Raw genomic sequence first — 98,814 nt, forward strand, 5'->3', positions numbered from 1 at the left:
CCTGCCCGACGTGATCGGGCACGCGCTGGAGGATCTGGATCGCGTTCAGGACATCATGACCGACCTGCTCCTGCTCGCCCGCCTGGGCGCCACTGGCCCGCAGGCCACTCAGCACGTCGATCTGACCAACCTGATCCGCGCCGAGACCAGCCGGCGTACCGATCGCCACCCGACAGCCTTGAACCTGGCCGACCGGGTCGTCGTGGACGCCGTGCCGGGGCAGATCGCGAGGGTGCTGACCAACCTGCTGGACAACGGGCAGCGGCACGCCACCAGCCAGGTACGAGTACGGCTTCGCCGCTCGGCAACCCACGCCGAACTGGCGGTGAACGACGACGGGGACGGCGTTCCCCCGGCCGACCGAGAACGGATCTTCCAGCGGTTCGTCCGCCTCGACGCCGCCCGCAGCCGCGACCGCGGAGGCACCGGCCTGGGCCTGGCCATCGCCCGGGACATCGCCACCGCCCACCAGGGCACCCTGCACGTCGAGCAGGCCGCGATCGGCGGGGCCAGCTTCATCCTGCGCCTGCCGCTGAGCGTCCCCGCCGAGCAGGCCGGCCCACAGCCGCAGGCCTGGCGGCAGACCGCCCCGTCGCACCCCGGCGCATGACAGCCCACCGTTTCGTAGGCGGATGGGTAGGTACGAGGGCTCTCAGGGCGGCGTGCAGGTCCTCCTGGGCTGGTTGCCGGTGAAGCGCAAGCGCGGCGAATGCGGTCAACTGGCTCGGGGGAGCGGCAAGAGTTGGACGCTGAGCCGCAGTTCGAGCGCTTCGGCCAGGCGTTCCAGCCTGGGGATGGTGGGCATGGTGCCGCCGGCCTCGAAGCGGGCCACCGCCGGTTGCTTGAGTCCTGCTCGCTCGGCGAGTTCGGCCTGAGTGAGCCCTAGTTCCTCGCGGCGGCGCCGTACGGTCTCGCCGAGTTCGAGCCGGATCCGGGCCGCCTCGTAGGCAACTCCGGCGCCGGGGCGGCTCATGATCTCAGCGCGCTTGTCAGACCATGCCTTGCGCTCGGCCATGCCGCTCACTCCTCGTCTGCGGTGTGGGCCTCGGCGACACATCGCTTCATGGCTCGCCCTGCCCGTTCGATCTCGGCTGTCTCACGCATTCGCTGCTTGCGGAAAACCGTTAACAGGATGATGCGCCTGCCTGGGCACGACTGTCGTCGCGGGAGAGGTGAATCCGTAGCGGAGTGGGGCCGTGGAGGGTGTCAGCGGGCCCACCCTCCAGGCTCCTACCCGGTCAGTTGGAGGGTTTGAGGGCGTGGGCGATGTTGAGCCAGGTGGTGACGTCCGAGGCGGTGAAGTGGCGGATGGCCCAGTCCACCATGCGCAGGCTCATGTGCGCCCAGCAGGCCAGGGCCGCCGCCGTGTCCGGGATGTGCGTCTGGAGGGCGGGGGTTCCGTGGGCAGGGTCGGGGGTTGCGTGGATCAGGGGGAGGGTTCGGCGGGCCAGGTCGGGGTCGCGGTGGGTCAGGTCGAAGCGGAGGGTGAACAGGTCGAAGTCCGCGTGGCCGCGGGTGGCGCCGTTCCAGTCGATCACGCCGGTGACCCTGCCCGCCGCGTCCACCAGGACGTTCTCCGGGTGGAAGTCGGTGTGGACCAGGTCGTCGCCCTCCAGGGTGTCAGGGAACGCCCGGCCGATCTCCTCCACCTGGTCGAGCAGGCGGCGGGTGCGGCTGTCGTACGCGCGCAGCGGGCCGTGCAGGCAGAAGCCCGGTCCGTCCTCGCGTAGGTGGAGCCGTAGTGCCGGCAGGTCGCTGCGGCCGGCGAGCACGCCGCGGCACCGCCGGTTGATCTCCAGCATGTCCTGTACGGTCGCCGCCGTGGGCGAGCGCGCGACGGTGCCGGGGAGCAGCTCCTGGACGACGACCGGTGGGTGGACCAGTTCGTAGCGCGGCGCCGGGACGCCTGCCGCCCGTGCCACCGACAGCAGTTCGCTCACGTCGGGGCCGCGGGTCAGGACCGAGAGGTGGCCGTCGGGCCAGCGTACGTAGGCCGCGCCCACCTGGCCGCCCGGGCAGGGGCCTTCGTAGGTGAGGGGTATGGGCAGTTCGGTCAGGTGCTCGTGGGCGTTGAGTCGTGGTACGGGGAGAAATGTCACAAATGCCTCGTATGTCGGATGGGAGTGCCGGGGCACAAAAGTATGCCTGACCGGCCCATCCGAACGCGCGAGGTATTAGCCTGATAATCGCATCCCGCATTTATCCGGCTGGGAGGGCGAATGAAGGCCGATCCCGTTGTTCTGCTTACGGCGGTGTTCAGTCTCGTTCTCGGTCTCGGTGCCTTCGCCTGGCAGTGGCGATCGCCGGACGGTGGAAACGAGCGGGTGCACATGATCTCCTGGACCCTGCTCGCCCTCTTTCCCGTCACCCTGCTATTTTCATTCTTCCCGCAGAGCCAATTCTCCGCCGAGATCAAGGGTGCCACGATGACGGGCGCCGTCGGGTTGTGGGCGTTCATCTGGTGGTACGGGCTGCGTTCGCTGCGCACCGCGGGCCGGGCCGACGAATATCGGAAGGAGATTCGCGCGCTGCGCGAGCAGGTCGACACGCAGGCCAAGCTGCGCCAGCCGCAGCCCATCGAGGAGACGCGCACGTACGAGTACGCCGTCCCCGGCCGTCCCGCCCGGCGGCTCACGCTCATCACCGGCGACCTGCGCAACGTCAAGGACGTGGACGTCTGGGTGAACTCCGAGAACACCGACATGCAGATGTCCAGGTTCCACGAGCGGTCGATCTCCGCCGTGATCCGGTACGAGGGCGCGCGGCGCGACCCCCTCACCGAGCGGGTGGTCGAGGACTGCGTGGCCGACGAGCTCGGCCGGCGGGTGGGCGCCAACGTGCCGGTGGAGCCGGGGACCGCCATCGTGACCGGGGCGCACCAGCTCGCCGAGCGCAACGGGGTCATGGGCATCGTGCACGCCGCCGCCGTCCACGGGGCCGCGGGCGTCGGGTACCGCCGGGTGGACAATCTCGGCACGTGCGTGCGCAACGTGTTCCTGAGGGCCGAGGAGATCGCCGGCGGCGGGCGGCAGGCGGGCTCGATCGTGTTTCCCATCTTCGGGACCGGCGAGGCGGCGGCCGACATCGAGTCCACGGTCCAGAGCATGCTGACGGCCATTGTCGCGCACCTGACCGACAGCCGCCCGCGGCACGTCGAAAGCGTCTATTTGCTGGCCTACACCGACGCGGAATTGGCGGTCTGTGAAAAAGCACTTGACGCGTGCCCGCATATCTCTCCGCTCGGGAAGGCTGGCAGGAAACGTACGCGTCAAAAATAGGTGTCGCGTGGCGGGGCCGATTCCTTAATCTCGATGACGTGGACACCCCGACTCTTCTCCAGCATTTCAGGACGCGCGACACCCCTTTGGTCCTGTCCAGGGGCGGCGATCCGGCCTGGGACGACGCGGAGCTCCACCGGAGTGCCCGGCTGAGCGACCCCGAGCGATACGCGCTGCTGGCGCTGGTGCCCGGTGTGCTCCCCTGGCAGCGGGCCCGCGTGCTGCTGTGCACGCTGGCCGCCTCGCAGGACGGCCTGGACGAGCGCACCCGCGCGACCCTGGCCAAGGTGACGAGGGCGCTCATGTTCGGCCTGCCGCCGGCGCACGCCGTCACCGCGCTCCTGGCGCTGCGGCGGCTGCGCGCCAACCACAAGCACACCACGCGGGCCGTCGTCACGTTCGTCCTGGAGCACCCGGACGCCGACGCGCTCATCGAGGCCCGCCGGCCGGCGCTGGTCGACTGCTTCGAGCACGCGCTCGGCAAGGCGACCGCCCGCGGGTGCGCCCGCCTGATCGCCGAGGGCCACACCGGCTCCGGACGGCTGCGCAGGAGCCTGCTGCGCTTCACCTCCGACCCGGCCGCGGCGATCGGGCGGGTGCGCGCGCTCTACGCGCCCGGCACGTACGGCGCGGTGGCCCCGCAGGAGCCGCCCGTGCGGCTCGACCCGGTCAGGGAGCTCCCGCCGATCGTGACCCCGACCAACCGGGGCGACATCGCGGCGACGCTGGTGCACCTCTATCGGGGCGGACCGGCGGCCGAGCTGCGCCCCGCGCTGGCGGGCTACGTGGCCGAGGCGACGCGCGGGCTGCCGCGCCTGGCCGGGCACGTGGCCGTGGTGCTCGACGCGTCGGGCTCCATGCGCGGGTACGGCGAGCGCGAGTGGGCGGTCATGTCGCAGGCCGAGGCGCTGAGGCTGGTCCTGGGCGAGGTCTGCGAACGCCTCACGGTGATCGAGACCGCCGACGGTGCGACCGACCTGGCGACCGGGCTGCTGGACGCCCTGGACGCTCGTCCAGACCTGGCGACTGGGTTGCAGGATGCCTCGGATGCCCGTCCTGACCCGGTGACCGGGCGGCTCGACGCCCCGGACGCCCGTCCCGACCTGGTGGTGGTCGTGACCGACGGCTACGAGAACCTCATGCCGGGCGACCTGGCCAGGGTCGTGGCCACGCTGCCCCGCGCGGGCGTCACCACTCCGGTGGTGCTCTGCCAGGCCACGTTCACCGGCGGCGACGACCTGGCCCTGCGCGACCCGGCGCCGGAGCTGCCGCGGCAGCCGTTCTGGCATCAGGACGACTTCGCCGGGCTGCTGCCGTGGCTGTTCGGCCACTGCGCGCCCGGCCGTGACTGGATCCGTACGGCCATGCTGAGCCGACTGGAAGGAGGACGTACATGAGCGCACTCGAGACGCTCCTGCCCGCGCCGCTCGACCTGCGCGGCTACCGCGCGGGCACGCCGCAGCGCGGCGGAGCGCTGACCATGGTGCCGATCTGGGGCCCCGAGCGGCCCGGCATCGTGCCGCCCCGCTCCGGGCTGAAGCTCGAACGGGTCGTCGGGTACGGCCAGGTCGAGCTGCACAACGGCGCCCGCGAGGGCGTGGCGATCGTGCCCCTGCACATCGGCTACATCCAGGACGCCGCCCAGAACCACGCCCTGTGCTCCGCGGCGCTGATGGGCGCCGGGCAGACCAGGCGGTTCGACGACGCCTGCTGCGTCCAGTCCGGCCAGGGCGGCTACCTGGAGGGCCGCGCCCAGTGGTTCTTCGTGCTGCCTGCCGAGCTGCGGGCCAGGGCGCTGGAGCTGCGCGGGCGCCGCGACTACGCCAAGCTGTGGGGGGACATCTCCCGGCTCAACGCCGCGTGCGGGCTGCCCTCGCGCGGGCACCTGGAGCAGATCCTGTCGCGCAAGCGGGCGACGCTGACCCAGTTCCAGAGCCGGTTGGAGCTGCTGCCGGGCCAGCTCGGCGCGTTGTTCTTCGTCGGCGACAGGTTCGCGGGGCTGGAGCTGGCGCCCGACCCGGCGTACTTCGCCGAGATGTGGATGGCGCTGGTCTGCTTCGCGTACGGGGTCGCCGCCTGGCGGGCCGAGCCCGAGCGGGCCGGCGCGGAGCCGTACGACGCCGGCAGCCTGGCGGAGCTGCGCGCGGAGCTGGCGCGCGACCGGGCCGCGCGTCAGGCCGAGGTGGCCTCCTGGCTGCCCGCGCCCGCCGGTGACGTGCGCATGGTGGAGGAGGAGCGCTACCTCGACCTGCGGCTGTCCACTGTGACCGGCGGCGGGCTGGCCGGTCAGGTGGTCACCGAGCGCGGGCGCCCGGTGTACGCGTCGCTGTTCGCGAGCCGGTAAATCCGGTTGCGGCGGGTCAACGACGACAGGTTGAATGATCAGTGCGGGAACTGCGCCGGGCGCGGCAGACTGAACCCCTCATGCCATGTAAGGGCGTCGTTTCACTAAGGAAGCGGCTCTATGGTCTGTCGAGGCGCCGGCCACCGGTCCCGCACTGAGATCTTGCCAGCCTTCTGACTGGGTGTTACCTCTTGCGAGATGCGTGCAATCCGCGCATCCCTGAGACGCAGGAGGGAACCGTTGTCCTGGTTACGCAGCGCACTCGTCGCCGTCGCGCTCGTCGCGTCGGCACTACCCCTAGCCGGGCCCGCCTTGGGCGAACCCGGCGGGCAGGCCCCCGTACATGATTTCCAGGCCGAAGAGCACGGCAAGCCGGACGTGGACAACCGGCAGGGCCGGGTCGCCCCGCCCGCCGGGCTGAACGCCCGCAGCGCCGGGGCGGCGGCCGAGATCCGCTGGAACGCTCTCGGCACCCCGGCCGCCGTCACCAGCGCCGAACCGCTGGCCGAGGGCCTCGGAGCCGACCCCGAGCAGGCCGCCCGGACCTACCTCAAGAACAACCCCGCCGTGTTCGGCCTGTCCGCGCAGGCGGTGGACGCGCTGGAGCGGGTCGCGGTCAACCCGATCGGCGTGGGGCACGCCGTACTGCTGCGGCAGCGCTTCGGCGACCTGCCGGCCGGCGTGGACGGCCTCGTCACGATCGGCGTGGTGAACGGCCAGGTCAGGCACGTCACCTCCTCGCTGTCCCGCGAGACGGAGGCGCCCCCGGCCGCGACGATCACCGCGCAGCAGGCGCTGGAGATCGCGGCCAGGGACGGCGGCGTCGACCTGGCCACCGCGACCTCGAAGCAGGCCACGCCGGTGGCGGTGCCCGCTCCCGACGGGGTGCACAGCGCGTACCAGGTGGTCCTGATCGGCGGCTCGGACGGCGCGGTGGCGGGGTACACGACGCACGTGGACGCGGTCAGCGGCGCCGTCCTCGTTCGGGAGAACCTGGTCGACCACCTCGACCCCGAGAACCCCCGTTGGGCAGCCTTCCCGGCGAACCCGCGCGACGACTACTCCTCCCGCGACACCCGCCAGATCTGGTGCTTCGCGGCGGGCCCCGGCTGCGACTACGTGACCGGCGGCGACGCGGCGACCGGCAAGGCGTGGGACGTCGACCAGACCACGAACACCCCGACGAACACCAGCTCCGGCAACGCGACCAAGACCACCGAGAACCGGGCGAACGGCGACCCGTTCTCCGTCGGGACCCGCACCAACGTGCTCACCCCGAGCAGGAACTACCTCTTCCCGTGGAAGAACACCTGGCACGAGGCCAAGTGCGACCCGGCGGTGTTCGACCAGGACGGCGAGGCCGATCTGGAGGCCGCCATCGCCAACCTGAACGCCATGCACAACCGCATGCACGACTGGAGCTATCGCCTCGGCTTCACCGAGACTGCCTGGAACATGCAGGCGGACAACGGCGGGCGCGGCGGCCTGGGCGGCGACCCCGAGCAGGGGAACGCGCAGGCCGGCGCGCGGGTGCTGTCCGTGCGCGACAACGCCAACCAGATCACCGGCCCTGACGGGATCGCGCCGATCACGAACATGTACCTGTGGCAGCCGGTCGCCGGCTCGTTCTACTCGCCGTGCGTGGACGGCGACTACGACATGTCGGTCATCGGCCACGAATACACGCACGCGATCTCCGGGCGCATGATCGGCGGCCCGAACGCCGGCTGGAGCGGCGCCCAGGCCGGGGCCATGAACGAGAGCACCTCCGACCTGTTCGCGATGGAGCACCTCTTCGAGTACGGCTTCCGCCCCTCGGGCCTGACCCCGTACGTGACCGGCGGCTACGTGACCGGGGACAAGGAACGCGGCATCAGGAACTACGACATGTCCAGGTCGCCGCTGAACTACAGCGACGTCGCGTACGACATCGTCGGCCAGCAGGTGCACGCGGACGGCGAGATCTGGTCGGCCACCCAGTTCGACGTGCGCGCGGCGTTCGTCAAGCGGTACGGCGACGGCACGGCCAGGCAGCAGCGGGCCTGCGCGGACGGGCGGACGCCGGTCGAGCAGTGTCCGGGCAACCGGCGCTGGGCGCAGCTCTCGTTCGACGCCCTGCTGCTGATGGCCTCGGGCGCGGTCAGCTACGTCGACCACCGCGACGCGCTGCTGGCGGCCGACGCGATCCGGTTCGGGGGCAAGAACCAGGACATCATGTGGCGCGCGTTCGCCGAGCACGGCCTGGGCAAGGGCGCGGCCAGCAGCGGCTCGAACGACGCCGACCCGACGCCCAGCTTCGTCAACCCCGCGGGCAAGAACGGCTCGCTGCAGCTCAAGCCGCTGGGCGAGGCGAAGGGCGCGGCGCTGCGGCTGTACGTGGGCGACTACGAGGGCCGCGCGGTCCCGGTCGCCGACACCGACCCGGCGACGCCGCTGGGCGACACGGTGGAGATGACGCCCGGCGTGTACTCGTTCATCGTGGCGGGCAACGGGTTCGGGCACACGAGGCTGAAGTTCGTGGTGGTGGGCGGCGTGCAGCTGCCGCTCCCGCTGCCGCTGGCCCGCAACCTCGCCTCGGCGGCGGGCGGCGCGGCGGCCACGGGCGACGGCGTCAACCAGGCCAAGCTGATCGACGAGACCGAGGCCACGAACTGGGCCTCGCTCACCGGCGCGCCCGCCGGCAAGTCGGTCGTGGTGGACCTGGCGGGTGACGCGCCGGTCAAGGTCCGGCGCGTGCAGGTGAGCGCCATGCTGCGGCCCAACGTCGGCGACGCGGCCGACCCGGGCGGGCAGAACCGGTTCTCGAGCCTGCGCTCGTTCGAGGTGCTGGCCTGCAGCTCGGGCTGCACCGACCCGGCGAACTTCACGAAGATCTACACCAGCCCGTCCGACGCCTTCAAGTCGGGGCTGCCGCGTCCCCGGGGCGCCGACATGATCTTCAAGTCGTTCGACGTACGGGACACCAGTGCCACGCATCTGATGCTCCGGGTGCTCAGCACGCAGTGCACCGGCAATCCGCTGTACGCCGGTGAGCAGGACCGGGATCCGAACTCCGCGACGGACTGCGCCACGGCCAGCCCGCAGCGGGAGCAGGTGAGGGCGGCCGAGTTCCAGGCGTTCTCGCGCTGACGTCGTGACCCAGTGGCAAGGCCCGCGTCCGTGATCGGGCGCGGGCCTTGTTGCGGCTGTGTAGTTCGAGGTCGTACTATTCGATAGCAATTTAGTTAGACATCGAATTACTTGGGGGAGAAGCATGCGTACCCTGATCCGTGGCGTCCGCGTCTTCGACGGCGAGCGGACCGTGCCCGCCGCCGACGTGGTGATCGACGGCGACCGCATCGGCTCACCGGCGTCCGGTCCTGCGGACGTGGAGATCGACGGCACCGGGAAGACCCTGCTGCCGGGCCTGATCGACGCCCACGCGCACGCCTTCGACGGCGACCTGGCGGAGGCGCTGACGTTCGGCGTCACCACCGAGCTCGACATGAACAACCTGCCGCCCCTGCTCGCCGCCCAGCGCCGCCAGGCCGCCGAGCGCGACGACGTGGCCGATATCCGCAGCTCCAGCATGATCGCCACCGCCCCGAACGGGCACCCGACCCAGATCATGACCGCGGACGTGCTCAAGGCCCTCGGCACGGACCGCACCCTCGACACGGTGGCCGACTCGGGCGAGGCCAAGGCGTTCGTGGAGGCGCGGCTGGCCGAGGGCGTCGACTACCTCAAGATCGCCATCGACGACGGCGGGTCGTCGGGGATGCGGCTGCCCGCCCTCAGCCCCGAGCTCGCCGCCGTCCTGGTCGAGGCCGGGCACGCCGCCGGCCTGCGGGTCATCGCGCACACGGTCACCGCCAGGGAGGCGTTCATCGCCCTGGACGCGGGCGCCGACGGGCTGGCGCACCTGTACTCCGACGTGAACGAGGAGCAGGCAGAGGAGACGGCGGCCAGGATCGCCTCGTACGACGCGTTCGTGATCAGCACGATCACGTACATCGAGGCCGTCACCGGCGACCCGAACGGCCAGGAGCTGCTGCGGGACCCGCGGATCGCGGCGCGGATGTCGGACCGCTCGAAGGCCACGTTCGGCCGGGAGTGGGCGGACATCCCCATGCACTCCCAGGGCGTCATGAACGCCGCGCACGCGGCCGCGGCCCTGCGCCGGGCGGGGGTGCCGGTGCTGGCGGGCACGGACTGCACCCCGTTCGGGCCGGTGCACGGGGCGGGCCTGCACCACGAGCTGCTCCTGCTGACGGAGGCGGGCTGGACGGCGGAGCAGGCGCTCGCGGCGGCCACCGGTACGACGGCCCGCCTCTTCGGCCTCACGGACCGGGGCCGCATCGCCCCTGGCCTGCGAGCCGACCTGCTGCTCGTCAACGGCGACCCGACCACGGACATCACGGCGACCCGGGACATCGAGGAGGTGTGGCGCGGCGGCGCACGTCGCAGGTGGGCCGACTGACACCTACCCTGCCGAGAGGATCAGCACAGCCGGTTGACCGCGTGGCTGACAGGGCGGCTGTTACCCGCCCCGGCCCCGCACCTCGCGGGCGAACCGGAACCCGCTCATCCCCGCGATGCCCTGTCGCGCGAATACTCCCGGCGTCATAGTCCGGCCGGTCGTTGATCCCGGTGCGGTAGCGGCAAATGACTCCGCCTGTAGGACGCCTCCCGAACAGTAGCCGGACGACAATTCCGGTCATGAGAGCCCCAGCCAGTGCATCGCCGCCGCAGGCGGGCATGCCGGTCGAGCTGCGGCAATGGGCCGACGCCTGCCACGGGGGCGCAGGCGATCCTGCTCGCTGAGTCGTGGCGCTGAGGGCGGTGGCAGGAGGGCGGGAGGAGGGCTTTCACGCTTCCACGGGAGCGCACGGGCCTGCGGCCGCGACGAGATCGACGAAGACGGGAGAGCGATGACCACCACTGACCTCGCCGCGGCGAGGGAACAGGCCACGTCACCACCGGATACCGGCCTGGCACGGCTGCTGCGTCCGTACGGATGGAGTTTCGCCGCCGTCGTCGTCCTGCAGGTGATCGGCGCCGTCGCGGGCCTGGCGCCGCTGCTCGCGGTCGTCGAGCTGGGCCGCGTCCTGCTGTCGCCCGGCCCGGCCGATCACGGTCAGGTCTGGGCCGTCGTGGCCGTGGGTGCGGCCGGCCTGTTCGTCCGGCTGCTGTTCACGGCCGCGTCGTCCGGCATCGGGCACATTCTGGACGGCCAGGTGCAGCTGTCGTTCCGCCGGCTGCTGGCCGCGCGGCTGGGGCGCGTACCGATCGGCTGGTTCGCGCGGCGCCGGACCGGCGAGCTGGCGAAGGTCGTGGGCGAGGACGTGAGCGCCGTGCACCCGTTCATCGCCCACGCCCCCGGCGAGCTCATCGCCGCTTTCGTGGTGCCGCTGGTGTCGTTGGTCTACCTGTTCACCGTCGACTGGCGGCTCACGCTGATCACGCTGGTGCCGGTCGTGCTGGCGGTGGCGCTGGTCCCGCTGATGATGACCCCGACCCGGCTGCGCGAGCAGGAGGAGTTCGACGCGGGGATGGGGCGGATCGCGAGCTCGGTCGTCGAGTTCGTGCAGGGGATCGCGGTGGTCAAGGCGTTCGGCGGGTCCGAGCGCGCCCATCGCAGGTTCCGCACCGCAGTGGACGATTTCGTCGTCACCTTCTTCCGGTGGGTGCGCGGTCTCGCTCCGATCGCGGCGGGGATGCAGCTGGCGCTGTCGCCGCCGTTCGTGCTGCTGGTCGTGCTGATCGGCGGTGCGGCGCTGATCGCGGGCGGTGGCCTGGTCCCGGCAGACCTGCTGCCCTTCCTGCTGCTCGGCCTGGGCCTGACCGCCCCGGTGGCGGCCCTCGGCCACGGCTTCGACGACCTGCAGGCCGCCCGGCGCGCGGTCGGCCGGATCCGGGACGTGCTCGCGGTGCCGTCGCTGCCCGAGCCCGCGCGTCCGCGCGCACCGCAGGGGCACCGGGTGGAGCTGCGTGACGTTCGATTCGGTTACGAGCGGGCGGAGGGCGAGCTTGGTGTAGAGATCGGTGACGAGCGACGGGGGCGCGCGGAGCACGAGGTGCTGCGCGGGATCGACCTGGTGCTGGAGCCGGGGACGGTCACCGCGATCGTCGGGCCGTCGGGCAGCGGGAAGTCCACGCTGGTTCAGCTGCTGCCGCGGTTCTTCGACCCGACCCACGGCTCGGTCGTCCTGGGCGGTGTCGATCTGCGCGAGCTCGGCAGCGAGGAGCTGTATCGGACGGTCTCCTTCGTCTTCCAGGACGTTCGCCTGCTGCGCGCGTCCGTCGCGGACAACATCGCGCTGGCGGTGCCGCACGCCGACCCCGGGGACGTGGTCCGCGCCGCCCGGCTGGCGAACATCCATGAGCGGATCCTCGAGCTGCCGCGCGGATACGACACGGTGATCCATGAGGAGGCCGGGCTGTCGGGCGGCGAGGCGCAGCGGATCTCGATCGCGCGCGCACTGCTCGCCGCCACGCCCGTTCTGGTGCTCGACGAGGCGACCGCCTTCGCCGACCCGCCCACCGAACAGGCCGTGCGCCGGGCCCTGGCCACGCCGGCGGGCGATCGCACGATCCTGGTCATCGCCCATCGCCTGGAGACGGTCGCCGACGCCGACGACGTCGTGATGCTGGAGAACGGGTCGATCGTCGAGCGCGGCAGGCCCGCCGAGCTGCTGGCGAGGAACGGAAAGTTCGCCGCGTTCTGGCGGACCCACCGATCGGCGGTCGCCGACGGCGTACAACGAGGAGACGAGCCCCGATGATCCGAATGCTGCTGCGCGTGCTCGGACCCGAGTACGGCCGGCCGGTGCGCCGCACCGTGGCCCTGATGACGGCGACCGCGGTGGCCGAGGGGTTGTCCTACGCGCTGCTGGTCCCCGTGCTGCGGGCACTGTTCGGGAGCACGCCCGCGGCCGCCTGGCCGTGGCTGGTCGCGTTCGGGGCCGCGGTCGCGGTCTACGCGGCGCTGCGCTATCTCAGCGATCTGTCCGGTTTCCGCGCAGGGACCGTGCTGCTGCGTGGCATGTACCACCGCCTCGGCGATCACCTGGCCCGGTTGCCGCTGGGCTGGTACGGCGCCGGCCGGGTCGGCGAGGTGTCCGTCCTGGCCAGCCGCGGCGTCCTGCAGGCGATGGGCGTGATCGTGCACCTGCTGGCCCCGTACATCTCCGCCTGCGTGACTCCCCTGACGATCGTCGTCGTCATGCTCGCCTTCAACGCGCAACTGGGGCTGGCCGCGCTGGTCGCCGTCCCGGTCGTGGCGGCGGTCCAGGTCTGGACGGGACGCTCGATGGCCGCCACCGACGACGACCGTCACGAACGCGACCACGAGGCCGCCGGGCGGGTCATCGAATATCTCCAGGCCCAGCCGGTGCTGCGGGCCGGCGGCCGGACCCTCGAACGCTTCCGGCTGCTCGACGACTCGCTGCGGGAGGTCCAGCGCGCCTCGCGCCGTACCCTGCTGTCGGTGCTGCCCGGCGTGCTGGGCCTGGCGCTCACGGTGCAGGCGATGTTCACCGCGCTGCTGGTCCTGGGCGCCTACCTGGCGCTCGGCGGTGACATCGGCGCGGCGGAGCTGCTGGCGATCCTGGTGCTGGCCGCCCGCTGCGCCGACCCGCTGCTGTCGCTGGCGGACATCGGCGGCAAACTGCGCGGCGCACGTTCCGAGCTGGCGAGACTCGACACGGTGTTGCGCACCGAGCCGCTGCCGGAGCCTCGCGAACCGATCCGGCCGGCGGGCCACGGCCTGGAGCTCGACTCCGTCACCTTCCGGCATGGCGACCGTACGGTGATGGACGGGGTGTCGTTGTCCGTGCCGGCGGGTCAGCGGCTCGCCGTCGTCGGACCGTCGGGCTCGGGCAAGAGCACGCTGCTGCAGCTGCTCGCGCGCTTCTACGACGTGGACGCGGGCGCGGTGCGGGTGGGAGGTGTGGACGTACGCGCGATCGACACGGAGGCGTTGATGGCGCGGATCGCCATCGTCTTCCAGGACGTCTACCTCTTCGACGGCACGATCGAGGAGAACGTACGCCTCGGCCGTCCCGACGCCGACGAGGCCGAGGTGCGGGCGGCGGCGACCGCGGCGCGGCTGGACGAGGTGGTCGAGCGGCTGCCCGGCGGATGGGCGACGGACGTCGGCGAAGGCGGCGCGCTGCTGTCGGGCGGTGAACGCCAGCGGGTCTCGATCGCGCGGGCGCTGCTGAAGAACGCGCCCATCGTGCTGCTGGACGAGGTGACCTCCGCCCTCGACCCGGCGAACGAGGCGGCCGTCCACGAGGGCATCGAGCGCCTGATGGCCGGCCGGACGGTGGTGATGGTGGCGCATCGGCTGCGGACCGTCCAGCGCGCCGATCGCATCGTCTTCCTCGACGGCGGCCGGATCGTGGAGGAAGGCGGCCACGAGGAGCTCCTGCGCCGCGACGGTCGTTACGCCGACTTCTGGAACGTCTCCCTGACACCGGCGACGGGTGAATGAGCGCGGGGTTGTCACAGAACGGGTCGCTGCCCTGTCTTTCAGTCGGACCGGACGTTCGCGGAGCGACAGGAGCGAGACCTTGCCACCAGCCGGCATCACCATCCGGATCCGGGTCCGGATGAGCGCGCGGCCCATCGACGAGCCGCATCGTGTGTCGAGCCAGCTTGAGCTGCTGTTCGACCTCACCTTCGTGGTCGCGGTGGCGGCCGTCACGGCCGAGTTCGCGCACAGCGTCGCCGAGGGGCACGGCCTGGCCGGGCTGGTGCCGTTCCTGCAGGTGTTCTTCGCGATCTGGTGGGCGTGGATGAACTTCACGTGGTTCGCCTCGTCCTACGACACCGACGACGTCCTCTACCGGCTGCTGACCCTGGTGCAGATGGCCGGCGTGCTGACCCTGGCCGCCGGGGTGCCCGCCGCGGCCACGCACTCCGATTTCGGGATCGTCGCCCTGGGCTACGTGATCATGAGGATCGGGCTGGTGGCCCAGTGGGTGCGGGCCGGGGTGGAGGACCCGGCCCGGCGGCGTACCGCGCTGCGTTACGCCGCCGGGATGACCGTCGCGCAGTTGGGGTGGCTGCTCTGGCTGCTCGTCGCGGAGACGGGGGTCCTGCCCTCGTTCTCGGGGCTGCCGTTCTTCGTCTGCCTGGTCGTGCTGGAGCTGGCGGTGCCGCGGTGGGCGGAGCGGGCCAGGGCCACCGCCTGGCATCCGCATCACATCGCCGAGCGCTACGGCCTGTTCACGATCATTCTGCTCGGGGAGAGCGTGCTGGCCGTGAGCCGGGGCGTGGCGGGGGCGATCGAAGCGGACGGGGTCAAGGGGCCCCTGGTCGCCGTCGCCGGGTGCGGGCTGGTGCTGTTGTTCGCGCTGTGGTGGCTGTATTTCCTCGTCGAGGCGGGGGAAGGGCTGAGCGGTCGCCGGGATCGGTCGTTCCTGTGGGGATACGGCCATTACGTGATCTTCGCGGCGCTGGCGGCGCTGGGCGCGGGGCTGGAGGTGGCGGTGGAGCAGAGCGGGCACGCCGTCGCGGCCTCACCACTGGCCATCGGATACGCGGTCGCGATTCCGGTGGGGGTGTATCTGGCGGTGTTGTGGGCGGTGCACGCGCTGGTGGCCGGCGCGCCGGTCGTCCGTCCCGCCGCGGCCATGGGCTGCGTGGCGCTGATCTGGGCGTTGCCGCTCGCGGCGCCGTGGCTGGGGGTGGCGGGCGTGGTGACGGCGATCACGGCGGTCTGCGTCGTGCTGGTCGCCGTCTCGATCATGACCGCCGCGGCCGTGGGCCGCGCCGTGGCGCGCCGCCAGAGTCCGCAGGTCGTGGAGTCGTGAACCAGGAGGGGCCTAGGGACCTTCCGCGGCCTGCGGCGCCACTGCGGTGATCTTGGCCGGGTTCATCATCCACAGCACCTGGTCGATGCCCTCCTCCGAGGCGGTGACGGTGACGACCGCGAACACCTCTCCGTCGCGGCTCAGCAGCGCGGCGGTCTGGCCGTTCGCGCTCGCCCAGGACACGTCGACCCCGGCCCAGAACCGAAGGGCGAACGCCTTGTGGTACTTCGCCACCCGCGACACGCCCACCACGGGGAACCGGGAGGCGCGCACGGCGCCGCCGCCGTCGGAGTAGCTGATCACGTCCGCGGCGAAGAGCTCTTCCAGCGCGGTCATGTCGCCGGAGCGGGCGGCGGAGACGAAGGCCTTCAGCAGCCTGCGCTGTTCGGTCTTGGTCACGGGGGTGCGGCGTTCGACGAGCACGCGTTTGCGGGCCCTGCTGACCAGCTGGCGCACGGCCGGCTCGTTGAGCTCGATGATGTCGGCGATCTGCCGGTAGGGGTAGTCGAACGCCTCCCGCAGCACGTACGCCGCGCGCTCGGTGGGTGAGAGCCGTTCCAGGAGCAGCAGCACGGCGAACTCCAGGGCCTCGCCGCGCTCGGCGCCGAGGTGGGGATCGGCCCGGGTGTCGACGGGTTCGGGCAGCCACGGGCCGACGTAGGTCTCGCGGCGTACGCGTGCGGACTGGGTGACGTTGATGGCCAGCCGGGTGGTCATCGTGGCCAGGAACGCGGCCGGGTTGTCCACCGCGGCGCGGTCGTGGGACTGCCAGCGCAGCCAGACGTCCTGCACCAGGTCCTCGGCTTCGGTGACGCTGGCGAGCATCCGGTACGCGATCCCGAACAGGCGCGGCCGCACGCCGGCGAACTCCGCCACCGCCTGCTCAAGATCTGATCCAGGACCCGTCACTGCCATCCCCCCGCTTGGCCGGTGTCCATTCTCCAGCCCCTGCCTGCCGTCTACCCCTTGGGGGGCAACCTAAGGGCCGGACGAATTTCGCGGCACTTGTCACACGTACGGAGGCTGCCCGGTCTTAGCTGGCGATCGGCCGGCGCATGGGTGCCCCGGCAGGCGGAAGGGATTTGTGATGAAGATCGTCGTGATCGGCGGAACCGGCCTGATCGGGTCGAAGCTGGTGGCGAAGCTGGGCGAGCACGGCCACGAGGCGGTGGCGGCGGCGCCGAACACCGGGGTCAACACTCTCACCGGCGAAGGGCTGGCCGAGGCGCTGGCGGGCGCGCAGGTGGTGGTCGACGTGTCGAACTCGCCGTCGTTCGAGCCCGCCGCGGTGATGGAGTTCTTCCAGACCTCCACCGGCAACCTGCTGGCCGCGGAGGCGGCGGCCGGTGTCGGTCACCACGTCGCGCTGTCGGTGGTGGGCACCGAACGGCTGCCCGAGAGTGGCTACTTCCGGGCGAAGATCGCTCAGGAGCAGCTGATCGAGAAGTCGGGGGTCCCGTTCTCGCTGGTGCACGCGACCCAGTTCTTCGAGTTCGCCCGGAGCATCGCCGCCGAGGCCACGGACGGCGACACGGTGCGGATCGCGCCCGTGCTGTTCCAGCCCATCGCGGGTGACGAGGTCGCGCAGGCGGTCGGCCGGGCCGCGGTCGGCGCGCCGCTGAACGGCCGGGTCGAGGTCGGCGGGCCCGAGCAGTTCCGGATGGACGAGTTCTTCCGCGAGGCCCTGGCCATCTGGGGCGACCCGCGCCAGGTGGTCGCCGACCCGCACGCGCGCTACTTCGGCAGCGAGCTGGGCGAGCGGACGCTGGTGCCGGGCGACGGCGCGACGCTCGGCCAGATCCGCTACCGCGACTGGCCCGGCCGCACCGCCACGCCCAAGTAGTCGTGCGCGATTCACTGAGGAAGAACGATGAGCATCCCCAACGGTGAGAACGAATTTCTGTACGAGCTCCGGGTCGAGGTCGAGGCCGAAGTGACCCTGGTCGAGTCGAGCCATCCGGAGGAGGTGGCCGAACTGCCGGTCACCGACTGGCTGTTCGACCCGACGGACGCCGAACGCGAGGAGATCGCCCTGCGCGGCCTGCTGGACGCGGTCGAGGTGCTGGAAGAGGACTCCCAGCCGGGCGGCCGCAGTGGATTCCACCCCTTTCCCATAGCTGAGGATGACGACAAGTGACACACGAAGAACTGCCGGCGCCCCGCTCGACGGCGCGGATCGACACGCTCGACAGCCTGCGTGAACACCTGCAGTGGGCGATCGAGCTGGAACACGCGACCTTGCCGCCGTACCTGTGCGCGCTGTACTCGCTCGACCCGGAGCGCAACCCCGAGGCCGTGGACCTGGTGAGCAGCGTCTTCGTCGAGGAGATGCTGCACCTGGCGCTGGCCGCGAACCTGCTCAACGCCGTCGGCGGCCGGCCGCGGCTGGACACGCCGGAGCTGCTCCAGCCGCATCCCCGGCCGCTGCCGCACGGGGATCGCTCGCTGGAGTTGTCGCTGGTTCCCTTCGGGCCGGAAGCACTCGACATGTTCCTGCGGATCGAGCAGCCGTCCCCGCCCGGCGCCCCGGCGGAGGGCGACGCCTACGAGACGATCGGGCAGTTCTACGCCGCCATCGAGGAGGGCCTCCGGTACCTGTGTGAGCAGTTCGGCGAGCAGAAGGTCTTCTCCGGCGACCCGGCCCGACAGCTGACCTCCGATCACTTCCGGCACACCGCCGGACGCCTGGTCGCGGTCGACGGCCTGGCCTCGGCGCTGGCGGCGCTGGAGGAGATCGTCGAGCAGGGCGAGGGCACCGCCCGCGGCGGGGTCTGGGACGGCGACAAAGACGTCTTCCACCCCGAACGCGAAGAGGTCGGGCACTACTACCGGTTCCAGGAGCTCAAGCTCGGCCGGCGGTATCAGCGGGGCGACACCCCGGAGTCCGGGCCCACCGGCGAGAAGATCTGGGTGGATCTGGCCGGCGTACCTCCGATGCGGCGCAACCCGCGGCTGGCCGACCACGCTCCGGGCAGCGCCATCCGCACCGCCCAGGAGGAGTTCAACCACACCTACTGCACCCTCCTGAACCTGCTTGAGCGGGCCTTCAACGGCGATGCGAAGCAGCTCGCGGTCGCCACCGGCACCATGTACGCGCTCAAGGGCCAGGCCCAGGCCCTGATGCGGATGCCCGACGAGGACGGCACCACGGCCGGCCCGACCTTCGAGTACGTGGCGCCCGAACTACGCCGATGAAGCGTCCGGCGCCGACTCGCCATCGGCGGCCCGCGGGTCGAGACTGGCGTGGAGACGTTCCGGGCGAAGGAGGACGCGTGGCAGCGACACGAGTGCTGGTGATCGGTCTCGATCCCGCCAAGATCCAGGGTTGGGACCCGGAGCCGGTCCAGGCGGCGCTGGCCCGCGGGCGGGCCCGTTTCGACGAGTACGGCATCGAGGCCGACTGGTGCCTGGTGGTACTCGACGACAACCCAGAAGGCGCGATCGTGGAGGCGCTGACCGGCGGAGACTACGGCTGCGTGGTGATCGGGGGCGGCATCCGCACGCACGAGCCGTTGCTCGAACTCTTCGAGAAGGTGGTCAACCTGGTCCGGCGGCACGCGCCCGGCGCGGCCATCGCCTTCAACAGCAGCCCCGAGGACTGCGCCGACGCGGCCCTGCGGTGGTTGCGCTAGCCGGCGACCGCCCCCGCCGGCCCCGGCCCGGGTGACCGGTCAGAAGACGTTCTTCAGGAAGGGCAGCAGAGCCTCGACCGTCCGCCCGGGGAACTCCGACATCGGGTAATGGCCCGCGTCGTCGATCACGACGGCCTGCCCCCGCAGCAGCGACGCCTGGGTCCGCGCCTCCGCCGCCGGGTCGGGGAAGTCGGGGTCCTTGGCGCCCATGAGGACCAGGGCGAGGCAGCGGACCTGGGGGATGGCGTGCTCGGCGTCCGGTTCGCGGTTGAGGAGCATGGTGCGCATCGCCGCGCGCCGCTCGGGGTCGCGCAGCATGGCCACCAGCTTGGCGCGGTGTTCGGCCAGGTCGGCGGGCTTGGCGGTGGGGTGCGCCATGGCGTAGTAGAGGCTCCACAGCCGGGGGGACGAGGCGATCAGCCGGACGAGCGCGCGGACGGCGAGGTTGAGGGGGACGGCCCGGATGAAGCCGTCGATCGGGACGATGCCGGCCACCCGCTCGGGCGCCTGGGCGGCGGCGCGGATGACGGCGCCGCCGGCGTAGGAGTTGCCGAGCAGGACGGCGCCGGGCGCGTCCAGCTCCTCCAGCAGGGCCACGATGTCGCCGCCCACCGCCGACTGGGAGTAGTCGTCCCATCCCGCCGACGACTCCCCGTGGCCCCGCAGGTCCGCCGTCACCACCCGGTAGCCCGCCTCCACCAGCGGCGGGCGCAGCGACCGGTAGGCCTCGCGGGTGTCTCCCAGACCGGGTACGCACACCACGAGCGGCCCCTCGCCGGCGGAGTCGTAGGCCAGGCGACCGCCCGGTACGTCAACGAACATTCGCTACCTTCCCTAACTGACGATGTCCACGACGAGGCCCAGCGCGAGCAGCAGGGCCATGGCGCCGCCGGAGGCGATCGCGCGCCAGGTGGTCGAGGCGCGTTCCCGTACCGAGCGGAAGTACAGGACAGCTCCGACGACGATGAGGACCCCCTCCACCACGGCCGTGGCCCACGGGACCTGCCACAGCCCGAGGCCGAGCAGCGGCAGGTCGCCGGCGTTGCCGGGCAGCAGGGGCAGGTCGGCGCGGTGGACGAGCAGGTCGAGCACCCAGTGGCTGAACACCGTCGCGCCCAGCACCCACCCGGCCTTGCGGCCCCACCGCCAGGCGCCGAGGCCGCCGTACAGCGCCGACAGCAGCAGCGCGCCCAGCAACGAGTGGGTGTACTGGGCGTCGATCAGCGCCTCGCCGTAGGTGCCCGGGGCGACGGCCTTGAAGGACTCGATCCCGCCCGCCAGGTACAGGCCGACGAAGACGACGTCGAGGAACTGGGTGGCGAGCATGAGCGACCACAGCGGGACGCGCGGCTGGGCCGCCTTGACCGCGGCGGCCAGCCCGAAGTGTCCGACGAACATTTCAGCGTCCCCTCTTGGCGGCCTGAGCGGCCCAGTGGTCCAGCCCGCCGCACACCGCGACGAACAGCAGTAAAAAGATCAGGAAGTCCACGGCTCTCCTTACGTCTCCGTGTCTCGCGGTACGACGTTAGGGACGGGGAGCGTCTGCCCGGTATCGGACGATTGTCTGGTTAACCGGTCCGGCGGGGGACGGTACATTCTGATGGTGCTGCGGGGGCGTGAGACGGAGCAGGCGGCGATCGAGGCGCTGGTCGCGCAGGCCAGGGACGGCCGGAGCGGGAGCCTGATCCTGCGGGGCGAGCCCGGGATCGGCAAGTCCGCGCTCCTCGACCACGCCGCCCGGTTGTCCGACGGGATGCGTCCGCTGCGCGGCACCGGCATCGAGACCGAGGCCGAGCTGCCGTTCGCGGCGCTCCACCTGCTGCTCCACTCGGCCCTCGACCGGATCGGCAGGCTTCCGGCGCCGCAGGCCAGGGCGCTGGAGGGCGCGTTCGGCCTGGCCGCCGCCCCCGAGGACCGGTTGCTCATCGGCCTGGCCGCCCTGTCGCTGCTCACCGAACTGGCCGAGGACGGCCCGCTGCTCTGCCTGGTCGACGACGCCCAGTGGATGGACCGGTCGTCGGCCGAGGCCCTGCTGTTCGCGGCCCGGCGGCTGCACTCGGAGGGGATCGCCCTGCTGTTCGCGGCCAGGGACGGGTTCCACGCGCCCGGGGTGCCCGAGCTGCGGCTCGAAGGACTCCACCGGCAGGCCGCCGACGACCTGCTGCGCGAGCACACGCCCGGCCTAGGTCCGGCCGTACGGGAGAGGATCCTCGCCACGAGCGGCGGAAACCCCCTCGCCCTGATCGAGCTGCCCCGGATGTCCGACTCGTTCAAGAACGCGCAGGACGGGCTGCCGCTGCCGCGCCGGATCCAGGAGGCGTACGAGGCGCGGATCGCCGTCCTGCCCCCGGGCACCCAGACGATGTTGCTGATCGCGGCACTCGACGACGCCGGGGATCTCGACGTCGTCGTGCGCGCGGCCGGGACGCTGGGGATCGACGCCGCCGCCCTGGGTCCGGCCGAACGCGCCGGTTTCCTGTCCACCGCCGGCGGGCGGCTCGCCTTCGGCCACCCGCTGATGCGTACGGCGGCGGCCCGGCGGGCGGCCTACGACGAGCGCCTGGCCGCGAACCGCGCCCTGGCCGACGTGCTCGACGACGAGCAGGACGCCGACCGCCGCGCCTGGCACCTGGCCGCCGCCGCGACCGGCCGCGACGAACCGATCGCCGCCGCGCTCGAACAGGCGGCGGGCCGCGCCCGCGAGCGCGCCGGCCACGCCGCGGCCGCCGCGGCCCTGGAACGGTCGGCCCGGCTCACCCCCGGCCTGGCCGAACGTGCCCGGCGGCTGGCCCTGGCGGCCGAGGCCGCCGCGGACGCCGGCGCCCTGGAGCACGCGCAGATCCTGGCCGACCAGGCACGGCGGCTGGGCGACGACCCGCTGACCCTCGCCCGGCTGGCGGGGCTGCGCGGCCGGATCGCGTTCGACCGGGGCGCCGTGCACGACGCCCACCGGATCCTCCTCGACGGCGCCGCCTCCATCGCCGATCTGGACCGCAAGGGCGCGGCCCTCCTCCTGCTCGACGCGGTGCGCAACGCGTGGTACCTCAGCGATCCGACGGCCGTCGGCGAGTCCGCGGCGCTGCTCGGCGGCCTGCCGCTGACGCCGGAGGACGGGTTCGACGGGTTCGTCCGGGCGGCGCGCGCGATGGCCGACTTCCTGGCCGGCGACCTGGACCGGGCGCTCCCGCCGTTCCGCGAGCTCATCGCCATGGCCGCGGCGATTCCCTCCGGCCTGACGCCCCTGAGGATCAGCATCTGCTCGCTGGCCGGGATCTCGGGCGACTTCGACAACGGGCTCGCCATCGCCCGCGCGGCGATCGAGGAATGCCGGTCCGACGGCATGATCGGGCTGCTGCCGCTCGCCCAGGCGGTGCTCGCGATCCACCAGATGTACCTCGGGCACTTCCGAGACGCCGTCACGACCGCGACCGAGGGACGCCGGCTCGCCACCGACATCGGCCAGACGCACCGCATCGCCCACTTCGAGAGCGTCATGGCCATGGTGAGCGCCGTCCAGGGCCGCGAACAGGACTGCCGCGAGCTCGCCGAGCGGACGATCGCGCACGGCACCACCCATCCGGTGGCGACGATCGTCGGCTGGGCCGAGTGGGCGCTCGGCCTGCTGGATCTCGGCCAAGGCCGCTTCGAGGCCGCGCTGGAACGCTTCGAGACCGCCGCCCGCGGGCCGCTCCGGCACCAGGTCATGCCCATCTACTTCGCTCCCGACCAGATCGAGGCCGCCGTACGGCTGGGCCTGCCCGACCGCGCCGCGCGGCCGCTCGCCCGCTTCGAGTCCTGGGCCACGGCCGCCCGCCACCCGTGGGCGGACGCCGTACTGCACCGTTGCCGGGCCCTGCTCGCCCATGACGACGACGAGGCGGAACGGCATTGGGAGAGGGCCGCCCGGTCGCACGCCGACGCGAACCGGCCGTACGAACGGGCCCGCACCGACCTGCTCTATGGCGAGTGGCTGCGCCGCGCCCGCCGCAAGACCGAATCCCGGACCCGCCTGCGCGCCGCGCTGGAGACCTTCGAACGCGCCGGGGCCCTGCCGTGGGCCGAGCGGGCCCGCGCCGAGCTGCGCGCGGCCGGCGAGACCGTGGCCCAGGGCGCCCCCGAGCCGGCCGCCCTGCTCTCACCCCAGGAGCTGCAGGTGGCACGCCTCGCCGCCACGGGGGTCACCAACCGCGAGATCGCCGCGCAGCTGTTCATCAGCCCCAAGACCGTCAGCCACCACCTGTACCGGGCCTTCCCCAAGCTCGGCGTCAGCACCCGCACCGAGCTCGCCCGCCTCGACCTGGGCTGACCATGTAAGCCGTGACGGGCCCGTGCGCGAAGGGACCCGCCCGAAGCCGGCCGTGAAGAAAAACGGTCCGGCGCGAAGCGCCGGACCGTTCGGAGGCGGATTAGTAGATGCGGTACTTACGGCCGCAGTTGTCGGACTTGCCGGCCCAGCAGGTGAAGGTGTAGACCTTCTTGATCCCCTTGCCGCTCCAGCTCCCGACCACCTTGCCGTCGAACGAGCGGTTGAACTTGTGCCAGCGGCCGTTCTGGTAGAACTCGAACCACACCCAGCCCTTCTTCCCGCCGACCTTGTCCACGCCGTACCACTTCGTGTGGACCACACCGCCGCTCTTCCACGTCTTGCCGAACGTGTAGGCCTTGCGGTCACTGGAGAAGAACTTCCCCCAGCTCGTCCCCGTCCAGGTCGTGGTGGCGGCGGTCGTGGTGGTGGCGGCCTGGGCGGCGGCCGGGCTCAGGGCGAGGCCGGTGACGGCCATCGAACCGGCCAGAGCCGCGATCGCGAGGGTCTTACGCATTGGGTTCCTCCCCGTTTGTCGTGCGCCGGTTGACCCGGCAGCAGGGACATTACGGAGATTCCGTGCGATCAACTGTGGACAAATCCGCACTCCGGGAGTGACGGGCAGCACACATCAACGGACCGAGACCGCCAGCCTGTCCGCGGGGAACGGGGTGAGCGGGAGCCGGGAGGACTTGGCCTCGGGCGCGGTGGTGCCGCACAGGGACAGGAACAGGTGGTCGACCAGGGCGAAGTCGATCGGGCTCGGCACGAGCTGGCCGTTCTCGTCGATCTGCTGGTACTTCGCACGGTTGATCCCGAAGGACAGCTGGCGGCTGCCGTCCGGGCTGGACAGCGACTGCGTGATCATCCCGAACACGCCCCCGTCGTGTCCCCAGAAGCGGCCGCACGGCAGGTCGAGGGAGTAGAGGCCGAGGCCGTAGTTGATGGGGGCCCCGCCGGCCAGCACCGTCACCGTCTTCTGCATCTCGGCGACCTGCGCGGCGCCGACCAGCTCGCCGCGCAGCAGCGCGCGGTAGAAGCGGTTGAGGTCGTCCATCGTGGACACGATCGCGCCTGCCGTGCCGGCCCACGACATGTTGTAGACGCTGTAGTCGCGCGGCGGGTCGATCAGGCCGAACAGCGATTCGTACGCCTTGGAGTGCGGCCCCGGGATGGACGGGGTGCGCGGGAAGGACGTGTGCCGAAGGCCCGCCTTGCGGATGACGTTGCGGGTGATGTACTGCTGGGCGTCGGTGTCCGTCACCTTCTCCAGGAGCAGGCCGGCCAGGATGTAGTTGGTGTTCGAGTACGAGCCGGGCGTCGCCCCGGGCTCGCCGGTCGGGGCGGCGGCCAGGCCCAGCCCGACCAGCTCCTTCGGGGTGAACGTGCGGAAGCGGTTGTCGTCCAGGCTCTTGCCCGACGGCTCCAGCAGCGACGGGAACGCCGAGGCCACGTAGTCGCCGATGTGGCTGGTGTGGTTGAGCAGCATCCGCACGGTGATCCGCCGGCCGCGCTCGCCGGGGACGAGGTCGGGGAGATAGCGGCCGATCGGGGCGTCCAGGGCGATGGCGCCGCGTTCCACCTGCTGGAGGATGGCCACCGAGGTGAACGTCTTGGTGATGCTGCCCACCCGGTGCACCATGTCGGGCCGCACGGGGCGGCCGGTGTCGACGTCGGCCACGCCGGACGCGCCCTGCCAGACCTGCCCCTGATCGCGCACCTGCGAGTAGATGCCGTACATGCCCGCCTCGTGGACGGCGTCCAGGGACTTGCGGAGCGCCTGCCGGTCCAGCCCGCCATCCTGGCCGGTCGCGGTGGTGGTCGCCGTCTGGGCGGCGGCCGGCGCGGTGAGGGTCGCCGCGGCGAGCAGCACCCCCAGCCCGGTCGCGAGGGCCAGTCGTCTGGCGCGCCCCACGGCCGAGATCAATGTCCTGAATCGGAGGGATGTCATGGTCGTCAGCATGATTGAGCCGGGCTCGCGGGGTTAGTCCGCGGTGTCACCAGGTCCCCATGACACGGGTCACCCCGGTCCCATGACAATCTCGGCCTTCCGGATGACCTGTCTGGCTGGCGGGCCCGCGGACCCCGTACGGGTACTCTGCATAACCGGTCTGTTCGCCATCGGAAAGGACACCGCGCATGCCCCATGCGGCGAGGCCCACGGTCACGCTGCACGACGTGGCCGCGGCGGCCGGAGTCTCGATCGCCACCGCGTCCAGGGTCCTGGGCGGCAGCACACGGAAGGTGGCGCCCGAGAACGAGGCCCGCGTGCTGGCCGCGGCGGCGGCCCTGCGCTACACGGTGGACGCCTCGGCCAGGGCGATGCGCCGGGCGAGCGACTCGATCGCGCTCGTCGCCGACGACCTCACGACGCCGTCCATCGCCATGGTCGTGGCCGCGATGGAACGCGAGGCCCGCACGGCCGGCGCGTTCGTCACCGTGTCGTCCACCATGGCGTCGGTCGAGCGGCAGTTCGAGACGGTCCGGCTGCTGCGATCGCTGCGGCCGCGCGCGCTGGTGCTGACCTCCAGCCGGTTCATGGCGAACGCGCTCGGCGGGCGGCTGCTCAAGGAGCTCGTCTCGTACGAGCGCGAAGGCGGCCGGGTGGTGATCGTCGGCGAGACGGACATGACTTTCGACGCGATCGGATTCGACGATTTCGCGGCCGGGCGTTCGGCCGGCGCATTCGTCGCGGAAACCGGGCACCGGCGGGTGGCGATATTCGGCGGCGCTCGCGAGCGTCGCAACATGGGCTCGCGGACGGCCGGTTTTGTGGAGGGACTTCGCGCCGGAGGGGTTGACGAGCGGGATATCCGGGTCGTTTATTGTGAAGTCAGCCGCCAGGGTGGATTCGACGCGGCGCGGCGGCTGGCCGGGGAGGGGATGTCCGGCACGGACGCGGTTCTCGCGGTCAACGACACCGTCGCCATTGGCGCGATGTCGGGATTTCGCGCCGCCGGGCTGGCCGTTCCCGAGGACGTTTCCGTGACGGGCATCGACGATATTCCGCTCGCCGGGGATGTGACGCCGCGATTGACGACTGTCGCGCTTCCGCTGGCGCAGGCGGGGGCCGAGGCGATCCGTTTCGCATTGGGAAATGCGGGTGTGGGGCGGCGGCTCACGCTGGAAGGGCGGCTGATCGTGCGCGAAAGCACCCGTATGCGGTCGTAGCCCCCGTCACCCCGCCCCGCTCGATGCCCGTGGCGCCGCCTCACCATGGGTGCCCGGCCTCTGTAGTCGCTCGGTAACATCCTTGACGCGCAGGTAACGCGCGTGCAAACTGCGGAATACGTTTTCCAACGGAATACGTTTTCCAGCAACCCACGGAGGTCACGTGTGAGTGCTCTCGGCGAGCTCCAGCGCATGCGCAAGGGCAGCCGCGGACCCCTCGGCGGCGGCAAGCGGGACAACAGGGCCGCCTTCGCGTTCCTCGCCCCCTGGTTCGGCGGCCTGCTGTTCATCACGGCCGGCCCGATCGTGGCCTCCTTCGTGCTGGGCTTCACCGACTACAACCTCATCCAGCCGCCCACCTTCAACGGCCTGGACAACTTCGCCCGCATGCTCACCGACGTCCGCCTCCACCGGGCGCTCGGCGTCACGCTGATCTACGTCGTCGTCTCCGTCCCGCTGCAGCTGGCCGCCGCCCTGGGGCTGGCGCTGCTGCTCGACAAGGGCCTGCGCGGGCTGGCGTTCTACCGGTCGGCGTTCTACCTGCCGTCGCTGCTCGGCTCCAGCGTGGCCGTCGCGGTGCTGTGGCGGCAGATCTTCGGCGCGGACGGCCTGGTCAACCAGCTGTTCGGCATCGAGGGCCGGGGCTGGATCTCCGACCCGGACACCGCGCTGTCGACGCTGATCATCCTCAACGTGTGGACGTTCGGCGCCCCAATGGTGATCTTCCTGGCCGGGCTGCGCCAGATCCCGCGGATGTACTACGAGGCCGCGGCCACGGACGGGGCGGGGAAGTGGACGCAGTTCAGGAACATCACGATCCCGCTCCTGTCACCGATCGTCTTCTTCAACCTGGTCCTGCAGATAATCCACGCGTTCCAGTCGTTCACGCAGGCGTTCGTGGTCTCGGGCGGCACCGGCGGGCCGTCCGACTCGACCCTGTTCTACACGCTCTACCTGTACCAGCGCGGGTTCAACAACTTCGACATGGGATACGCCTCGGCGCTCGCCTGGCTGCTCCTGGTGATCATCGCCGGCTTCACCGCCGTCAACTTCTGGGCCGCCAAATTCTGGGTCGTTTACGATGACTGAACTCCGAAAGCCGATCAAGCACGCCGCCCTCATCCTCCTCGCGCTGGTCATGCTCTATCCGGTGCTGTGGATGGTGGTCAGCTCCCTGAGGCCCGACAACGAGATCTTCCGCCGCCCCGGCCTGATCCTCGACGGGCTCCGGATCCAGAACTACGGCGAAGGCTGGGCCGCCCTCGCGTCCCCGTTCGGCCACTACCTGGCCAACTCGGCGATCCTCGTGCTGGCCTGCATCATCGGCAACCTGGTGTCCTGCTCGATGGCCGCGTACGCGTTCGCCCGGCTGGAGTTCAGCGGCAAGCGCCTGTGGTTCGCGATCATGCTCGGCACCATAATGCTGCCGATCCACGTGATCATCGTGCCGCAGTACATCATGTTCTCCCAGCTCGACTGGGTGAACACGTTCCTGCCGCTGGTGGTGCCGAAGTTCCTGGCCACGGACGCGTTCTTCGTCTTCCTCATGGTGCAGTTCATCCGCGGCCTGCCGCGCGAGCTGGACGAGGCGGCCAGGATCGACGGCTGCGGCCATCCGAGGATCTTCCTGCGGATCATCCTGCCGCTGATGCTCCCGGCCCTCGCCACCACGGTGATCTTCACGTTCATCTGGACCTGGAACGACTTCTTCAGCCAGCTCATCTACCTGACGGACCCGGAGATGTACACGGTGCCGGTGGCGCTGCGCTCGTTCGTGGACGCCACCGTCTCGACCTCGTGGGGATCCATGTTCGCCATGAGCGTGGTGTCCCTGGCTCCGGTCTTCATCGCCTTCCTCGTCGGCCAGCGTTACCTCATCCGAGGCATCGCCACGACCGGCGGCAAGTAACCCCCCGCGAAGAGGAATCATCATGCGACGAACAGCCCTCGTCATGGCGTCGGTCCTCATGCTCAGCGCGTGCGGCAGCGGCGGCAGCGCCAGTCAGGAGTTGTCGAAGGACCCGGTCACCCTCCGCTTCACCTGGTGGGGCGCGGACGAACGGCACAAGCGCACCCAGCAGGTCATCGACCTCTTCCAGAAGAAGTACCCGAACATCACGGTCAAGGGCGAGTTCAAGGACTGGAACGGCTACTGGGAGAGCCTCGCGACCACGGTGGCGGCCAACGACGCGCCGGACGTCATCCAGATGGACGAGCTCTACCTCTCCTCGTACGCAGAGCGCGGCGCCCTGCTCGACCTCGGCACCGCGGGCAAGTATCTGAAGACCGCCGACTTCGACAAGTCCGCCCTGGACACGGGCGTCGTCAAGGGCAAGCAGTACGCGCTGCCCGTCGGCCTGTCCACGTACGCGATCGTCGCCAACACCGACCTCCTCGACCAGTTCAAGATCAAGCTCCCGGACGACGGCACCTGGTCGTGGGAGGACCTGAAGAAGGTCGGCGACGAGGTCTCGAAAGCGGGCGGCGGCAAGGTCACCGGCGTGCAGTCGCTCGGCTTCGATGCGGGCGGGCTCAACATCTGGGCCAGGCAGGCGGGCGCGGCCCTGTTCGACGCGAACGGCAAGGTCGCCGTCCCGCCGGAGGTGCTGACCTCGTACTGGACCTACCTCCGCGACCTGGCCAAGCAGGGCGTCACGCCGCCGCCGTCGGTCACCATCGAGCGGGCCGGCGGCTCGCTCGACCAGTCGGGCACGGCCACGAACGCGTCGGTCTTCGCCACCTGGTGGAACACCCAGCTCAGCTCGCTGACCACGGCGAGCGGCGCCAAGCTGAAGCTGCTCAGGCTCCCCGGCGAGTCCCAGGCCAAGTCGCCCGGCGCGTACTTCAAGTCCTCGATGTACTGGTCGATCTCGGCGCGCGGCAAGCACCCGGCCGAGGCCGCGCTGTTCGTGGACTTCCTGGCCAACAGCCAGGAGGCGGCCGACATCCTGCTGACCGACCGCGGCGTCCCCGCGAACAGGAAGATCCGCACGGCCATCACCCCGAAGCTCACCGAAACGGACAAAGCTGCAGCGGAGTACCTGGACACCGCCAAAGTCGGGCAAGCCCCTAGAGTGACCCCGAATGGCGCCAGCGATCTCGAGGCCATCATCAAGCGGCACACGGAAGAGGTGCTGTTCGACCGGGAGACCCCGGAGCAGGCGGCCAAGTCGTTCATCACGGAGCTGCAGGCCGAGATCGACGGCGCCTGACGCACCCCCACAGAGGAGCATCATCTTGAGTCAACGGAACTACCGGGCCGCGATCGTCGGGACCGGCGCGATCGCCCACGCGCACGCGCAGGCGCTGCTCGGGTCGGGGCGGGCGGAGCTCGTGGCGGTGGCGGACGTGGACGCCGGGCGGGCGGGCGAGTTCGCCGGGAAGTACGGCGGGCCGAGCACCCACGCGAGCCTGGACGACCTGCTGCGGGAGGAGCAGGTGGACCTCGTCCACCTGTGCACGCCGCCCCAGCTGCACGCCCCGCTGGCCATCGCGTGCCTGGAGGCCGGGGTCACGGCGCTGGTGGAGAAGCCGCCGACGCTCTCGCTCGCGGAGTTCGACGCGGTGATCGAGGCGGAGCGGCGCTCGACGGCGCACGTAGCGACCGTCCTGCAGCACCGCTTCGGGGCGGGCGCGCTGCGGCTGCGCCGCCTGCAGGAGGCCGGCGAGCTGGGCCGCCCGCTGCTGGCCACCTGCAACACCCAGTGGTACCGCGACGAGGCGTACTACGCGGTCCCGTGGCGCGGCACGTGGGAGTCGGAGGGCGGCGGCCCGACGATGGGGCACGGCATCCACCAGTTCGACCTGCTGTTCTCGGTGCTCGGCCCGTGGCGCGAGGTCACGGCCGTGGCCGCCCGCCAGGCGCGCCCGGTGGACACCGAGGACGTGTCGCTGGCGCTGGTGACGTTCGAGAGCGGCGCCGTGGCCACGATCGTGAACTCCGTCGTCTCCCCGAGGCAGACCTCCCAGCTCCGGTTCGACTACGAGCGCGCCACCGTCGAGGTGGAGCACCTGTACGGCTACACCGACGACGACTGGACCGTGACCCCGGCGCCGGGCCAGGAGGGCGTCCTGGACCTGTGGGCGCAAGGCCGCACCACCACGTCCAGCGGCCACGACGGCTGGCTCGCCGCCGTCTTCGACGCGCTCGACCGGGACGAGGCGCCGCCGGTCACCGCCGAGGACACCCGCCGGACGATGGAGTTCATCTCCGCGCTGTACGCCTCCGCCTTCACCGGCGAACGCGTACAGGCCGGACAGATCACTGCCGACAGCCCGTTCGCCCTGCGCATGGACGGCACGGGCGCCCCTTGGGAGAAGGTGAGGAACCCGTGAGCCTGCAGGCCACCCACGCGCTCGGCCGGTCGGTGACCGTCGCGGCCGGTGACGTCGAGCTGTTCACGTACGTCTACAGCCCCGACACGCCGGTGCTGGAGTCGCCCAAGCCGTACCTGCACCCGATCCGCACCCTCGGCGGCCGGCCGGTGTCGCTGTTCCGGCCGCACGACCACGTCTGGCACAAGGGCATCGCCTGGTCGCTGCCGCACGTGGGGGAGCACAACTTCTGGGGCGGGCCGACGTACGTGCACGGCCGGTTCTACGTGCAGCTGGAGAACAACGGCAGCGCCACGCACCGCGAGATGACCACTCTGGCGGCCACCGGCGAGCGCGTCGAGCTCGGGCACACGCTCGACTGGACCGCGCAGGCCGGCGACCCGGTCATCGAGGAGCGGCGCTCGCTGGCCGCGCACGTCGTGGACGAGGCCACGTGGGCGCTGGTGTTCGACACGGAGATGACGAACGTGTCGGGCGGCACGCTCTCGTTCGGCTCCCCGACCACGAAGGGCCGGGAGAACGCCGGGTACGGCGGGCTCTTCTGGCGCGGGCCCAGGTCGTTCACCGGCGGCGTCATCCAGTCGCCGGCCGGCGCGGGCGGGGACGAGCTGCGCGGCACGCGCGCCGAGTGGTTCGGCTTCCGCGGCCGGCACGACGAGACCGGCGACCACTCGACGGTCGTCATGGTGGACGCCGCCGACAACCCGCGGCACCCGCCGCAGTGGTTCGCGCGCAGCGAGGACTTCGCCTGCCTGTGCCCGGCGCCGTTCTTCAGCGAGGAGGTCGAGCTGCCGGACGGGCAGTCGCTGCGCTTCCGGTACGCGGTCGTGATCGCCGACGGCGACCGGGGCGAGGAGGGGACGGAGCTGCTGGCCAAGCAGGGGAGGGCGGCGCTGGCATGACGTTCCCCGGAGGCACGTCCGTCAGCCGCCTGACGGTCTACTCGGGCAGCCCGTGCGCCGACGGCCTGGAGGGCGGCACGCCGCACCTGCACACGGCCTCGACGGAGGCGTACGTGGTCGTCGGCGGGCACGGCACGCTGCAGACGCTCGACGTGCACGGGCTGCGCGAGACCTCGCTGAGCGCCGGGACGACCGTGTGGTTCACGCCCGGCACCATCCACCGGGCGGTCAACCACGGGGGCCTGGAGGTGGTGGTCGTGATGTCGAACGCGGGCCTGCCCGAGGCCGGGGACGCGGTCATGACGTTCCCCCCGGAGATCGTGGCCGACCCGGACCGCTACCGCCAGGCCGCCACCCTGCCCGCCGAGGGGCAGGAGGAGGCCGTACGGCGCCGGCGCGAGCTGGCCGTCGAGGGTTTCCTGCGCCTGGCCGACGCCGCAGCCGGCGGCGACCTGGCCCCGCTGCACCGCTTCTACGACCAGGCCCTCGCCCTCGTCCGCCCCAAGGCGGCCGCCTGGCGCGCGATCTGGGAGGACACGGTCGCCGAGGAGACCCGCCGCACCGCCGGGATCCTCGACGCCCTGGAGCGGGGCGACGGCGCGCACCTGCGGCGCTCCGCCCTGATGGAGAGCCCGCCGCACGACCGGTGGGGCATGTGCGGCAACCTGCGCGCGCACGACGTGGCCCACCCGATCGTCCACACCCCAGAACCGAGCTGATCGCCCACCGGCGCGCCCCCCGAGGGGGCGCGCCGCATCACCCCCCAGGAGCCCGGCGATGTTCCCCCAACTGCTGACCGCTGCTGCCATGATCCTGACCTTCGCCCAGCCCGCCACGGCCCCGGCCACGGCTACGGCCACGGCGGGCACCACGTACTACGTCGACGCCACGGCGGGCGACGACTCGGCCTCGGGCCTCGACCAGGCCCACCCCTGGAAGAGCCTGGGCAGGGTGAACGACACCACGTTCCGCCCGGGCGACCGCATCCTCCTGCGCGCCGGCGAGCGGTGGACCGGCCAGCTCTGGCCCAAGGGCTCGGGCGAGAGCGGCGCGCCGATCACCGTCGACCGGTACGGCGAAGGCGGTAAGCCCCGCATCGACGGCGCGGGCCAGGCCGGCGACGCCGTCCGGCTGTTCAACCAGGAGTTCTGGACCATCCGCAACCTGGAGGTCACGAACGAGGTGCCGCCGACGGGCACCCCCGGCGAGAACCTGCGCGACCTGCGCGGCATCCACGTCTCCGGCGACAACAGCCAGACCCTCGACGGCTTCGTCATCGACGCCGTGGACGTGCACGACGTCACCGGCCAGGTCAACTGGATCAGCGGCAGCACCGACGGCAACGCGCCCGGCGTGCGCTTCAAGACCGGGTGGGACGGCTCGAAGAAGACGGGCGGCATCGTGTTCGACACGACGGTGCCCGACATCCACGCGCCGCCGGACAGGGCGACCGTGCTGAACGACGTGGTCATCCAGAACTCCACGGTCGCCAACACCTCGTTCGCCGGGATCGTGGTCAAGCAGTACACCGGGGACGGCAAGAACGACGCGGGCGAGACGATCGCCACGGCAACCGGCTGGGGCACGCGGCAGAACGCGGACGACCCCAAGTTCACCCCGCACACGAACATCGTCATCAGGAACAACCACGTCACCCAGGCCGGCACGGCCTACGGCTGCAACGGCATGTACCTCACGAACGTCCGGGGCGCGCTGGTCGAGCACAACGTCGTCTACCGGGCGGGCACCTCGGGCATCGAGTCGTACTACGCCGACGACGTGACGTTCCAGTTCAACGAGGTGTACGAGACGCAGCAGAAGGCCGGCGGCGCCGACTCCAACGGGATCGACCCGGACAAGGGCACCACCCGGCAGGTCGTGCAGTACAACTACCTGCACGGCAACGGCGACGGCGTGCTGCTGTGCCAGTTCGCGTTCGGCGACGCCGTGGTCAGGAACAACGTGATCGCGAGCAACACCCGCTACCAGATCTACCTGCACTCCGACCGGGCCGCGACCGCCAAGGTCTACAACAACACGATCTACAACGACAAGAGCGACTACCTCATCTACGGGTACGGCTCCTACATCGAGGCCCGCTACGACATCTCCAACAACCTCCTGTACTCCACGCGCCCGGCGACGCTGACGACCAGCCCGACCATCGCCTACAGCCACAACCTGTACGGCGGCGCCGGCCTCGCGGTCCCGGCCGGCGACGCGGACGCCGTGGTGTCGGACCCGCTGTTCGCGAAGGCGCCGCCGACCGGCCCGTACGGCACGCCGGAGTCGGGTCCCCGGCTCGACACCGCGTACGGCCTGCGCGTCTCCTCCGGCTCGTACGCGATCGACGCGGGCGCCGAGATCGCCGGGAACGGCGGCCGCGACTACGCCGGGACCCCGCTCTACAACGGCGGCGCGGACCTCGGCGCCTTCGAGTACACCACCGCCCAGGACGCCACCACCGAGTCCGTCATCGGCGTCGCCCGCACCCCCTCGGGCGCCCCCGTCGCCGGGGCGACCGTGACGGCGGCCGGAAAGACCGCGACCACCGGGGCCGACGGCCGGTTCGCGATCAGGGACCTCCCCTTCGCCGACGGCGTCGAGGTGACCGCCACCAGGAACGGCTACGCGAGCGCCACGGAGACCGTGGACGTGCGCCCCGGCAACACCGTCACCGTCCGCCTGAGCATGGCCTCGGCCAGCACGGTCGGCTCGGTCACCGGGCGCGTGCTCGACCAGGCCGCCCGCCCGCTGGCCGGCGCCACGGTCACCGTCAAGGACGGCGGCCAGGCCCTCGCCACCGCGACCAGCGGCGCCGACGGAGCCTTCACCGTCGCGAACGTCCCGGTGGGAGAGGGGTACGCGGTCCAGGCCGCGTCCGGCGGGTACGTGACGGCCACCCGGTCAGGGGTATCCGTGGCGGCCGCCACGGCGACCGACGCGGGCGCGCTGCTCCTCGTCCGCCCGATCCCGGACTACGTGGCCGTGCACGACTTCGACGACCTGCCGGCCGGGCCGCTGACCGGCGGTGACGGCCTCACCGTGAGCGCCGCCGGCGGGAGCGTCGAGGTCGTCGAGACGCCGGGCGGCAAGAGCCTGAAGCTCACCCGCACCGCGAACACCGGCAGCACCAGCGTCTCCCAGGCGTTCGCGCTGAAGGGCGTCGTGACCGTCGAGGCCCGCGTCATGAGCGAGGAGCCCTACACCTCGGGCAACCATTGGTGGTCCGTCCCCTATGTCAGGAACGCGAGCGGCCAGAACGCCGTCAGCCTCGCCTTCACCAAGAACACGATCGTCGCCTACGCGGGCACGACCACGCGCACGGTGGGCGCGTACGAGCCGGGCCGCTGGTACCACGTCAAGGCCGTGATCGACACCGTCAACCAGCGCTTCGACCTGGTCATCGACGGCCGGAAGGCGATCGAGGGCGCCGCGTTCAGGACCGCGATGGACACCGTGGCGCAGATCGACTACTACGCCAACAGCAGCAACTACGGCGGCATCCACCTCGACGACCTCCGGGTCGCCCAGGGCGTCGGCCTCGCCCGCGACGACGCGGGCCTGCTCGGCGTCGACACCAGCCAGGGCGTGCCCGCCGGCGGCGTGCTGGACGTGCCCGCCAGGGTCGCCGAGGTGGAGGTGACCGCCGTGGCGCGCAGCCCGTTCGCCAGGTCGGTGAGCATCTCCGGCGAGCGCGCCGACGGCGCGCAGGTGACGCGGAAGGTCACGCTCGGCGCGACGGGAGCCGAGGTGCCCATCGTGGTCACCGCCGAGGACGGCACCGAGGCCACCCACACCCTCCAGATCAGGCGTCGCCCGCTCGCCCAGGACACCACCCTGTCCGCCCTCGTCCCGGACGCGGGCACGCTGGAGCCGGCCTTCGACCCCGACGTCCTCGGATACGCCCTGACCGTCCCCGGGGACCGGGTCGCGTTCACGCCGACCGCGCTCAACCCGAAGGCCGTCATCACGGTCCAGGGCCGGGAGGTCGCGAGCGGCGCCGCCTCCCCGCCCGTCGAGCTCCCCGTCGGCGACACCGAGGTCGCGGTCAGGGTGGTCGCCGAGGACGGCACGGCCGACGCCACGTACCGGATCAAGGTCACCCGTCCCGAGCCCCAGCTGCCGCAGGACGGCGCCACCGCGCCGCCCGCGCGGGCGGCGCTCTCGACCACGAGCGGGTGGCGGGACGGCCTCCACGACGGCACCTACGACGTGACCATGAAGCTCTGGTACGGCGTCAACGCCAGCGTGTTCGTCCTGTACGAGAACGGCAAGGAGATCGCCAGGCGCGACCTCACCCCGAAGACGCCGTCGGCCCAGAAGGCCACCGTCCCCGTCACCGGCCGCCGCAACGGCACCTACGTCTACACCGGCGAGCTGCTCAACCAGGCCGGCCGGACCGCCACCACGTCCGCGAAGGTCGTCGTGACCGACGCGAACCCCGGCAAACCCGTGCTCAGCTCCGACAACTGGGACGGCGACGGCGACTACACCATCCGCATGAACCTCTGGTGGGGCACCAACGCCACCGCCTACCGCCTCTACGAGGACGGCGTGCTGGTCGACACCCAGCAGCTCGACGCCGCCACCCCGGCCGCGCAGAGCGCCGCCACCGTCCTGTCCGGACGGCCGGCGGGGACGCGCACGTACGTGGCGGAGCTGGCGAACGCGGCAGGTGTGACCAGGAGCGATCCGCTGACTCTGGTGACAGAATGACAGATATGGAGGAGGGGTCCACGGCCCCGCCGACCCTGCACGACGTGGCCCGCGAGGCGGGCGTGTCCATCGCGACGGCGTCTCGCGCGCTCAACGGCAGCACGCGCAACGTCAGGTCCGAGAACGTCTCCAGGGTGCGCGCGGCGGCGGCCAAGCTCAACTACGAGCCGCACCTGTCGGCGCAGGCCATCGCGAGGGGTTCGACCAGGACCGTCGCGCTGGTGGTGCGCGACGTGGCGGACCCCTACTTCTCGGTCATCGCCGCCGGGGTCACCGAGGCGGCGGAGGCCGCGCAGCTCATCGTCACCATGGCGGTGGCGGACGGGTCGCCCGAGCGCGAGCTGGAGATCGTCAGGACGCTCCGGGGCCAGCGGCCGCGCGTCATCATCGTCGCGGGCAGCCGGGTCGCGGGTTCCGGGACCCGGGACGCGCTCGTCGAGGAGCTGGAGCAGTACCGGACGGCGGGCGGGCGGGTCGTCATGATCAGCCAGCGTGACCTGCCGTTCGGCACCGTCACGATCGACAACCACGGCGGCGCCCGCGACCTCGCGCGGGCGCTGCTGGCGGCGGGCTACCGGCGCTTCGCCGTCTTCCACGCCCCGGACGAGCTGCACACGTCCCGCGACCGCCGCGACGGCTTCCGCGCGGGGCTGGGCCCCGGCGCGGCCGAGCCGCTGGCGATTGAGACGGCCTTCACCCACGCGGGCGGCTACGACGCGGCACGCCGGCTGGTGGAGCGGGGGCCGGTGGAGGTGGAGGCGGTGTTCGCGGTCAACGACGTGATGGCGATCGGCGCCATGACGGCCTTCCGCGACGCCGGGGTGGTGCCGGGCAGGGACCTCGGGGTGGCGGGCTTCGACGACATCGCCTCGGCGCTGGACGTCGTGCCCGCCCTCACCTCCGTGGCCGTGCCCCTGCGGGAGGCGGGCCTGAGCGCGATGCGGCTGGCGCTGTCGGAGGACGAGGGCGCGCCCGACGTGCGGCTCCCGGCCCGCGTTGTCCTGCGCGACAGCACCCCCGGCATCGCTCTCCCGAGGGGGAAGTAGGCGGGCGAAAAGCACGTGCGGGACGGCCGCTCCCCGGGGGACGATCACGGCCATGGACTACGAGGAGCTGATCCGCGACGCGCTGGCCACGCCGTTCGAGGGGTGGGACTGGGCGGTGTTCCGCGGCCGGATGACCGCGGACGACGACCTGCCGTGGGACTACGAGCGGCTGGTGCGCGAGCGCCTGCCGCACACGCCGTCCCTGCTCGACCTCGGCACCGGCGGGGGCGAGCTGCTGTCGTCCCTGACGCCGCTCCCGCCGCGCACCGCCGCCACCGAGGGCCACCCGCCGAACCTGCCGATCGCCCGCGACCGCCTGGAGCCGCTGGGCGTCGAGGTGGCCGAGTCGGCCCGGCACTTCCCCGACGGCTCGTTCGGGCTGATCGCCGACCGGCACGAGGCGTTCGACCCGCACGAGATCCGCCGCCTCCTGGCCGAGGGCGGCACGTTCGTCACCCAGCAGGTGGCCGGGCGCGACCTGGAGGAGCTCAACGCGGCGCTGGGCGGCCCGCCGCACGAGGACCACACCTGGGACCTCGCCACCGCGACCGCCGCGCTCGACGCCGCCGGACTCGAGGTCACCTGGAGCGCGGAAGCCGCCTACCCCGTCGCGTTCCACGACGTCGGAGCGGTCGTGCTGTTCCTGCGGGTCGTCTCCTGGCAGGTGCCGGGCTTCGACGCGCGTGCGTACGAGGACCGCCTGCGCGCGCTGCACGGCGACATGCCGCTGAAAGCGACCGCCCGCCGGTTCGCCCTGACCGCCCGGCGGGCCTGACCGCCACGCTTCAACTTTTTCCGAAATGGAGCGCCTCCCCCGTACTCTCCCGTCGCAGAGACCCGGGAGGTACGGTGAACGACTTCGACCCCGAAGAGCTGGAACGGATCACCGCGCGGGCGGAGGACATGCTGGCCCGCGTCGAGGAGCTCAGGAGCGAGATCGACGTGGTCGTCGGCCACGGCGAGACGGCGGACGGGCTGGTACGCGTGACCGCCGGCTCCTCCGGCCGGCTCATGGACGTCGTCCTCGCGCCGCGCGCCATGCGCCTGGACAGCCACAAGCTGGCCGAGGCCATGCTGCTGGCCGCGCAACAGGCCCAGGACGACGTCGCCGCCAAGGTCGACGCGGTCATGGCCGAGTCGCTCGGCGGCGCGCTGCCCGGCAAGGAGCTGATCGACGAGGAGTTCGGCAGCGTGCTGGAGTCGTTCGAATCGTCCATGGACGAGCGGTTGCGGGCCATCGAGGACCGGACCCGTGACCACCGGTGATCGGACACTTCCAGGTTATTTGAAGGAACCTCGCGATCCGCGGCCGTCCCCCTAGGGTGACCGCGGGCACGTACACGTACGGGATGTGAGTCGGTGGCCATTCGGTGGCGTATTGCGGCGGGACGGCGGGCGGCGGGAATCGTCGCGGGCGCCCTCGTCGCCGTGCTGGTCGGCGTCGGCCTGTTCCTGGGCCAGGGCGTCTCCAGCGCCCGCCCCAAGCTCTCCGACGTCGGGGCGTGGCTCGGCAGCGCGCTCAACGGCGAGGTCGTGCACGCCAACGGCCTGTCCGGGCAGCTGGACGGCCGCGTGGACCTGGCCTCCGCCGAGGGCGAGCCGCTCAAGGTGGTGCAGGACGGCAACAACGTGCTCGTCATGGACTCCACGGGCAAGGTCGGCCGCATCGACCCCACCCAGCTTGAGGTCGCCCAGACCAACACGCTCGGCGCGGGCGGCATGCAGATCGTGATGGGCGGCGGGAAGGCGTACGGGGTCGACCCGCGGGCCGGCACCGTGCAGCAGCTCGACCCGATGACGGTGAGCACGATCGGCTCCCCGCTCACGCTCAAGGCGCCGCTCGGCCAGGCCGGCATCGGCAAGGACGGCACGCTGTGGGTGCCGGTGCCCGAGGAGGGCACGCTGGTCCAGGTCATGGACGGCCGGCAGGTCAAGGCCGTGACGGTCGGCGAGCCCGGCGACCCGCTCACCCTGACGATCGCGAACGGCGCCCCGCTGGTCACGAACTCCACCGCCGCCTCCGCCATGCTGATCGGCCCGGCGGGCACCAGGCTCCAGGTGGCCCTGCCCAGCACGGTGACGGGCGCCGGCGGCGCGGGTCTGCTGGTCCCGGCGGTGGCCGAGAGCCAGATCGTGCCGATCCTGGAGCCCAAGAAGGGCGCGCTCGTCCTGGTCGACACCGCCGGCGGCGGGCTGACCACGGTCTCGGTGAAGGGCGGCAAGCTGGGGGCGCCGCAGGCGCTCGGGCGGCGCGTCTACATCGCCGACGAGAGCACGGGCCGGCTCATCGTGTACGACACGGTGGCCAAGGCGTTCGAGCCCGAGAAGGTCGTCACCGGCAAGGCGGGGCCGCTGGAGGTGTTCGTCAAGGACGGGCTGCTCTGGGTGAACGACCAGTTCAGCGAGACCGCCCTGGTCATCGAGCAGGACGGCAGGGGGCACCGGGTCGGCAAGTACGACGAGGCGCTCGGCCAGAAGGACACGCCGACGCCGCTGCCGATCCCGAGCGACCTGCCCACGGTGGTGCAGCCGACCCAGGTGCCCACCCGGTCGACCAGGCAGCCCACCGGGAAGCCGACGTCCGTGCCGACGCAGACCAAGACGGCCGCGCCGACCGTGACCGTGACGAAGACCCCGACCCCCACCCCGACCCCGACCCCGACCCCGACGCCCACTCCGACGCCGACCCAGACCCCCGATCCGCCGGGAGCGGTGACGGCCAGGTCCGGGCCCGGCTGGATGGAGGTCACCTTCACGCCCTCCCGCCAGGGCACGGTCAAGGGCTACACGCTCAAGGGCGCCGCCGACGTCACGCCGTCCCGCGTGCAGCCCGACGGGCCGTACCAGTTCCGGGTGAACGGCGGCAGGTGCGACCAGGAGTACACCTTCACCGTGGTCGCCGTGTGGTCCGGCGGCGAGGTGGAGTCCCAGCCGTCGGTGCCCGTGCGCCCGTGCGTCGCGCCGGGCCGGCCGTCCGGCTTCACCGCCAAGGCCAAGAACCACGGCGCCGACCTGACCTGGTCGGCCCCGGAGAACGCGAAGGACGGCGGCGTCAGCTACACCCTGGACGGCCCCGGCAGCCACCCGGCGACCTCCGACGGCACCGGCGCCGAGGTCACCGGGCTCAAGAACGGCCAGTCCTACACCTGGACGCTGCGGGCCAAGAACGCGGCGGGCGAGAGCGAGGACCGCGCGGAGGCCACGGCCGACCTGCGCCCGCCGTCCGCGCAGTTCAACAACGCCAACAACAACGACAGGGACACGCTGATCCGGCCCGGGCCCGGCGGCGGCGGCGAGGCGGGGCGCATCCCCAAGGGCGAGTACATCACGATGACCGTGCTATGCCAGCAGAAGGGCGCCGCCTTCACCGACACGGACACGGGCCTGAGCAGCGACGTCTGGAACAAGGTGGAGTCCAGCCGGGGCAACGGCTGGCTCAACGACGTGCTGATGGCCACCCCGAAGGGGGGCTTCCCCGCGGCCCCGCTCTGGGAGTGCGAATGATCACCAGGGCGGGATGGGGCCTGGCGGCAGCATCGGTGCTGGTCTACGCCGTGGGGGCGCCGTTCGGGTACACCCAGGCGGCGGTCCTCGCCGTGGCGGGGCTGGCCGCCGTGGGCGCGAGCGCGCTGTGGACGCTCCGGGGCGCCGGGCTGGACGTGCGCCGGGAGCTGACGCCGGTGAAGGTGGCCAGGGGCGAGCCCGCGGTGGCCCTCCTGCACGTGCGCAACACCGGCCGCCGGCGCCACGCCGGGCTGGTGGCCCGCGACACCTGCCGGGGCACGTCCGTCACGGTCGAGGTGCCGGTGCTGGCGCGCGACACCGCGCGGACGGTGTCGTACCGGCTGCTCACCCGGCGGCGCGGGGAGACGCCCGTCGGGCCGCTGCTGCTCGACCGCACCGACCCGTTCGGGCTGGCGCGGCGCTCGATCGCGTACGGGCGCACCGACCTGCTCCTGGTCCGGCCGCGTACGGTGCCGCTCGCGCCCCCGCACGCCGGCCGCCGGCGGCACCTCGACGGGCTCGACTCGCGCTCCGCGCCGAGCGGGGCGATCAGCTTCAACGGGCTGCGCGACTACGTGATCGGCGACGACCTGCGGCACGTCCACTGGCGCTCCACGGCCCGCACCGGCGTCCTCATGGTCAAGGAGCTGACCGACGTCAACCTGCCGAGCACCGTCACCGTCCTGGACACCCGGCGCTCCTCGTACGAGGGGGACGACGAGTTCGAGCTGGCCGTGGACGTGGCGGCGTCGGTGGCCTGCGCCGTGACGCGCGACCGGTTCCCCGTGCGGCTGCTCACGGGGGAGGGGGAACTGCTGCACGCCAAGGGCGGGCCGGGCGAGGCCGAGGAGGTCCTGGACCGGCTCGCCGTGGTGGAGCGCTCCGAGCAGGCGGACGCGCCGCTCCACGCCCTGCGGCGGGCGGGCTCGGGCGGGGCGCTGGTGCTGGTCAGCGGCACGTTCGCGAGCCTCACGGACGCGGCCGCCGTGCGGCGCCGCTTCGACGAGGTGCTGTTCGTGCGGGTCGGCGACCCGGTGGAGGGCGGGCGGCCGGCGGCGGCCGGGGTGACGGTCATCGAGGTCAGCGACCTGGCGGAGCTGGCGGCGGCATGGCCCCGATAGCCCGCCCGGCGCCCGGCGACGTCGCGGTGCCACAGGGGCGCACCGCGACGTCGCCGGACGCCGGGCCGGGGGCGTCGGGGGCCGGGGCACGTGGGCCGGGGTCGGCGGTGCGCGGGTTGGCGTCCGTGGGGGTCGTGGCGCTGCTGGCCGCGACGGCCGGGCTCGCGTTCGACGGGGTGTTCGCGCCGGCCGCCCTGCTCCCCGTGGTCGGGGTGGCCGCCGGGGTGCCGTGCGTGCTGTCGCTGCTGCTGCACGGGCGGCTGCCGCTGTGGGGAACGGTCCCGGTCAGCGTGCTGGGCTGGCTGGTGGCGGTGTCGGCGACCCTCTTCAGGTCGGAGGCCTGGCTCGGGTTCCTGCCCGGCCCGGCCGCCGTGCGCGCGGCCCTGCTCGGCGTGCGCGACGCGGGCGGCCGGCTCCTGACCACGATTCTCCCCGCGGCGCCCGACAGCACGGCCATCGTGCTGGTCAGCTTCCTGGTCTGGGCCGCCGCCCTGGCCGGGGCCGAGATCGCGCTGCGGTCCAGGGCCGTCATGCTGCCCGCCCTGGCCGCGCTCCCCGTGCTCGCCGTCGCGGTCGTGCTGGGGGTCGCCGGGGGCGGGTCCGTGGTGCCGTACGCGGCGGCGTTCGCCGGGCTCACCCTGCTGCTCGGCCTGGTCAGGGCGGCCAGGTCGGCGGGGACGGCCGCGGTGGGCGTGCCGCTGCTGGCCGCCCTGGTGCTGGCCGCCGTCATCGCGGCGCCCGCCCTGCCCATGGCCTCCCACCCGTACGACGTGCGCCGGCTCGTCGAGCAGCCCCCGCCACGGCCGATCAGCGGCGTGAGCGCGCTCGACCAGGTGTCGGCCTGGCTGCAGAACCCGCAGCGCGAGCTGTTCACGGTCGCCACCCCCTCCGAGGCGAACCTGCGCCTGGCGGTCCTGGACACCTTCGACGGGGTCACGTGGACGTCGGGCGCGGGGTTCGTCCCCACGGGCGGGCGGGTGCCGGGGCAGGAGGGCGGCGGAGACCCGGTCACGCAACGGTTCACCCTGCAGAAGCTCCCGGGCCCGTGGCTGCCCGCCGCCGACCGTCCGACGCTGGCGAAGGGCGCGGGCATCGTGGTCGATCCCGCGACCGGCATGCTGGCGAGCACGCAGGCGCGCGAGGGCATGACGTACGAGGTGACCTCGGGGATCCGCCACTACACGGCGGAGGATCTGCGGGCGGCCGCCCCCGCCGCCGACCCGGCCGCGCTGCGGCTGCCGGACGGGCCGGACGGCCGTACGCCGCCGCAGCGGGCCCGCCTCCTCGCCATCGCCCGCCGGGCCACGGCCGGGGCGCAGAACCCGACGCAGCGGGCCGCCCGGCTGGCCGCCTACCTGCGCAAGCACGCGGTGAACGACGTCAACTCGGCTCCCGGGCACGGCTACCGCAGCATCGAGTTCTTCCTGACGGAGTCGCGCAGGGGGACGACGGAGCAGTTCGCCGCCTCGTTCGCGCTGCTGGCCCGCGCGATCGGGCTGCCGAGCCGGATCGTCGTGGGCTTCCGCCCGGGATCGGGCTCCGGCGGGGTGCGGCAGGTGCGCGGCGGGGACGTGCTGGCCTGGGCCGAGGTCGAGTTCGAGGGGATCGGGTGGGTGCCGTTCTACCCGACGCCCTCGCGTACGCGCTCGGGAGGGGGCGGCGACGTGGCCGAGGGCGCGCCGAAGCAGGCGCGGGAGATCGAGCAGGCGATCAACAGCGACTCCTCCGAGCCCAAACCGACCCCTACGGCCGCCAACCGGTCCACCCCGACCCCGGCGCCCCGCCCCGGCGGCTCCGCGGGCCCGCTCCTCTGGGTGGCCGTGGCCGCCGCCGCGCTCCTGGCGTACGTCCTCGCGGTGCTCGTCGTGCCGCCGCTGAGACGGATGCGCCGCCGCCGGGCCGCCGCGCCCGCCGCCCGGGTCGTCGGGGCGTGGCGGCAGACCGTGGCCAGGCTGCGCGTGGCCGGGATCCCGGTGCCCTCGGACGCGCTGACGGCCGGCGAGGTGGCGTCCTTGGCCGAGTCCGCGCTGGGCGCCGCCGCGCGGGAGCCGCTCACGACGCTCGCCGACCTGGCGAACCTGGCGACGTTCGGGGCGGCGCCCGTGGACCAGGCCGACGCCGACCTCGCCTGGCGCCACTTCGGCGGGGTGGACGCGCTGGTGCGGCGGCAGGTCGGCCTCGCGACCAGGATTGCGCACCGCCTGTCGCCGCGGTCCCTGGTGGGATAGCCCGGCTCAGGAGGGCGGCGGGGTGGCCAGGGGGAGCACGATCGGGGGCTGGACCTGGTCGTCCTGGCCGCCCGGGCTCGTCTCCGCGGCGCCGCGGATGCACAGGGCCGACGACCACGCCACCGACGAGGGCTGGCCCAGGGCGACCACGGCGCCGACCTTGAAGCAGTAGCCCGTGACCGGGTCCAGGCCGCCCAGGGTGTAGGTGTTGCCGCCGCTCGCCGCCGACACCAGTCGGTCGCCCGGGGCCTGCTGGATCACCACGGGATAGCCGCTCTTGCGCACCGCCTTCCATGCGAGCGTCACCGTGGTGCCGTTGTCGGAGACCACTTTGAGGCTCTTGGGGCGGTACGCGGCCACCGCCGCGGGGTCGACGGTCTGGCGGCGCGCGGGCTGCTCGGACGGCTGCGGCGGGGTCTTGCCCGGCGGTGTCTCGCCCGGTGGTGTCCGCTGGTCGGCCGGCTGCTCTGTCGACCGGTCCGTCGGCTGGTGGTCGGCCTGGGGTGGCGTGCCGGGGGTCGCGGTGACGCCGGTGTCGGGTGCGGCGGCGGTCGCGCCTACGGGCTGCGGGGTGTCGACGCCTGGCCGGCCGTTCATCGCCAGTGCCACGCTGCCCACGCCCGCCAGTACGGCCAGCACCGAGGCCGTGGTGACCAGCAGCGGGACCCGGCTGCTCCGGCCCGGCTCGGCGGCGGGTGCGTGGGGGGCGGAGACCTCGGGTTGAGGCTGGGAGAAGGGCTGGGGGCCGGTGGGCGGCCTGACCTGGGAACGGTCGGGATCCACCGTCCAGACCAGCTCACGCGGCCCCGACCGCTCCGCCGGCCCCGAGTCCTCCGGCGTGGGGGAGGGGAGGCGCGAGGTGAGGGGCTGGCCCGCGTCCCCGAGGGGCAGGCGGGCGGTTGCGGGCTGGCTCGCGTCGCCCGTGGGCAGGCGGTTCGGGTCTCCGAGGGGCAGGCGGGCCGTCAGGGGTGGGGCGGTGATGGGGGCGACGGCGGCCAGGTCGGCGGCCGTCGGGCGGGCGTCCGGGTCCTTGGCCATCGCCTTCAGCAGGGTCTCGGCCAGGTCCGCCGGCACCGCGGGCGGGAGCGGCGGCGGCGCCTCCGTCAGCACCCCGAGCGCGAACTTGGCCGTGCCCCCCGCCCCGTCCAGCGGGAACGCGGGCCGTCCCGCCAGCAGCTCGTACACCATCGACCCGAGCGAGTACACGTCGGAGGCCGGCACCGGCGGGCGGCCTTCCAGCTCCTCCGGCGCCGCGTGCACCGACGGGAGGGTGCCGTCGGGCAGCTCAACGATCGACATCAGCGCGGACATGGCGAACCCCGTGAGCATCACCCCGCGACCGGCCATGATGACGTTCCCGGGCGTGACCCGGCCGTGCGCGCCCCCTGCCGCGTGCGTCGCCGCGAGCGTGCCCGCCACCGCCCGCAGCAGTCCCACCGCCTGGTCGGGCGGCATCGGCAGGCTCCGCCCCGGCCGCTCGGCGAGCGTGATGCCGCCGTGGAGCGGCGTCACCAGGTACGGCCGCCCGTCGCCGGTGGCCCCCACCTCCAGCACCGGGATCACGCCGTCGTGGGCCGCCAGCGCCTCGGGGAAGCCGAAGCCGCGCACGATCCGCTTCAGCGCCCGCCGGTCCACCCGGTGGCACGTGAGGGTCTTGACCAGCACCTCGGCACCCGTGGTCGCGCTCTGCGCGAGATGCGCGGTCCACGGGCCGTCCTGGCCGGCCCGCTCCAGCAGCCGGTAGCCGCGGACCCGCTCGGTCGTCACCGTCATGCGATCACGGACGGGCCGCCCATGTCATCGGTCTCGAACGCCTCGTCCTCCACCATCGGGAGCCTGGTCTTGTCGCGGTCCCGCTCGTTCCCGTTCTGGCCGCCGCCCATCATCGGCGGCATCATGCCCATCGGCATGCCGGCGGCGCCCAGCCGGCCCGCGCCGCCCGCGGGCGATCCCGAGCCGCTGAGCTGCGTGGCCGGGGCGCTGCCCGGGAAGGTGCCGGGGCCGCCGCTGGTGGGCTGGCCGGTGGTCACGGCGGGCGGCAGGTTCGTCTGCGGCAGGGCCGTCTGGGGCGGCTGGCTCGCGAGTGTCGTGGTGGGCGTCTGGGGCAGGTTGGGGTTGTTCAGCTCGGGGCTCTTCAGGTCCGGGGTCTGCGGGCTCTGGAGCGAGGGGTCCTTCAACGAGGGGTCCTGCAGCGACGGATCCTTGAGCGAGGGATCCTTCAGCGAGGGGTCCTGGAGCGACGGGTTCTGCGGGGACGGGTCCTGGAGGCCGGGGGTGTCGAGGCCGGACGGGGTGCTCGGCAGGCCGAGACCGGAGGTCGCGTACGGGGAGCCCAGGTTGGAGCCCGCGTAGGGGCTGCCGGTCAGGCCGGCCGGCAGCGCCGGTCCGGTCCCGAGGGACGGGTCGGTCATCCCCACCTGCGGAGCCGAGGAACGCTGTTCCACATAGCCCGCGATGGACCCGTACACGTCCCCCATGAACCTGTTGAGCTGCCGCAGGTGATGGCGGGCGAGCGCATGGCCGTTGGTATCGCTGCCGAAGGCGTCGCCGATGTCGTCGTCGAGGCCGACGCTGCCCGTCCGCGGCACGTTGTTCTGGAACCAGGGGAGCACCTGGGCGCCGTACCACTCCAGGGGCACGCCGACGGAGTCGGCGGCGATGCTGATGCGCGCGAGGTCGCGCTGCAGCTCGCCGACGGTCTCGAAGATCTTCTGCAGGGACTCGCCGCCCAGCGTCTCCGCGATGCGCCCGGCCTGGTTGTGCAGCAGCTCCACGGAATCGGCGCACATCTCGGCGATCTCCTTGTACCGCCTGCCCGCGTCGGCGACGCGGCCCGGGTTGGTGCCCTGGATCAGGGCGGCGACGCCGTCGCTGCTGTCCGAGTCGCCGTTGGCGGTGGGCCCGATGTCGTCGATCTGCGGCGCCCGGGTGTCCTTGAGCGCATCTGTCCAGTAGTCGGTCATTCCGTCCCCCGTCAGGTACGCGTGCGCAGCCCGCCCGCGATGGACTGGTCGGCGCTCTTGGCGGTCTTGACGGTGTCGTCGAGCGCCTGCACCACTGCCGCGTACACCGAGTAGACCCGGTTGATGGCGGCGTCCAGCGTGCTGTGCGCCTTGTCGGTGGTCGCCTTCATGTCGGCGGCGGCCTGCCAGTTGCCGAGGTCGCGATCCGTCAGCCCGGCGAGCGTGAGCCGGACCTTGAGACTCTGGCCGCCCAACTCCCCCTGCAGGCGCTTGAGGTCCTGGCGGAGCTGCTCCACGGGCGACGACGGGAGCGGCTTGCCGGTGGCCGGGTCCTCGTACTCGCCGACCTTGATGAACATCTCCTTCTTCGCCGTCCCCGGGTCCACCGGGTTGCGGGCCAGCAGGGCCTCGCGGTCGGCGTCCGTCGGCGTCCTGGGCGTCTCGGGCGGATAGTCGCCGTTGCGGTGGAAGTGGATGTGGTCGGCGTACGACTCCTCGATGTTGTCCGGATCGAAGTCGTACTCGGTGCCGCTGAAACCGCCCTCGTACGTCTGGTTGATCTGCGGCCGCTGGTACACCGACAGGCCGAGTCCCGGCCTGGGGTTGCCGTGCGCGTCGCCTCCCTCGGGCGCAGGTGTCGACATGCTTCCTCTCCGCGGTCGAAGGACATACCGACACTTGCCTATCCCGCGCTCCACCCGGCGGCGCTTCATTTCAAGATATTTCTAAGAGACCAGCTAGATACCGGAAATGTCGGCAGACTGCCGTACCGTGCCCTTCTCCTGGTTCGGCGCCGCGGCCATCGGCCTGGTGCTGACGCTCACCCCGACCCCAGCGCCGACCGCTGGGTCGAGTGCTGCGCCGACTCCGGGGCCGACTTCCGCACCGACCACAGCGCCGACTCCGGGGGCGACGACCGGGCCGACCGCTGCGCCGACCACCGCGCCGACCACTGGGCCGACTCCTGGGCCCACGCGCGTGGTCTCGTGCGAGCCCGAGCCCGGGGTGGCGGAGGTCACCGGCAAGCCGTGGCCGCAGGAGCGGCTGAGGTTCGAGCGGGCCTGGCGCTTCACCAGGGGCGAGGGGGTGACCGTCGCCGTCGTGGACAGCGGCGTGGACGCCGCCCACCCCCAGCTCGCGGGCGCCGTCACCGCCCAGGTCGACCTCACGGGCACGGACCTGCGCGACTGCGTCGGGCACGGCACGGCAGTGGCCGGGATCATCGCGGGCCGCGACCTCACCTCGCGCGGCGTGCCCGTCATGGGGGTCGCGCCGGCCGCGCGGATCCTGTCGATCAAGCAGACCGAGGGGAGCTCGGGCGACGTGTCCAGGCTGGCCCAGGGCATCAGGCGCGCCGCGGACCTGAACGCGGACGTGATCAACGTGTCCGTGCAGGCCCACGACCATCCCGCGCTGAAGGCCGCGGTGGCGTACGCGCAGGCCAAGGACGCGGTGATCGTGGCCGCCGCGGGCAACGTGCGCCAGGACGACGGCGCGGTCACGCCCGCGTACCCGGCCGAGTACCCCGGGGTGATCGCGGTCGGCTCGGCCTCGCCGGACGGCGGCAAGTCGGAGTTCTCCAACAGCGTGACCCGCATCTCGGTGACCGCCCCCGGAGCCGGGATCACGAGCGCCTGGACCGGCGGCGGCTACCGTACGGAGCTGGACGGCACCAGCTTCGCCGCCCCCTTCGTGGCGGGCGTCGCCGCCCTGGTCAGGGCCCGGCACCCCGAGCTCGACCACTGGCAGGTCAAGCGCCGGCTGGAGCGCACGGCGGAGGGCGGCGGCGCGGCCGGGACCGGGGCCGGGCTGGTCAACCCGCTGCTCGCGGTCACCTCGGTGCTGCCCGCCACCGAGGAGAGCGCGCCCGCCGCGCCGCCGATCGTGCTGGCCAGGGCCCCGGTGCCGGACCCGCGCACGCGCGGCGTCGCGGTGGCGATCACGGCGGGCGCGGTGGGGGCCACCGCGCTGGTGGTGTTCCTGGCGTTGACGCTGCCCAGGGCCCGTCGCAGGGGCTGGCGGGCCGGCGGGGCCACAACATTTACAGGAAAATTGAAATCGTAGCCCTGCCCGCTTTGACACATTTAATTTGATTCGCAGTACGGAAACCCGGTCGAAAATTCGGGTTCACGAGATCCGAGAGGTGCACGTGGCAGAGCCGACACGTTATCAAGAGGGCAGCCAACATAGCGCGGCCGAACGCGCGCTCATCGCCCATCAGAACATCACGCAGATTCACAACAGGCTCACCCAGATTCCCACGACGCTGGGCGCCGCCTGGCAAGGCGAGTCCGCGAACGTCTACCGCCAGGTCCTCGACGAGTGGAACCCGCAGTTCAAGAAGGTCATCGACGCGCTGCACGCGATCGCCGAGAACCTCAAGAGCTCGGGCATCACCTACACCGAGGCGAACACTCAGGCCAGCGAGGTCGCCACGAAGCTCAAGGCCGCGCTCGGCGGCGGCCAGCTCTGAGGAACGGAGAATCACCATGACGGGTGGCGGAGACATTATTCTCGCCAATTTCGACGAGATGGACGAGATCGCGTCGGAGCTCGGCCGGGCCTACGCGAATCTGGTCGGCGAACTGGCCGACCTCGAAGACGACCTCAAGGTCCTGGAAACCTGGGACGGCTCCGCCAAGGAGGTCTACCGGACCGCCAAGGAGCAGTGGAACAACGCGGTCGTGGCCATGGGTGACACCATGCAGCGCTTCGGCCCCGCCCTGCACGACGCGACGGAGATCATGCGCGACGCGGAGGCGGTCAACATCCGCCGCTGGGGCACCTGAGGCCGGTGGATCAGCCGCTCATCGACCCGGCCACCGCGGGCGACACGGCCAGGTGCAGGCCGGAGGCCCTCCTCGACGTGGCCGGCAAGCTCGGCGACGGCCTGCTGCCCCGGTTGCGGACGGCCGCGTACCAGGTGCCCGACCTGTCGCCGGCCGCGCCGGGGAGCTGGGACATCGCCCAGGGGTACGGCGAGACCGCGCGCAGGGCCCGGGTGGCGACGGGCGATTCGCTGCAGTTCGTCATGGAGCAGGTCCAGCGGATCGTCGACGACCTGGCCGCCACCGCGAACACCGTGCGGGACGCCGACCAGCGGGCCGCCGGCGCGGTGCCGCGTACGTGATTCGAGGGGATGCGTTGCCGGAACCACGACCGATCAAGGACGGCTGCCTGCAGGGCGGGAACGTCAACGCGTACGGCGGGCGCGAGGAGATCCGGCGGCTGGTCATGGGGACCAGGCCGGAGGAGTTCGCGCCGGTCGTGGACGCGTACAAGAAGACGTCCCAGCTGCTCACCGACACGATCGCGGCGCTGGGTGACAGCGCGGCGCGTCTGGTGGCAGACGGGAACTGGGGCGGGGAGTCCGCCAGGGCCATGCTCACGCGCATGAACCGGCTCCAGACCTACCTGCAGTCGCTGCGGAACGGCGTGGACGGCCTGCCTCCCGGGCTGGAGACGATGAGCGGCGAGCTGACCTCGGCGAAGGAACGCTTCGACAAGGCCACGGAGCAGCAGGAGTACTGGGTGGAGGCGAGCGGCATGGGGGCGGGGTCGATGCAGCCGCTCAACGATCCGGACGCGGACGCGCGGGCCTTCATGCAGCAGCTCAACGGCGCCTACCAGCGGGCGTACACGGCCATGCCGGACCGGCTGGCGTGGGACGCGGAACTGGCCTCGCCGGCCCCCTACCTGCCGCCGCCGGTCGACCCCGTCCCGGGGCCGGCGCAGGGGGGCGACCTGCCGTACGAGAGCACGATCCCGGTGCGGTCCCGCACCGATCTGGCCGGCACGCCCGGCCACCCATCGACTCCCGCGGGCCCGCTACCCGGCCAAGCTGCGGTGCCGGGTGCGCCCGCGGGGACGTCACCGCCCGCCTCCCTGGCGAGCTCGCCGGGCGTGCCGCCCGCCGGCGGGCCCGTCATGGGAGCCGGGCGGCCCGGCCCGGCCGGGAACACGCCGCCCGCCGGGCCGCCGCCGTCCCCCGGCACGGCCCCCGCCCCGGCCGGGCGCGACCCCCGCACCACGGGGACGACCCCTGCCAGGACCGCGAGGCCGCCGGGCGACCTGGGCACGAACCGCCCGGCGGCCACCGACCCGGGCCACCCGGCGGACCCCTATCAGAGCCGCCCCGCCGACCCGCGCACCAGCGCCGCCCAGGAGCCGGCCGGGCCGTCCGTGCGGCCGGGCAGCGTCCCGGTCGTGGACGGCTCATGGCCCCCGGCCAGATCGCCCGTGGCAGGGGCCGAGCCAGGTGCGACGGCGTCCGGCGGCGTGCCGTTCCTGCCCATGGGCGCCGCCGCGGACGGCGGGCAGAACACCCGCAGGCCGATCGCGGCGAAGAGCGACGACGACTTCTTCCGCCCCGAGGTCGTCCACGGCCCGCCGGTGGTGGGGTGAGCCATGTCCGACGAATCCGTGGCGGCGCAGGTCGAATCCATCCGGCAGATGGGCCGCAACATGGCCGCCGCTCCCATGCGGGACCTGGAGCGGATGTACTCGGCCATCGGCTACGTCGATCTCTCCGCCGGCGCCTACGGCGCGTTCGGCGTGCTCGGCTTCTCGCTGGGGCAGGCGTTCGACGACGTCAGGAAGGCCGCGCAAGATTATCTGCGGGCCAAGCGGGCCGAGGTGGCCGGCATCCACGACAAGGCGTACAGCACGGCCAACACCTATGTGGACGGCGACGGCACCGCTGGTCAGGCGGCCGCGAACATCACCAGGACGTGAACATGCTCGAACAACCGTGGTCCGTCATCGAGGGCTCGGCGATGGCCGCGACCGGCTCCGTGCTCCTCGGCTGGAACCGCGCCCGGTACGCCACCCTGGTCCTGCCCCTCATGTACGGCGACACCGCCCAGCAGCGGGCGGCGGCCGAGGGGTGGGACGAGCTGACCGGCTACCTGCGGGCGCACCCGCAGGTCGTGGACGGCTCCGTCAAGAACGTCGAGTGGACCGCCCCCAGCGCCGAGCTCTACAAGGGCACCGTGCAGGAGTACTCCGACGACGCCGCGGACAAGTCCGCCTCGCCCAAGGCGTCGGCCGACACCCTGCGCCTCACGGCCGACGTGTACGACGTCCTCGGCAAGGCCGTCTTCCTCACCGGCGCGAGCATCCTCACGGCCGGGGTGATGCACAAGGTCGCCCAGATGAATCCGTTCACCAGGGTCGCCGCGGAGGTGGCCGCCACCGGGTTCGGCCGCCGGGCGGACCATCAGGCCGGGGCGATGGCGGCCAGGGCGCGGGCCTTCGCGGAGGGCGGCAAGGGCGTGCTGGGCAAGGTGGCGCAGAAGCTGGTGCAGATGTCGCCCCGCAAACAGGTGGTCCTGGGCGGCGCCGCGGCCCTCACGGCCGGGGCGATGGGGCAGTCGGCGGTCGCCGACCAGTTCAGCGGCACAAGACTTGAAACGACTCCGGAGGTCAAGCCGTGACGACGTTCGACGAGAGTGCCCTGGACCGGCTGATCGCCGAGGCCCAGCGGCCCGCGGGCGGGCTGGACGACCTGTACGAGCAGGTCCTCACGGTCAAGGGGGCCGCGCAGGACCCAGACAAACTGGTACGGGTCGAGTGCTCGGCGCAGGGGGTCACCGGGCTGGACATCGACCCGAGGGCCATGCGCTGGGGCTCGCAGCGCCTCGCCGAGACGATCCTGGTGCTGATCGCCGACGCCCTGTCCGACATGCAGGCCAAGTCCACCGAGCTCCTCGGGGACGTCCTGGGGGACGGCCCGCTGGACCTGGCCGCCGAGGACAACCCGGCCGACCTGCGCATGCGGGACGCGCGGGAGGCGTACGAGCAGGCCATGGACCAGGCGGTGGCCGAGCTGGGCCGCATCGAGCGCGACCTCGACCGCTAGCTAGGAACCCGGGTCCAGGTAGGCGGTCTGGACGAGCTTCTCGCCCGACCGCCGGTCCACGTAGAGCCCGCGCCCCGGCGGGAGCTGCCGGGGGCGCACGTTCCCGAACAGCTGGCCCTCGTCCCGGGGGCCCGACAGCATCACGGCGGGCGAGTTCATCTCCTTCAGCCGCCGCACGATCGGGTCCAGCATGCTCCGCCCGGCCCCGCCCATGGCGCGCGCCAGGACCAGGTGCAGCCCGATGTCGCGGGCCTGCGGCAGCAGCTCGCCGAGCACGGCCAGCGGGTTGGCCGAGGTCGCCACGAGGTCGTAGTCGTCCACGATGACGTACAGGTCCTGGCCGGTCCACCAGCTCCGCGTCCGCAGCTGCTCCGAGGTGAGGTCCGGCGGCGGCAGCCGCGTCTGCATCACCTCGTGGACGCCCTTGAGCAGCTCCGCGGCGGCGGCGCTGGAGGCCGCGTACCCGATCCGGTGCTCGGTGTCGGTCGCGTCCAGCAGCGAGCGCCGGTAGTCGATGACGAGGAAGCGCGCCTCCAGCGGCGTCTTCCCGCTCGCGATGCCCTGGGCGATCACCCGCAGCAGGTTGGTCTTGCCGCTCTCGGTGTCGCCGAACACCACGAAGTGCGGGTCGGCCTCGAAGTCCAGCAGTACGGGCGCCAGCGCGGCCTCGTCGATCCCGATCGGGATCCGGGTGCCGGTGCCAGTGCTGGTCTCCGGGGGAGCGGGCAGGGTGTGCGCGGGGAGCAGGGCGGGCAGCAGCCGCACGGGCGGCGCCGGATGCCCGCGCCAGGCCGCCGCCGCGGCCTCGACCAGGGCGGCGACCCCGTCCGCGAGGTCGTCCACGGTGGAGCGGCCGTCGATGCGCGGCAGCGCGGCCAGGAAGTGCAGGGACTCGCGGGTGAGCCCGCGCCCGGGGGCCCGCTCGGGCACGTTCGAGGCCGCCTTGCGGTCGATCTCCGAGTCGAAGGAGTCGCCGAGCCGCAGCTCCAGCCGGGTGCCGAGCAGGTCGCGCACCCCGGCCCTGAACTCCATCCACCGGTTCGCGGTGCCGATCACGTGGATGCCGAACCCCAGGCCCCGGGTGACCAGGTCGCCGAGGTCGGGTTCGAGCAGCTCGTACTCCTGGCGCAGGATCGCCCAGCCGTCCACCACGATGAACACGTCGCCCCAGCCGTCGCCTTCGTAGGCACCCGAGGCGACCATCCGCCGGTAGGTGGCCATGGAGTCGATCCCGCGCTCGACGAACAGCCGCTCGCGCCGGTCGAGCAGCGTCTTGACCTCGGCGACCGTCCTGCGCACGGCGTCGGCGTCCAGCCGGTTGGCCACCCCGCCGACGTGCGGCAGCCCGGCCAGCGACGACAGCGTGCCGCCGCCGAAGTCCAGGCAGTAGAACTGCGCCTCCTTGGGGGTGTGCGTGAGCGCGAGCGAGGCGATCAGCGTGCGCAGCAGCGTGCTCTTGCCGGTCTGCGGCGCGCCGACGATCGCGACGTGGCCCGCCGCTCCCGACAGATCCAGCCAGTACGGGTCCCGCCGCTGGTCGAACGGGCTGTCCACGATCCCCGCCACGGCGTGCAGCCGCCCCGGCCGGTCCTGGCCGGTGCCCGCGGCCGTCAGCCCGTGCTCCGGCGTGGCCTCGACGGACGGCAGCAGCCGGTCGAGCGAGGCGGGCTCCTTGAGCGGCGGCAGCCAGATCGGGTGCGCCGCGGGCCCCTGCCCGGCCAGCCGCCCCACCACGATCTCCAGCAGGCTGTCCTTCCGCCCCTTGTTCTCCTCCACCACAGGCGGCAACTGCTCCACGGGCGGCATCGGCACGCGTTCCGGCCCGTACCAGACGATCTTCCCGCGGTGCCCGGCGCGCGCCGTCACCGCCGGCCCCTGCGCCGTGGCCACCTGGTACGGCCCCGACACGTACGCCGCCTTGAACCGCGTCATGCCCGTGGTCTCGAACATCAGGTACGCGTTGCCCGGCTCGGGCGGCAGCGAGTACGCGTCCGCCACCCCCAGCACAGCCCGGCTCTCGGCCGCCGAGAACGTCCGCAGGCCGATCCGGTACGAAAGGTGCGTGTCAAGCCCGCGCAGCCGTCCCGACTCCAGCCGCTGCGAGGCCAGCAGCAGGTGCACGCCCAGCGACCGGCCGAGCCGCCCGATCATCACGAACAGCTCGATGAACTCCGGCTTGGCCGACAGCAGCTCGCTGAACTCGTCCAGCACGATGAACAGCGTCGGCAGCGGGCGCAGCTTCGCCCCCTGCTCGCGGGCCTGCTCGTAGTCGCGCAGCGAGGCGTGGTTGCCGGAGGCCCGCAGCAGCTCCTGGCGGCGCACCAGCTCGCCGTGGAGCGCGTCGTGCATGCGGTCCACCAGCGGCAGCTCGTCCTCCAGGTTCGTGATGACCGCCGAGACGTGCGGCAACGTGTCGAGCCCGAGGAAGGTGGCGCCGCCCTTGAAGTCGACGAGCACGAAGTTCAGGGTCTCGGAGGAGTGCGTGATCGCCAGCGCGAGCACGAGCGTGCGCAGCAGCTCCGACTTGCCGGAGCCGGTCGCGCCGACCACGAGGCCGTGCGGGCCCATGCCGCCCTGGGCGGCCTCCTTGATGTCCAGCTCGACGGGCCGCCCGTCGGCGCCCAGGCCGAGCGGCACCCGCAGCCGGTTCCTGACCGGGCGGGGCTGCCACGTCTGGGCGGGCGCCAGCCGCCGCGCGTCGCCGATCCTGAGCAGGTCGGTGAGCGTCGTGTTCGTGGCGAACACGTCCCGCACCTCCTCCGCGCCGGCTCCCGAGCCGGTCCGCATCGGCGCGAGCTGCCTGACCAGGGCGGCGAACGCGGGCGGGTCCAGCCGGTCCGGCCGCCCCAGCACCGACCTGACCTCCTTGCCGAGCTCGTCCTCGGCGACCCTGACCACCTCGTCCGCGCCGACCTCCAGCCGCAGCGTGAGCTGCGCGGGCACCTGCGCGGTGGCGCCGCCGACGTCGATCACGGTCACGCCCTCGATGACGTCCAGGCCGAGCTGGCTGCCCGCGGGCACCGTGCCGCCGTCCACGACGATCACGTGGTACGGCAGCGCGTCCGCCGAGAGCCCCTTGCTGAAGCGCGGCCGGTCCTTCAGCTCGAACCCCAGCAGGTCGTCCAGCTCGCCCAGGTCCCCCGCGACCAGCCGCACGGGCCCCGCCCCGTCCTCCTCCGTGGGGTGCAGGGCGTGCGGCAGCCACTTGACCGGCTCCCACTCGCGCGCCCGTTCGGCGCCCGCGCACACCGAGATCCGCAGGTCCTCCGGCGCGTGCAGCGCCGCCGCCTGGGCCAGCAGGGCCCGTACGAGCCCGCGCGCCGCCGCCGGGTCACCCGTGATCACGATCCTGGCGAACGAGTGCAGCGCCAGCGCCACCGGCAGCCCGGGAACGGTGGCGTGCGTGCGGACGAACCGCCGCAGCGCGCCCGCCGTCACCGGGTCGAGGTCCTCGATCGGCCTGGTCTCCGGCGGGATCATCGGCAGCGCCAGCCGCTGCGCCGAGGTGGCGATCCTGACCTGGGCGAAGTCGTCGTCGCGGGGCCGCCGCTCCCACAGCCGGGTGGTCATCACCAACGACCACAGGGCGGCCGGGTCGGGATGGTTCCAGGTCATGGCCTTGTGCTGCTGCGCGGCGGCGGCCCGCACCCGCTTCCTGACCTGCTCCAGGTAGCGGTAGTAGTCGCGGCGCTGGCCGTTGAGCTGGCTCTTGCGCTCGCCCGCGCCGCGCATCATCTGGCCCACGGTCATGCCGATCATCGAGACTGCGAACAGGCCGCTGGAGACCAGCATGATCGGGTTGTTCGTGGAGCCGCCGGTGAACATCAGCGCCATCGCGCCCGCGCCCGCCAGCATCGGCAGGTACGTCAGGAGCTGCGTCAGCCCGCCGCCCGTCACCGTCTCGGGGATCTCCGGCGGAGACTCCAGCAGGATCTCGCCGCCGGGGGGCTCGGGTGGCCGGCGCCGCTCGGGCCTGCGGACCACGATCAGGCTGCCGCTCACGAGGCCATACAAGCCGCTGACGTAGTGAAACAGGCGATATTTCAAAATTCCTGTACGTATTACACCCGTCGCGTTCGGTGTCCGGTCCATACACTCGTCCGGGTGAGCGCCACCGGAACCGACCTGTGCCGGGTCACCGTCGTGACCCCGCGTGGATTCCTGGACCTGGGCCTGCCGCCGGATGTCCCGCTCGGCAACATGCTGCCCACCCTGCTGCGCGTCGCCGGCGAAGGGCTCGCGGAGGCGGGCCTGGCCCACGGCGGCTGGGTGCTCCAGCGCCTGGGCGACCCGCCGTTCGACGTGAACGCCACCCTGTCGGAGCTCGCCGTGCACGACGGCGAGATGCTGCACCTGCGGCCGCGCGGCCACGAGCTGCCGGAGATCGCCTTCGACGACGTCGCAGACGCGGTCGCGGCCGGCGTGCTGGAGCGCACCGGCCGCTGGCAGCCGGCCACGACCAGGGCCTACGGGCTGCGCGCCGCCGCCGTCCTGCTGGGCGCGGGGGCCGCCGCGCTGCTGCTGACCGGCCCGCCCTGGCTGCCCACGGCTCTGGTCGCGGGCGCCGTCGCGCTCGTCCTGCTGCTGGTGGCCGTGGCGCTGTCGCGGGCCCTCGGCGACGCGCGGGCGGGCGCGGTGATCGGGTACGCGGCCCTGCCGTACGGGTTCGTCGCGGGCCTGACCGGACCGGCGTCGGCGGCCGTCGTCCAGCCGGACACCCTGCTGTCCGCCTGCGGGGTGGTGCTGATGCTGGCCACGGCGACCGGGTTCGCGGTGGCCCAGGGGCTGCCGACGTTCCTCGGCGTGGCCGCCGCCGCGCTGTCCGGGCTGCTGGCGTCCGGGCTGGTCATGGCCTTCGACCTGCCCGCGGCCGGGGTGGCGGCGGTGCTGGCGGCCCTCGCGGTGGGGCTGACCACGGCGATCCCGTCGGTGTCGTTCCGGCTGGCGGGCATGCCGCTGCCCGCGCTGCCGACCACGGCGGAGGAGCTGCGCCGCGAGAGCGGCGCCCTGGACGGCGAGCTGGTGATCGACAAGACCGTGCTCGCCGACCGCTTCTGCACGGGGCTGGTCGCCGGCGTGGCGGTGATCGTGCTCGCCGCCCAGGCGCTGCTGATGGTGGCGGGCACGTGGATCGCGCTCGCGATGAGCGCCGCGCTGTCGCTGTCGCTGCTCATGCGGGCCCGCGTGTTCGAGGGCCGCGGCCAGCGGGCCTGGCTGCTGACCGCGGCCCTGCTGGGGGTGGCACTGCCCGCCGCGGCGGCGGTGGTCACGGCGGCGGACGGCGTGGTGCTCTACGGGATCGTCCCCGGGCTGGTCGTGCTCGCCCTGGGCGTGGTGGGGACGGCGCTGTGGCTCACGTCCGCGCGGCCGTCCCCCTTCTGGGGCCGCGTGGGCGACATCTTCGACATCCTGCTGATGATCGCCCTGATCCCGCTGGCGCTGGCCGTGATGGACGTGTACGAGACCATCCGCGGCCTGGTGAGCTAGGTGCGGTTCTTGACCACGTCCTCGAGGCTCATGGTGCCGCCCGGCGCCTTGACCGTCCACTGGAAGGACTGCGTGACGGGCGGGAGCGGCTGCCCCTGCGGAGGCTCGGTGAACGTGCCCGCCTTGGCGGTGTCGATGGCCCCCGTGTTGAAGTCGATCGCCGCGCTTCCGGTCGGGCGCATGAAGGCCAGCTGCACCGCCGCCGTGCCGCCGACGCCCGCCGCGACGCCGCCCAGCACGTCCTTGAGCCCGAGCGAGCCGAGGAAGCGCTTGAGCGTGCTGGTCGAGGCGGCCAGCGACGCGCTCGCCTGGACCCCCGTCCTGCGCATGGCGACCCGGGCGGCCAGCCTGGTCTGCGGCGCCAGCGAGAGCGCCTGCAGCGCGGCCAGCCGCAGGTACGTCTCCTGCGCGATCTTGGCCGCGGCCCCCCAGTAGACCATGAACCCGTCGCCGATGCTGTCCACGTGCCCCGCCACCCACTGCACGTTGGTGCGGAAGGCGTCGAGCTCGGACCGCAGCCGGGTGGCCGCGCTCGCGAACGCCTTCTGGTCGTCGGCGATCCAGCTCTGCCCCGAGTTGTTGATCACCATGGTCAGCGTGTTGTTCGCGCCCTTGTCGAGCCGGCCGCCCGCGCCCGCCTGGAGGTTGGCGGCGGCCTCCCAGATACCGGGCACGTTCGCGACCGCGGGCACGGTGGCGAGCATGCCGACGACGACCGACGGCTCCATCCTGGCCGCCTTGCGCAGGATGCCCTGCACGGCCTCGGGGTCGGGCGGGTTCTTCGACAGGCGAAGGGGCGAGCCGTCCCTGGCGCGCCCGGCCACTCTGGGCCTCATGGCTTCTTCACCCGCTGGACGATCAGGTCCTCGGCGGTGCGCCAGTTGCCCTCCGCGTGGGTCAGGTCCTCGCCCTCCCACTTCCGCACCACGCCGAGGGCGGTCTGGGTGTCGCGGAGGAACGACTCGATCAGCGACCGGTAGAGCTCCCCGACCGTCCACTCGCCCAGCGGTCCCCATCCGGGGAAGCCCACTGCCCTGTTCTCCTCGAGGATCTGGCGGACCTGGTCGAAAACCGGCAGGAGGTCGTCCCTGATGTCCCGCCGAACCTTGGCGATCGCGTCAGGGGTGATATAACGCGTATCCGGATTCACGATGATCAGCCTGTAACGTGCCGGGCGCGCGGAACAGGTCCGTCATTCACTGGTCATTGATCATTCTCAATCGCGAAACCAGACAGCTTCTCCCCATTTATCCCGATAAATTGGGTTAAGTAGGGGAGACATGTGATCCAAGGGGCGGGAGTTGCACAGCCAGCGCGACCTTTATCAGGCGTACCGCCTCACCGTTCAGCGCATCGGCCTGGCGCTCCTGCGCGCCCAGCCGAACCAGCCCGAATGGCCGCTCCGCCGGCAGAACATCGGCTTCCTGGCCGGCATCATGGTCGCCGTCCTGCTCTGTGTCGGCTTCGCGGTCTTCGGGCTGCTGCGCCCGGGCGGCACGAAGGCGCTGGAGGAGCCCGGCACGCTGATCATCGAACGTGAGACCGGCGCGAGGTTCGTCTACAGCCAGGACCAGCGCAGGCTCATCCCCGTCGCCAACTACGCCTCCGCCCGCCTCGTGCTCGCCTCCCAGGACGTCAAGGAGCGCGTCGTCGCGCGGGAGGCGCTGGCCAAGTACGAGCGCGGCGCCCTCATCGGCATCCCCGAGGCCCCCGACTCGCTGCCAAGCCCCGCGAACCTGGCCCGCGGCCCCTGGGCGGCCTGCGTCCAGGAGCGCGCGGAACCGACCGGACGCAAGCCGTACGTCACGCTGGTGGCCGGGCGCGACCTCGGCGGCACGCCGGTCGCGGAGGGGCACGCGCTGCTGGTCGACGTGGGCGGCCGGCAGTGGGCGATCTGGCGGGGCACCCGCATGCGCGTCCCCACCGGCATCGCCCGCGGGCTCACCTCGGCCGTCCCCGCCGCCGTGCCCGTGGCCTGGCTGAACGCGCTGCCCGAAGGGCCCGACCTGGCCGCGCCCGACGTCCGCGGGCGCGGCCGGCCGGTGACTGGGCCCGGTGGCAGGACGGCGGCCGTGGGGCAGGTCTTCCGCGCGGGCGGCGTGGCCGGCGGCGAGGATCGCTGGTACGTGCTGCTGGACGACGGCCTGGCCCCCGTCACGCAGGCCCAGGCCACGTTGCTGCTGAGCGACCCCGACAGCAGGGCGGCCTACGGGGGCGGCGCGGTCAGGGAGATCGCCGTCGACGCCGCCTCCGCCAACGCCGCCCCCCGCTCGCGTACCGCGATCCCGGCCGACGGCCTGCCCGCCGTCATGCCGCGCATGACCGCGTACGACCCGGGCAGCCCCGTCTGCGTCGTCTACGCCGACACGGGCACCGGATCCACCCGCGCCCGGCTCACCACCGGCGCCAAGCTGCCTGAGCCGCGCGGCGACGCCACCGACCTGGTACGCCTGCCGCCGGGCCGGGCGGTGCTGGCCGGCGTCCTGCCCGGCGACGGGCAGCTGAACGCCGTCCAGTCCTACTACCTGGTCACCGCCGAGGGCCGCCGCTACGCCGTGCCCGGCGCCGACGTGCTGGCCAAGCTCGGCTACGCCCCCGGCCAGGCTACGCCGGTGCCCGCCAACGTGCTCCAGCTCATCCCCGAGGGGCCGGTGCTCGACCCGGCCAGGGCCGCCAAGCCCGTGCTCGAAGGGAGGGGACAGCAGGCCGCGGGTCAGTAGCCGCGGTAGCCGCCGCCGGTCTTCATCCCGACCACGCCGGGCACGTTCGAGACCGAGCCGTAGCGCTCGATGGCGTACCGGACGCCCGCGATGATGTTGTCCACCGGGTTGTACACGTTGTCGTGTCCCGGCAGCTTCCACCGCTGGAAGGTGGGGTCGATCGTCTGCATCAGCCCCTTGGACGGCGTGCCCCTGGCCGCGTTGGAGTCCCAGGTGTTGATGCTGTTCGGATTGCCGCCGGACTCGTGCCGGATGATCGTGTAGATGTCGTTGACGTTCATCTTCTCGACCGGGTAGCCGTTGGCCTTGAGGATCTCGACGGCCTGGTTGATCCAGTCGGCGACCTGTCCCTGCGGGGCGGGCCCGCCGCTGGGCGGGGGCGGGCCGCTGGAGCCGTACCCGCCGAAGCCCGCGCCCGGCGAGCCCGTGCCCGACGGGCCTGTGGCGGCGAGCGTCGTGGGGCGCGACTCCTGCTGCGCCGGTGACCAGCCGAGCGGCTTGCCCGGGCCGGGGGCGAACGGCTGCGCGTCCGGCTCGCCCAGCTCGTTGGCGACGTCCGGGATCGTGCCGAGCGCCTTCTGGATCTTTCCCGCCGTGTCGGACAGGACCGTGCCGGTGTCGCCGACGAGCCGCTGCAGCGTGCCGCGGGCCTGGTCCAGCGCGGGCTTCAGGCTCTGGGCGACCTGCTCCTCGGTGGGCGGCGGGTCGCCGCCCCGCACCTGCCGCGCGGCGGCGGTGTACGAGCGGCAGATCTCCAGCGCCGACGACTCGGCCGCGCGCAGGGTGCCCGCGGCGGCGTCGAGGTGGCCCGCGCACTCCTGCAGCGCCTGCCGCAGCCCGTCGCCGCAGCGCACCACCTGGCCCATGTAACCGGCGAACGCCTCCGCGCTGCCGCCCTGCCACGCGCCGCCCACCCCCGCGGTCGCGGTGCGGACCGCTTCGGTATGGCGCTGACCGGTGCCGGCGGCGGTGCGCCAGGCGTTCGCCGCGGCCGCGATCCCGCCCGGGTCGCCGATCACCTTGGCGGCCAGCTCGGCCAGCTCCGCACCGCCCGGCGCACCCCTGACCTCGTCGAGCGCACTCATGCTCGAACCACCGCACCACCCGGCGTCCTCATGCGCGGACCGCGCCCCCGTCGGCGGCGATGATCGTGCGCTGGACGGCGTCCAGCGTGCGCTCCACGCCGTCCAGCCGGCCGCCCAGGGTCCGCGCCGCCACCTCGGAGACCCGCGCCAGGTCGGCCACCGCCCCGGCCATGGCGGGGGACCCCGACACGTCCCCGAACGCCGCCGCGCCCGGCGCCGGGCCCTTCATGCTCGTGAACGCGCCCGACGCCTCACCGGCCGCCTCGGCACACGCGACCAGCGCGTCACGCTGGAACTTGAGCATCCCGCTCCTCCCGTCAACGCCGGAACAGCTCCAGCAGTTCTTCCGCCCGATGGGTGCGGGCGATCCACACCTCGCGCCCGCGGCGCTCCCGCGTGATCAGGCGCCCGGCCCGCAGCCGGTCGCAATGGTAGGTGAGCCCGCTGGGCGCGATCTTCATGTCGGTGGCCAGCATCGACATGGTCATGGGCTGGTCGAGCGCGCACAGCAGGTCGGCGCGGACCGGCCCCACCAGCGCCGACAGCTCGTCCACCGCGGGCGCGACGGGCTTGCGCCACAACGACTCCGCCCCGCGCACGGGGTAGGCGATCCACACCGCCTCCGGGTGGTCCAGGCTGAGGATCAGGGCGTCCTTGCCGGCCAGCATCGGCACCAGGACGATCTTGCGGTCGCCCAGCTCGAACGAGCCGGGTTCGAGGTCCGCGACGAGCAGGCCGTGCTCGCCGTACGCGATGCGGTCGCTGAGCGAGCCGAGCAGCAACTCGGGCCCGCCGCGCACGGTGGCGACGCCGACGCGTTCGATCTCCCTGTCCAGCAGCGGCCGGCCGCGCTTCCACAAGGGTTCGGTGGTGTTCCAGACGTCGGCCAGCGCGCCGGCGTACCCGCTCAGCCAGCGGGCCGGCCGCTGGGCCGCGGCCCGCCAGTGCGGGGGCAGCGGGCCCGAGCCGAACGCCTGCTCAAGGTCCCTGATCAGGTGGTCGGGAGATGTGTCGTGCAGGGCGCTGATCTGGGCCTGCATGGAGACGTCCTGGCCGACGGGCGTGAACGGCACCAGGCTGTCCGGCGCGACGGAGTGGCCGGGAGCGGCCAGCGGGCGCACGGCCTCGTGCCCCAGCGGGCCGACCCGCGAGCTGATCGCCCGCCGCCAGAGCTCGGGCAGACCGCGCCGGCGGCCGGCGAGGGCGTCGGCGATCATGGCGAGGACGGTCAGATTGGGCGAGATGGAGATATGGACCTGAGGCGTGGAACGCACGCGCAGCTCGCTCCACACCTTGGTACTTGTGACTTGGGCCCCCACAGGTAGGAACTGTAGACAGGAAGGACATCGCCGGAGGAATGCTTCGAGAATGCTCGAAACATCCGTAAGTTGGTGATCAACTTCTACGTGATGCGAACGCTCCGGCTTTCCGAGACACGCGCCGGTCGCTCCGGGGTCAAGGTCATGAGTGTGTCCTCTTTGTGGTGCTGTGCTGTGATTTATCGAGAACTTACGCCCCACCACTAACTTCTCGCTTAAAAAGCTCTTACAGCCGCTTGACCACCACTAGCCCCACATGTCCCACGGCGTTCCGGTCGGGGTCGGCAATCTTGCGCCCCGGGTCAAGAGATGGCCTCCCGTGAGTAGGTTTTTCCAACCGCCCTGCCCTCCGGCCCGGTGGCCGCTGCCCCCCTCGGGGTGGAAGGCTTCCCGCATCCGCCCCGGTCCCCCTGCGAACGGGTGGCCGGGGTGGGAACCTCGCAGGGCACTGGAAGGAGTGCGGATGAATCAAGTAGCCGGCCGCGTCGAGGCCAAGCGGATCAACGACCACGTGGAGCTCATTCACGTCGAAAACCCGGACGCGGTGTTGGAAGTACCGCGCCGCGACTGGGAGTCGTTCACCGCGGCGGTCAAGGCGGGCGCGTTCGACCTTGAGACGCTCAACCGGTTGGCCGAGGAGAACGTGGCCTGACGCCCCGCTGCACGAAGAGGCGCCCGCTCTCAGCGCAGTGGAGCGGGCGCCTCCGTGGTGCCGGGGCGGACGTCAGCCGCGGCCGGTCCAGTACGCCTTGGCGCGGTCCCACGCCGCCGTGCCGACCGCCCGGCCGAGGGCGCGGCCCTGCAGATCGCCCAGGCGGAAGTGGATGCCGCCGTAGCGGCGCGAGATCCCGGCCTCGTCGGCCGCGTCGGAGAACGTGGGCCAGCGCAACGTCACGTCCTGCGCCGGCGTCACGCCCGGCTCCACCTGCGACGAGCCCTTCGAGATCACGGCCTGGCCGCCGAACGCGTCGCCGCCGGTGAAGCGCTTGAGCACCTCGGCCGCCGCCCCGCTGAACGTGCTGTGACCCGAGACGTACTCGGGGAACGGCGGCGTCGGGAAGGTCGTCGCCTGGAACGGCACCCACGTGGCCCCGTCGATCACCCGGCCGCCCCACGTCGGGATCTGCTGCCCCTTGTAGAGGAACCGGATCGCGGTGATCGGGCGGGCGGAGTCGTGGTCGCGCTTGACCTCCCACGAGGCGATGCCGGCGTCCATGACCGAGTTGGCCAGCGCGAAGAACAGCTTCGCGTCCTGGTCGAGGCCGTGGTGGTCACGCGCCGAGATCTGCTGCGCGAACAGGCTCCAGTGGCCGGGCGGCGTCTCGCTGCTGGGGCCGTCGGCCCAGTATTCGGCGATCGCCTTCTGCCGGTCGGTCAGCGCGGCCGTGGTGGACAGGATCTCGGCGGCCTGCGTACGGAAGCCGGACGAGCCGTAGAGATAGGGCGCGGGCACGGCGTCGGCGAGAGCGCGGGCGGCGCCGCTGAAGGAGGCCACCTGGCCCCAGTGCGGCGCGAGGAACGGCGGCGTGACCGTCGCCCCGGCCCGGTTGACGAACGTCAGGGGCGCCCACCGGCTGGGGTCGTTGAGCGAGGTCAGCGGGTCGGCCACCACCATGGGGGCGTTGACGGGCGCGTAGCCGGTGGTGTCGGCGTAGCCGCCGAGCTGGTTGGAGCCGTCGGTGTGCCGCAGGTCGAGCACCGCCCGGCACGCGGTGACGCCGGTCTGGGCCGGGACGCTCGACGCGTCGGCCGGGTCGTAGCCCAGGTCGGCCATCAGCGCGTCGAACGTGGCCCGCTGCGCCGGATAGAGGTCGACCGCCGCCAGGTGGGCGGCGAAGCTGACGGCCTCGGCCTTGTTCGCGTCGGTGCGCTCCGGCGCGGGCCGCCGCAGCGAGCCGCCCAGCCGGGTGCCGACGGCGACCGCGTCGTAGGCGGCCCACGCGTCGTAGGCGCAGGTGTGCGCGATCGCCAGCGCCCTGGCCACCAGCGGCGGCCCCAGCGTGCCGCCGCGCACCGCGGTGAGCAGCGCCTGGTTCCACCGGACGACCACATTGGGGCCGGTGGCCTGCGCGGGCAGGGCGGGCAGGGCGGGCAGGGCGAGCGCGGCGGCGCACACCAGCGCGAGCGCGGTCGCGCGTAAGGATCTCAGAACGGGCAAGGCAGGTCTCCTCGCTGTCAGCGGGCCCCCGTGGTCCCGGGCATGATGACCTTTCCATGCTCGAACACGTTTTCGGGCTAGCCTTCCGGTGACACTCGCCTGCCGCTCCGGTGACCCCGGATCGCCCGGTTCCGAGCGCGTCCTGGAGGCGGCGTCGGGGCGGGCGACCTGGCCAGTGTGCCTGCGCGGGGACGCGGCCAGATTTTTCGCGATTTTCCTAGATAACGCCCCAGTCCGAAAGTTTCGGTGATCAGTCGAAATATTCTTGACGGCTTTCGCGGTGGGCACTTAGAGTCCGAATTCAATGATCGGAATGAGCTTTCGAAGGTTCCAGAAGGAAGGCCATGACATCAGTGAACGCGCCGGGCCTGGCGCCCTGGCGGGACAGCGCGCGGACGGTCGGCGAACGGGTCGAGTCCCTCCTCGCGGAGATGACGCTGGAGGAGAAGGTCGCGCAGCTCGGCTCCGTCTGGCTCAGGAACGGGCCCGAGCATGGCAACGTGGCCCCGGGGCAGGACCGCTTCGACAAGGCCGAAGGGCTCGACGAGCAACTGAGCCACGGGCTCGGCCACCTCACCCGCGTGTACGGCACCGCGCCGCTGTCGGCGGCCGAGGGCGCGGCCCGGCTGCGGAAGCTCCAGGAGCGGGTGATCACGTCGAACCGGCTCGGCATCCCGGCCATCGCCCACGAGGAGTGCCTCACGGGGTTCGCGACGTTCGGGGCGACGGCGTACCCGACGCCGCTGGCCTGGGCGGCGACGTTCGATCCCGGTCTCGTCGAGCGCATGGCCGCGGCGATCGGCGCCGACCTGCGGGCCGCGGGCGTGCATCAGGGCCTGTCGCCGGTGCTCGACGTCGTCCGCGACTACCGGTGGGGGCGGGTCGAGGAGAGCCTGGGCGAGGATCCGTACCTGGTGGGCAAGCTCGGCGCGGCCTACGTGCGCGGCCTCGAAGGGGCCGGGATCATCGCCACTCTGAAGCACTTCGCCGGGTACGCGGCCTCGCGGGCGGCCCGCAACCACGCCCCCGTCAGCATCGGGCCGCGCGAGCTCGCCGACGTCGTCCTTCCGCCGTTCGAGGTCGCGCTGCAGGAGGGCGGCGCGCGTTCGGTGATGAACTCCTACACCGACCTCGACGGCGTCCCGGCCGGGGCGAGCGCCGACCTGCTGCGGCGGCTGCTGCGCGAGGAGCTGGGGTTCGACGGGACCGTGGTGTCCGACTACTGGGCCGTCCCGTTCCTCGCCTCCAGGCACCGGGTGGCCGAGGACGACGCCGGGGCCGGGGCGGTCGCGCTGCCGGCGGGCATCGACGTGGAGCTGCCCGAGACGGTCTCGTACGGCGCGCACCTGGTCGCGAACGTCCGCGCGGGCCACGTCGACGAGGCGCTGGTGGACGAGTCGGTACGCCGGGTGCTCCGCCAGAAGATCGAGCTCGGCCTGCTGGACGGCGGCCCGCTCGTGCCCGACGGCGCGGACGACGTCGATCTGGACAGTCCGCGCAATCGCGGGATAGCTGCGGAGCTCGCGGAACGTTCCATCGTGCTCCTGAGCAACCCCGACGGCCTGCTGCCCATCGGTCCCGGCTCGACCGCCCGGCTCGCGGTCATCGGGCCGTGCGCCGACGACCCGCGTACCCTCATGGGCTGCTATGCCTTCCCCAACCACGTGCTCGACAGCTACCCGGAGCACGGCATGGGCCTGCCCATCCCGTCCATCAGGGAGGGCCTGACTCGGGAGTTCCCCTACGCCGACGTGCGGTACGCGCTCGGGGCCGAGGTGTCGGGCGACGACGGCTCGGGCATCGAGGCGGCGGCCGAGGTCGCGGCCGAGTCCGACCTCGCGCTCGTGTTCGTCGGCGACCGGGCCGGGCTGTTCGGCGGCGGCACGTCGGGCGAGGGCTGCGACGTGGCCGACCTGCGGCTGCCCGGACTCCAGCCCGACCTGGTGGAGGCGGTCCTGGCGACCGGCACGCCGGCCGTGCTGGTCGTGGTGTCGGGCCGGCCGTACGCGATCGGCGCCTACAAGGATCGGGTGGCCGCCATGGTCCAGGCGTTCTTCCCCGGCGTGGAGGGAGCGGCCGCGGTGGCGGGCGTGCTGAGCGGGCGGGTCAACCCGTCGGGACGGCTGCCCGTGCAGATCCCCGGCACGCCGCCGATCAGCCCGTCCACCTACCTCCAGCCGCCCCTGGGCAGGAAGGCGGAGGGCATCACGGTGCTCGACCCCACCCCGGCGTACGCGTTCGGGCACGGCCTGTCGTACTCGGTCATCGAGTACGCGGCCGTGACGACCGACCAGGCCGAATGCCCCACCGGCGGCTCGGTCGAGGTCCGGGTGACGGTCCGCAACGCCGGCGCCAGGGCCGCCGACGAGGTGGTGCAGCTCTACGCCTCAGACCCGGTCGCGCAGGTCGCCAGGCCCGCCGTGCAGCTCATCGGGTTCGCCAGGGTCAGGCTGGAGCCGGGGGAGGAGCGGGCGGTGGCGTTCGACGTGCCGGCGGACGCGTTCTCGTACACCGGTCCCGACCTGCGCCGCATCGTCGAGCCGGGGACGATCGTGCTCTCCGCCGGGCCCTCCGCCGAAGACCTGCCGCTGCGGGCCCCCATCCGGCTCACCGGCGAGACCGTCGTGCTCGGCTCCAGACGGCGGCACACCACACAGAAGTGAGCCGGGAAGGAGACCCCGCGGACGTGCCCGCCCGGCTACGGCAGGCGCAGCTCGGCGAACACGCCGCGGTGGTCGGTCCTGGGCACGTCCACGAGCTCGACCCGCCGCACGGCCCCCCGCCGGTCGGCCAGGACGTGGTCGATGGAGATGATGGGCGGCATCCCCCGGCCGTTCGGCCAGGTCGGGACCAGGCCCTTGCCCACCTGGTCGGCCGCGTCCACGTAACCGCGGTCGAGCAGGTCGCGGAAGGCGCGGTGGTCGAGGCTGGCGTTGAAGTCGCCGGCCAGCACCCGGACCGCCGACGGCGAGGCCGGGGGGAGCGCCCGCAGGGAGGCCTTCCACTCCTGCTCCATGCGCCCGAGCGGCGGATTGGGGTGGACGGCCACGAACTCGACCTTGCCGCCGCCGGGCAGCGCGACGGTGGCCGCGGGCATGTTGTGGCCGATCGGGGTGAACAGGCCGGTCAGCTCCGTCACCGGATGCTTGGAGAAGATGCCGCTCCCGGTGGCGCCGAAGTCGGCCTGCAGCACCCGGTACGGCATGAGCTGCTTCAGCCCGGCCGCGTCCAGGCGCTCGACCTCGGCCGGGGTGAGCTCCAGGGCGCTGAACACCTCGACGTCGAACCTGCGCACCAGGTCGACGACGGTCTGGGCGTCACCGCGGCCGAACAGGTTGATCGACAGCACCCGCAGCGCCGCGCCGTTCGCGGGCGGCTGCTCGGCGCTGAAGGCCCGCGGCGTCACGACCGACACCATCACCGCGCAGACGAGCGTGGCGGCGAGCGCGGCCGGACGATTGCGCCTGAGCAGCGACAGGATCGCGGTCAGCGCCGCCAGCCCGGCCCCGATGGGGGTCACGGTCATGAGCTGGGTGACGAACGAGCCGCCTTCCATGCCGGCGACCCTGATGACGGTCCACAGGGCCAGCAGCGCGACGACTGTCCAGGCCGGCCATCGCCTGCGCCGCCTCCTGGGAACGGGGGAACCAGCGGCCCGCCCGGTCTCCACCGTTGTGCTCACTCCGCCGTCCCGTTCCCGAGTCGCCATGCCGATTGAACCTTAAACCTTTCGGGAGCGGCCCGCATCGGGTCCACAGCTCGCTCTCAGGTTCGGCGTCCGCTTGGGTTTCGGGACTCCCGCGTGGGGACCTCAGGCCGTGACGTAGTCGGCGATGATCACCGTGGCGTCGTCCTTGGGATCGGCCACGGCCATCTCGTCGTACAGCCGGTCCAGGCACGCGGCAGGCGACATGCCCCCCGTTAACAGCTCCTTCATGCGCGCCGCGCCGAGCGCCCTGATCGCGCCGCTCGTGACGACCACGACGCGGTCGCCGGGACGGAGCGCGACGGCGCCGACCTCCGGGTTGAGCTCCGACGGCAGGCCGAGCCCGCGCAGCAGCGGGCCGTTCTCGAAGGAGTGCGGCGTGGTGAGCCGCTGCGGCTCGGTGCCCTTCGGGCAGTGCCAGATCGCTCCGTCACCGACGTGCGCGAAGCGAAGGCGCGGGTTCTCGCCCGGTTCGAGGACGATCACGTCCAGGGTGCTGACCAAGGTGTTTCGCGCCCGGCCGCGCAGGGACGCGGTCCGCACGGCGCGATGCGCCGTCTGCGCGCACTCGTCCAGGTCCTCCTGGTACTGCGGCCTGGCGCCGATCACCGCGCCCAGCGCCAGGGCCGCCGCCGCGCCGCCGCCCGTGCCGTGGGCCGCCGCGACCAGCCGCTCCTGGATGACGTACGCGTCCGACGGCCGCCCCCGCGAGCCCTCGTACGTGCCCCCCACCGCCACCAGGCGCGGCCGCGCCACCGGCATGCCGGCCGGCCAGTTCCCCTGACGGCCGCGGACCGTCATCACTGACAGGCAGCCGACCAGGATCGAGATCACCAGCAAGGTCATGAGGTCCCCTCTCGCCGCATCGTCGCGACCCGCAGCCCAGTACACGTGTTACTGACCAGTCGCGACTGACGGCTGATCGGCCGTCGTAGCGGTTGACGGCCGATCAGCCGTCATGCCGCAGGACGCGCCGCGGGACAGGGTGCGGGAAGGCGGTCAACACCGCGAGCAGAGCCGGCACGAGGGAAATGACCATGCGATCCATGTCTCCACCCGCCGCCACAGAGACGCTCTTGCGTTATTGTGAAGCCCGTCTTGTGCTGTCATCGCGAGCGGGCGGCTCATGTCTCTCCCCGGTACCACGAGTTACGACTCCGCGACCAGGCACATGGAGCGGACCATCGCGCGCACCGGTGCGGGGGCGCGGGGCGTGGTGGGCTTCGTGGCGATCGTCGCCGCGACCCTCGGAGCCGTTCCGCCCGTGTCCGTCGCCTGGCTGGCGCCCGCGCTCGCGGCCGACCTCGTGTGGACGGGGCTGTTCCTGCGGGTGGCCTGGCGCGGTCAACGGCTTCCGGTCTGGCTGGTGGCCGGTGACGCGGTCATCACCGTCGCGCTCTGCCTCGCGCAGGGTCACCTCGTCGGCGGGGCCGCGCTCGAGGGCGGGTCTAGCTGGATCGCGGGGCTGGTGACGATGACCATCGTCGTCTCGGGGGTCGCGTGGCGGCCGTGGGCGGCCGTGTCCGCCGGGCTCGTCGTGGCGGGGGCGTACCTGGCCGGGATGCGGCTGGCGGTCCCGTACCAGGAGGTGGCCGGGACGCTGGGGATCCACCTCGTGCAGATCCTGTGCGTCGTGCTGCTGATGACGCTGCTGCGCCGCTCCGCCGCCTCGGCGGACGCCTTCCTGCGGGAGAGCGCCCGCGCCGAGATCGCGCTCATCGTCGAGCGGCTGCGCCGCGAGGACGAGCTGCGCCAGGTCGGCAGCATCCACGAGACGTCGCTGCACACGCTGACGATGGTCGGGCTGGGCACGTACGACCAGCCCTCGCCCACCCTGCGCCGGCAGGCGGTGGCCGACCTCGCGGCGCTGGAGAAGCTGCGCGACAGGCCGAGCGCCGAGTCCACTCCCATCGCCCTCGACGCCCTGCTCGACGAGGTGGCCGGGCGGGCGACGGGGCTGGCCGTCCGCAGGCGGCTGACGCCGGAGACGGTGCCGGGGGAGGTCGCGGAGCGGTTCGCCCGCGCGGTCACCGAGGCGCTGGCCAACGTGGCGCTGCACGCCGGCGTGCGCGAGGCCGAGCTGGTCTCCCGCCGGTGCGACGGCGAGATCAGGGTGGAGGTCGCGGACGCGGGCGGCGGCTTCGACGTGGAACGGGTGCCGTCGGACCGGTTCGGCGTGCGCGGGTCGATCCTCGACACGATGCGCTCGCTCCCGAACGCGGGCGCCGACATCCGCTCCGGCGACCAGGGCACCCGGGTGAGCCTGTGGTGGCGGCCATGACCGGCGGCGTTCGGGGGCGGGGGCGGTCATGACGGACGACATCGAAGAGGTGGCGCAGCGGTACGCCCGCTACACCGCGATCGGCGCGGTCGTGATCACCGCGGTCTGGCACACCGGCTACGACCTCACCGTCACCGTCTCGGGCTGGTCGGCCTTCCGCTGGCCGTGGCTGGTGGCGTTGGCCTGGACCGCCTACACGGTGGTCGTCGTGATCGCCGCACGGTCGCTGGTCCGGGTGTTCGAGGGGCCGGCCAGGGCCCGCGAGCTGGCCGCCGTCGTGCTGGCCGCGGACGTCGCGGTGATCGTGTCCGGCCGCCCCGAGGACCTGCTCGGCCCCAGCGACTGGGGCTGGGGCTCGGTGGGCTGGGTCGGCGTCCTGCTCATGTGGAACCGGCCGGCCTGGCGGCGCGAGCTGATCGCGTTCCTCTCGCTCAATGCCGGGATCATGCTGACGGCGATGATCGTGACGGGGACCGTCGACCGGGTCTCCATCGCCAAATACCTCATGGTCATGGTCGGCAGCATCACGCTCCAGCTCGGCTACGCGGCGGGCTGCCACACGCTGCGCGTCCGCGCCGAGGACGCCGCGCTGCTGGCCCGCCGGCTGGCCGCCGACGACGCCTGGCGGATGTCGGCCCAGCGCATCCACGCCGACCGGCTCCGCCGCTACGCCGCGATCCGTGACGTGGCGGAGTCGCTGCTCGAACAGCTCGCCGACGGGGCCGACCCGGGGGATCCCCGGGTGCGCGAGGACTGCACGGCCGGGGCCATGCGGCTGCGGCGGCTCATCACGGAGCGGGAGGACGTACCGGACGAGCTGGTGTCGGTGCTGCGCGAGCGTATCGACGCGGCCGAGCGGCGCCAGGTCCTGGTGACGGCGCCGCCGTTCGGGGAGCGCATGCCCACGCTGCCGGACGGCGTACGTGAGGATCTGCTCAGAGCGCCCGTGCGGGTGCTGGACGGGGCGAGGTCGCGGGCGAGGGTCACGGTGTCCGCGATGTCCACAATGGTGAGTGTGGCCGTCGTGGCCGACAACGACGACCTGCCCGTTAGCACCGTCCCGGTACGCGAGCCGAGCGGGGTCGTCGTCACCTATCAGCGACAGGGAGGGGAGGTATGGGTCAACAGCATCTGGGAGGGCCCGTCGGCGGCGCGGCAGGGCGTGTGACGGTCGCCCTGGTTGAGGACCATCAGGTGGTGGTGGACGGCGTCAGGTCGTGGTTCGGGGCGCCGAGCCCGGTGGAGCTGGTCGCGCAGGGGCCGACCATCGAGTCCGTCCGCGGCGTCCGGGCCGACGTGCTCCTGCTGGACCTCAACCTCAACGGCACCATGGTCGTGGACCGGGTCGCCGAGCTGTGCGCGGGCGGCCAGCGGGTCATCGTCTTCTCGGAGCACGAGGAGCCGGAGACGGTCCGCGCGGTGCTGGACGCGGGGGCCTCGGCGTTCATCGGCAAGGGCCGGGCCACCCGGGAGTCCTGCCTGGAGACCATCCTGGAGGTGGCGGCCGACCGGCCGTCCGTCACGCCGCCCATGGCCCAGGCGATCGCCACGGACGAGCGCCCGCACCGGCCGCAGCTGTCCGACAAGGAGCGGGCGGCGCTGCTGTACTGGTTCCAGTCGATGTCGAAGGCGTCGGTGGCGGCCAGGATGGGGATCAAGGAGCGCACCGTGCGCCAGTACATCGACCGCGCCAGGGTCAAGTACGCCGCCGCCGGCCGCCCCGCGCCGACCAAGGAGAAACTCCTCATCTGCGCCATCCAGGACGGGCTGGTCCAGCCGGACGAGGTGACCGTCTACACCTCGTTGGCCGCCCGCGATACGTCGTCCGAGGGTTTCCGCCCTGGGTGAAGACGTTATGCCGTGGGCGATGCGGGGCTGACCCGGCCGAGCCGTAAGGGCAAGGTGGATCCCGAACGGTCGGCCGATCGAGAGGTGGTGCCACGTCATGGCGGTCGCGGAGGCGCTGGGGCCGGGGGAGTGGCTGGGGTCGGAGCTCCGGGGCGACGACACCTGGCGGATCCCGCTCACGCGGGCGCACCGGCAGGAGGTGCTCGCCGCCGTCCACGCGGCGGGGAACGAGGCCAGGGAGGCGCACGGGCAGGAGGCGCTCGCCGCCGTCCAAGCGGCGGGGAGCGAGGTGTCGCAAGAGAGCTTCCGGCTGCCGACGCTCGCCCCCGTCCTGCGCCGGGTGCGCGACGAGCTCACGCACGGCCGCGGCTTCGCCCTCATCCAGGGGGTGCCCGTCGAGGAGCTGAGCGAGCGCCAGTGCGAGACGGCCGCCCTCGGCCTCGCCGCCCACGTGGGCGCCATCGTCCCCCAGGGGCCGGAGGGGGCGCCGCTCATGCACGTACGCGACACGGGCGCCGACCCGGCCCGGGCGCGGACCAAGAGCTACCAGCACAGCGGCCGGCTCGGCTATCACAGCGACCCGGCCGACGTCGTGGCCCTCCTCTGCGTCCGCCCGGCCGAGTCCGGCGGCCTCAGCTCCGTCGTCAGCTCCGTGGCGGTGCACAACGAGGTCGTGCGCACCCGTCCTGACCTGGCGGAGCTCCTCTACGAGCCGTGGTGGCACGATCGCCGCACCGGCGACGGCCCCGACAGCTTCTACACCAAGCCGATCTGCACGGTCCGGCCCGGGGGCGGGGTGTCCATCGCGTACGGCCCCGACTACCTACGCTCTGCCCAGCGCGGCGCCACCGTGCCGCCGTTCACCCCGGCGCAGGAGGAGGTCATGACCCTCCTCGACGACCTGACCAACGACCCCCGCTTCGCGCTCACCATGGATTTCCGGCCGGGCGACCTGCAGTTCCTCAACAACCACGTGACCTTGCACAGCCGCACCGCCTACGCGGACCACCCTGACCCCGCCCGCCGCCGCCACTTACTCCGCCTCTGGCTCAGCGTCGAGGGCGCTCGAGATCGCCGGGATCGAAACTGACGGGGAACGGCGTCGTCAGGCTCGCGACCTGACCGGCCTTGTAGGCGGTCGGCGGGTCGTAGGTGTCGCCGTTGAGCTCATAGGCGTAGAGCGTCGGCCCTTCGTCCAGCTCGATCCGCCAATAGTTGGGGATGCCCGCCGCTGCGTACGCGTCGGCCTTGAGGACCCTGTCCCTGCGCTTGGTGCTCGGACTGACCACCTCCACCGCGAGCAGGAGTTCTTCCGGCGCGAACATGAGCGGGTCGGTGTCCAGCGACTCTTCGGTCGCGATGACAAGGTCGGGGATGAAGAAGTCCTTGTCGGTAATCCGCAGATTGACGGTCGAAAAGACCTCCAGCTCTGGTGGTGCCTCATCGTCGAGAATGCACTGCAGTAGGAAGATCGCACGTTGGTGCAGCTTTGTGGGGGCAGGGCTCACCAGTAGGCTCCCGTTGAAGAGCTCGTAGCGGTTCCCGTCGTCGGGGAACTCGAGCAGGTCGTCGACTGTGTACGGCGGCGCAGGAATGACAATCTCGCGCCTCGTGGTCGGTTCGATCGTCGCCATTGCGGTCACCCACCAAGTATCGGGAGCCTTGCCCTCGCTCACATGCTACTTGCCCCAATCTCATCACTTTAAGTTTCTGGCCAGTCACGTATTGATACATCTCCTCCGGATCGGACATAACTGAAAGTTTCAGTCAATCTGGAGGCTTGGCGGGAAAGCCCTTTCCGCTGCTCATCCGGCACGTGGACCTGGGCCCGCGAAATGATGACCATGAGCTGACACGGCTCGTCATTTGTGTGGACTTGCGGGGTCAGATACGGTCGCCCCGCGGAGCGCTCCCCCTTCCCGGAACCCCCGACCGGAACACGGAGATCGCACTATGCCCCAAGCCGGATCCCACCGCTGGGCGCGGCGCGCCCTCGCTGTGCTGCTGTCAACGGCGATGATCTTCGCCGTCCCCCTGGCCGACTCCGCCTCGGCACACGGCTCGGTCGTCGACCCCGCCTCCCGCAACTACGGCTGCTGGCTGCGCTGGGGCAACGACTTCCAGAACCCCGCCATGCAGCAGCAGGACCCCATGTGCTGGCAGGCGTGGCAGGACAACACCAACGCCATGTGGAACTGGAACGGGCTCTACCGCAACGGGGTCGGCGGCAACCATGAGGCGGTCATCCCCAACGGCCAGCTGTGCAGCGCCGGCCTGACCGAAGGCGGTCGCTACCGCTCCATGGACACGCCGGGAGCGTGGACGATGGCCAACCTCGCCAGCACGTTCAACATCCGCCTGAACGACCAGGCCAGGCACGGTGCGGACTACATCAGGGTCTACATCACCCGCCAGGGCTACAACGCCCTCACCACGCCCTTGGGGTGGAACAACCTGGAGCTCGTCCGTACGACCCCCAAATACGCGCCCGGTGACGTGTACATGATCAACAACCTCAGCAAGGGCTCGCGTACCGGCCGTCACGTGATCTACGTGATCTGGCAGGCCTCGCACATGGACCAGTCGTTCTACTTCTGCAGCGACGTCAACTTCGGCTGATCCGCTGGAGGCGGGGGCGGGTCGAGGCGCGGACGGAGAGCTCTATCGGGTGCACGCGCTCCGTGCCCACGGGCGCGGCCCCGGACAGCAGCTCGAACAGCAACTCCGCGCAGCTCGCCCCCGCCTCCTTCGGGCGCAGGTCGATCGCGGTGATCGGCGGGTCGGCCAGGCGGGTGGCGGCGCTGTCGACGCACGAGGCGAGCAGCACGTTCACGCCGGCCTCCCGCAACAGCGGCGCCACCTCGGTCGCCGCCCCGGCCGGCGCGCACACCAGGGCGTCCAGAGGCCCGTCACCGCCCCGCCCCAGAGCCGCCTCATCCGGCCCCTGACCGACGTCCCGGCTGGCGGACCGGCCATCGCCCCGCCCGACCCCGCGACCGGATGGACGCCCGTCCCCCTGCTCGGCCCCTCGGCCGGAGCCCCCGGCGGCGTCGAGGAGGGCGCGGGCGGCGGCGCGTACCTCGTCGCCCGGTGCGTCGAAGGACACCCGCCGCACCAGCGGCACGACCCCGTGCGCCGCGCACCACTCCAGGTAGCCCCGGTGCACGCTCCCCGCCCAGTCGCTCTCGTCCCCCGCCACGATGAGCGCGGGCCGTGATGCGCCCGACTCGCGCAGGTGGTCGAGGAGGCGGGCCAGCATCGAGGCGTGCTCCGACCACACCACCCCGTCCGCCTGCCGGGAGCCGGGGAAGCGCTCGCATGAGACCGTCGGCAGCCCCGTCGCCATCAGGCTCTCCACCACGGGGTCGCCGCCCAGCGGGTCCCCGAGCACGAGGCCGTCCACGCGGGGCGGCCGGGAGCGGCGCTGGCCGGACGTGATCAGCGTGACGTCGTAGTCGTGCCGCGCCGCCTGCTCCACCACGCCGAACACGAACGACATGTAGTAATTGGAGCGGGTCAGGACCTCGGGCACGTGCAGGCCGATGGTGCCGGTGCTGGCCTTGCGCAGGTGCCTGGCCGAGCCGTTGGGCACGTAGCCGAGCCGCTCGGCGACCTGCGCGACCGCCTCCCGGGTGCGCTCCGAGACCCGCCCGGAGCCGCGCAGCGCGTCGGAGGCCGTCGTCTTCGACACCCCCGCCTCCCTGGCGACGGTGAGGATCGTGACCGGCTCCTCCGCGCGCACGCCTGCCTGCTCGCGCTCCTCGTCTGCTCGCACGCCCCGATGGTAGCCCTCCTGATCGCCCACTTCCGCCGCCCGCGACGCCCGATCCGGCTGCCGCCCGCGACGCCCGATCCGGCTGCCGCCGTCGCCGTCGCCGCCGCTGCCCTGTCGCTGCCTGCCGCTGTCGCTGTCGGGGCCGAGGCCGGGGCCGCTGCCGGGCCGCTGCCGGGGTCGGGGGAGATGGCGGGAGCCGGTCGGGCGAGGCGGTAGGAGCCCGCCGGGCCCTGCAGCGTTCCCCGTGCTCGTCGACGGACGCCGGGAGCGGGAGGGGCCCGCGCGGACGGCGGGGCTTCGGTAAACGCTCTGTTTCGGGTGGCTCCTGGGTCTTGTCTCGGTCCGGTGGTCGCAACTAAGTTAGCCCAAACCTTGCCGGAACGTTCCGGCATCAGAAAGGGGCGGAACGTTGCACCTGACCACCGGGAAGCACCCCCATCCTCTCGATCCCCTCGCCGCACCGGAGATCGACGAGGTCAGGCGGATCCTGATGCAGGAGTGCCTGCTGACCGACACGGTGCGGGTGGCCTACCTCGGCCTCGAAGAGCCGGGGAAGGGCGAGGTCCTGGCGTACGAGCCGGGCGTCCCCGTCGGCCGCCGGGCCCGCGCGTTCCTCCTGGACCTGGCCACCGAGACGGCCGAGGACGTGATCGTGTCGATCGGCGCGGGCACGGTCGAGGAGCGCAGGCCCATCGACCCGGTCACCGACGGCCAGGTGCCCATGCTGGACGAGGAGCACGCCCTGGTCAGGCAGGTGCTGAGGGAGGACCCGGCCTGGGCCGAGGCGCTGCGGCGCAGGGGGATCGAGGACCCGGCGGGCGTCTACCTGGCCGCGCTGAGCGCGGGCAACTTCGGCCTCCCCAAGGAGGAGGGCAGGCGGGTGGCGAGGGTGCTGGCGCACCTGATGCCCACGCCCGAGAGCCTCCCGTGGGCCCACCCCGTGGACGGCCTGGTCGCGTACGTGGACCTGGTCAAGGGCGAGGTCATGGAGATCGTGGACACCGGCCCCCAGCCGATCCCCGCCGAGCCCGGCGACTACCACCTCGGCCCGCACCGGACCACGCAGAAGCCCATCCACATCACCCAGCCGGACGGCCCCAGCTTCACGGTCGACGGGCCCCTGGTCACCTGGGAGAAGTGGAACCTGCGCCTCGGGTACGACATGCGCGAAGGGCTCACCCTGCACCAGATCGGCTTCGAGGACGACGGCCGCACCAGGCCGATCGTCTACCGGGCGTCGGTGGCCGAGATGCTGGTCCCGTACGGCGACCCGAGCCCGATCCGGTTCTGGCAGAACTACTTCGACACCGGCGAGTACCAGCTCGGCAAGCTGGCCAACTCCCTGGAGCTCGGCTGCGACTGCCTCGGCGAGATCACGTACTTCGACGCCGTCGTGACGGACGGTGCCGGCGTGCCCAAGGTGATCACGAACGCGATCTGCATGCACGAGGAGGACTACGGCGTGCTGTGGAAGCACACCGATCCGGCCAACGGCTCCAGGGAGACCCGCAGGCAGCGGCGCCTGGTGATCTCGTTCTTCGTCACGGTGGGCAACTACGACTACGGCTTCTACTGGTACCTCTACCTCGACGGGACCATCGAGCTGGAGGTCAAGGCCACCGGCATCGTCTTCACCGGCGCCTACGACGACCGCGCCGCGCCCTACAGCTCCGAGGTCGCGCCGGGGCTGGCGGCGCCGTACCACCAGCACCTGTTCAGCGCCCGGCTGGACATGACGGTGGACGGCGTGGCGAACGCGGTCGACGAGGTCGAGGCGGTCAGGATCGCGAGCCCGCACGGCAACGCCGTCGGCCGCGCCGTGAAGCGGCTGCGCACCGAGGGGGAGGCGCGGCGCGACGCCGACCTCGCCAAGGAGCGCACCTGGCACGTCGTCAACCCCGAGGTACGCAACCGCCTCGGCCGTCCGGTCGGCTACGCCCTGCACCCCGAGGGAAAGCCGACCCTGCTCGCGAGCCCGGAGTCGTCCATCAGCAGGCGGGCCGAGTTCGCGACCAGGCATCTGTGGGTGACGCGGTACCATCCCGCAGAGCGCTATCCTGCCGGTGACCTGGTCAACCAGCATCCCGGCGGCGCGGGACTGCCCGCCTACACCAGGGCCGACCGCGACATCGACGGGCAGGACATCGTGCTGTGGCACACGTTCGGCCTGACACATTTCCCCCGCACCGAGGACTGGCCGATCATGCCGGTCGACACCTGCGGGTTCGTACTCAAGCCGGTCGGGTTCTTCGACCGCAACCCCACGCTCGACGTCCCGCCGAGCGCCGCCGAACGTTCCTGCCACTAGAGGAGAAGAGGCCCATGCGTCCCATACGCCTGGCCTGCGGTGTCATGGCAGCCCTGCTGGCCTCGGCCTGCGCCGCCACCGGTACGACCACCACCCCCGCCTCAGCCCCCGACCAGCCCAATCCGACCGGCTACCTCGCGACGGCCGACCAGTCGCTGCCCACCGGGGGCACGCTCAACCTGGCCGTGCACATCGACAGCGGCGCCGCGACCGGCTACGACCCGCAGTTCGCCGACGTCGCCACCACCTGGCAACTGCTCTCGCTGTCCTACGAGACGCTGGTCACGGTGGGCCCCGACTTCAGCGTGCAGCCCATGCTGGCCGAGAAGTGGGACACCCCCGACCCCAAGACGTACGTCTTCCACCTGCGCGACGGCGTCGCCTTCTCCAACGGCCGCGAGATGACGGCCGACGACGTGGTGGGCAGCCTGAAGCGGCTGCTGGCCTCCAAGTCGGTCTGGCGCGGTCAGCTCGGCCCGGTCAAGTCGGTCACCAAGGACGGCGACCGCGCGGTCAAGGTCACCCTGAGCGAGCCGTACACGCCGTTCCTGGCCGCCCTCGCCAACATCCCCGCCGCGGTCCTGCCCATGAAGGAGATCGACGACAAGTCGGTCGACCCGGCCAAGACGCTGCTCGGCACCGGCCCGTACGTGGTGGAGAACCACCGCCAGGACGTGTCGTGGACCTTCAAGCGCAACGACAAGTACTGGGCCAAGGGCAAGCCGGTCGCCGACGCCGTCAACGTGACGATCGCCCCCGAGGAGGCCGCGCGCATCGCCGCCCTCCAGAACGGCAGCGCCGCCCTGGCCACGCTGGGCAACGTCGACTCGGCGACCATGCTGGCCGGGGCGAAGAACGTCCAGGTCGTCACCCAGGCCACCACGGACTTCTACTACCTCATGCTCAACACCCAGGCCCCGAGCTCCAAGTTCGCCGACCCGAGGGTGCGCCAGGCCGTCAACATCGCGCTCGACCAGAAGCAGATCGCCGACGTGGCGCTCGGCGGCAAGGGCAGGCCGACGGCCGTCACCCCGGCGGGCCTGCCGGGCGCGTGCGACCCGGCCGCGCTGCCGTCGGCGTCCAAGAGCGTCGACGAGGCGAAGAAACTGCTGGCCGACGCGGGCGCCCAGAACCTCACGTTCACGCTCAGCATCTTCTCCACCGAGCCCGCCCCGGCGGTCGCCCAGGTGATCCAGCAGAACCTCCAGCAGGCCGGCATCACCATGAAGATCGAGCAGCTGGACGAGGCGAGCTGGTCGGGCAAGGTGTACGGCAAGGCTCCAGCCGAGTTCGACGCCGCGATGTCCTGGTTCGCCGGTTACGCCGACCCCGGGATGGTCACCAAGTGGTGGAACCCGGAGACGGCCGGCTTCAACGTCGGCTTCATGAAGCCGGACAAGGAGCTGAACACGCTCATCGACGCCGCCGGCAAGGAGCCCGCGGGTGCCGCCCGCGACCAGGCGCTGGCGGCCGTCTGCGCCAAGGCCGACGCCGACGCGCAGATGATCCCGCTGGTCACCCGCCCGGCCACGGTCGCCTTCCGGACCGACGCGCTCAGCCCCAGCCTGTACGCCACCGAGGGGTACGGCAACGTGCTGCGCCTGGTCGCCGACGCCCGCGTGAAGAAGACCCAGTAGCCATGCGCCTGCTGATGTGGTGGGCCGGCCGGGCGCTCAGCTCGGCCGCCACACTCCTGGGCGTCTCCGTGCTGATCTTCGCGGCCGTGCGCCTGATGCCCGGCGGCTTCGCGGAGACCGTGCTGGGGCCGTTCGCCACGGCCGAGCAGAAGGCGGAGCTGGCCGCCCGCTACGGGCTCGACCAGCCGGTGTTCATGCAGTACGGGCACTGGCTGGCCGCCGTCGGGGGCGGCGACTTCGGCATCTCCATGATCAGCCGCCAGCCGGTCGGCGCGGAGCTCCTGGCCCGGCTGCCGGTGACCGGCGAGCTGACCGCGCTGGCGGTGCTCGCCAGCGCGCTGGCGGGGGTGCCCCTGGGGGTGCTCACCGCCGTGCGCGCCAGGCCGGGCGGCGGCGGCGCGGCGGGGCGGCTGCTCAGCGGGCTCGGCGTCAGCGTGCCGGAGTTCGTGCTGGGCAGCCTGGTCGTGTTCGTGTTCTCCCGGTACGCGCTCGGCCTGGAGGTCGGCACGTGGGTGCCGTTCACCCAGGACCCCGCCGCGAACCTGGCCACGATGGTGCTGCCGGCCGCCGTCCTGTCGGTGTTCGCGATCTCCGTCACCGCCAGGACCACCCGGGACGCCGTGCTCGGCGTGCTGGTCGAGCCATACGTCACGGCCGCCGTCGGGCGCGGCGAGTCGCCGTGGTTCATCGTCCGGCACCACATCCTGCGCAACGCCGCCACCCCGGTGGTGACGCTGCTCGGCACCATCACCGCGTACCTGCTGGGCGGGGCGCTGATCGTGGAGCACGTGTTCAACCTGCCGGGCATCGGCTCGTACATCGTGCAGGCCGTCGGCCGCCGCGACTACGCGGTCGTGCAGGCGGGCGTGCTGCTGGCGGCGGCGGTGTTCATCGTGATGAACGTGCTGATCGACCTGCTCGTCGGCGTCCTGGATCCCAGGCTCGGCGTGCTGGCGGGGAGGCGCTCATGAGGAAGCTGGACCGGTTGTCCGTCGCCGGGCTCGTCTGCCTGGCGGTCCTGGTGGTGTTCGCGCTGGGCTCGCTGGTCGGCGCCGGGGGAGACCCGGACGCGATCGTCGGCCCGCGCCTGCAGCCGCCGGGGCCCGGCTGGTGGCTGGGCACCGACAACCTCGGCCGCTCGGTGCTGCCGCGCGTCATGGAGGGCGTGGGCACGACGCTGCTGCTGTCGTCCGTCGCGGTGCTGGTGACGGCGGCGCTGAGCGCGACGTTCGGCATCATCGCCGGATATCGCGGCGGCTACCTGAACGAGCTGGTGATGCGCCTGGTGGAGGTGCTCTACTCCTTCCCCGCCATCGTGCTCGCGATCCTGGTCGCCGCCGTGCTCGGCCCCGGGCAGACGGCGGCGCTGGCCAGCATCGTGCTGGTGACGATCCCGCTGATGACCCGGCTGGTGCGGGCCGCCGCCGTGGCCGTCTCGCAGCGCGACTACGTCACCTCGGCGGTCATCAGCGGGGCCCGGCTGCCGCGCGTGCTCGGCCGGCACGTCCTGCCCAACGTGGCGGGCACGATCGCGGTGCAGGGCACGTACGCGCTGTCGGTCGGGATCGCGGTCGAGGGCGGGCTGAGCTTCCTCGGGTTCGGCGTGCAGCCGCCGCAGGCCTCGCTCGGCGTGCTGATCCAGCAGGGCGGCACCTACATGATCGCCGCGCCCTGGCTGATCCTCGGCCCTGGGGTCGTGCTCGTGGCGGCGATCCTGGCGATCAACGTGGTGGGCGACGGGCTGCGCGACCGGCTCGAACCCCGGGAGACGAGGTCACTGACATGAGCCTGCTCACGGTGCGGAACCTGGTGATCGACTACGCCGCGACCAGGGCCCTGGACGGCGCCGACCTGGAGGTGGCGCGGGGCGAGACGGTCGGCCTGGTCGGCGAGAGCGGCTCCGGCAAGTCCACGCTCGGCTCGGCCGTCGGCCGGCTGCTGCCCGGGACGGCCCGGCGGAGCGAGGGGGAGGTCGTGGTGTCCGGGGAGCCGGTCTTCGACCTGCCGCCCAAGCGCCTGCGCCAACTGCGGAAACGGCAGCTCGGGTTCGTCTTCCAGGACCCGATCGCCTCGCTCGACCCGACCATGCGCGTCGGCGACCAGCTCCGCCTGATGCTCGGGCGCGGCGCCGACGTGCGCTTCCACCTGGGGCGGGTCAAGCTCGACGACCCGCGCGTCATGCGCTCGTACCCGCACCAGCTCTCCGGCGGCATGGCGCAGCGGGTGGCCATCGCGATGGCCATGGCCACCTCGCCCGAGCTGCTCGTCGCGGACGAGCCGACCGCCGCGCTGGACAGCCAGGTGCGCGAGGAGGTGCTGAACGTGGTCTTCTCCCTGGCCGCCGAGGCCGGGACGAGCATCCTGTGGCTCAGCCACGACCTGCCCGCCGTCGCCCGCAGGTGCGACCGGGTGGCGGTCATGTACGGCGGCCGGGTGGTCGAGTCCGGGCCCGCCCGCGAGGTGCTGGGCAAGCCCGCCCACCCGTACACGGCGGCGCTGGCCGGGTCGGCGCCCGCTGCCGCGGCCCAGGGCGTCCGCCTGGAGCCCGTGCCCGGCCGTCCGCCCGTCCTGACCGGGCCGTCCCCGGGGTGCGCCTTCGCGCCGCGCTGCCCGTTCGCGGAGGAGCGCTGCGAGCACGAGCGGCCGGCCCCGGTCCGGGTCCGCGAGCAGGACGTGCTCTGCCATCGTGCGCCGCGAGTGAGCGCCGTCGCCTGGACTGAGGAGCGCAGGGAGCGGAGCGACCGGAGCGACGAGGGAAGGCGACGGACTCCAGCGAGCGAGCCGCCGAACGGAGTGAGGCCATGAGCAGGGGTGGCGGCGTGATCCTCGAACTCGACGACGTCACCGTCACCTTCGCCGCCGGGCCGCCGCTGCGGCGGATCCACCTGGACGCCATGAGGCACGTCTCCCTGTCCGTCGCCGAGGGGGAGACGCTCGGCCTGGTCGGCGAGTCCGGGTCGGGCAAGACGACCACCAGCCGGGTCGCGCTCGGCCTGCAGCGGCCCACGTCCGGCACGGTCAGGTTCGACGGCCGCCCCTTCCCCAAGCGGCGGCGGGAGCTGGCGGGCCGGATGCAGGCCGTGCTGCAGCACCCTCACTGGTCGCTCAACCCGCGCATGCGCGTCGGCCAGAGCGTGGCCGAGCCGCTGGCCGTGCTCGGCCGGCCGGCCGGCGACGCGGTCACCGAGATGCTGGAGCACGTGGGGCTGGAGGCGTCGTTCGCCTCCCGCTACCCCCATGAGCTGTCCGGCGGCCAGCGCCAGCGCGTCTCCATCGCCCGCGCGCTGGTCACCAGGCCGAGGTTCATCGTCTTCGACGAGGCCGTCAGCGCGCTGGACGTCTCCGTGCAGGTGCAGATACTCAACCTCATCAAGGACCTGCAGGCCGAGTACGGCTTCAGCGCCCTGTTCATCTCCCACGACCTCGGCGCGGTCCGCTACGTCGCCGACCGGATCGCGGTCATGCGCAGGGGCGAGATCGTCGAGACCGCCGACACGGCCACCTTCTACACGGCACCCGCCCACGAGTATTCGAAGCAGCTTCTGGAGGCCCTATGAATGACACTGTGACCAGTGAGCCCCGGCTCGCGACCCCATCGTCGTTCGCGCCCGGCGTGCCGCGCAACGCGGACCTGCCGCTGGCCCCGCAGGCCAGCCCCGGGCGCGGGTCCGTCGCGTTCGACCTGCCCGGCGTGCTCGTCGGCACGGCCGAGTACGCGGAGGGCCCCACCGGGTGCACCGTGATCCACGTCCCGGCCGGCGCGCGCACGGCGGTGGACGCGCGCGGCGGCGCGGTCGGCGTGAGCGGCGGGTACGACTTCAACCACGCCATCTGCTTCGCCGGCGGCTCGGTGTACGGGCTGGCCGCCGCGGCGGGCGTGAGCGACGAACTGCTGGCCCGCAGGCACAACCGGACCCGGTGGGACGACCTCCAGCTCGTGTCCGGCGCGGTGATCTACGACTTCTCGGCCAGGGACACCGCTGTCTACCCGGACGGCGAGCTGGGCAGGGCCGCGCTGCGCAACGCCGTCGAAGGCGAGTTCCCGGTGGGCCGGTGCGGCGCGGGACGCACGGCGAGCGCCGGCAAGGTCGACTTCGGCCGGGCCGAGTTCGCCGGCCAGGGGGCCGCGTTCGGCGCGTTCGGCGAGGCCAAGGTGCTGGTGGCGACCGTGGTCAACGCCGTCGGCGCGGTCGTCGACCGGCAGGGCGGGATCGTGCGCGGCAACTACCACGCCGAGGACGGCGCCCGCCGCCACCCCGGCGCCGACTACGCCGCGATGGTCGGCGACCCGGCCCCGGCCGTCATGGGCAACACCACGCTGACCGTCATGGTGACGAACGTGAAGCTGACGGACGTCGAGCTGCTCCAGGTGGGCCGCCAGGTGCACAGCTCCATGCACCGCGGCATCCAGCCGTTCCACACCATGAACGACGGCGACGTGCTGTTCGCGATGACCACGGACGAGGTGGACCTGGTGAGCGTCAAGCCCACCGGCCTCGGGACGCTCGCCTCCGAGCTCGCCTGGGACGCCATCCTGGGCGCGGTGGAGTAGCCCTCATGCACGTCTTCCCGCGTTACGCCGCCAAGGACCCGGCCCAGGCGGTCGAACTGGTCAGGCGGAACCCGTTCGCCCTGGTCGTCAGCACGGTGGACGGCGTACCCGCCGCCACGCACGTCCCCGTCATCCTGGAGGGCGACACCCTCGAAGGCGGCGCCCTGCTCGGCCACATGGCCCGCGCCAACCCCCACTGGCGCTCCTTCGAGTCCTCGTCCGAGGTGCTCGTGGTCTTCTCCAGCGCGCACGGGTACGTCTCGCCCACCGTGTACGAGACCGATCCGGCCGTTCCGACCTGGGACTACGCGGCCGTGCACGTGACGGGCCGGGTGGAACTGATCGACGACGCGCTCGACGTGGTGGAGCGGACCGTCGCGGCGGCGGAGTCGCTCCGCTCGCCCTCCTGGGAGCCGACCCCTGCGTCCAGGGAGAGGTTCGCCGCGCTCTTGCCTGGGGTAGTGGCTTTTCGGGTGCATGTGCATACCGAGAAGAGCATGTTCAAACTGAGCCAGGACATCGACGCCGAGCGGTACGCGCGGGTCCGCGCCTCGTTCGCGGCCGAGAACCCCAGGCTCGCCGACCTGATGGATGGTTCATGACTTTCCCCAGCTTCACGTCCACGCAGATTGACCCCCGAGCCCGCGGCAAAGAACTCGGCACGCACCGGAGCAGGGCGATCCTCGCCAACCTGGCCGGTTACTCCGACCTGTTCAGCGTCGCGGGCGCCACCGCGACGCAGGTCCGGACGTGGGGCGAGCTGGCCTTGGAGCGCACCGCCGACTGGGCGCCGCACCTGGCGGAGGAGATCGCGGGGATCGCGTCCGGAGTCGGCCTGGAGCCCTGGCAGGTCGCCGTCGTCAACGCGCGCACGGAGATCCTGGCCGCCATCGACGCGACCGGGGAGGGGGAGTGCTCCACCTCCGTCGTGCTGCCGGGGGCGGGGGAGGCGCCGCGTACGGTGCAGACCTGGGACTGGCACGACCACCTGCGCGACGCGCCCATGCTCTGGGAGCTGGAGCCGCGTCCTGGACACGTCGTGCGCACGTTCACCGAGGCCGGGGCGCTGGCCAAGATCGGGGTGAACACGGCCGGGCTCGGCATCCACTTCAACATCCTGCGCCACGACTCCGACACGGCCGACCTCGGCGTGCCCGTCCACCTGATCGCCCGCAGGATCCTGGACGAGGCCACCACGGTCGAGGAGGCCGCCGACATCGCGCGCTCCGCCACCGTCTCCGCCTCGACCGTCATCACGGCCGTGACCATGTCGGACGCGGCCTCGATCGAGATCTCCCCGGCCGGCGTCGCGGTCGTGCCGCCGGAGCCGGACGGCGTGCTGCAGCACTGCAACCACTTCCTCGACCCCGCGCTGGCCAAGGACGAGCGGCACTCCACCGACCGGCCCAGCACGTACGTCAGGTTCCAGCACCTGAGGGCCAACACCGAGGGCCTGAGCAGCGACGACCACACCACGCGGGCGCTGGCCATGCTCAGCCACGGCCCCGACGACGCGCCCGTCTGCGCCCACCCGGACCAGTCGATGCCGATCAACCAGCGGTGGGAGACCGTCGCGACGATCGCGCTGGACCTCGCCGACGCGCGGCTGCGGGTCCACCAGGGCGGGCCGTGCCAGGTCACCGAGGCGACCTGGCAGACGTTCTGATCAGTGGAACGCGGCGATCCCGGTTAGCGCCTTGCCCAGGACCAGGGAGTGGATCTCGGAGGTGCCCTCGTAGGTCAGCACCGACTCGAGGTTCACGGAGTGCCTGATCACCGGGTATTCGAGGGTGATGCCGCTCGCTCCGAGCAGCGTGCGGCACTTCCTGGCGATCTCCAGGGCCTCGCGCACGTTGTTCAGCTTGCCGGCGCTCACCTGCTCGGGGGTGATCGTCCCGGCCTCCTTCAGCCGGCCCAGGTGCACGGCGAGCAGCAGGCCCTTGCCCAGCTCCAGCGCCATGTCGGCGAGCTTCTCCTGGGTGAGCTGGAACGAGGCCAGCGGCCTGGCGAACACCTCGCGGTCGCCCGCGTACGCGATGGCCGTCTCCAGGCAGTCGAGCGCGGCCCCCATCGCCCCGAACACGATCCCGAACCGCGCCTCGTTCAGGCAGCCGAGCGGCCCCGACAGGCCCCTCGCGCCGGGCAGCATGGCCGCGTCCGGCAGGCGCACGCCGTCAAGGACCAGCTCGCTCGTCACGCTCGCGCGCAGCGAGATCTTGTGCTTGACGTCGTTCACGGTGAAGCCCGGCGTGCCCGCCGGGACCAGGAAGCCCCTGACGCCCTCGTCCGTACGCGCCCACACCACCGCCACGTCCGAGACCGAGCCGTTGGTGATCCACATCTTGGTGCCGTTCAGCACCCAGTCGCCGCCCTCGCGCTTGGCCGTGGTCCGCATGCCCCCCGGGTCGGAGCCGAAGTCCGGCTCGGTCAGGCCGAAGCAGCCGATGCGCTCGCCGGCCGCCATCGCGGGCAGCCACTCCTGCTTCTGCTCCTCGCTGCCGTACTTCCAGATGGCGTACATCGCGAGGGAGCCCTGCACCGACACCAGGCTGCGCAGCCCGGAGTCGGCCGCCTCCAGCTCAAGGCAGGCCAGCCCGTACGAGACCGCGCCCATGCCCGCGCAGCCGTAGCCGTCGAGGTGCATGCCGAGCACGCCGACCGAGCCGAGCGTGCGGGCCAGCTCGCGGGCCGGCAGCTCGCCGGTCTCGAACCACTCCGCGACGTGCGGGCGGATCTCCCGGTCGCAGACGCGCCTGACCGTGTTCCTGATCTCGCGCTCCTCCTCGGTGAGCAGCGTGTCGAAGGCGAACAGCGCGGTCGGGGTGATCATCGGATGGCCTCCGTATTTTGGATCCAATATTGAAAATCCAATATTGCACAGTTAGGGTGCGTTGACCATGGACCTTCTGAATCTCATCGGCGGCCGCTGGGTCGAGGGCGACGGCGAGGAGTTCGCCGACACCAACCCGGCCCGGCCCAGTGAAGTGGTCGCGCGGGGGCGTTTCGCCTCCGCCGCCGAGGTGGAGCGGGCCGTCGCGGCGGCCCGTTCGGCTGCGCCCGGGTGGGCGGCGACACCGCACCACGCCCGCGCGGCGGTGCTCGTGGCCGCCGCGGACATCGTGGACGCCGCCGCCGACGAGTGGGGCGCCGAGCTGGCCCGCGAGGAGGGCAAGACGCTGCCGGAGGCGGTCGCCGAGGTGCGGGGCTCGGCCCGGATCCTGCGCTACTACGCGGGCGAGGCCGACCGCGAGAGCGGCGAGCTCTTCGCCTCCCCCCGGCCCGGCGAGAACGTCCTCGTGGTCCGCAAGCCGATCGGCGTGGCCGGGTTGATCACGCCGTTCAACTTCCCGATCGTCATCCCCGCCTGGAAGATCGCTCCGGCCCTGAGCTACGGCAACACCGTCGTGTGGAAGCCGTCGTCGCTGGTGCCGCTGCTGGCGTACCGGCTGGCGCAGGCGCTGACGTCGGCGGGGCTGCCGGACGGCGTGCTCAACCTCGTGTACGGCGAGGCCGACGCCGGCTCGGCCATCGTGGACCACCCCGGCGTGGACGCGATCTCGTTCACCGGCTCCACCGCCGTCGGGCGGGCCGTGATCGCGCGCTGCGGCGAGCTGGGCAAGCCGGTGCAGACGGAGATGGGCGGCAAGAACGCCTCCGTCGTGCTCGCCGACGCCGACCTCGACCATGCGGCCGAGCAGGTCTGCCTCGGCGCGTTCCGCTCCACGGGGCAGAAGTGCACGGCCACCTCGCGGCTCATCGTGGCCTCCCAGGTCGCGGACGAACTGCTGGAACGGGTGGCCGACCGGGCCGCCCGCCTCGTGGTCGGCGACCCCCTGTCGCCGGACGTCGAGATGGGCCCCCTGGTCAGCTCGGCCGCCCGGGACCGGGTGACGTCCGGGGTGGCGCGGGCCGTGGACGAGGGGGCCAAGCCGCTGGCAGGCTCCTCGCCGTACGACGGGGCCAAGCCGCTGGCGGGCTCCTCGCCGTACGAGGGGGCCAAGCCGCTGGCGGGCTCCTCGCCGTACGACGGCGACGGCTGGTTCGTGCCGCCGACCGTGCTCGACCTGCCCGGGACCGGGGTGGACTTCTGGCGTACCGAGCTGTTCGGCCCCGTGGTGGGCGCGGTGCGGGCGTCGGGGACCGAGGAGGCGCTGGCGCTGGCCAACCTCAGCGACCACGGCCTGTCGGCGGCCATCTTCACCAGGGACCTGGGCGTGGCCCTGCGGTCGATCGAGCGGCTGGACGTCGGCGTGCTGCACGTCAACTCCGAGTCGGCCGGGACCTTCCCGTACGTGCCGTTCGGCGGAGTCAAGCAGAGCGGCTTCGGGCCTAAGGAGCAGGGGCGGGCGGCACGCGAGTTCTTCACCCACACGATGACCGTCTACCTCGGGGCGCCGGCGTGAGCGAGCGTAGCGAGCGAACAATCAGACGCAGCAGTATGCTCACGCGACCGACGAAGGAGGGCGCGTGAGCGGTGCACTGTCGGGGTTGCTGGTGGCGGACTTCAGCCGGGTGCTGGCGGGGCCCTACGCCACGATGCTGCTGGCCGATCTGGGCGCCGAGGTGGTCAAGGTGGAGCGGCCGGGCGCCGGGGACGACACCCGCGCCTGGGGGCCGCCGTACGCGCCCGACGGCGAGGCGACGTACTTCCTCGGCGTCAACCGCAACAAGCGCTCGATCGCCCTCGACCTGCGCGCGGACATCGAGGTCGCGCGGGCCCTGGCCGCCCGGGCGGACGTGCTGGTCCAGAACTTCCGGCCCGGCACGATGGACCGGCTCGGGCTCGGCTACTCCGACCTGCGCGAGCTCAACCCCGGGCTCGTCTACTGCTCGATCGACGGGTTCGGGTCGGGGCCAGGGGCCGGGCTGCCCGGCTACGACCTGATCGCGCAGGCGGTGGGCGGGCTGATGAGCGTCACGGGCGAGCCCGGCGGCCCCGGCACGAAGGCCGGCGTCGCGCTGGTGGACGTGATCACCGGCCTGCACGCCGGGCTGGGCATCCTGGCCGCGCTCCGCCACCGGGACCGCACCGGCGAGGGGCAGCACGTCGAGGTCTCGCTGCTGTCGTCGCTCCTCTCGGCGCTCACCAACCACGCCTCCGCCTACGCCGCCGCCGGAGTGGTCCCCCAGGCGATGGGCAACCGGCATCCCAGCATCGTCCCGTACGAGGTCTTCGAGGCCGCCGACCGCCCGATCGTGATCGCGGCCGGCAACGACCGCCAGTTCCAGGCGCTCTGCGCGGCGCTGAGCCGCCCGGACCTCGCCGGTGACCCCCGCTACGCCACCAACGCGGGCCGGGTCGCCGCCCGCACCGGGCTCGTCGCCGAGATCAACGCGGCGCTGTCGGAGCGCACGGCCGACGAATGGTTCGAGACGCTCACCGCCGCCGGGGTGCCCTGCGGCCCGATCAACGACCTCGCCGCCGCCTTCGCCCTGGCCGATGAGCTCGGCCTGGAACCGTCCGTACGGCTGGACGGGGTCGGCCAGGTCGCCAACCCCGTACGGCTCAGCGCCACCCCGCCCTCCTACCGCCGCCCACCACCCAGGCTCGGGCAGGACGAGGCGTGGGTTCTTGACTTCCTCCCCCGCTAGTACTGGCGGCGGGGGATTCCGGCCCTCACAGGCTGGGGTTCCTGCTTCAAGGCCGACCGCATCCGAGGGGACCCGGAATGTCTTACATCAGCTCCACAGGCCGACACGGCAAGACCTGCCGCCAGGATGTTCTTTGCGGCGTTGATGTCCCGATCGTGCCGGGTGCCGCAGCCCGGGCACGTCCAGTGCCGGGTATTGAGATGCAGTTCGGCGAGCAGATGGCCGCACGCCGAGCAGGTCTTGCTGGAGGGGATCCAGCGGTCGATGATGATCAGGTGGCGGCCGCGCTTGGCCCCCTTGTACGCCAGCTGACGGCGGAATTCCCCCCAGCCGCAGTCGGAGATCGCTCTCGCGAGCGACCGGTTGCGGACCATGTTCTTTACGGCGAGGTCTTCGATCACGATCATGCTGTGGTCGTGCACCAGCCGCGTGCTGGTTTTGTGGAGGAAGTCGGCGCGGGCTGCCTTGACCTTGCGGTGCGCGCGGGCGACCTTGGCCTTAGCCTTGGCCCGGTTGCTCGAGCCACGCTGTTTGCGGGCCATGCGCCGTTGGTAGCGGGCCAGGTTGCGGGCCTTGCGGTCCAGATGGCGGGGGTTGGCGATCTTCTCGCCGGTGGAGCAGACCGCGAAATGCTTCACCCCCAAGTCCACGCCGACCGTGGTGCCTGTCACCGTGGCCTGCGCGGGCTCGTCGCACTTTTCGATAGACAAGGATGCGTACCAGCGTCCGTCGGGATCGCGGGAGATGGTCACGGTGGTCGGTTCGAGGGTGGCCGGGTCGATGCCGGGCCAGGACCACACGTACGTCAACGGCCCGTCCAGCTTCGCCAGCGTAAGCACGCCGTCGCGCCAGCGGAATGCCGACCGGGTGTAGGTCGCCGACTGCTTGCCGTGCCGAGACTTGTAACGGGGGTGAAGGGCACGCCCGGCGACGAAGTTCACGAACGCCCTGTACTGGTGTCGCAGCGTCTGCTGCAGCGGCACCGACGAAACCTCGAGCAAGAACCCGAACTGCGGATCGCGCTTCAACTCTGTAAGGTACCGGTCTGTCTGAGCGTAAGACGTTTTGATCCCTTCGGAGCGGTAGCGCTGTTGCCGCCACGCCAGGATCTGATTCCACGCCAGGCGTACGCAGCCGAACGTGCGGTTCAGCACCGCCGCCTGCTGTGGGGCGGGGTAAACCCGTACCTTGTATGCCGTACGCATGTTCGTATTTTGCCGCATCGAAGGCTGATCATTGCGCGAAAGGGGGAAGACGATGCGCACCTCGCGCTCTGAGTTGCTCTGGATTCGCCGGGCCACGCTCTTCGGAGGCCGTGTCCCTCCCCTGTCTGAAGGCCAGGACTTTCTCGGGAGGCTCAGGTGAGTCCGGACCAGGCACGACGCAGGCCGCCGACGGCCCAGCAGTTCGTGCTGGCCGAGCTCCGGCGCGCCATCACCACCGGGCGCCTGCGCCCCGGCGCCCCCATCCGGCAGGACGCGCTGGCCGAGGAGCTGGAGGTCAGCCGCGTCCCGCTGCGCGAGGCGCTCAAGACGCTGCAGGGTGAGGGGCTGGTTCGATACGAGGCGCATCGGGGCTATTTCGTCGAGACGCTCTCGCTCGACGACCTGCGCGAGGTCTACCGCATCCGCGAGCTGCTGGAGGAGGAGGCCGTACGCCGGGCCATCGAGCAGCTCACGGACGCCGACCTCGCCCGGCTGGAGTCGGCCCAGGACGAGGTCGAACGGGCCGCGGCGGCGGGTGACGTGCCGGCCATGGCGGCGGCCAACCGGCTGTTCCACATGACGCTGTTCGACTGCGCGGGAATGCCCCGGCTGGTCCGGCTGATCAGGACTTTGTGGGACACCACGGACGCCTACCGTTCGATGTACTACGGCGACGCGGGCAACCGGGAGCGGGTCGTCAAGGAGCACCGCGCCACCCTCGACGCCCTGCGCCGGCGCGCCGCCGACGAGGCCGTGACGACCCTCGACGTCCACCGCGCCCACGCGGTCACCGAACTCGAGTCCCTCCTCAACCCCCCGACCTGACCTACCGGCCCCCGCGCCCGACCCCGGCTCAGGCGCCCGCCCGACCTCCGCGCCCGACCTCCGCGCCCGGGCCTCCGCTCGGCGGCCTGGGCGGGTCAGGGGGCGCAGTAGTCGCGGCAGCCGCCGAAACGGGCCGCGTCGGGCTTCGTGAACGCCGTCTCCGCGACGCCCGCCAGGGCCTCCGTCATCGAGGATTTCCAGATGGGCCCAGGGATCGACGCGCCCTCGACGTGCCGGTAGCGGCGCCCGCCGATGGTGAGGTCCGACAGCTTGTGCATGACCGGGCCGCGCGGGTCGCCGAGCGCGACGGCGGAGGCCAGATCGGGGGTGTAGCCGGCGTACCAGGCGGTGGAGAACTCGTCGGCGGTGCCCTCCATGCCCGCCGCGTCCCGGCCGAGCCCCTTGAGCGGGCCCTCGGCCAGCGCCTCAGACAGCACGCCGGTCACCGCGTCGGCGATCGCGGGCTCCAGCACGTCCTGGCACCGCGCGGGGAAGGAGCGGATGAGGCCCGCGTCGCCCCTCACCTCCGTGACCAGCCGCGGCTCGCACTGCTTGCCGTGCGCCGAGAGGGTGGCGTACGAGCCGGCGACCGAGATCGGGTCCACCTCGTTGACTCCCAACGGGAACGTCTCGTACTCGGTCAGCGGCATCTCGTCGGCCCGTTCGAGCCCGAGGCGCTTGGCGGCCCGCACGCTTTCGCACAGGCCGACCTTCTCCGTCAGCTTCATGTAGAACGTGTTCTCGGCGATGCGGGTGCCCGAGCGGAGGGTCGTGAACGCGCCGTGCTCGCGTTCCCTGTTGACGATTGTGAACGACGGCTCGCCGACCGCGTCGCCCTTGCAGTTCTTGAACGCCTCGCGACTCGGCGCCTGATGCCGGCTGAGGTAGGGGAAACCGTCGTCGTATCGCATGCCGCCCTCCAGCGCGGCCGTCAGCGTGTACACCATCGCCGTGGTGCCCTGCTGGAAGCCGAACCGGTCGGCGGGCCGGCTGCTGCCGTCCCCGGGCGCGCGGCTGGCGGCCAGGGCCCTGATCTCGCCGGTGCCCGGCACGATCATGGCCTGGGCGGCGACCGGCGCGTCCTCGCGGCGCACGTGCCGGTCGATGCCCTGCTGGGCGGCGCGCTGCATGCGCTGGTCGATCGCCGTTCCGATGGTCAGGCCGCCGCGATGGAGCAGCTCTTCGTCGAGTTCGTCCCGCACCCGCATGCACACGTACGGGTAGCGGCTGGCCGTGCAGTCGCCGGTGAACTCCTCCAGGACCGCGCCTTGGGCGTCCACCAGCACGTTGGGACGCACGACCGTGGGCGCGACTGCCAGCCGGTCACGCGCCGGAGCGGCGTCGTCGCCGCCACGCAGCAACAGGAAACCGCCGGCCAGGAGCGCTCCCGCGCCGAGTGCGGCCAGGACGACGCGGAGCGGCTGCACGGCTCACCTCGGCGGGGGTCGCGGATCTTCAGGGTCCATCCGCATTATGCGCCCTCATGGCCGCAGGGAGCTCCAGAAGGCGCAGTTGCTCTCGGCGGCGGTGTCGGCCGGGTGGATGCCGCCGCGTCCCGGCGCCAGGCTGAGTACGTCGCCGGAGCCGCGGAACTGCGGCCAGCTCGGGGCGCGGGCGGCTCGCGGGCGGCCGTCGCGGGCGAACGACGTCCAGTAGCCGACCATGGCGTCCGACAGCCGCCGCTGCTCGGCGTTCAGGCGGCCGAGCAGGCCGGGGAACAGGTAGATCAGCTCCGTCGTGTGCTCGGCGCCCTCCTCGAAGCCGGGCACGTCCATCAGCGGCGGCGCGGTGCGGTCGGCGAACTGGTAGGCGTAGACCGGGGCCCCGGCCCGGGAGAGCAGGGCGAACGCGTCCTGGTGCGCGCAGGTGGCGAGCGGGCCTGTGCCGTGGGTCATCATGGTGGCCAGCCCGATCCGCAGGTCGGGGTAGCCGGTGGCGGGATAGCGGGCCAGGACCTGGGCGGCGTTCGCCCCGTACGTCGCGCGCGCGATCTGCTCGTACTGCGCCTGGGTGATCGGCTTCGGGTAGGTCAGGCCGGCGTACAGGCGCATCTCGTCGAGCGTGTTGCCGTGCATGACGGGCACGCGGTTGAACCGGCCGCTCTCGAACGCCGCGCGGGGCTGCAGGGGAAGCACGTGGTCGCCGCCCACGACCGGGTAAGGGTTCTGGCCCCGGAACGCCTCCATCAGCTTCTTGGCCGGCAGCGCCCGCAGGCAGGCGGCGGGGCCGGCGGTGCAGCCCACGGCCTCGGCGAACCTGACGCCCTCGGCCTCCGCCTGCTCCTCGGTGCGGGTGGCGGAGGAGCAGCTGAAGCTCTGCGCGATCGCCTTGTCGAACAGCCCGGCGGCGGTGGGCGAGGCCAGCCCGGCGCAGATGTCGGCGGCCCCGGCGGACTCGCCGAACAGCGTCACGTTGCGGGGGTCGCCGCCGAACGCCGCGATGTTCCGCCGCACCCAGCGCAGCGCCGCCTGCTGGTCGAGCAGCCCGTAGTTGCCGCTCTGGTAGCGCTCGCCCGCCTCCAGCGCGGGGTGGGCCAGCCAGCCGAGCGCGCCGAGCCGGTAGTTGACGCTCACGACCACGACGTCGCCCCGGGTCGCCAGCTTGGTCAGGTCGTAGAGGGCGGGGTTGCCGCTGGCGTTGCCGCCGCCGTGCAGCCACACCATGACCGGCCGGTCGCGGCCCCGGCGCGGGGCGGTGATGTTGAGGTAGAGGCAGTCCTCGCCGTACGACGTCCGGCCGCCGTAGAACTCGGCGAGCTGCGCGCACTGGCTGCCGAACTTCGTCGCGTCGCGGACGCCCGTCCACGGCTTGGCCGGTTGCGGCGGACGCCAGCGGAGCGGGCCTGTGGGCGGCTCGGCGTACGGGATGCCGCGGAAGACGCGGTGGTCCTTGCGCACCTCGCCCTTGACCACGCCCGTGTCGGTGCGCACCTTAGGCGACGGGGCCGATGCCGCGGGGGCGGGGGTGGCGGCGATCATGACCAGGGAGAGCGTTGCCGCTGCGATGCGAACGAGCCTCACCGGACCCCCTTTGACTACCATGTGTGAGCGACTCGCTCCTGACCGTACACGTGGAGTGGACGGTGGCACTAGCGATTTACGCGCTCGGCCAGGTTGACCACGGCGCCCACGACGTCGTCGCCGGTCAGCATGACCAGGTCGTTGTGGCCCGCGCCGGCGACCTCGACGGTCGTGGCCCGCTCTCCCGCCGCCTGGGCGACCGCCCTGCTGAGCCGCGGGGGCACGATCGTGTCCCGGGTGCCGTACACGACGACGACCGGCGCCCGCACCCGCCGGATGCCCTCCACGACCGGGAAGCGGTCCCGCAACAGTGGCCTGACCGGGAGGAACGGGTAGTTGACCTGACCGGCGGCGGCCAGGTCGGTGAACGGGGAACGCAGCACCAGGCCGGCGGGCGGGCGTTCCAGGGCGAGCCGGGTGACCACGGCCGCGCCCAGGCTCTCGCCGAAGTAGATGACGCGGGTGTCGCCGAGGTGGTCGCGGGCGGCCAGGGCGTCCTGGTGCAGCCCTTCCTCCGTCGGGGTGCCGGGGTTGCCGCCGTAGCCGCGGTAGTCCATGAGGAGCACCGCGAGCCCGTGTTCGGACAGCGCGCGGGCCAAGGGGGCGCGCTCCCGCCGGTTGCCCGCGTTCCCGCCGGCGATCAGGACGGTCACGCCGCGGGTGCCGGGGACGTGCCAGGCGGCCAGCCGGAGCCCGTCGCGGGTCGTGAACGTGACGTCGCGCGCGCCCGGGACGACCTCGGCGGCGGGCGGCACGGGGGCGCTGTCGGGCAGGTAGATCAGCCGCCGCTGGAACACCCACAGCAGGGCCAGCAGCAGGACCAGCACCGCGACCACCACGAGGGCGGCGCGCGTCAGCGTCGTCACCCTGCCACTATGCAACGCCGCCCGCCCCACCGCATTCCGCCACCTCCAGGAGGCGGCCCCCGAGACGCCGCGCCCGAGGCGCTCGTCCCGCGGAACGGGTCTCAGCCGGAGACGACGCGGCCCGCCTGGACGACGTGGCGGATGTGGAAGGGGTCGGCGAGGACGTCGATGTCGGCCAGCGGATCGCCGTCGAGCACGAGCAGGTCCGCGTGCGCCCCCACGGCCAGCGTGCCGGCCTCGCCCGCCATCCCGACCAGCTCCGCCGCCCCGGTCGTCGCCGCCCGCAGCACGTCGATCGGCTGCTGCACCTCCCGCCGCAGCCGGAACTCGGCCCTTGCCACCCCGTAGGGGTTACCTGAGAAGAAGGCCCCGTCCTTCACTGCGCCGGTACGTGGTCACGAAGACCAGATGAACATGCATCGCCGATATGACGTGGCGTCCACGTCGGTATTCCGCTTCCGGAGGCATGGACAGATTGATAATGTGTTCGAGTCTCCGACTGTAGTGGATCGCGCGCGGAGGGTGGTTAAGGGTGAAGTTGCGCTACAACTACCGGCTCTACCCCGACGCCGCCCAGCGCCGCGTGCTGGCCAGGACGTTCGGCTGTACGCGCGTGGTGTGGAACGACGCACTCGCCGCCCGCAAGGCCGCCCGCAAGGCGGGCCTGCCCTTTATCGGGGACGCCGACATCCAGCGTCTGGTGCTGACCCAGGCGAAGAAGACGCCCGAGCGGGCCTGGCTGGCCGAGGCGTCGGCGGTGGTGCTGCAGCAGTCGGTCCGCGACCTCAACACCGCCTACAAGAATTTCTTCGACTCGGTGTCGGGGAGGCGTAAGGGCCCGAAGATGGGGCTGCCGACCTTCAAGTCCCGGCGCGATCATCGCCAGTCGGCGCGATTCAACGCCAACGCCTTCACCCTCACCGGGCAGGGGCGGTTGTATCTGGCGAAGATCGGGGATGTGGAGGTGCGCTGGTCCCGGCAGCTGCCCGCGGCCCCGTCTAGCGTGACGGTGATCAGGGACGCGGCAGGGCGCTACTTCGCCTCATTCGTCATCGAAGTCCCCGAGGGCGAGCAGCATCTGCCTGAGGTCGGCAGCGAGGTGGGGATCGATCTCGGCCTGACCCATTACGCGATCTTGTCCACCGGCGAGAAGATCGCCAACCCGAAGTGGCTGCGGCGGCGGGAGAAGAAGCTCGCCCGCCTGCAGCGGGAACTGTCACGCAA

At 72.4% G+C, this 98,814-nt stretch carries 85 protein-coding genes and 1 pseudogene; 58 read left to right on the plus strand and 28 right to left on the minus strand.

The genetic code is table 11. From position 1 onward, the window contains the following. The coding region (locus ABZS69_RS54950; protein WP_355389267.1) for an ATP-binding protein at positions 1-610 on the plus strand (610 nt) is incomplete at its 5' end. Positions 611-715: 105 nt separating this feature from the next. Here ABZS69_RS54950 and ABZS69_RS54955 read toward each other — a convergent pair. Together ABZS69_RS54955 and ABZS69_RS54960 are read right to left on the minus strand one after the other, a co-directional pair. Further along, entirely contained in the window at positions 716-1,015 is a 300-nt protein-coding gene (locus ABZS69_RS54955; RefSeq protein WP_355389269.1) for a helix-turn-helix transcriptional regulator, read from the minus strand. 223 nt (positions 1,016-1,238) lie between these two features. Beyond that, positions 1,239-2,099: a phosphotransferase gene (locus ABZS69_RS54960; protein ID WP_355389271.1), complete on the minus strand. Its 861-nt coding sequence runs from the start codon at positions 2,097-2,099 to the stop codon at positions 1,239-1,241. A 120-nt stretch (positions 2,100-2,219) separates the two neighbouring features. Here ABZS69_RS54960 and ABZS69_RS54965 point away from each other — a divergent pair, with 120 nt between their 5' ends. From ABZS69_RS54965 to ABZS69_RS55000, 8 genes are all read left to right on the plus strand, one after another. Then, positions 2,220-3,278, plus strand: a complete 1,059-nt coding sequence (locus ABZS69_RS54965; protein ID WP_355389273.1) for a hypothetical protein — start codon at positions 2,220-2,222, stop codon at positions 3,276-3,278. A gap of 38 nt (positions 3,279-3,316) precedes the next feature. Continuing rightward, a complete protein-coding gene (locus ABZS69_RS54970) occupies positions 3,317-4,675 on the plus strand; it encodes a vWA domain-containing protein (RefSeq protein WP_355389275.1) in 1,359 nt (452 codons plus the stop codon). After that, complete coding sequence (locus ABZS69_RS54975; RefSeq protein ID WP_355389277.1) at positions 4,672-5,622, plus strand: DUF6569 family protein; 951 nt, start codon at positions 4,672-4,674, stop codon at positions 5,620-5,622. Before ABZS69_RS54970 ends, ABZS69_RS54975 begins: the two co-directional genes overlap by 4 nt. Positions 5,623-5,862: 240 nt before the next feature. Next, entirely contained in the window at positions 5,863-8,751 is a 2,889-nt protein-coding gene (locus ABZS69_RS54980) for a M36 family metallopeptidase (RefSeq protein WP_355389278.1), read from the plus strand. A 124-nt stretch (positions 8,752-8,875) separates the two neighbouring features. Continuing rightward, positions 8,876-10,081 (plus strand): amidohydrolase family protein, encoded by a 1,206-nt coding sequence (locus ABZS69_RS54985; protein WP_355389280.1) that lies wholly within the window; start codon positions 8,876-8,878, stop codon positions 10,079-10,081. A gap of 451 nt (positions 10,082-10,532) precedes the next feature. Continuing rightward, on the plus strand, positions 10,533-12,386 hold the full coding sequence (locus ABZS69_RS54990; protein WP_355389282.1) for an ABC transporter ATP-binding protein: 1,854 nt from the start codon (positions 10,533-10,535) through the stop codon (positions 12,384-12,386). Next, positions 12,383-14,098 carry an ABC transporter ATP-binding protein gene (locus ABZS69_RS54995; protein WP_355389284.1) on the plus strand — a complete coding sequence of 572 codons (1,716 nt, stop codon included), beginning with the start codon at positions 12,383-12,385 and terminating at the stop codon, positions 14,096-14,098. The genes ABZS69_RS54990 and ABZS69_RS54995 overlap by 4 nt, the downstream gene beginning before the upstream one ends. Before the next feature lie 79 nt (positions 14,099-14,177). Continuing rightward, the gene (locus ABZS69_RS55000; RefSeq protein ID WP_355389286.1) at positions 14,178-15,422 is read left to right on the plus strand and encodes a low temperature requirement protein A; all 1,245 of its coding nucleotides are present in this window, start codon (positions 14,178-14,180) and stop codon (positions 15,420-15,422) included. Positions 15,423-15,434: 12 nt separating this feature from the next. Here ABZS69_RS55000 and ABZS69_RS55005 read toward each other — a convergent pair whose 3' ends face one another. Continuing rightward, positions 15,435-16,337, minus strand: a complete 903-nt coding sequence (locus tag ABZS69_RS55005; RefSeq protein WP_355389288.1) for an RNA polymerase sigma-70 factor — start codon at positions 16,335-16,337, stop codon at positions 15,435-15,437. A 172-nt stretch (positions 16,338-16,509) separates the two neighbouring features. Between ABZS69_RS55005 and ABZS69_RS55010 the strand changes: the two genes are divergently transcribed. From ABZS69_RS55010 to ABZS69_RS55025, 4 genes are all read left to right on the plus strand, one after another. Continuing rightward, a complete protein-coding gene (locus ABZS69_RS55010) occupies positions 16,510-17,265 on the plus strand; it encodes an SDR family oxidoreductase (RefSeq protein WP_355389290.1) in 756 nt (251 codons plus the stop codon). A gap of 27 nt (positions 17,266-17,292) precedes the next feature. Then, on the plus strand, positions 17,293-17,559 hold the full coding sequence (locus tag ABZS69_RS55015; protein ID WP_355389292.1) for a hypothetical protein: 267 nt from the start codon (positions 17,293-17,295) through the stop codon (positions 17,557-17,559). Further along, positions 17,556-18,617, plus strand: coding sequence for a ferritin-like protein (locus ABZS69_RS55020; RefSeq protein ID WP_355389293.1), 1,062 nt, complete (start codon positions 17,556-17,558; stop codon positions 18,615-18,617). The genes ABZS69_RS55015 and ABZS69_RS55020 overlap by 4 nt, the downstream gene beginning before the upstream one ends. A 77-nt stretch (positions 18,618-18,694) precedes the next feature. Beyond that, on the plus strand, positions 18,695-19,054 hold the full coding sequence (locus tag ABZS69_RS55025) for a hypothetical protein (RefSeq protein ID WP_355389295.1): 360 nt from the start codon (positions 18,695-18,697) through the stop codon (positions 19,052-19,054). A 39-nt stretch (positions 19,055-19,093) separates the two neighbouring features. Here ABZS69_RS55025 and ABZS69_RS55030 read toward each other — a convergent pair whose 3' ends face one another. Together ABZS69_RS55030 and ABZS69_RS55035 are read right to left on the minus strand one after the other, a co-directional pair. Continuing rightward, positions 19,094-19,876: an alpha/beta hydrolase gene (locus ABZS69_RS55030; RefSeq protein ID WP_355389297.1), complete on the minus strand. Its 783-nt coding sequence runs from the start codon at positions 19,874-19,876 to the stop codon at positions 19,094-19,096. Positions 19,877-19,888: 12 nt separating this feature from the next. Then, the gene (locus ABZS69_RS55035) at positions 19,889-20,452 is read right to left on the minus strand and encodes a permease (RefSeq protein ID WP_355389299.1); all 564 of its coding nucleotides are present in this window, start codon (positions 20,450-20,452) and stop codon (positions 19,889-19,891) included. 202 nt (positions 20,453-20,654) lie between these two features. On the opposite strand from ABZS69_RS55035, the gene ABZS69_RS55040 reads away from it, so the two are divergent. After that, positions 20,655-23,360, plus strand: a complete 2,706-nt coding sequence (locus ABZS69_RS55040; RefSeq protein ID WP_355389301.1) for an AAA family ATPase — start codon at positions 20,655-20,657, stop codon at positions 23,358-23,360. A gap of 100 nt (positions 23,361-23,460) precedes the next feature. On the opposite strand, the gene ABZS69_RS55045 is transcribed toward ABZS69_RS55040, so the two are convergent. Together ABZS69_RS55045 and ABZS69_RS55050 are read right to left on the minus strand one after the other, a co-directional pair. Then, entirely contained in the window at positions 23,461-23,874 is a 414-nt protein-coding gene (locus ABZS69_RS55045) for a hypothetical protein (protein WP_355389303.1), read from the minus strand. A 114-nt stretch (positions 23,875-23,988) separates the two neighbouring features. Next, positions 23,989-25,308, minus strand: coding sequence for a serine hydrolase domain-containing protein (locus tag ABZS69_RS55050; protein ID WP_355389305.1), 1,320 nt, complete (start codon positions 25,306-25,308; stop codon positions 23,989-23,991). A 188-nt stretch (positions 25,309-25,496) separates the two neighbouring features. Between ABZS69_RS55050 and ABZS69_RS55055 the strand changes: the two genes are divergently transcribed. From ABZS69_RS55055 to ABZS69_RS55120, 14 genes are all read left to right on the plus strand, one after another. After that, on the plus strand, positions 25,497-26,528 hold the full coding sequence (locus ABZS69_RS55055) for a LacI family DNA-binding transcriptional regulator (protein ID WP_355389307.1): 1,032 nt from the start codon (positions 25,497-25,499) through the stop codon (positions 26,526-26,528). 192 nt (positions 26,529-26,720) lie between these two features. After that, the gene (locus tag ABZS69_RS55060) at positions 26,721-27,617 is read left to right on the plus strand and encodes a sugar ABC transporter permease (protein WP_355389433.1); all 897 of its coding nucleotides are present in this window, start codon (positions 26,721-26,723) and stop codon (positions 27,615-27,617) included. After that, the gene (locus ABZS69_RS55065; RefSeq protein ID WP_355389309.1) at positions 27,610-28,437 is read left to right on the plus strand and encodes a carbohydrate ABC transporter permease; all 828 of its coding nucleotides are present in this window, start codon (positions 27,610-27,612) and stop codon (positions 28,435-28,437) included. The genes ABZS69_RS55060 and ABZS69_RS55065 overlap by 8 nt, the downstream gene beginning before the upstream one ends. Positions 28,438-28,459: 22 nt before the next feature. Then, a complete protein-coding gene (locus ABZS69_RS55070) occupies positions 28,460-29,740 on the plus strand; it encodes an ABC transporter substrate-binding protein (RefSeq protein WP_355389311.1) in 1,281 nt (426 codons plus the stop codon). A gap of 25 nt (positions 29,741-29,765) precedes the next feature. Then, positions 29,766-30,863 carry a Gfo/Idh/MocA family oxidoreductase gene (locus ABZS69_RS55075; RefSeq protein ID WP_355389313.1) on the plus strand — a complete coding sequence of 366 codons (1,098 nt, stop codon included), beginning with the start codon at positions 29,766-29,768 and terminating at the stop codon, positions 30,861-30,863. After that, on the plus strand, positions 30,860-31,765 hold the full coding sequence (locus tag ABZS69_RS55080) for a PmoA family protein (protein WP_355389315.1): 906 nt from the start codon (positions 30,860-30,862) through the stop codon (positions 31,763-31,765). Before ABZS69_RS55075 ends, ABZS69_RS55080 begins: the two co-directional genes overlap by 4 nt. Beyond that, positions 31,762-32,484, plus strand: coding sequence for a cupin domain-containing protein (locus tag ABZS69_RS55085; protein WP_355389317.1), 723 nt, complete (start codon positions 31,762-31,764; stop codon positions 32,482-32,484). Before ABZS69_RS55080 ends, ABZS69_RS55085 begins: the two co-directional genes overlap by 4 nt. A gap of 58 nt (positions 32,485-32,542) precedes the next feature. Next, positions 32,543-36,484 carry a carboxypeptidase regulatory-like domain-containing protein gene (locus ABZS69_RS55090; protein ID WP_355389319.1) on the plus strand — a complete coding sequence of 1,314 codons (3,942 nt, stop codon included), beginning with the start codon at positions 32,543-32,545 and terminating at the stop codon, positions 36,482-36,484. Between the two features lie 5 nt (positions 36,485-36,489). Further along, entirely contained in the window at positions 36,490-37,530 is a 1,041-nt protein-coding gene (locus ABZS69_RS55095; protein WP_355389321.1) for a LacI family DNA-binding transcriptional regulator, read from the plus strand. Between the two features lie 52 nt (positions 37,531-37,582). Continuing rightward, complete coding sequence (locus ABZS69_RS55100) at positions 37,583-38,305, plus strand: class I SAM-dependent methyltransferase (RefSeq protein WP_355389323.1); 723 nt, start codon at positions 37,583-37,585, stop codon at positions 38,303-38,305. 74 nt (positions 38,306-38,379) lie between these two features. Further along, entirely contained in the window at positions 38,380-38,796 is a 417-nt protein-coding gene (locus tag ABZS69_RS55105) for a YbaB/EbfC family nucleoid-associated protein (RefSeq protein ID WP_355389325.1), read from the plus strand. 93 nt (positions 38,797-38,889) lie between these two features. After that, positions 38,890-41,034, plus strand: a complete 2,145-nt coding sequence (locus tag ABZS69_RS55110) for a hypothetical protein (protein ID WP_355389327.1) — start codon at positions 38,890-38,892, stop codon at positions 41,032-41,034. After that, positions 41,031-42,155 carry a DUF58 domain-containing protein gene (locus ABZS69_RS55115; RefSeq protein WP_355389329.1) on the plus strand — a complete coding sequence of 375 codons (1,125 nt, stop codon included), beginning with the start codon at positions 41,031-41,033 and terminating at the stop codon, positions 42,153-42,155. The genes ABZS69_RS55110 and ABZS69_RS55115 overlap by 4 nt, the downstream gene beginning before the upstream one ends. After that, positions 42,143-44,383: a transglutaminaseTgpA domain-containing protein gene (locus tag ABZS69_RS55120; protein ID WP_355389331.1), complete on the plus strand. Its 2,241-nt coding sequence runs from the start codon at positions 42,143-42,145 to the stop codon at positions 44,381-44,383. The genes ABZS69_RS55115 and ABZS69_RS55120 overlap by 13 nt, the downstream gene beginning before the upstream one ends. A 6-nt stretch (positions 44,384-44,389) precedes the next feature. On the opposite strand, the gene ABZS69_RS55125 is transcribed toward ABZS69_RS55120, so the two are convergent. The 3 genes from ABZS69_RS55125 to ABZS69_RS55135 are packed head-to-tail and all read right to left on the minus strand — an operon-like array spanning position 44,390 to position 47,990. Further along, positions 44,390-46,156: a protein kinase gene (locus ABZS69_RS55125; RefSeq protein WP_355389333.1), complete on the minus strand. Its 1,767-nt coding sequence runs from the start codon at positions 46,154-46,156 to the stop codon at positions 44,390-44,392. Next, entirely contained in the window at positions 46,153-47,346 is a 1,194-nt protein-coding gene (locus ABZS69_RS55130; protein WP_355389335.1) for a hypothetical protein, read from the minus strand. Before ABZS69_RS55130 ends, ABZS69_RS55125 begins: the two co-directional genes overlap by 4 nt. A gap of 11 nt (positions 47,347-47,357) precedes the next feature. After that, positions 47,358-47,990 (minus strand): hypothetical protein, encoded by a 633-nt coding sequence (locus ABZS69_RS55135; protein ID WP_355389337.1) that lies wholly within the window; start codon positions 47,988-47,990, stop codon positions 47,358-47,360. 334 nt (positions 47,991-48,324) lie between these two features. Between ABZS69_RS55135 and mycP the strand changes: the two genes are divergently transcribed. The 8 genes from mycP to ABZS69_RS55175 all read left to right on the plus strand — a co-directional run bounded on the left by mycP (position 48,325) and on the right by ABZS69_RS55175 (position 53,206). Further along, entirely contained in the window at positions 48,325-49,410 is a 1,086-nt protein-coding gene (gene mycP / locus ABZS69_RS55140; RefSeq protein WP_355389339.1) for a type VII secretion-associated serine protease mycosin, read from the plus strand. Positions 49,411-49,495: 85 nt separating this feature from the next. After that, the gene (locus ABZS69_RS55145) at positions 49,496-49,819 is read left to right on the plus strand and encodes a WXG100 family type VII secretion target (RefSeq protein WP_355389341.1); all 324 of its coding nucleotides are present in this window, start codon (positions 49,496-49,498) and stop codon (positions 49,817-49,819) included. 16 nt (positions 49,820-49,835) lie between these two features. Beyond that, positions 49,836-50,135: a WXG100 family type VII secretion target gene (locus ABZS69_RS55150; RefSeq protein WP_355389343.1), complete on the plus strand. Its 300-nt coding sequence runs from the start codon at positions 49,836-49,838 to the stop codon at positions 50,133-50,135. Between the two features lie 5 nt (positions 50,136-50,140). Continuing rightward, positions 50,141-50,476 (plus strand): hypothetical protein, encoded by a 336-nt coding sequence (locus ABZS69_RS55155; RefSeq protein ID WP_355389345.1) that lies wholly within the window; start codon positions 50,141-50,143, stop codon positions 50,474-50,476. A 14-nt stretch (positions 50,477-50,490) separates the two neighbouring features. Further along, positions 50,491-51,750, plus strand: coding sequence for a hypothetical protein (locus ABZS69_RS55160; RefSeq protein WP_355389347.1), 1,260 nt, complete (start codon positions 50,491-50,493; stop codon positions 51,748-51,750). 3 nt (positions 51,751-51,753) lie between these two features. After that, positions 51,754-52,080, plus strand: a complete 327-nt coding sequence (locus tag ABZS69_RS55165; protein WP_355389349.1) for a hypothetical protein — start codon at positions 51,754-51,756, stop codon at positions 52,078-52,080. Positions 52,081-52,082: 2 nt separating this feature from the next. Beyond that, the gene (locus ABZS69_RS55170) at positions 52,083-52,781 is read left to right on the plus strand and encodes a hypothetical protein (RefSeq protein ID WP_355389351.1); all 699 of its coding nucleotides are present in this window, start codon (positions 52,083-52,085) and stop codon (positions 52,779-52,781) included. Next, positions 52,778-53,206 (plus strand): hypothetical protein, encoded by a 429-nt coding sequence (locus ABZS69_RS55175; protein WP_355389353.1) that lies wholly within the window; start codon positions 52,778-52,780, stop codon positions 53,204-53,206. Before ABZS69_RS55170 ends, ABZS69_RS55175 begins: the two co-directional genes overlap by 4 nt. Here ABZS69_RS55175 and eccCa read toward each other — a convergent pair whose 3' ends face one another. Then, the gene (eccCa, locus tag ABZS69_RS55180; RefSeq protein ID WP_355389355.1) at positions 53,207-57,208 is read right to left on the minus strand and encodes a type VII secretion protein EccCa; all 4,002 of its coding nucleotides are present in this window, start codon (positions 57,206-57,208) and stop codon (positions 53,207-53,209) included. Positions 57,209-57,310: 102 nt separating this feature from the next. Between eccCa and eccD the strand changes: the two genes are divergently transcribed. Beyond that, positions 57,311-58,693, plus strand: a complete 1,383-nt coding sequence (gene eccD, locus ABZS69_RS55185) for a type VII secretion integral membrane protein EccD (RefSeq protein WP_355389357.1) — start codon at positions 57,311-57,313, stop codon at positions 58,691-58,693. On the opposite strand, the gene ABZS69_RS55190 is transcribed toward eccD, so the two are convergent. Both ABZS69_RS55190 and ABZS69_RS55195 read right to left on the minus strand, forming a co-directional pair. Next, positions 58,690-59,529 carry a hypothetical protein gene (locus ABZS69_RS55190; RefSeq protein ID WP_355389359.1) on the minus strand — a complete coding sequence of 280 codons (840 nt, stop codon included), beginning with the start codon at positions 59,527-59,529 and terminating at the stop codon, positions 58,690-58,692. The genes eccD and ABZS69_RS55190 overlap by 4 nt on opposite strands. Next, a complete protein-coding gene (locus ABZS69_RS55195; RefSeq protein WP_355389361.1) occupies positions 59,526-59,843 on the minus strand; it encodes a hypothetical protein in 318 nt (105 codons plus the stop codon). The genes ABZS69_RS55190 and ABZS69_RS55195 overlap by 4 nt, the downstream gene beginning before the upstream one ends. A gap of 151 nt (positions 59,844-59,994) precedes the next feature. On the opposite strand from ABZS69_RS55195, the gene eccB reads away from it, so the two are divergent. Next, positions 59,995-61,413, plus strand: a complete 1,419-nt coding sequence (gene eccB, locus ABZS69_RS55200) for a type VII secretion protein EccB (RefSeq protein ID WP_355389363.1) — start codon at positions 59,995-59,997, stop codon at positions 61,411-61,413. Here eccB and ABZS69_RS55205 read toward each other — a convergent pair. From ABZS69_RS55205 to ABZS69_RS55215, 3 genes are read right to left on the minus strand one after another with little or no spacing between them, the layout of a single operon-like run. Further along, the gene (locus ABZS69_RS55205; RefSeq protein WP_355389365.1) at positions 61,407-62,498 is read right to left on the minus strand and encodes a transglycosylase SLT domain-containing protein; all 1,092 of its coding nucleotides are present in this window, start codon (positions 62,496-62,498) and stop codon (positions 61,407-61,409) included. The genes eccB and ABZS69_RS55205 overlap by 7 nt on opposite strands. Before the next feature lie 28 nt (positions 62,499-62,526). Further along, positions 62,527-62,802, minus strand: coding sequence for a hypothetical protein (locus tag ABZS69_RS55210; RefSeq protein WP_355389367.1), 276 nt, complete (start codon positions 62,800-62,802; stop codon positions 62,527-62,529). Positions 62,803-62,815: 13 nt separating this feature from the next. Next, complete coding sequence (locus ABZS69_RS55215; protein ID WP_355389369.1) at positions 62,816-63,772, minus strand: winged helix-turn-helix domain-containing protein; 957 nt, start codon at positions 63,770-63,772, stop codon at positions 62,816-62,818. 508 nt (positions 63,773-64,280) lie between these two features. Between ABZS69_RS55215 and ABZS69_RS55220 the strand changes: the two genes are divergently transcribed. Then, positions 64,281-64,469, plus strand: coding sequence for a hypothetical protein (locus ABZS69_RS55220; protein ID WP_355389371.1), 189 nt, complete (start codon positions 64,281-64,283; stop codon positions 64,467-64,469). A 72-nt stretch (positions 64,470-64,541) separates the two neighbouring features. Here ABZS69_RS55220 and ABZS69_RS55225 read toward each other — a convergent pair whose 3' ends face one another. Then, positions 64,542-65,975 (minus strand): vanadium-dependent haloperoxidase, encoded by a 1,434-nt coding sequence (locus tag ABZS69_RS55225; RefSeq protein ID WP_355389373.1) that lies wholly within the window; start codon positions 65,973-65,975, stop codon positions 64,542-64,544. Between the two features lie 344 nt (positions 65,976-66,319). On the opposite strand from ABZS69_RS55225, the gene ABZS69_RS55230 reads away from it, so the two are divergent. After that, the gene (locus ABZS69_RS55230) at positions 66,320-68,638 is read left to right on the plus strand and encodes a glycoside hydrolase family 3 N-terminal domain-containing protein (RefSeq protein ID WP_355389375.1); all 2,319 of its coding nucleotides are present in this window, start codon (positions 66,320-66,322) and stop codon (positions 68,636-68,638) included. A gap of 35 nt (positions 68,639-68,673) precedes the next feature. Here ABZS69_RS55230 and ABZS69_RS55235 read toward each other — a convergent pair whose 3' ends face one another. Together ABZS69_RS55235 and ABZS69_RS55240 are read right to left on the minus strand one after the other, a co-directional pair. Next, complete coding sequence (locus ABZS69_RS55235; protein WP_355389377.1) at positions 68,674-69,684, minus strand: endonuclease/exonuclease/phosphatase family protein; 1,011 nt, start codon at positions 69,682-69,684, stop codon at positions 68,674-68,676. 102 nt (positions 69,685-69,786) lie between these two features. Further along, the gene (locus tag ABZS69_RS55240) at positions 69,787-70,527 is read right to left on the minus strand and encodes a SpoIIE family protein phosphatase (protein ID WP_355389379.1); all 741 of its coding nucleotides are present in this window, start codon (positions 70,525-70,527) and stop codon (positions 69,787-69,789) included. A gap of 280 nt (positions 70,528-70,807) precedes the next feature. On the opposite strand from ABZS69_RS55240, the gene ABZS69_RS55245 reads away from it, so the two are divergent. The 4 genes from ABZS69_RS55245 to ABZS69_RS55260 all read left to right on the plus strand — a co-directional run bounded on the left by ABZS69_RS55245 (position 70,808) and on the right by ABZS69_RS55260 (position 74,900). Next, a complete protein-coding gene (locus ABZS69_RS55245) occupies positions 70,808-71,962 on the plus strand; it encodes a hypothetical protein (protein WP_355389381.1) in 1,155 nt (384 codons plus the stop codon). Between the two features lie 28 nt (positions 71,963-71,990). Then, positions 71,991-73,130 carry a hypothetical protein gene (locus tag ABZS69_RS55250; RefSeq protein WP_355389383.1) on the plus strand — a complete coding sequence of 380 codons (1,140 nt, stop codon included), beginning with the start codon at positions 71,991-71,993 and terminating at the stop codon, positions 73,128-73,130. Continuing rightward, on the plus strand, positions 73,127-73,810 hold the full coding sequence (locus ABZS69_RS55255; protein ID WP_355389385.1) for a response regulator: 684 nt from the start codon (positions 73,127-73,129) through the stop codon (positions 73,808-73,810). The genes ABZS69_RS55250 and ABZS69_RS55255 overlap by 4 nt, the downstream gene beginning before the upstream one ends. A 97-nt stretch (positions 73,811-73,907) precedes the next feature. Next, positions 73,908-74,900 carry a TauD/TfdA family dioxygenase gene (locus ABZS69_RS55260; RefSeq protein WP_355389387.1) on the plus strand — a complete coding sequence of 331 codons (993 nt, stop codon included), beginning with the start codon at positions 73,908-73,910 and terminating at the stop codon, positions 74,898-74,900. On the opposite strand, the gene ABZS69_RS55265 is transcribed toward ABZS69_RS55260, so the two are convergent. After that, positions 74,860-75,444 carry a Uma2 family endonuclease gene (locus ABZS69_RS55265; RefSeq protein ID WP_355389389.1) on the minus strand — a complete coding sequence of 195 codons (585 nt, stop codon included), beginning with the start codon at positions 75,442-75,444 and terminating at the stop codon, positions 74,860-74,862. The genes ABZS69_RS55260 and ABZS69_RS55265 overlap by 41 nt on opposite strands. A 319-nt stretch (positions 75,445-75,763) precedes the next feature. Here ABZS69_RS55265 and ABZS69_RS55270 point away from each other — a divergent pair, with 319 nt between their 5' ends. Beyond that, positions 75,764-76,429 carry a lytic polysaccharide monooxygenase auxiliary activity family 9 protein gene (locus tag ABZS69_RS55270; protein ID WP_355389391.1) on the plus strand — a complete coding sequence of 222 codons (666 nt, stop codon included), beginning with the start codon at positions 75,764-75,766 and terminating at the stop codon, positions 76,427-76,429. Here ABZS69_RS55270 and ABZS69_RS55275 read toward each other — a convergent pair. Next, positions 76,416-77,585, minus strand: coding sequence for a LacI family DNA-binding transcriptional regulator (locus ABZS69_RS55275; protein WP_355389393.1), 1,170 nt, complete (start codon positions 77,583-77,585; stop codon positions 76,416-76,418). The genes ABZS69_RS55270 and ABZS69_RS55275 overlap by 14 nt on opposite strands. Before the next feature lie 409 nt (positions 77,586-77,994). Between ABZS69_RS55275 and ABZS69_RS55280 the strand changes: the two genes are divergently transcribed. Genes ABZS69_RS55280 through ABZS69_RS55320 form a run of 9 tightly spaced genes read left to right on the plus strand, consistent with a single transcriptional unit; the run spans position 77,995 to position 87,748 of the window. Continuing rightward, positions 77,995-79,893 (plus strand): primary-amine oxidase, encoded by a 1,899-nt coding sequence (locus ABZS69_RS55280; RefSeq protein ID WP_355389395.1) that lies wholly within the window; start codon positions 77,995-77,997, stop codon positions 79,891-79,893. Positions 79,894-79,907: 14 nt separating this feature from the next. Next, on the plus strand, positions 79,908-81,530 hold the full coding sequence (locus ABZS69_RS55285; protein ID WP_355389397.1) for an ABC transporter substrate-binding protein: 1,623 nt from the start codon (positions 79,908-79,910) through the stop codon (positions 81,528-81,530). A gap of 2 nt (positions 81,531-81,532) precedes the next feature. After that, positions 81,533-82,501, plus strand: coding sequence for an ABC transporter permease (locus ABZS69_RS55290; RefSeq protein ID WP_355389399.1), 969 nt, complete (start codon positions 81,533-81,535; stop codon positions 82,499-82,501). After that, positions 82,498-83,316 carry an ABC transporter permease gene (locus ABZS69_RS55295; protein WP_355389401.1) on the plus strand — a complete coding sequence of 273 codons (819 nt, stop codon included), beginning with the start codon at positions 82,498-82,500 and terminating at the stop codon, positions 83,314-83,316. Before ABZS69_RS55290 ends, ABZS69_RS55295 begins: the two co-directional genes overlap by 4 nt. After that, on the plus strand, positions 83,313-84,335 hold the full coding sequence (locus tag ABZS69_RS55300; protein ID WP_355389403.1) for an ABC transporter ATP-binding protein: 1,023 nt from the start codon (positions 83,313-83,315) through the stop codon (positions 84,333-84,335). The genes ABZS69_RS55295 and ABZS69_RS55300 overlap by 4 nt, the downstream gene beginning before the upstream one ends. After that, positions 84,332-85,087: an ABC transporter ATP-binding protein gene (locus ABZS69_RS55305; RefSeq protein ID WP_355389405.1), complete on the plus strand. Its 756-nt coding sequence runs from the start codon at positions 84,332-84,334 to the stop codon at positions 85,085-85,087. Before ABZS69_RS55300 ends, ABZS69_RS55305 begins: the two co-directional genes overlap by 4 nt. Then, on the plus strand, positions 85,084-86,082 hold the full coding sequence (locus ABZS69_RS55310; RefSeq protein WP_355389407.1) for a P1 family peptidase: 999 nt from the start codon (positions 85,084-85,086) through the stop codon (positions 86,080-86,082). Before ABZS69_RS55305 ends, ABZS69_RS55310 begins: the two co-directional genes overlap by 4 nt. 5 nt (positions 86,083-86,087) lie before the next feature. Next, entirely contained in the window at positions 86,088-86,684 is a 597-nt protein-coding gene (locus ABZS69_RS55315) for an FMN-binding negative transcriptional regulator (RefSeq protein ID WP_355389409.1), read from the plus strand. Further along, positions 86,681-87,748, plus strand: a complete 1,068-nt coding sequence (locus ABZS69_RS55320; protein WP_355389411.1) for a C45 family peptidase — start codon at positions 86,681-86,683, stop codon at positions 87,746-87,748. Before ABZS69_RS55315 ends, ABZS69_RS55320 begins: the two co-directional genes overlap by 4 nt. Here ABZS69_RS55320 and ABZS69_RS55325 read toward each other — a convergent pair whose 3' ends face one another. Further along, positions 87,749-88,912, minus strand: a complete 1,164-nt coding sequence (locus ABZS69_RS55325; protein WP_355389413.1) for an acyl-CoA dehydrogenase family protein — start codon at positions 88,910-88,912, stop codon at positions 87,749-87,751. Positions 88,913-88,979: 67 nt separating this feature from the next. Between ABZS69_RS55325 and ABZS69_RS55330 the strand changes: the two genes are divergently transcribed. Together ABZS69_RS55330 and ABZS69_RS55335 are read left to right on the plus strand one after the other, a co-directional pair. After that, positions 88,980-90,485: an aldehyde dehydrogenase family protein gene (locus ABZS69_RS55330; protein ID WP_355389415.1), complete on the plus strand. Its 1,506-nt coding sequence runs from the start codon at positions 88,980-88,982 to the stop codon at positions 90,483-90,485. A gap of 64 nt (positions 90,486-90,549) precedes the next feature. Next, positions 90,550-91,674, plus strand: a complete 1,125-nt coding sequence (locus ABZS69_RS55335; RefSeq protein WP_355389417.1) for a CoA transferase — start codon at positions 90,550-90,552, stop codon at positions 91,672-91,674. Here the strand turns inward: ABZS69_RS55335 and ABZS69_RS55340 are convergent. Further along, positions 91,671-92,879: an RNA-guided endonuclease TnpB family protein gene (locus tag ABZS69_RS55340; RefSeq protein WP_355389419.1), complete on the minus strand. Its 1,209-nt coding sequence runs from the start codon at positions 92,877-92,879 to the stop codon at positions 91,671-91,673. The genes ABZS69_RS55335 and ABZS69_RS55340 overlap by 4 nt on opposite strands. Positions 92,880-93,035: 156 nt before the next feature. Here ABZS69_RS55340 and ABZS69_RS55345 point away from each other — a divergent pair, with 156 nt between their 5' ends. Continuing rightward, positions 93,036-93,704 (plus strand): GntR family transcriptional regulator, encoded by a 669-nt coding sequence (locus tag ABZS69_RS55345; protein ID WP_355389421.1) that lies wholly within the window; start codon positions 93,036-93,038, stop codon positions 93,702-93,704. Between the two features lie 95 nt (positions 93,705-93,799). Here ABZS69_RS55345 and ABZS69_RS55350 read toward each other — a convergent pair whose 3' ends face one another. The 5 genes and pseudogenes from ABZS69_RS55350 to ABZS69_RS55370 form a co-directional block, all read right to left on the minus strand. Next, positions 93,800-95,131: a hypothetical protein gene (locus tag ABZS69_RS55350; RefSeq protein WP_355389423.1), complete on the minus strand. Its 1,332-nt coding sequence runs from the start codon at positions 95,129-95,131 to the stop codon at positions 93,800-93,802. 54 nt (positions 95,132-95,185) lie between these two features. Continuing rightward, positions 95,186-96,724, minus strand: coding sequence for a carboxylesterase family protein (locus ABZS69_RS55355; RefSeq protein WP_355389425.1), 1,539 nt, complete (start codon positions 96,722-96,724; stop codon positions 95,186-95,188). Positions 96,725-96,792: 68 nt separating this feature from the next. Beyond that, complete coding sequence (locus ABZS69_RS55360; RefSeq protein WP_355389427.1) at positions 96,793-97,590, minus strand: alpha/beta fold hydrolase; 798 nt, start codon at positions 97,588-97,590, stop codon at positions 96,793-96,795. Between the two features lie 101 nt (positions 97,591-97,691). Then, a complete protein-coding gene (locus tag ABZS69_RS55365) occupies positions 97,692-97,931 on the minus strand; it encodes an amidohydrolase family protein (RefSeq protein ID WP_355389429.1) in 240 nt (79 codons plus the stop codon). Between the two features lie 40 nt (positions 97,932-97,971). Continuing rightward, a pseudogene (locus ABZS69_RS55370) lies at positions 97,972-98,073 on the minus strand (IS200/IS605 family transposase); the annotation flags it as partial. A gap of 49 nt (positions 98,074-98,122) precedes the next feature. On the opposite strand from ABZS69_RS55370, the gene ABZS69_RS55375 reads away from it, so the two are divergent. Then, positions 98,123-98,814, plus strand: a 692-nt coding sequence (locus ABZS69_RS55375; protein WP_355389431.1) for a transposase, incomplete at its 3' end; no start/stop codon positions are given.

Origin of the sequence: Nonomuraea sp. NPDC005650 (assembly GCF_040605375.1) — a bacterium.
GTDB lineage: Bacteria > Actinomycetota > Actinomycetes > Streptosporangiales > Streptosporangiaceae > Nonomuraea.

Coding starts and splice junctions, on each gene's coding strand:
- ABZS69_RS55205 (WP_355389365.1), bottom strand. CDS start 62,498: ATGAGTGCGCTCGACGAGGTCAGGGGTGCGCCGGGCGGTGCGGAGCTG.
- ABZS69_RS55065 (WP_355389309.1), top strand. CDS start 27,610: ATGACTGAACTCCGAAAGCCGATCAAGCACGCCGCCCTCATCCTCCTC.
- ABZS69_RS55100 (WP_355389323.1), top strand. CDS start 37,583: ATGGACTACGAGGAGCTGATCCGCGACGCGCTGGCCACGCCGTTCGAG.
- ABZS69_RS54990 (WP_355389282.1), top strand. CDS start 10,533: ATGACCACCACTGACCTCGCCGCGGCGAGGGAACAGGCCACGTCACCA.
- ABZS69_RS55325 (WP_355389413.1), bottom strand. CDS start 88,912: ATGATCACCCCGACCGCGCTGTTCGCCTTCGACACGCTGCTCACCGAG.
- ABZS69_RS55170 (WP_355389351.1), top strand. CDS start 52,083: ATGCTCGAACAACCGTGGTCCGTCATCGAGGGCTCGGCGATGGCCGCG.
- ABZS69_RS55095 (WP_355389321.1), top strand. CDS start 36,490: ATGGAGGAGGGGTCCACGGCCCCGCCGACCCTGCACGACGTGGCCCGC.
- ABZS69_RS55285 (WP_355389397.1), top strand. CDS start 79,908: ATGCGTCCCATACGCCTGGCCTGCGGTGTCATGGCAGCCCTGCTGGCC.
- ABZS69_RS55115 (WP_355389329.1), top strand. CDS start 41,031: ATGATCACCAGGGCGGGATGGGGCCTGGCGGCAGCATCGGTGCTGGTC.
- ABZS69_RS54975 (WP_355389277.1), top strand. CDS start 4,672: ATGAGCGCACTCGAGACGCTCCTGCCCGCGCCGCTCGACCTGCGCGGC.
- ABZS69_RS55240 (WP_355389379.1), bottom strand. CDS start 70,527: ATGACCTTGCTGGTGATCTCGATCCTGGTCGGCTGCCTGTCAGTGATG.
- ABZS69_RS55015 (WP_355389292.1), top strand. CDS start 17,293: ATGAGCATCCCCAACGGTGAGAACGAATTTCTGTACGAGCTCCGGGTC.
- ABZS69_RS55340 (WP_355389419.1), bottom strand. CDS start 92,879: ATGCGTACGGCATACAAGGTACGGGTTTACCCCGCCCCACAGCAGGCG.
- ABZS69_RS55220 (WP_355389371.1), top strand. CDS start 64,281: ATGAATCAAGTAGCCGGCCGCGTCGAGGCCAAGCGGATCAACGACCAC.
- ABZS69_RS54965 (WP_355389273.1), top strand. CDS start 2,220: ATGAAGGCCGATCCCGTTGTTCTGCTTACGGCGGTGTTCAGTCTCGTT.
- ABZS69_RS55125 (WP_355389333.1), bottom strand. CDS start 46,156: ATGACGGTGACGACCGAGCGGGTCCGCGGCTACCGGCTGCTGGAGCGG.
- ABZS69_RS55060 (WP_355389433.1), top strand. CDS start 26,721: ATGCGCAAGGGCAGCCGCGGACCCCTCGGCGGCGGCAAGCGGGACAAC.
- ABZS69_RS55135 (WP_355389337.1), bottom strand. CDS start 47,990: ATGTCGACACCTGCGCCCGAGGGAGGCGACGCGCACGGCAACCCCAGG.
- ABZS69_RS55005 (WP_355389288.1), bottom strand. CDS start 16,337: ATGGCAGTGACGGGTCCTGGATCAGATCTTGAGCAGGCGGTGGCGGAG.
- ABZS69_RS55030 (WP_355389297.1), bottom strand. CDS start 19,876: ATGTTCGTTGACGTACCGGGCGGTCGCCTGGCCTACGACTCCGCCGGC.
- ABZS69_RS55245 (WP_355389381.1), top strand. CDS start 70,808: ATGTCTCTCCCCGGTACCACGAGTTACGACTCCGCGACCAGGCACATG.
- ABZS69_RS55290 (WP_355389399.1), top strand. CDS start 81,533: ATGCGCCTGCTGATGTGGTGGGCCGGCCGGGCGCTCAGCTCGGCCGCC.
- ABZS69_RS55295 (WP_355389401.1), top strand. CDS start 82,498: ATGAGGAAGCTGGACCGGTTGTCCGTCGCCGGGCTCGTCTGCCTGGCG.
- ABZS69_RS55150 (WP_355389343.1), top strand. CDS start 49,836: ATGACGGGTGGCGGAGACATTATTCTCGCCAATTTCGACGAGATGGAC.
- ABZS69_RS55010 (WP_355389290.1), top strand. CDS start 16,510: ATGAAGATCGTCGTGATCGGCGGAACCGGCCTGATCGGGTCGAAGCTG.
- ABZS69_RS55265 (WP_355389389.1), bottom strand. CDS start 75,444: ATGGCGACGATCGAACCGACCACGAGGCGCGAGATTGTCATTCCTGCG.
- ABZS69_RS55270 (WP_355389391.1), top strand. CDS start 75,764: ATGCCCCAAGCCGGATCCCACCGCTGGGCGCGGCGCGCCCTCGCTGTG.
- ABZS69_RS55120 (WP_355389331.1), top strand. CDS start 42,143: ATGGCCCCGATAGCCCGCCCGGCGCCCGGCGACGTCGCGGTGCCACAG.
- ABZS69_RS55210 (WP_355389367.1), bottom strand. CDS start 62,802: ATGCTCAAGTTCCAGCGTGACGCGCTGGTCGCGTGTGCCGAGGCGGCC.
- ABZS69_RS55300 (WP_355389403.1), top strand. CDS start 83,313: ATGAGCCTGCTCACGGTGCGGAACCTGGTGATCGACTACGCCGCGACC.
- ABZS69_RS55050 (WP_355389305.1), bottom strand. CDS start 25,308: ATGACATCCCTCCGATTCAGGACATTGATCTCGGCCGTGGGGCGCGCC.
- ABZS69_RS55040 (WP_355389301.1), top strand. CDS start 20,655: ATGGTGCTGCGGGGGCGTGAGACGGAGCAGGCGGCGATCGAGGCGCTG.
- ABZS69_RS55260 (WP_355389387.1), top strand. CDS start 73,908: ATGGCGGTCGCGGAGGCGCTGGGGCCGGGGGAGTGGCTGGGGTCGGAG.
- ABZS69_RS55165 (WP_355389349.1), top strand. CDS start 51,754: ATGTCCGACGAATCCGTGGCGGCGCAGGTCGAATCCATCCGGCAGATG.
- ABZS69_RS55045 (WP_355389303.1), bottom strand. CDS start 23,874: ATGCGTAAGACCCTCGCGATCGCGGCTCTGGCCGGTTCGATGGCCGTC.
- ABZS69_RS55035 (WP_355389299.1), bottom strand. CDS start 20,452: ATGTTCGTCGGACACTTCGGGCTGGCCGCCGCGGTCAAGGCGGCCCAG.
- ABZS69_RS55310 (WP_355389407.1), top strand. CDS start 85,084: ATGAATGACACTGTGACCAGTGAGCCCCGGCTCGCGACCCCATCGTCG.
- ABZS69_RS55090 (WP_355389319.1), top strand. CDS start 32,543: ATGTTCCCCCAACTGCTGACCGCTGCTGCCATGATCCTGACCTTCGCC.
- ABZS69_RS55130 (WP_355389335.1), bottom strand. CDS start 47,346: ATGACCGACTACTGGACAGATGCGCTCAAGGACACCCGGGCGCCGCAG.
- ABZS69_RS55055 (WP_355389307.1), top strand. CDS start 25,497: ATGCCCCATGCGGCGAGGCCCACGGTCACGCTGCACGACGTGGCCGCG.
- ABZS69_RS55190 (WP_355389359.1), bottom strand. CDS start 59,529: ATGAGGCCCAGAGTGGCCGGGCGCGCCAGGGACGGCTCGCCCCTTCGC.
- ABZS69_RS55250 (WP_355389383.1), top strand. CDS start 71,991: ATGACGGACGACATCGAAGAGGTGGCGCAGCGGTACGCCCGCTACACC.
- ABZS69_RS54995 (WP_355389284.1), top strand. CDS start 12,383: ATGATCCGAATGCTGCTGCGCGTGCTCGGACCCGAGTACGGCCGGCCG.
- ABZS69_RS55085 (WP_355389317.1), top strand. CDS start 31,762: ATGACGTTCCCCGGAGGCACGTCCGTCAGCCGCCTGACGGTCTACTCG.
- ABZS69_RS55330 (WP_355389415.1), top strand. CDS start 88,980: ATGGACCTTCTGAATCTCATCGGCGGCCGCTGGGTCGAGGGCGACGGC.
- ABZS69_RS55230 (WP_355389375.1), top strand. CDS start 66,320: ATGACATCAGTGAACGCGCCGGGCCTGGCGCCCTGGCGGGACAGCGCG.
- ABZS69_RS55235 (WP_355389377.1), bottom strand. CDS start 69,684: ATGGCGACTCGGGAACGGGACGGCGGAGTGAGCACAACGGTGGAGACC.
- ABZS69_RS54955 (WP_355389269.1), bottom strand. CDS start 1,015: ATGGCCGAGCGCAAGGCATGGTCTGACAAGCGCGCTGAGATCATGAGC.
- ABZS69_RS55320 (WP_355389411.1), top strand. CDS start 86,681: ATGACTTTCCCCAGCTTCACGTCCACGCAGATTGACCCCCGAGCCCGC.
- ABZS69_RS55305 (WP_355389405.1), top strand. CDS start 84,332: ATGAGCAGGGGTGGCGGCGTGATCCTCGAACTCGACGACGTCACCGTC.
- ABZS69_RS55070 (WP_355389311.1), top strand. CDS start 28,460: ATGCGACGAACAGCCCTCGTCATGGCGTCGGTCCTCATGCTCAGCGCG.
- ABZS69_RS54985 (WP_355389280.1), top strand. CDS start 8,876: ATGCGTACCCTGATCCGTGGCGTCCGCGTCTTCGACGGCGAGCGGACC.
- ABZS69_RS55315 (WP_355389409.1), top strand. CDS start 86,088: ATGCACGTCTTCCCGCGTTACGCCGCCAAGGACCCGGCCCAGGCGGTC.